Genomic DNA, 105773 nt, shown 5'->3' on the forward strand with positions numbered 1-105773 from the left:
CGCTGCGCGTGCGCAGCCGCCGGGCGCCGGGCGGCGCGGGCACGGTCTTCATCCTGTTTCTGCCCTTCGATTTTCTCCCTCCCGGCCCGGTCGCCGAGACGGCGTCGGCCTGAATTCACATGGCGTGGAAAAACCCCCTGCTAGACTGAAGTTCCAAGCTTTTCTTGGAATTACTGGAGCCCATGTTGCACGATCTTCCCCCCAGCACCCCCAAAGCCGGTGAGCCTGAGAATGCGGCAGCCGAACCGAAGGCCGCCAAGACACCCGTCAGCTACGCCGACGCCGGCGTGGACATCACCTCGGGCGACCGTGCGAAGCAGCGCATCAAGATGCTGGCGCGCAAGACCTTCAACAAGCAGGTTTTGAGCGAGATCGGCGGCTTCGGCGGCCTCTTCGCGCTCGACCTCGTCAAGTTTCCCGAGCCCGTGCTGGTCTCGAGCGCGGACGGCGTGGGCACCAAGCTGAAGGTCGCCTTCGAACTCGGCATCCACCATACCGTGGGCGCGGACCTGGTCAACCACTGCGTGAACGACATCGCCGTGCAGGGCGCGACGCCGCTCTTCTTCCTGGACTACCTCGCCACCGGCAAGCTCGAAAACGACGTCGTCGAGACGGTCGTGCGCGGCCTGTCCGAGGCCTGCAAGGCGAATGGCTGCGCGCTCATCGGCGGCGAAACCGCCCAGATGCCCGGCTTCTACGCCGACGGCGAGTACGATCTGGCCGGCACGATCATCGGCGCGGTCAACCGGCCGGACATCATCACCGGCGCGGGCATCGAGATCGGCGACGTGCTGCTGGGCCTGCCTTCGAACGGCCTGCACACGAACGGCTACTCGCTGGCGCGCAAGCTGCTCTTCGAGGTCGCCGGCTACGGTCCGGACCAGTATGTGAACGAGCTGAAGGACAAGACGGGCGCCGCGCTGATGCGCACGCATCGCAGCTATCTCTCTGTGATCAAAAAACTTACGGCTGGCGGCCTGGTCGCGGGCATGGCTCACATCACCGGCGGCGGCATCACCGAAAACCTGCCGCGCATCCTGCCGAAGGGCATGGACGCGGTCGTCGACCTCGCCTCGTGGACCGTGCCGCCGCTCTTCGAACACCTGCGCGAGCTGGGCTCGGTGACCGAGGAAGAGATGATGCGCACCTTCAACATGGGCATCGGCCTGATCGCCGTGATCCCCGCCGAGAAGATCACCAAGGCGAAGGCGATCCTGAACCGCGCGAACGAACGCCACTGCATCCTGGGGCGGATCGTGCGGGGCACGCGCAAGGTCGTTTACAACTAAGGCCGAGTGTCGGAGCGCCGGCTCATGATCATGCTCGTGTTAAGGGCACGGCCTCAGCCGTGCCGTGTGAGATTGGGAACGACGCGGCTTTAGCGGCTGAGGTACGGTTCCGGCTTCGGTGTGGCTATACGCCAATTTCATTAAGAAGACGTACCTCAGCGGCTGAAGCCGCAATGCAAAAGCAGGCTGCTGCGGCACGGCTGAAGCCGTGCCCTTAAGCAGCCTGTTCTTGCATAAGACGGCCAGACGTGTCTTCCTTGCGAAGCTCGTTACTTGCTCTTCACCGCGATCACTTCGATCTCCAGCAGAGCCCACGGCGCGGCCAGCGCGGCGACCTGGAAGGCCGAACGGGCAGGCTTGTTCGGCTGCGTCGCCGTGCCGAAGTACTTCAGGTATTCGCCCTGCATGCCGGCGAAGTCGAGCTTGCCCGTGGTGGGGTCGGGGCCGAGAAAGACCGTCATCTTGACCACATCCTTCATGTCCAGGCCCTGATCCTGCAGCGCCTTCTGGATCTTCGCGAAGACGCTTGCAGCCTGCGTCTTGGTGTCGGTCGCGTAGACCGGAGCGGTCTTCTTGGCCGGGTCGCCCGGGGTGACGGGGTCGGCAAGCTGGCCCGAGAGATAGTAGGTGTCGCCCACCCAGACGCCGGTGGCGATGGCGGCCTTCTCGGTCTGGATGTGCTTGACCGTGGTTTGCGCCGTAGCAAACGACGGCGAGAGTACGAGGGCGGCGGCGAGGATAGCGTTCGAGAGCTTCATGCGGTTCTCCTTGGTGCGGGTTGTGTCGTGCCGGGACTGAAGGACAAAGACAGAAGCAGATTCCCTTCGGGAATGAAAAACAAAGGGGCAAAGACAAAAACAAAGGGGCAAAGACAAAAGCAAGGGCTAGACGGCGACGGCGCTCCCGGCCTGCGAGGCGAGCTTCGCCAGCTTCACCTTCTCCGAGATCATTTTGACCGCTCGCAGCGAGCTGAGCGCCGCGCCCTCCTGCCATGCGACGATGTGGCTTACATGGCAGCCGGTGAAGTAGATCGGGCCATCGGGCTGGATGAGTGTCTCGTAGCCGGGGCTGTTGATGCCGCGCGCCGAGGTCGAGCCATCCGGACGCGGCTGCGTCGGCTTGGCGTCGTACGAGCGAATCCACGAGCCTTCGTTCCACGGAATTTTGCCCCAGCCGACGTACATCGGCTTTTCGAGCTCCTTGCCGTGGCCGGGATGCAGCCGCTCGATCGACTTGCGCGACTCGGCGAACTTCTCCGGGATCGACAGCTTGCCGAAGGGCGAGGTGCTCTCGTCCGTGTAGCCCGAGACGACCACGCCGCGCTCCGTATGCATGTTGGCCGAGGGGAACCAGATCGGGCTGCAGCCGTTCATCACGAACTCCAGGCCGCCGTAGATGTTGTAGTCCTGCTCCCAGAACCGGCGCGACTCCCACGCGACCTTGTAGGCCGCGGCGTAGCTGCACTCCTCGATCACCTTCTTGTATGGCGCGGCGAAGTCGTTCGGGATCTTGCGCAGCATCGTCAGCGGCAGCGCGCAGATGCAGTAGTCGCCCTCGATCGTCTTCGCCGCGCCGCCGACGGTGTAGCCCACGCGAACGCCCCTGGAGGTCTTGCGAATCTCGGTCACGGGCGCGTTGTACTGGACGATATCGCCGAGCGATTTGGCGAAGGCGAAGGGGATGCGGTCCATGCCGCCGACCGGCTGGAACATGGTCGCCTGCATGTCGAAGGTCTCCTCGAACAGCACGCCCTGCCAGAAGTTCTCGTCGAGCAGCGTGTGCATGTCGATGGGCGTCGACGGGATGCCGACCTGGTCGCCCGCGCCGGGCTCGACCTTGTAGCCCGCGCGGTCTCCGCCGGCGTATTTGCCGGCGTTATCCAAAGACCCGTACATGCGCAGGAAGGCCAGCATCCGCTCGCGATCCTCTTTGGTCATCTCGGCGTCGAGCGCGCCGGCGTTCATGCACTTCAACAGCAGCTCGGAGACGTGGCCGCGGGTGTCGTTGATGGCCTGCCGCTGGATGACCGGCGCGCCGCCGTTGGCCGCGTCGTTCTGCAGGAAGCTGGAACGCGAGGTGTTCACCTCGACCTCCAGCTGCACGCCGAGCTTCTTGCAGTAGCCCAGGATCGTCCGGTGGATCGAAGGCAGGCGCGCGGGGCCGAAGTTTTGGTAGTGGCCCGCATCCCAGGCGCAGGTCTGCTCCGTGCCGTCGGTGAACTTGATCTTGTCGCCGGTCCGCACGGTCCAGTTGCGTCCGCCGGGCCGCGCGCGAGCTTCGAGCACGGTGACCTCGTAGCCCAGCTCGCGCATCTCGTACGCCGCTACCAGCCCGGCGATGCCGCCGCCGAGGATGACCACCTTCGTACCCTTGCCGGAGCCGGGCGCGGCGTTGAGCGCGATCGGCGCCTCGGCCTTCGCGGGCATCAGCCCAAGTCCCTGCATGCTCAGAAATGCAGCGCTGTATCCACCAGCCTGCCCAACGCGCGTAAGAAAGTCGCGGCGTGAAAGCGCCATACGTTTATCCCTCGGTCTGAAGTCTTCAATCGCAAAAACGTGCAGGTGATCGAACACTCGAGGCAGGCGGACATGGGCTGTCAGGAGCAGTGAATTTGTGTGGTGGGGCTGAGGTAAGTGTATGGGAAAGTTTGGGTTTGTCGATGGCTTTCGTGGCGGGAAAAACGAGAAGCAGGTTCTTCGCTACGCTCAGAATCACACGCTTTGACGGGATGGCGACCTGAGCGTCTAACGTCCTTCCCGCAGGCGGGCCGCCAGCCTCTCCGGCAGGCCGGCCATCAGGATGCGCCCCTGCGAAGCGACCACGTCGTACGGGATGCGGTGGTACGCGATCTCCGCGCGCTCCGTATCGTAGACCGCGTACGCCGCGCGCCAGTCCCAGTCGCGCGGCTGGCCGACGGAGCCGGGATTGATGAGGTGACGCGTGCCCGGCGGCAGCGCCAGCGACCAGCTCTCGCGCTCGCTGCGCGTATGGTAGCGCGGACGCAGTTCGTGCCAGTCATGCTCTTTCTGCGAGAAGCCGCCCTGGATGTGCGTGTGGCCGAAGAACGTGATGTGCGTCTTCATCTGCTGCAGCGGCGCCCACGCGTCGCGCATGTTCAGGATGTACTGGTCCTCGTTCAGCGGCGAGCCGTGGACGCAGGTGACGCCGTCCTCGTTGTCCATGCCCGCGGGATGAATCGGCCCCTGCGGCATGTCCTTGAGCCACTGCGTGTTCTCGGCGGTCAGCTCCCCGCGCGTCCACATGACGGCGCTGCGCGCGACCGGGTTGAAGCCGTTCGGCGAGGTCAGCCCGCAACTCACGCGGTCGTGGTTGCCCCGTACATCGACCGACGAGAGCGACCGGATGCGGTTCACCACCTGGTTCGGACTTGCTCCGTAGCCAACGACATCGCCCAGATTCCAAAGGACATCCCAGGAACCGGAAGGGTCGGTGGCAGCCGCTTCGAGGACCGCGTCGAGCGCTTCGAGATTGCCGTGGATGTCGGAGAGTACAAGTGCGCGCATGAAGTCGGTGGGCCAGGGCTTGAAGGGCTTAGATGATTATCTTCTCATTGGCGGCGAAGTGGAGCGATGCCGGCAAAGAAAACAGCGCCGGTAGATCCGGATAAGTCGTTCAGATGCTGCGACGCCGCTCTCGATGGCGGGCGGGAACGGAACCCAGCGCGCGCCCGACCGTCAATGCGATCGCCCACGCGGCAGATTCTTCCCGCCGCCCGCGCTGGCGGATTTATCCTATGAAGATGAGCACTTCACTGGAAGCGAATCGGACAGAGCTGGCAATCGGACTGCAGGACATACAGGCGGCGCGCACGCGGCTGGATGGGCACATTTACTACTCGCCCTGCCCGCGCTCCGAGATCCTCTCCGAGCTCACCGGCCAGACCGTCTACCTGAAGCTCGAAAACCTGCAGATGACTGGCTCGTTCAAGGAGCGCGGCGCTCTCAATCGGCTGACTCTATTGACCGGGGATGAGGCCGCGCGCGGCGTCATCGCGGCCAGCGCCGGCAATCATGCGCAGGGCGTGGCGTATCACTCGACCGCGCGCGGCATCCGCTCCATCATCGTCATGCCGGTCGCGACGCCGCTGGTGAAGGTCGCCGCGACCCAGCGCTTCGGCGCGGAGGTCGTGCTCTTCGGCGCGAACTACGACGAGGCCTACGCCGAGGCCATCCGCCTGCGCGACGAGCAGGGCCTGACCCTTATCCATGCCTTCGACGACCCCGCCGTCATGGCCGGACAGGGCACCATCGGGCTCGAGATGCTCGAACAGATTCCGCAGATGGAGGCGATCGTCATTCCCATCGGCGGCGGCGGCCTGATCGGCGGCATCGCCTGCGCGATCAAGGAGATGCGGCCCGATATCCGCGTCATCGGCGTGCAGACCGCGCGCCTGCCCTCGATGGAGGCGGCGATCCGCCACGGCGGACCCATCACCACGCACCCGGCGACGACCATCGCGGACGGCATCGCCGTGCGCCGGGCCGGCGCCGTCACCTACCCCATGGTCGCGCGCTACGTGGACGAGATCGTCACGGTCGAAGAGGACGAGATCGCAGCCGCGATTCTCGTCCTGCTGGAGCGCGAAAAGACCCTCGCCGAGGGTGCCGGCGCCACCGCGCTGGCCGCGCTGCTACAGCAGAAGACCACGCTCAAGGGCGCGCACACCGGCGTGCTGGTCTGCGGCGGCAACATCGACGTCACGCTGCTGGCGCGCATCATCGAACGCGGCCTGGTGCAGGATGGACGCCTCATCCGCCTGCGCATCCACCTGCTGGACAAGCCCGGCGCGCTGGCCGAACTGACCAAGCTGATCGCCAGCCACCGCGCCAACATCGTGGACACGATGTACAACCGCGCCTACTACGGCGTGAACCTGGGCGACACGACCATCGACATCACCATGGAGACCCGCGGACGCCAGCAGATCGACGACCTGCTGGCCGCGCTGGCCGCTGAGGGCTACAAGCACACGCGCATTCAGTAAGGCTCGCAACACGTCTCGCTTAAGGGCACGGCTTCAGCCGTGCCGTAAGTGCCTCATAGCTGTGCGGCTTCAGCCGCTGAGGTACGCTTGCGTGCTTCGCAGCCAGATCGTTACGGGCTCAGCAGAATCGAACCGAACATGATCGCAATCCCAATAGCGGCAAAAGAGTAGGTTGCCATCAGAGGCCACGCCGGAGCCTGGCCATCCGCCACGAGCTTTCGATAGGCCCTTCGCACATCCCCTTGTAGGGCAAAATACCCCGTCCAACCCTTTGCACGCACGGCCACGTATTGGTGCAACACGCCGCCGACGATGAAAAGCACGAGACCAGCCAGGCACCCAAGAGATGTCCTATCCATATGGAAAGCTGCAGCTTGACTTGCTATGAGGAGCGTGCGCAGATCCATCCTTCAAGCGTACCTCAGCGGCTGAAGCCGCAATGCAAACACGGTAGTTACGGCACGGCTGAAGCCGTGCCCATAAGCAAAACCGAGTCTTCAGCAGCCTCCGAGGCCGCACCCTTAAGCAAACAGGTGGCAGCCTGATAGCCTGGGCACACAGCACACTACATCTTCTGAACCTTCATCCCTTCCGGGAAGTTCAGCGTGAACTGCATATCGTCCAGCTTCTGGTTCGGGATGAGCTTTGTCAGGTCGATCTGCAGCGTGTACTCGTCGACCGGCCGCTGGATGAAGATGCTCGACGGATAGTCGATCTCGCCATACTTCTGGTACTTGTCGTACTTCACGATCGTGACGATGCGTCCGTCCTGGTCGTACATATCCTGCTGGTAGGGCAGCAGGCTGACGCGGCTGATGTGGATCACGCGGGCCAGTTCCAGCTCGTGGCCGGTCTTGGTGTTCATGATCGTCAGGTCGTAGTCCGGCTCTTCGACCGCCTCCTGCTTGCGCGTCTTTTCGAGCAGAATGCGCGAGCCCCGCGTCAGCGTCACGTACTGATCCGGGTCGATGCCCGGAACCAGCATCGCGTCGCGGATGATGCCGGGCCGCAGATTTTCAAATCCCTTCTTCGAAGGCTTCACCACATCGTCGTCGCCGACGATGGCGATATTCTTCTTCGGCACGAAGAGCTTCGAGGTCTTGCCGTCGTCGACCATGTCGAGCGCGATCGAGCCCAGCAGCGGCAGCTTCAGCAGCACCTGCAGATCCTTGGGCTTGCGCAGCAGGATGTAACCGGAGAGCGTCGGCAGGTCCGCGACCTGTCCCGTGTGTTCGCCGCCCGTGCTGGCGGTCACATTGACCGACGCGGTCAGCGTGTCGACGGCCGCGTACCGGTTCGCCATACCGGTCAGCAACTGCTCGAGCGTCGCATCGAGCACATGCTCCGCCAGGACGGTTTTTGGTATGGCGCGCGTCTTGATGCCGTAACAGCCAGTCACTGCGGGCATCAGTCCGGTCAGAAGCAGCGCCACGAACCTCTGTCTACAACTGTTCAATACAGCCTTCCTTAATTCCTCACGACGCTCGATTGCGCACGCCGAAACGGGACGCGGACGCACCGCACGCCGGCAAAGCGGGGGTCGGCACATCGGCGACAGCACTTACCACTGTACCTTTTGGATGATCGGCAGGACAATTCGCTTCGCAGAGTTTGACTCCGTTTGCCGGGGATTAGTGTTCCGTCGCCTTGCGATATTCCTGCACGGCGGCGGAATGATCCTTCAGGTTGGTCGAAAAACGGCTGTGCCCGGCCGCGTCGGCCACGAAGTAAAGGTAGTCGGTCTTCGCCGGTGAGATCGCCGCCCGGAAGGCCGCGACACCCGCGTTGCAGATCGGCCCTGGCGGCAGGCCGGCGTGCTTATAGGTGTTGTAGGGCGAATCGTAGTCCAGGTCGCTGCGGTAGATCGTGCCGCGCCAGCGTCCCGCCAGCATCGCCGCATAGATGACGGTGGGGTCGGTCGCGAGCGGAATGTGCTGCGCCAGCCGGTTCTCGAAGACACCCGCCACCAGCGGCCGCTCCGACGCGACGCTCACCTCTTTTTCGACCAGCGACGCCATGATCACCGTGCGCGATACATCCTGCGTCGAGGTCAAGCCCAGCGGCAGCACCACCGCGCGGAAGCGCTTCACCATCGCCGCAACCATCTGGTCCGGCGTGGTGTGGCGGCTGAAACGGTAGGTGTCGGGGAAGAGGTAACCCTCGAGCGAGGCCGCGCCGGGGCTCAGGTCGGCGATCAGCCGGGTGTCGTTGTGCGCGGCGGTCAGGAAGGCGTCCTTCGTGCCCAGCCCCGCCGCTTCCACGGCGGCAGCGATGTCGAAGAGGTTGAAGCCCTCGGGCACGCTCACCTCGCGGGTGTAGACGTCGCCCTTGGCGATGCGCGCGTAGACCTCGGCGACAGTCGCGGGGTGGTCGAAGCGGTACTCGCCCGCCTTCAGCACGCCGCCCTGCGTGGCGCGCACGGCCTCGAAGACGTACTTGTTCGAGATGACGCCGGCGTTCGCCAGCCTCGCCGCGATGCCTGCCGTTCCCGTGCCGGCAGGGATGTCGACAAAGGTCTCCGTGCTGGGGCCGTAGGGGACATAAAAGAAGTACGCAGCCGCGCAGCCGCCGAGAACGATGAGAAGGAGAAGGAATTTGAAGAACTTCACGGCGGCGGCCCTCGAAATACGTTGGCGATTCTTGAGAAAGTCAGCCTGTCACCGAACGAAACGCAGGTCCTTCGCTACACTCAGGATGACAAACTTCGCGTTGCAAGCGGACGACTCACACATCGAAACTCTGAAGCCCCGCCCCGAAAGCGTTGTCATCCTGAGCAAAGCGAAGGACCTGCGTTCTTTTCCGCATGGCGACTGTCTCCAGTTTACGGCGATACGCCCGGCAGGAGCAGGAGGAATCAAGCTGGTTACAAATCTGGCTCCAATCCGTTTTGTGCAAAGAAAACCCGTGCGGAGAGGCCCGCACACGGCGAGACTGAAAGAGCGATGAAAAAGAAACTGCGTGTTGGCGTGTTGTTTGGCGGCCGGTCCGGAGAGCATGAGGTCTCGCTCCTCTCGGCCGCGTCGATTCTAAAGGCGATCGACCCGAAGAAGTATGAGGTGGTCCCGATCGGGATCGACAAACAGGGCCGCTGGCTGACCGACGGCTATGCGCAGCGCCTGCTGACGGGCCAGCCCGCCGTCCCGAGCGGCATCGCCGCCCACGCGCACGACCACACCGACAATCCCGTCGAGGGCGACCCGGAGTTTTCCGGCGCCGCCGCCGTCCTGCGCAGCGGGGAAGAGGTCAACATTCCCGCGCTGCCGGCTCACCTGACCCAGAAGGGCGGGGACAAGACCATCAACCTCTCGGCCAGCGCGGATCTCGCCCAGCCGGCCGGCACGCTGGCGACCAAACTCGACGTGATCTTTCCCGTCCTGCACGGCACGTTTGGCGAGGACGGCACGATCCAGGGCCTGCTGGAGCTGGCCGACCTCGCGTACGTCGGCTCGGGCGTGCTGGGCTCCGCGGCCGGCATGGACAAGGACGTGATGAAGAAGCTCTTCGGCGCCGCCGGCCTGCCGCAGACGCCCTATCTCACGTTGACGCGCGGCGAGTGGAAGGCCGATCCGAAGCGCTGCCAGAAGGCGATCGAAAAGAAGCTGAGCTACCCGCTCTTCGTGAAGCCCGCGAATCTGGGCTCGTCAGTCGGGATCAGCAAGGTGCATGACCGGTCTGAACTCGCCGCGGCGATGGACCTGGCCGCGGGGTTCGACCGAAAGCTGGTGATCGAAGAGGGCGTCGGCGGACCGGGCGCGAAACCCCGCGAGCTGGAGGTCGCCGTGCTGGGCAACGATGCGCCGGAGGCCTCGGTCGTCGGCGAGATCGTGCCCAACCGCGAGTTCTACGACTACGAGAGCAAGTACGCGGACTCGCCCGAAGACCCGTCCGTGCCGATCATTCCGGCCGAGCTGACGAAGTCCGAGCTGAAGCAGATTCAGGCCATGGCCATTGCGGCCTTCAAGGCCTGCGACTGCGCCGGCCTCGCGCGCGTGGACTTTCTGAAGGAGCCCGGCCGGAAGGGTCGCATCTACCTGAATGAGATCAACACGATGCCCGGTTTCACGAGCATCTCCATGTACCCCAAGCTGTGGGAGGCGAGCGGCCTGAAGTACAAGGCGCTGATCGACCGGCTGATCGTGCTGGCGCGCGAGCGTCACGCGGAGAAGATGGCGACCAGCTTCAGCAAGTAGGGTGCGGGATGCTCCGTTGCGCACCGCTGTCGCAACCATTCCACGGTCATCGCCATTGCGCTGTCATCCTGAGCGAAGCGAAGGATCTGCTTTTCTCTGAAGCAGCAAGGGCGCCACGGGCAAGAAGCAGGTCCTTCGCTACGCTCAGGATGACAGCGCCAGGTGTGGATGACGGCATCGGTGCAGGCAAAGAGTACGCGTGCCGTCATTCGACACAATCAACAACTTTTCCCGTCAACTTCTTCCAAATCAACAAAAGAAATCGGCGCTCATTATCTTCCAATCGAAATGAACGAATAATTCTTATTTATTCCCGGTTGCAACACGTGTAGAGTTCGAGGTGCGAGCCCATCCAGAGAAGGCGGCTGCTTGATCCCCTCCATTGTCCCGGACTACGGTGTTCTGACCTCGATCCTATCTCTAGCGGTCTTCCTCGGCGCGTTCCGGCCGCTGGTCCGCAGGGCGGGACCGCACGTCAACCTGTGGTTTGTCGGCTGGACCTGCATGCTCGTCCACTACATCGCGCTCTTCCTGCTGCCGAGCACGGGCGCGGTCCATACCGTCTGCAGCCTGACCGCCGTCTGGGCGCTGGAGCTTTGCGCGCTCGTCTTCATGCGCGCCGCGGGCAACGGACCCATCACGCGCGTGGGCTGGGTGCTGACGGCGGAGATTGCCGTGCCGGTTCTGCTGCAATCGGCGCTCTCGGTCCTGCGCGGCGCGGGCAACCGGCCAGCGATGCTGGTCTTTGGTCTGCTGCTGATTCCCATCACGCATCTGGTGCTGCATAAGGCGTATAAGTCTCGCCCGTATGCCTCGGCCGCGATGGCGGCGGCCGTGCTGACGCTGTACTACCTGGGGCTGCATGGCGCGACGCCCGAGGAGATCACGGACGGCGTGCTCGCGATCCTCTTCCTGAGCGCCGCGTACCTCTACAGCTCGCACGCCCGGCGCGTGAGCCGCGCGGTGCTGTGCGCGGTGACCGGCCTGGCCGGGTGGGGCATCACCTTTCTGATCGCGGCGGCGTTTCACCGCTTCGCGCCCGAGGTGCACCTGAACCGGACCGTCATGTCGATGCCGCAATATCTGGTCGTCGCGGCCATCATTCTGAACCTGCTCGAAGAGCACATGCTGCATACCGAGCGGATGGCCATGCACGACGCCCTGACCGGGCTGCCCAATCGCCGGCTCTTCGAAGGCCGGTTCGCCGACGCCATGGCCGACTCCCGGCGCCTGGGCGCGCCGATCGCCTGCCTGGTGATCGACGTGGACAACTTCAAGTTCATCAACGACACGATGGGGCACTACACCGGCGACGAGCTGCTGAAGGCGCTCGCCACACGGCTGAGCTGGCACATGGGCCCGGCCGACATGCTGGCGCGCACCGGCGGCGACGAGTTTACGGCGCTGCTGGCCGGCGTACGCGACGAGTATCACCTGCGATTCATCGCCAGCGCGATGATGTCGGCGGCAAGCGTGCCGCTTGAGATCGACGGCGTCTCCGTGGAGTTCCACATCAGCGTCGGCATCGCGGTCTCGCCGGCGGACGCGGACGACGTGCAGGGACTGCGCCGCGCGGCCGACGACGCGATGTACCGCGCCAAACGCCAGGGCGGCAGCCTGCTGGCCTTCGCCGGAGACCCCGACCCAGAGTTGGAGTCCGACGGCCCGCTGCCGTTCCGGCTGTAGTTTTGGCAGCAATCGAAGTCTTCAAGACCAACGAGTCAGTTGCCCTGCTTAAGGCACGGCTTTAGCCGTGCCACTTTTGCTGCGTTGGAATTGCGGCTTTAGCCGCTGAGGTACGCTTTCGTCTGTAATGGCCTGAACAACAAAACGTACCCCAGCGGCTAAAGCCGGATTCGTGGCCGGGCATAGCGGCATGGCTGAAGCCATGCCCTTAACAAGCAACTGACTCGTTGAAAGAAGCGGCAAGATGCGAATCGGAGCTACGCTCTACAACCCAGTCCGCCGCGTATGCGCCGCGATCGCCTCGGTGATGTCGAGCGCCAGCGCCAGCGCCCGGCGTCCGGCGTGGCCGTCGACCACCGGCGTCGTCCGGGTCGTGACGGCGTTCAGGAACGACTCCAGCTCCAGCTTCAGCGGCTCGCCCGGCTCGACGGGAATCTTGCGCATGGAAAGGCCTGCCGTGGGGTGCTTCGGCTCGCCCGGCGCCTCGGGTTTGGAGTGCTTTTCGACCAAAGCGGTCAACTGCTCGGCGGTCAGCCCGGCGGCGGCGGTCACGTCGATCATCAGCAGGTCCTGCCGGGCGAAGTCCAGCGAAAGATACTGGTGCGGCTGGAAGAAGCGAAGTTTTCTTACCCGCTCGGTGGACACGCGGCTGGCGGTAAAGTTCGCGATGCAGCCGTTCTCGAACTCCAGCCTGACGTTCGCGATATCGACCGTGGGCGAGAGCACCGGCAGACCCACGGCGCGCACCTCGCGCACCGGCGAGTCGACGAACGAGAGCACGATATCGAGATCGTGGATCATCAGGTCGAGCACCACGTCCACGTCCAGCGAGCGCGGCGTGAAGACGCTAAGGCGGTGCGACTCGAAGAACATGGGCCGGTTCAGGTGCGCGCGCGCCGCGCCGACGGCGGGATTGAACCGTTCGAGGTGGCCGACCTGCACGATGCGGCCATGCCGCGCGGCGACGGCGAGGATCTCGTCGGCCTGCTCGCGCGTGGCCGCGATGGGTTTTTCGATCAGCACGTCCAGCCCGGCCTCGAGCAGCAGGACCGCCGTCGACGCGTGATGCACGGTCGGGACGCAGACGCTCGCAGCCGTCAGCCGCAGGCCGGTCGCCAGCAGCTCCTCCACCGACGCGAAGCCGGGGACGCCGTACTGGGCGCAGGCCTGCGCGAGCACGGCGGGGTTGCCATCGACGACCGCAGCCAGCACCACCGGCTGGCCCGCGGCCTCAAGCTCGCGGTAGACGCGCAGGTGGTTGCGCCCGAAGGCGCCGGCGCCGACGACGGCTAAACGTGTGATCTCCGGCAAGACTTACTTCTCGATCGGGGCTTCGACCGCCTCGCGGCAGCGGGTGTAAAGCTCGAGCAGGCTGGCGACCTTATCGTCTTCCTTTGCCGCGCTGGGCGCGACGAAGCCGGTGGTCGAGCCGGTGCTCTTGCCGGAGAGGTTGGCGTGCGAGGCGACGAACTTGAGCAGGTCGAGCGCGATGTCTTCGGTGCGGCGAGCGGCGGAGCTGGGGGTGCTGGTAGCGTCCATGGTAAGTCGGTTCCCTTTCGGTGCTGATGTGATGGTAGCGGGGGTGCGGAGCGGGCGCAAATCGGCGGCCGCTTCCGGGTAGAATGCGGGGATGCATCTTACGCGTGTGGGCAAAGCGATCGGGTTGGCGGCGGGTGTGGTGATGGGGGTAGCGACGTTGGGGATTGCAGGTTCGGAGCGACTCGCGGCGCCGGGGCAGATGCCGCCGAACACGGTCGCTCTTTCGGACATGATGCGCGAGCTGTCGGAGAAGCCGGGCTTCACCGACGCCGTCATGGACCAGATTCAACATGCGTCGAAGGCTGGCGCCGCGCTGCTGACGCCGACGCTGATGCACCGCATGCGCGAGCTGATCCTGGGCAAGGACTGGCAGGGGCTCGATCGCTTTCCCGGCTGGACGATGCGCGAGATCAACCCCACCGTGCGCGTGGTCGGTCATGTCGCGGGCAAGGATGAGGCGGTCGAAAAGACCGCCACGGCAGGCGGCAAGCCCTCCGGCGGCAACACGCCGGCGCCCGCCGCGCCGAAGAACGGCGGCCCGGTCGATCTGACGAAGTATCTCGACCTTGGGCCCTATGCGCTGGACGCCTCCGGTTCAGAAGACCTGGACAAGCCGTCCACGCGGCCGGGATTCTCGGAGGCTGGGCTGGTGTCGAGTCTTGGCGACGGCGTCGTGCGCGGCGATGGGCCGGACGAGCGCGTGGCGCCGATGCACTCCGAGAGCGCGCGGCTGGCCGAGGTGCTGAACCGGCTGAGCATGAATATAGGACCAGTCATCATGAGTCCGCGGCCTGACGAAAAGGAGCCATTCATCGCGTGGATGAATGGACAGGCTTCTGTCACTCCTGAAGAACTCATGCAGGCTCTCATCGCCACCGGCCACGACGTCATGGTGGCCGACTCCCGCTACTTCGCCAACTTCGGCCACTTCCACTACAAGGGCCAGGACGTGATGATGCCGTTCTGGGTGAACGCGCAGATTGTCGTGCCGGGGACGAACCGGCCGCTGCTCGTCCCGGTCTCGCATGCGGAGTACGAGTGGTTCATACGCGGCCCGAAGATCAACGCGGACGTCAGCTTCTACTTCGGCATCGACGGCAAGGCCGAGTTCCGCACCATGGACCAGAAGGACCAGCCCTGGGTGATGAACCGGCACGCGCATGAGTATCGCGGCAAGGACGCCGTCGAGGTCACCCGGCTGACCGGCCGCATGATCCAGACCTACGCCCACCAGCACCAGGCTCGGCCCACCCTGCCCTTCGGCGGATACTACGCGCTGGGCGTATGCCAGGATGTCGTCGCGGCCATCGAGCTGAAGTTGACCGGCAAGACCACGCTCTTCCCCAACACCGCCGACGGCTCGCTCTTCACCGACGAGCGCGATGCGGAGATCAACGACCTGATCCGGCGCATCCCCAAGGACCGCAACGGCCGCCCGCCGGAGCCGGAGCGCATCTTCGGCTCGCTGCCGACCGAAGACCTCGCCGGCGTCACCATCCCCGGCCTCGGGCCGGACCTTGTCGCCGTCCACCAGGCCTGGCACGACGGCACCCTCGAACGCACGCGCCCGAAGTGGCGGCGGGTGATGAAGAACTCGCTCTACGGCGTGGGACTGGTGCTGGCGGTTGGCACGCTGTTGTTCGTCCGGCGGCGCAGGAACAGAGTTTAGAGTGTGGAGAGCATCGCTCGTCATCCAGCGGCAACCGCGCTTTGCTAGCGGCTTGGCTCTGGATGCGGCTGAAACTCGTTTTGCTTAAGGGCACGACTTCAGCCGTGCCACAAGTCACGCATTTGCAGTCCGGCTTTAGCCGCTGAGGTACGGTTTATGTTCGAGCAGCCACAGGACGAAAAGCGTACCTCAGCGGCTAAAGCCGCCGTAAAGCAAGGGCAGGATGGCACGGCTGAAGCCGTGCCCTTAACGTTTCGCCGCACTGTGATGCCAGCCCGGAATCTGTTCAAGCCTTTCGCACGAGGAGTCACGATGGACAACGCAAAGTACGAAGCCATGCTGAAGGTAGCCATCACCGAGGCGCGCATCGGCCTCGCCGAAGGCGGCATCCCCATCGGCGCGGCGATGTTCGACCGCGACGGCAAGCTGCTGGCCAGCGGACGCAACCGCCGCGTCCAGCAGGACGACCCATCCATCCACGGCGAGACCGACGCCTTTCGCCGCGCCGGCCGCCAGCGCAGCTACCGCGACATCACCATGGTGACGACGCTCGCGCCCTGCTGGTACTGCACCGGGCTGATCCGGCAGTTCGGCATCCGCACCGTGGTCGTCGGCGAGAGCCGGACATTCACCGGCGGCATCGACTCGCTGCGCGAGCTCGGCGTCACGGTCGTCGACCTCGACTCCGAGATATGCCGCGACCTGCTGGCGCAGTTCATCGCCGCCAAACCCGAGGTATGGAACGAAGATATCGGAGTGGACGCATGACAGCCCTGACCGGAGAACAGCTCCTCGCATGGGTGGAGACAACCTCCACCGAGTGGAAATCTCTGCTGGCCGCGCACCCGGAGGCGCTGGCCTTCCCCTGCGACGTGCGCGAGACCAGCTCCGTCGCGCAGGCGCTGCAGCACATCGTCGCCGTCGAACTGCGCTACGCCCAGGTGCTGGCGGACGCGCCGCAGTCCGACTATGCGGCGATCCCTTACGGCTCGGTCGAAGAGATCTACCGGACGCATGACGCGGCGATTTCGCTTTACCGCGAGCTGCTCGCGCGCGAGGGCTTCGACTGGGAGCGGACGGTCGAGTTCCAGACGCGCTCCGCCGGCACACTGAAGTCCAGCCGCCGGACCATCCTCGTCCATGCGCTGATGCACTCGATCCGGCACTACGCGCAGCTCGTCACGCTGGTGCGTCAGCATGGGGTGAAGCCCGGCTGGCAGATGGACTACCTTTTCATGGGCGCTGCACGAGCCTGATCGATTACACTCGGGGCATTCACAGGAGAGATTCTTCATGGATAAGCAACGCCGCGAACTGCTGACCGCGCTCACCGCCGCCGCCGGATCAGCGCTGCTGCCGGGTTCTCTTTCCGCCGCCGGACAGGCTCCTGCCGCGGACGCGTCCGCCAGGGAGACGGTCACCGGCATCGGCGGCTTCTTCTACCGGGCGCACGATCCAAAGGCGCTGGAGGCGTGGTACCACGAGCACCTCGGCATCGCCATGACCCCACGCAAGAAGGGCGATCCCGTCTGGCGCCAGCAGGCCGGCGTGACCTCTTTCTCGGCCTTCTCCGAGAAGAACGACTACTTCGACGTCGCGAAGCCGTGGATGATCAACTTCCGCGTGGCGAACCTGGAGCGGCTGGCCGCGCAGCTTACCGCGGCCGGCATCGAGGTGAAGCTGGACCCGGCCGCCTACCCCGGCATCGGCCGCTTCGCCCACCTCCACGACCCCGAGGGCAACCCCATCGAGCTGTGGCAGCCGGAATAGCGGACGCGACGAGTGTCCCGTTGTTAGGTGCGCGCCATGAGCTTGTCATCCTGAACGTAGTGAAGGACCTGCGTTCGCCTTTGTTGTTGCTTGTTCCTGCTCGGGACGCATCGTGGATTACGCGATGCTCCCGAGCGAGAACAAGCAAAAGCAACGACCAAAACAGGTCCTTCGCTGCGCTCAGGATGACAAGCGGTATGAGTGATGCGGGATGACAAGCGGCGTGAGCGGGCTGCTGTCTATCTCGCGCCGCCCGGTCTCTAAACCGTTGCAGGCTTTGCCTTGAACATCTGCCATGCGATCCCACCCGCGATATACGCCAGATACACATACGGCAGCCAGTTGTAGGGCGCCTCCGGCACGGGATACAGTGTGCCGCCGAGCGCTGCCAGCATCGCGCAGACCGCCGCGATGGACAGCCCAATGGCCGCGCCGTTCAGGTGGCCCTGCGTCTTCAGAAAGCGCGGCAGCGCGATCGCCGCAAGGCCGTAGACCGTCAGGAAGCCGTAGACCGCGAGCGACCCCGTATAGCCGTAGATGTCCATGCCGGAGACGCCCTTCGCGGCCAGCGCCATCACCGGAATCGCCGTCAGCAGGCCGGTTGCGATCACCGCCGCGCCGGGCGTGGCGTTTCTGCTGTGGGTCTTTGCAAACGAACGGTGCGCCAGACCGTCCTGTCCCATGCGCAGCAGCACGCGGGCCGCGGCGGTCAGGCAGGCGAGCGTGCAGGCAAACAGGCTGACCAGCGCGCCCAGGTCGATCAACTGGCCCAGCGGTCCGACGCCGGCATAAGCCGAAAGCGCCCGCATCGGCGCGTCCGACTTGCCCAGGTTCTGCCCCAGCGCGGCCATGCCCTGCGTCTCCAGGTACGAGCAGAGGATGAAGAAGCAGCCCGCGAAGAACGCGCTCTGGATGACCGCGCGCGGAATCGTACGCTGCGGGTTGCGCGCCTCCGTGCCCAGCGTCGTCGCGCTCTCGAAGCCCACGAAGCTGAAGATCGCCAGCACGATGCCCGGCGTCTTCACCTGCGCGACGCCATGCAGACTCAACTGCGCGAGGTCGAGATGCAGGCCGCTCTTCGCGATCAAGAGCGCCAGCACGACCGAGATCAGCACGATCGACGCGGCCTCGATCCAGAGCATCATCCGCGCCGAGACCTGCACATCGCGATACGCGATGAAGGTCGCCGCCGCCACGCAGACTAGACCCAGCAGCGGACCGGGCAGGGTATGGTGCAGCATCTGCACGGCGAAGACGTTCGCATAGTTGATGAATCCGCCGGCGACCGAACAGGCCGTCGCGACGTAAGCCAGCAGCAGCGCCCACGCCGCGATTCCACCCACCAGCGGCGGCATTGATGATGAGACATAGGTATAAACCGAGCCCGCGCAGGAGCTATAGCGCGCAAACCGGCTCACGCAGAGCCCGACCAGCAGCATCGCGATCATGGCGAGGAGATAGGCGAACCACGTGCCGGCGCCGCACAGCGCGAAGACCAGCGGGATGGTCATGGTTGGCGTGGTCGTCGGTGCGATGGTGGAGATGGACTGCGCCAGCACCTCGGTCGGCGAAAGAATGCCGGCGCGCAGGCCGGAAGACGGGATTGCTTCAACGGTGTCGACGACCATCTGCTCCATACGGAAGACTCCTGCGCTCGGTGGTTAATGTCCGAGCATAGCCGATGGCGGCGATCTCGCGAAGAGATATTGCGCAGGCCCATGCGCGGGATGCAACTCGTCCATGCCCGCGCCGCTCCTACACCGTGGAGGTTCCACCATGGCGACGAAGAAGGCGGCGGCCAAGAAGTCTCCCGCGAAGAAGACAGCGAAGAAGGCGGCGCGCAAGTACAGCCCGGCCGCAAGCAAGAGCGTCGAGACCGAGATGAAGGCGATGAAGGAAGGCAAGCTGAAGAGCGGCAGCGGCCAGAAGGTCACCGACCCGAAGCAGGCCATCGCCATCGGTCTGTCGGAGGCGCGCAAGGCCGGCAAGAAGGTTCCACCCGCGCCGGAGAAGTAGCCGTTGCTGGAGTCCCAACCTCAAATGCCCGTCATCCTGAGCAACGCGAAGGACCCCTGTATTTTGTTCGGAGCCATACGGGCTTACTGGCTCGGACGAATACAGGGGTCCTTCACTGCGTTCAGGATGACGCGCCTTCTTGCAGAATTAGAGTGCGACCGCCGGCAGAATCTCCGTCACATCGATCTGCTGGCTGGGATAGTCGCCCGTGTAGCAGGCCGTGCAGAACGAGCCTGGGGAGAGTCCGTCCGCGGTCTCGCCCTTGGTGCAGGAGTGTGTCAGACCGATCAGCGACAGGTACGCGAGCGAGTCGGCCTCGATATACTCGCGAATCTCTTCGAGCGACTTCTGCGCGGCGATCAGGTGCTCCTTTGACGGCGTGTCCACTCCATAAAAGCAGGGAGAGATCGTCGGCGGGCAGGAGATGCGCATGTGTACCTCGGTCGCGCCTGCGGCTCTCACCATCCGCACAATCTTCCGGCTTGTCGTGCCCCGGATGATCGAGTCGTCGATCAGGATCACGCGCTTGCCTTCGAGCAGATGGCGGCTCGGATTCAGCTTCATCCGCACGCCGAAGTCGCGCACTCGCTGCGTCGGTTCGATGAAGGTGCGCCCGACGTAGTGATTCCGGATCAGGCCGAAGTTGAACGGGATGCCCGACTCGGCCGCATAGCCGAGCGCGGCGGTGACGCCGGAGTCCGGCACCGGCACGACGAGGTCGGCGGGAACGCCGGATTCGCGCGCCAACTGACGCCCCATCTCCTCGCGCGACTGCTGCACCCACCGGCCATAGATGCGGCTATCGGGCCGTGCGAAGTACACGTGCTCGAAGATGCAGGAGGCCTGCGGGACGCCCTTTGAAAAGATGCGGCTGGTGACGCCCTCCTCGGAGACCATGACCAGCTCGCCCGGCTCGACATCGCGCTCGTAGGTCGCATGCAGCAGGTCGAAGGCGCAGGTCTCGGAGGCGAAGACGAACGAGTCCGGCGCGCCGTCCTTGCCCGCGATGCGGCCCATCGACAGCGGCCGGAAGCCGCGTGGATCGCGCGCGGCGAAGATGCGGTTGCGCGTCATCATGACGATCGAAAACGCGCCGTCGACCGCCGAAAGCGCCTCGGCCATGCAGTCGATCAGGGTCGAACACTTCGAGTGCGCGATGAGCTGGACGATGATCTCGGAGTCCGACGTGGTCTGGAAGATGGCGCCATCACGCTCCAGCCGCTCCTTCGCCGTGCCCAGGTTGATGAGATTGCCGTTGTGCGCGATGGCGATCAGGCCCTTGGTGGACTCGACCGAGATGGGCTGCGCGTTCAGCAGCGCCGAGTCGCCGGTGGTCGAGTAGCGCGTGTGCCCGATGGCCTGGTGGCCGGGCAACTGCTTCAGTACGTCGTCGGTGAAGATCTCGGAGACGAGGCCCATGCCCTTGCGGTCGTACACCTGCTCGCCGTCGGCGGAGGCGATGCCGCCGGACTCCTGCCCGCGATGCTGCAGCGAGTAGAGACCCCAGTAGGTGAGGCGCGCCGCGTCGGGATGGTTGTAGACGGCCATGACGCCGCACTCTTCGCGGAGCTTGTCGAAGGGCGCGTCGTCGTCTGCTTCCTCGGCCATGCTCAAACGCTCGTCATCCTGAGCGGAGCGAAGGACCCCCGTATTGAGCTTTTGTTTGTTTTTGTCTTGGTCGAAGCTAGGACGCGGCTCTCCTTCCAGCGCAGCGGCACTCCCGGCAAAATACGGGGGTCCTTCACTGCGTTCAGGATGACGGGCGGTTTGGGAGGGCGCGAAGGAGAGGCTCATGCGTACACCTCTTCGGCGAGCTGGGATTCGAGGGAGTGGGTGTAAGCCAGCTTCAACTCCTGAACGGTTGCGTCAAGCTCTGCGTCCTCATACGAGACCGTAAGACGAGTGCCGCCCGTCACGCCGATATGCTGGGCAAAGATGCGTCCGGTTAGCTCTTCGGTGATCTTTTCGATCCGCTCGAAGCCGCCGGGAGCGCAGGTGATGAGAACAGCGGAGGATGTCTCGAAGAACAGGTCGAGAACCTGCTTCGTCTCGCTCCGCGTATCGTGCGGGAAGAGCGACACCCCGATATTGTGCGCGAAAGTCGCCTTTGCGAGAGCCACTGCCAAACCGCCATCGGAGATGTCGGATGCCGAGGTGATGACACCCTCGTCGGCACAACGGCGAAGCACCTGATTGAGGATGGCCGCATCCTTGACGTCGAAGGCCGGCGGTCTTCCCCAGAGAGTTCCTGTCATGCTCTTGGCGAAGTCGCTGGAGCCGAACTCGATCAACTGATCGTCTACGCTGCGCTCTGCCACGGAGGCGGCGCCGGTCAACAGAATAACGTCGTCGCCTGCCTGCTGGAACGCGCTGGGCACCGACTTCGTCACGTCGTCGATGATCCCCACAACACCGATCACCGGCGTCGGATAGATCCCCTCACCCCTGGTCTCATTGTAGAGCGAGACGTTGCCGCCCGTGATCGGCGTGCCCAGCGCGGTGCAGGCCTCGGCGATGCCGTCGATGGCATTCGAGAGCTGCGCCATGATCTCGGGCTTTTCGGGATTGCCGAAGTTCAGGCAGTTGGTCGCGGCGACCGGCGTTGCGCCGGAGCAGGCGACCTTGCGGGCGGCCTCGGCGACAGCGTGCATCGCGCCCAGTTTGGGGTCGAGGTAGCACCAGCGGCCGTTGCCGGCGAGCGCCATCGCCAGACCGCGTTCGGGCTTCGCCGCCTTCATCGCAGCATCGCCCTGCGGGGTGGATTCCGCGATCAGGTCGGCGATCGTGTTCAGGATACCGTGGCTGCCGCCGGTTCCCTTGATGCGCATCACGCCGGCCTCGCCGCCCGGACCCTGCACGGTGTTGGTCTGGACCATCGAGTCGTACTGCTCGAAGATGTAGCGCTTATCGCAGATATTCGCGCTGGCGAGCAGCTTCTTCAGGTCGGCGGTGTAGTCGCGGGGCTTCTTCAGCTCTTCGAGCACCCATGCGGGTGGGTCCTTCGGGACCGGCGCCGTCCACGTGCCGACCGGCCGGCGGTAGACCGGCGCGTCGTCGGTGAGGGCCTTGTTCGGGATCTCGGCGACCAGCTCGCCGTGGTGGCGGACGCGCATGACGTCGTCGGCGGTGACGATGCCGACCTCGGCGCAGTCCAGTCCCCACTTCTTGAAGACGTCGAGAACCTCCTGCTCGCGGCCTTTTTCGGCGACCAGCAGCATCCGCTCCTGGCTCTCCGACAGCATGATCTCGTAGCTGTTCATGCCGGTCTCGCGCTGCGGCACGAGGTCGAGCTCGATCGACACGCCCAGCTCGCCTCGGGCGCCCATCTCGCAGGTCGAACAGGTCAGGCCGGCGGCGCCCATGTCCTGAATGCCGAGGACCGCGCCGGTCTTCATCACTTCAAGGCAGGCTTCGAGGAGGAGCTTTTCGAGGAACGGGTCGCCCATCTGGACGTTCGGCCGCTTCTGTTCGGAGCCCTCGGTGAACTCTTCGGATGCCATGGTCGCGCCGTGGATGCCGTCGCGGCCCGTCTTGGCGCCGACGTAAAACACGGGGTTGCCGACGCCGGTGGCCTTGGCGTAGAAGATCTCGTCCATCCGCACGAGGCCGAGCGCGAAGGCGTTCAGCAGCGGGTTGCCGGAGTAGCACTCCTCGAAGCGGGTCTCGCCCCCCAGGTTGGGTACGCCGAAGCAGTTGCCATAGCCGGCGACGCCGTGGACGACGCCCTGCATGGTCTGGCGGTTGCGCGCGTAGTCGATGGCATCCGTGGGGATCCCAGACGCAGGTCCCTCGGCTTCGCTCGGGATGACAGCTTTTTGGGTGGCGGCAAGCGGGCCGAAGCGCAGCGAATCCATCACCGCCAGCGGCCGCGCGCCCATGGTGAAGATGTCGCGCAGGATGCCGCCGACGCCGGTCGCCGCGCCCTGGTAGGGCTCGATGTAGCTGGGGTGGTTGTGGCTCTCGATCTTGAAGGCGCAGGCCCAGCCGTCGCCCACGTCGATGATGCCGGCGTTCTCGCCCGGTCCCTGCACGACGAGCTTGGACTCGGTCGGCAGGCGCTTCAGGTGGACGCGCGAGGATTTGTAGGAGCAGTGCTCCGACCACATGACGGAGAAGATGCCCAGCTCGGTCAGCGAGGGCGTACGGCCCAGCGCGGCTTCGATGCGGGCATACTCGTCGGCTGTGATGCTATGAGTCTTCAACAACGCCGGGGTGATGGTGCAGGGCGTCGGGGGGGTGTTTTCAGGGTGCTGAACTTGCTGATTTGGCATGGCTCGCTCTTACGATTGTCGCATGTGAGGTTGCGTTTAGACGCCGGTGGATCCGAAACCGCCTGCGCCGCGGACGGTTTCGTCCAGGTCGCCGGTCTCGATGAAAGTCGCCTGCAGCCGCTGGACGATGCGCAACTGCGCGATGCGATCGCCCACGTGGATGGTGAACGGCGTGGCGTTCAGGTTGGTCAGAACGACCTTGATCTCGCCCCGATAGCCGGGGTCGATGACGCCGGCGAGCGTCGTAATGCCCTTCACCGCCAGCCCGGAGCGGTCTTCGACCAGCGCGCCGTAGTCCGGCGGGAAGGCCAGCGCGATGCCGGTCGGGACGATGCCCGAGCCGGTGGGCTCGAGCGTCACCTCGGCGACCGAGTAGAGGTCGGCGGCGAGGTCGCCCCAGGGGCCGGTGTGGGCGTAGCGCGGAAGCTGGGCGGCGGGATGGAGCGTCTTAATCCTGATCTCGGGCATCCGTACCAGTGTATCGGCTATGCGGTCGCAGATTGAGGCAATGAATTTTATTGCCGCGCAAACGCCGTTCCGGGCGACACTGTCTCTCATACCCCGAACGCATCCGATCCAAATAAGAGGGAATGATGAACATTTTGCCCGTTAGGCAGAGCGGCGAGTCCTCTCCCGCACTGGTGTTGATGCACTTTCTGGGCGGCTCGGCCCGCGAATGGGACGAGGTCCGCGCACGGCTCGACGGAAAATATCGCTGCGTGGCGATCGATCTGCCGGGCTTCGGCGACGCCGCGGAGATCCCCGGCTACACGGTCGCGGAGATGGCGGACTCGGTCGCGCTCACGCTGCGGGCGCTGGGGCTGGACCGGTACGTGCTCGTCGGACACAGCATGTCGGGCAAGGTGGCGGCGGTGCTGGCGCGGCGTTTCGCCGACGGTCTGCTGCATACGGGAGAGCTGGAAGGGCTGGTGCTGGTCGCGCCGTCGCCGGCCTCGCCGGAGCCGATTCCGGACGATAAGCGCGCGACGATGCTGGACGCTTTTTCTCCGCTGGAGGCCCCCGGCCAGCCGAAGGACGGCGACCTGAGCCGGGCGAGCCGCTATGTCTCCAAGAACGAAAGCCGCGTGATGCCGCCGGAGGTGCAACACCGCGCGGTCGAAGACGTGCTGCGGATGGGCCGCGCCGCGTGGCGGGCATGGCTCGAATCCGGCAGCCGCGAGGACTGGTCGGCGCGTGTGGGAAGGCTTTCCCTGCCGGCGCTGATCGTCGCGGGCGAGAAAGATACGTCGCTGGGCGCCGAGCAGCAGGAGAAGCTCACGCTGCCGCACTTCGCGGACGGTAAGCTGGTAGTAGTCCGCGATTGCGGACACCTGATCCCGATGGAGAAGCCCGCCGAGCTGGCGGCGCTATTGGAGGAGTTCATGTCTGGCCTGAAGCCGAAGCTAGTGCCCGAGGAGTATCTGCGGTTTCTGGAGTCCGACCGCGTCTCGCCGAAGACCCGCGAGGTCGCCCTGGCGCGCATTCCCGATCCCGTCGGGCCATCCGTCTTTACCTCGGAAGAGTACGCGACGCTGCGGGCGGTGCTGGCAAGGGTCGTCCCACAGGAGCTGGGCGAGGAGATCGACCTCGCCGCGCGGCTGGACAAGCAGCTTGCCGCGGGCAAGGGCGACGGCTGGCGCTATGCCGTGTTGCCGGGCGACGCGCAGGCCTACAAGATCGGATTGCAGACGCTGGATGATCTATCGCGAGAGCTGCACGGACCACCGTTCGCCGCGCTGGCCTTCGCGCACCAGGAGGCGCTGCTGGCGTCGATCGCCGAGATGCAGCCCGCCGCGCCGCAGATGGCAAGGTGGTTCGAAGACCTGCGCGCGGATGCCGCCGCGATCTACATGTCGCACCCGGCGACGCTGGCGCGGGCGGGGTACAGCGGCTTCGGCGTGGGCGGGGCGGAGACGCCGCACCGGGGATTCGTGCAGATCGGCGTGGGCGATGTGGAAGGCTGGGAGCCGCGGGCGTTGGAGCGAAAGTAGCCGGGACGCAGTCACTGGGCAAATGAAGCTTTGTTTAAGGGCATGGCTTCAGCCATGCCGCAAACCAGTCCCATGCAAGGACGGCTTTAGCCGCTGGGGTACGGTTTCGTCCACGGCGGCCACATAAGCGTACCCCAGCGGCTAAAGCCGCATTGCAAATGAGCGGCTCACGGCACGGCTGAAGCCGTGCCCTTAACAAGGGCATTTATGCCTCACGCGTTGCTCAGCGCGTCTCGCACCTCGTCACGACTCATTACGCATCCAGCTTCTTCACCACCAGCTCATTCAACAGCGCCGGATTCGCCTGTCCCTTGCTGGCCTTCATCACCTGTCCGACAAAGAACGCCGCGACCGTTCGCTTGCCGCCCTTGAACTGCTCCACCTGCTTCGGGTTCGCGGCGATCACCTCGTCGACCATCTTTTCGATGACCGACGTGTCCGAGATCTGCTGCGGCTTCTCGCGCTCGTAGACGGCGGGGAAGTCCTCCATTGTGGCGAAGCAGGAGTCCAGCAACTGCTTCAGCATCTTGCTCGAAAGATCGCCCGACTCCAGCAGATCAGCGGCGAGCACGACGCCCTCCATCGACACCGGCGACTGCTCCTGCGTCAGCTCCGCGAGGTTCAACCGGCTGGTCAGCTCACTCAGGATGATGTTCGCGACGCGCTTCGGCGACTTCGCCTTCTTTGCCGCGAACTCGAACTGATCGGCAAAGGTCTGCGTCGCCGTCAGGGTCATGGCGTCCTGCTGGTTCAGGTCATACTCGGCGATCATGCGGGCGCGGCGCGCCTCCGGCAGCTCCGGCAGCGCCTTCAGAATCTCCTCCTGCCAGGCCGCGCCGACGACGAGCACCGGCAGGTCCGGCTCCGGGAAGTACCGGTAGTCGTGCGCCTGTTCCTTGCTGCGCATGGAGTAGGTCCGGCCCTCGGCGTTATTCCACAGCCGGCTCTCCTGCGTCACGCGGCCGCCCTCTTCAATCACGCCGATCTGGCGTTCGATCTCGTACTCCACCGCCGACCGGATGTAGCGGAAGCTGTTGACGTTCTTGACCTCGGCCTTGGTGCCGAACTCCTTCGCGCCCTTCAGCATCACGCTGACGTTCGCGTCGCAGCGCAGCGAACCCTCTTCCATGTTGCAGTCGCTGACGCCGGTGTAGAGCAGGATCTCCTTCAGCTTGGTCAGGTACTCGAAGACCTCGTCGGCGGTGCGCAGGTCGGGCTCGGAGACGATCTCGACCAGCGGCGTGCCGCAGCGGTTCAGGTCGATATACGTCCGGGTGACCGAGTCGGCGAAGCCATCGTGGACGCTCTTGCCCGCGTCCTCCTCCATGTGCAGCCGCGTGATGCCGATCTTCTTCGGCGCGCCGCTGGCGTCGGGAACGTAGAGGAAGCCGTTCTCTGCGATCGGCTTGTCGAACTGCGAGATCTGGTAGCCCTTGGGCGAGTCCGGGTAAAAGTAGTTCTTGCGCGAGAACACGCTGGTCTCGCGAATCTCGCAGTTGATCGCCTTCGCCGCGAGCACGGCAAACTCCACCGCCTGCCGGTTCAGCACGGGCAAAGCGCCGGGCAGGCCCAGGCAGGTGGGGCAGACGTGCGTGTTCGGATCGCCGCCATACTTGTTCACGCAGCCGCAGAAGGCCTTGGACGCGGTCAGCAACTGCACGTGGACTTCAAGCCCGATCACGGGCTGGTACTTGGCGAGAACTTCGGGCGAGATTCCGGTGATAGACATAGTCGGCTTCTAGTCTAACAAGCGTCTTTCCCGGCAGGTGCTGTCTGTGGCCAGTGGCATTGGCGCGCGCCCGTTTGCTTCCCCCTCGTTTGGCGCCATTCCAATAGCCGTTGAATGACCACATCGAGCCGTGCCGCCTGCGCAGTCGATAAAGGCGCGCGCTTGCATCGACGCAAAAGCTCTTCAAACATGTAGCCGGAGCCAAAGAAGTAAGGACGCAGTTCAAGAAAGCAAACCGCCGCTTCCATCGCATGCGGTTCGCCTTCGGAGACCCGGTCGCGGACCATACCCCGATCGTACCCGCCGGGAAAGCGCAATTGATCGTAGCGCGCTTGGAACTCAACACATGCTCTATGCCACTCAAGGTGCTTTTCGTCGCTCTGTTCGCGAACCTTGTATGTCTCATGCACGCGCGAGTCCAGACGAACAATCTCGTGAGCGTTCCGGCAAATCAATTCCTTCAGGTCTTCGGTACTCACTTACACTCCGGTGTGGGTGAAGTAGGCCTGCTATTCGCTACCCCTGCGGCGTATATCCCTGAATCTCGTCCATCACGCGGTCGATCTCATCGTCGAAGCCTTCGAGCAGCTTGGTCAGGAAGGTCTCTTCGTCGATCTTGGGGTCGTTTTCGGCGTGAATGGTCACGATGTTCTGCGCCAGATCGGCGAGCATGACGCCCCATGCGCCGGGGTCTTCCCACACGCCGCCGCGCAGGGTGATCTGCTGACTGCGATCCGCCACCCACACGCGCAGCAGCTCAAACGCGCCCTTGTCTTCCAGCGCCGCCTCGGGGATATCCAACTGCTTCTCTGTCGATGCCATCCATTCACCTCTCGCATCTACAGCCTAAACGAAGCGGGCGTCCCATGATCGGCGCGGCTTTTACGCGCCTATCCTGGGGATGGGCGGTTGAAGGCGCCAAACCCCACGATAACCTTTCGCCTTACAGGCGCCCGGCGCCTGTGAAGAACTCCCAACTGCGCCGGCTCGCGGAGACCCTCAATTCTGGCGTATTTCGGCTCATTTGGAATCTCAACCAGCCGCCAAACGCCCGATTCCAGTTAAAGTCCCCATTTCCCACCGATTCACAGACGTCCACAGGGTTCCACATTCCCCCAGCCAATCCACAACATTCTCCACAGGATTCACAGAAACTCGGCATACTCTAAGGGAAGCACATGGCCACCTATCCCAGCCCCGTCGACGACTCCCGCCCCGCCTCGCTGCATGCCGAGCAGACGATCCTCGGCGCCATGCTGGTCGAGCCGCTCGCCATCGTCGACGCCACCATGCTGCTCAAGGTCGACGACTTCGCGCTCGACTCGCATCGCAAGATCTACGACGCCATGCTGCATCTGTCTGAAGTGGGACATGCGGTGGACATCGTCACCGTCGCCGACGCGCTGAGCAAGCGCAAGGAGCTGGACTCCATCGGCGGCCGGGCGTACCTCGCGTTCCTTTCCGAGGGCCTGCCGCGGAAGCTGTCGATCGAGAGCTACGTCCGCATCGTCCGCGATAAGTCGTTGATGCGACAACTGATGGCAGTCTGCGACGCAGGCATGATGGAGGCGGCGGACCAGTCGCTCGAAGCCATCGACGTCCTCAATCAGGTCGAGACGCGCCTGATGGAGATCTCCGAGCACGCCGTCACCGGCGGCTTCTCCGGCATCGGCGACATCGTCAAGAACTCCTTCGGCTCCATCGACAAGCTCTACGAGCAGGGGCAGGAGGTCACCGGGCTTCGCACCCACTTCATCGAGTTCGACAAGATGACGAGCGGCCTGCAGGAGGCCGATCTGGTCATCATCGCGGCGCGCCCGTCGATGGGCAAGACCGCCTGGGCAATCAACATCGCGCAGAACGCCGCCGTGCGCGACGGCAAGGTCGTCGCGGTCTATTCGCTTGAAATGAGCAAGGAATCGCTGCTGCGACGCATGCTCGCCAGCGAGGCCGGCGTCGGTTCGCGCAAGATTCAGACCGGCTTCCTCGCCCGCGAGGATCGCGGCAAGCTCATCAACGGCCTCGAACGCCTGATGGAGTCCAAGCTCTTCGTCGACGACACGCCCGGCATCAACCTGGCCGAGATGCGCGCGAAGTGCCGCCGGCTGAAGCAGCAGGAGGGCCGGCTCGACCTGATCGTCATCGACTACCTGCAACTGATGACCGGCTCGGTCGGCTCCGGCCAGAAGAAGTTCGAGAACCGCACGCAGGAAGTATCGTCCATCTCGCGCGGTCTCAAAGCGCTGGCGAAAGAGATGCGCGTGCCGGTCGTCGCGCTGTCGCAGCTCTCGCGTGGTTCGGAGCAGCGCACCGGCGACAAGAAGCCCCTGCTTTCGGACCTCCGCGAGTCCGGCTCGATCGAGCAGGACGCCGACGTGGTCTGCTTCATCCATCGCGAAGAGTATTACGACCGCGAGAACGAAGACCTGAAGGGCAAGGCCGAGATCATCATCGCCAAGCAGAGAAACGGCCCGACGGGCAGCGTTCAGCTGGCGTACATCGCCGACTTCACGACCTTCGCCAATCTCGACACGACCCACGGCGATATGTAATTCAAACAAAAAAAGGCCTGACACCGATCTTCACCGAAGCCACCGATCCAATCGGTTTTGTCGGTGTAAATCGGTGTCAGGCCTTTGCCCTGTTAGGCTCGTGCCGCGACGTTGAAGGTCAGCCCATTCGCCCCGGCATCGACCACCACGCGGTCCCCATGCAGCACCTCGCCTTCGAGGATCTTCACCGCCAGCTTGTCCTGCACCATGCGCTGAATCGCCCTCTTCAACGGACGAGCGCCGTACGCACGGTCGTAGCCTGCCTTGAAGATCGCCTTCTTGGCCTTGTCGGTCAGCTCGATCGTAATCTTGCGGTCGGCGAGCAGCTTGGTCAGGTCGGCGAGGCGAAGGTCGATGATGTGCTCCAACTGCGCCTCGTCAAGCGGATGGAAGACGACGATATCGTCCACGCGGTTCAGGAACTCCGGCCGGAACTGCTGCCGCAGCGAGTCCATCACGCGCGACTTCGCGTCCTCGAAGCCCTCCTCACCGCTGGCCCAGGCCGTCGTCAGCGCCGATGCGCCGACGTTCGAGGTCATGATGAGCACCGTGTTCTTGAAGTCCACCGTCCGGCCCTTGGAGTCGGTCAGGCGGCCATCGTCCAGCACCTGCAGCAGCACGTTGAAGACATCCGGGTGCGCCTTTTCGATCTCGTCGAAGAGGATGACGGCATACGGACGCCGCCGCACGGCCTCGGTCAACTGACCGCCCTCGTCGTAGCCCACATATCCCGGAGGCGCGCCGATCAGCCGCGCCACGGCGTGCTTCTCCATATACTCGCTCATGTCGATCCGCACCATCGCGGCCTCGTCGTCGAAGAGGAACTCCGCCAGCGCACGGGCCGTCTCGGTCTTGCCGACGCCGGTGGGCCCGAGAAAGATGAAGCTGCCGATCGGACGTTTTGGATCGGACAAGCCTGCACGAGAACGCCGAATCGCATTCGCGACCGCTTCGAGCGCCTCGTCCTGACCGACCACGCGCTCGCGCAGACGGCCCTCCATCTGGACCAGCTTCTGCATCTCGCCTTCGAGCATCTTCGAGACCGGAATGCCGGTCCAGCGCGAGACGATCTTCGCAATGTCCTCCTCGTCGACCTCTTCCTTCAGCATGCGGTGCGTGCTGTCGTTCGAGTCGGCAATGGCGGTCAGCTCGTTCAGCTCGCGTTCGAGCTTGGGAATCTCGCCGTACTGCAGCTCGGCGGCGCGCTGCAGGTTGCCCTTGCGCGTCTCCTCGTCGGCGGAGAAGCGCATCTGCTCCAGCCGCTGCTTCAGCTCGGCGATCTTGCCGATGGCGCCGCGCTCGGTCTGCCACCGCGCACGCAGACCGCTGGCCTTCTCCTGCACCTCGGCCAGCTCGCGCTCGACGATCTCCAGCCGCTCCTTGGATCCAGCGTCGCTTTCGCGACGTAAAGCCTGCTTCTCGATCTCGAGCGAGGTAGCCCGCCGCTCCAGGTCGTCGATCTCAACCGGCACGGACCCGATCTGGATCGCCAGCGCGGCCGCCGCCTCGTCCACCAGGTCGATGGCCTTGTCGGGCAGGAAGCGGTCGGAGATATACCGGTGCGAGAGCGTCGCCGCCGCCACGATGGCCGAATCCTTGATGCGAATCTTGTGATGCGACTCGTACCGCTCCTTTAATCCACGGAGGATGGCTACGGTATCCTCGACGTTCGGCTCGCCCACGTAGACGATCTGGAAGCGACGTTCGAGCGCCGCATCCTTCTCGATATATTTCCGATACTCATTCAGCGTCGTCGCGCCGATGGCCCTGAGACCACCGCGCGCCAGCGCCGGCTTCAGCATGTTGCTTGCGTCCATCGCGCCTTCGCTTGCGCCAGCGCCGACCAGCGTGTGCAGCTCGTCGATGAAGAGGATGATCTCGCCGTTCGACTCCTCGATCTCCTTCAGAACGGCCTTCAGACGCTCCTCGAACTCGCCGCGAAACTTCGCCCCGGCGATCATGCTGGCGAGGTCGAGCGCCACGACGCGCTTGTCCTTCAGCGACTCCGGCACGTCGCCCTGGATGATCCGGCGCGCCAGACCTTCGACGATGGCGGTCTTGCCCACTCCCGGTTCTCCAATGAGAACCGGGTTATTTTTGGACCGGCGGCTGAGCACCTGCACGACGCGACGAATCTCCTCGTCGCGGCCGATAACCGGGTCGAGCTTGCCGCGCCGGGCAAGCTCGGTCAGGTCCTTGGCGTACTTTTCGAGCGCCTGAAACTTGCCCTCGGGCGACTGGTCGGTGACGCGCGAGCTTCCCCGCACCGCGCTGAGCGCCTTCAGGATCGCCTCATGCGAGGCCCCGACGGCGGCCAGCGCGGCCTGCGTGACGTCCCCCTTCGCCGCGCTCAGAGCCAGCAGCAGATGTTCGGTCGAGCAGTACTCATCCTTGAAATTTTCGGCCTCTTTGAAGGCCTGCTCCAGCACGCGCTGCGCCGACGCGGACAGCCCCGGCTGCGCGCCGCCCTGCACCTTCGGCAGCCGCTCGATCGCCGTATTGACGCCCGAGAGCAACTGCTCCACCGGCGCGCCTACCTTCTCCAGCACCGGGATCACGACCCCCTCGCGATCCTCCAGCAGCGCCGCCAGCAGATGCACGGGCAACACCTCGGGGTTGCCGTTCTCGAGCGCGTGGCTGCTCGCGGCCTGTACTGCCTCCTGCGACTTCAATGTCAAACGATCCCAACGGATGGCCATGGTATGAATGCCCTTTCTCCTGCACTTGCTTTTCCTGCTTTGTCATCCTCGAAGAGGATCTGCTTCTGCTTTTGTCTTTCCGTCGCCCATCGAATAAAACAAACGGCGGGAACCTGCATCCGCAAGGCTCCCGCCGAAGTCTTGTTCTGTCTGAAACCGCTTACGCTGCGTTGCTGTTCGCCTCAACCTGTCGCGGACCGGGCTGCGTTCCGCCAATCTCGATCTTCACCTGCTTCGGTTTCGCAGCCTCTTTCTTTGCCAAAGAGATCGTCAGCACACCCGCGTCGTAGTTCGCCGTCACCTTGGCCGTATCGACGGTCTGGGGCAGGGTAAAGCTGCGGGTGAAGCTGCCGAAGCGGCGTTCGATGCGGTGGAAGTTCTCTTCCTTCTCCTCGTGCTCGAACTTGCGCTCGCCTTTGACGGTCAGGGTCTGGTTTTCCAGCCGGACGTCCAGATCCTCCTGCTTGATGCCGGGCACTTCGAGCTTCAGCGACAGACGCTGCGCGTCTTCGTAGATATCGACCGCTGGCATGAAGTTGCCGGTCGAGAGCGATTCGGTCTGGCCCTCGGCGGGACGGGCAAAGTCGTTGAAGATCGAGTTCAGCCGGTTCTGCAGCACGGCGACATCCTCAAGCGGGGTACGGAACGGAACAAATCGAGTCATGGTGGTCATGGTGCAACTCTCCTTATTGCTTCCTCAGAATTTGGGTGGGGTCTTTGACCTCACAGTTCATCTGACGCATATCTTAGCAAAAAGTTGCAAGAAAATGTGATGGAATTGCACTCACATTTTTACTCGACGGCAACCTCCGCCCGTTTCGGCTCCAACACCCGCAACTCCTCCTCCAGCGCCAGCTCGCCGCGCAGGACCGCCACCAGCCAGTCCACAAACCGCAGCCGGCGCAGCGAAAGCAGGGTCGCATACCGGATCGTCCCTTCGTCGGCGCGGGCGACGATGGTCGTGCCCAGCAGCAGGTCGTCGCTCTCCTTGCCCTCCATGCTGGCCGAGAAGTTATGCGACCAGGCGGCGTTCTCCTCGCTTTCGGCCTCGAAGTAGCCGCGCCGGACGCCCTCCGCCGCGCAGCGCTGGAAGTAGGCGTTCGCCGCCTGCCGGGCGACGCGCAGGTGGTCGAAGGCGATCACCCGCGACGCGTTCAGGGCCAGTTCCGGCGCATCGAGCAGGCTGCGCGCCTGCTGGTAGTCCAGCCGCAGCGTGCTGCCGATGGTGGGCAGAAAGTCGTCGATCCGCAGCGTCCAGCGCAGCACGCGCAGCGGCTCCAGCAGCAGGGCGACGCGGTCGACCATGCCGGGCGGCCAGTGGCCGTCGGGCAGCAGCAGCAGGTCGCGCTCCTCCCCGCCCAGCCGCTCCCACAGGCCGTGCTGGCGGAGCAGCGCGACGTGGTTGCGCCGGGTCGTCACCTCCCAGCCCTCGGGCAGGGTCTTGGTCGCGAGGTAGCTCTCGCTGCCCGCGCGGTTGGCCAGGATGGCGTGCAGCAGGGCGAGTTCGCCGAGGCCGCGCAAGGTCTCGGGCGGAATCGGCCGGTCGGGCTCGACCGGCGCGGGGGACTCCAGAAGTGAAGGTGGAGTTGCGTCCTTCTCGCCGCGTGACCGCCATAGCGCAACCCCACCCGCAACCACGGCGATCGCCAACACGACCAAAACGCCGCCGCGCGCCACCAGCGACACAAGATAAAGGAGGTAGAAGAGGCATATGACCGGCGTAAAGATGAGCGTCAGGGCCAGCCGAAGCTGCTTGCGCGCGCGCTTGTCTTTATGGGCGCGGCGAAGCGCCAGCCCGGTCTCGCGCCAGGTGTGCGGGCGAAAGAGCAGGCGCCAGTAGTGCTTCGAAAACAACAGCTTGAAGTAGCTCCACATGCTACGTAACGTACGCCTCGTCCGTTCTGGAATCCTTAATGCTCCGCCAGTGCCGCCGTCGTCCGGATCGTCACCCCGTTCGACACTGCTTTATCCGCCCTTTGCGGCTGGGTCAGACAAAAACCATCCGCCACGCTCAGCACGCAGATCTCCGGCGCGTACGAGAGGCGAATCTGATACGCCCCCGCCGCGCGGATCGGATGGATGTCGACTCCTGCTCCCGCAAAGCGTGGAATCGTTTCACCTTCAAGTACGCTGCCCGGGTCGATCCTGTCCCACTTCATGTAGTTCATGGTGCAGTCGTATCCCTTCATCCCTGGGCTCTTCCAGTCCGCATCGCCCGGCCGCCTATACTCCGGCCACATGCTCTCGTCGCTGCACGTCATGTGTCCCACACTCACCGGCAGCAGACCCGTATTACGCACGCGGTAGCGCAGAAGCACGCAATCCATGCTCCCCGCCGTCTCCGCCCTGCACGCGCGGCTCAGCCACTCCGGTTGATCCGCCAGTCCTTTCGCAGGGTCCATCATCTCCGCCGTCAGTGAAATCTCCAGCTTCGGCGCCTCCAACTGGGGCAGCGGCGGCGCAACCACCGTGAACGGCTCCGACACCGCACTCGTCCACTCATTCGCCCATATCGGCGGAGGCCACGGTGCGGTCTCCAGCGCCTCGATACAATTCACCCCCGGCGCACCCTCAAGACATCCTCTCAGCTTCCACCTGGCCCGCATCGGCGTCGCTCCCGGAGCATAGGGATACGCAGCGAACGCATCGCCTTTGAACAGCATCCGGCCAGTATGCGTCGTGCTCTCACCCGGCGCCAGCCGCACATTCGTCCACGACGAGGCGTAGGTATGCGCGGGCTGCTTGCAGGCTTCGTACTGCGGCTCGCCGCCAATCCAGTTCCACTGACCCCGCACCTGGCGCTCGAACGTGATTTCGACCGGCTGGCAGACCGTCCCGCCCAGCCACACCGCATGCGATCCCAGGTTCGTCAGCTTGACCGTAAACACCCGGCAGTTCAAGGTCTCTGCCGCATCGCCCGTGCATTTGGCGAACGGCGGAAGCCTGCTCGCAGGTTCCTCGCTCACCGTTACGCGAAATTCCGACGCCGGCAATACGGGCGTCTTGAGCCGGGCAGGCGCCTGCGCGGCAGCCGCCAGCGACGCCCCGATCACCAAGATGCACGCGCTAAGTTCCTCAATTCGCATCGCACGTTACCCACGGCAATGATAGCCGACGCCATACCTCTACAATCGGCAGTGTGCCTATGCCCAATACGCCCGATCCGCCTGAGCAGAGGGTCGAATCGCTGCCCACCGCGCTGCTGCTGGCCGCGACGGGAGGGCTGCTGGATGCGGCCGTCTACCTGCTGCATGGGCATGTCTTCGCCAATGCGATGACCGGTAACGTCGTCCTGATGGGGGTCGCCGCGTTCAGCCGCCAGCCCGGACAGGCGGTGCGTCACCTGGCGCCGATCCTGACGTTTCTGTTTGCCGTGACCTGCTCGAAGACGCTGCGACGTCTGCCCGCTCGCCGCGCCGTGCTGGGCACGCTGCTGCTGGAGCTCGCCGTGCTGGCGGTCGCGGGCGCGCTGCCGATGAGCTTTCCGCAGATGCTCTTTACCGCCCTCATCACCTTCGGCTCGACCTTTCAGGTGGCGAGCTTTCGCCGGGTCGGACATTTTTCCTACAACTCGACCTTCGTGACCGGCAATCTGCGGGATGCGGCCGAGGGGTTCTACGACGCGCTGCTTGCGGACGAGCCGGCGCAGAGACGCGACGGGAGGGAAAAGGCGCTCGCGCTGGGAGCGGTCTGCCTCTGCTTCCTGGCTGGCGCCGCTATCGGAACGATCGCCGCGCCGCGTCTCGGAAACCACGCGTTCTGGATCGCCTTGCCGTTGCTGGGCGCGGTGGCGCTGCACGTCGGCCGAGGCAACTCTGACAAAATCAAGGCATGAGCACGATCCGGAGCACGGCGAACGCCGAACACTATATCTGGGGCAAGGTCTGCGACGGCTGGCATCTCGTCCGCACGCCCGAGCTGTCGATCATTCAGGAGACGATGCCGCCCGGCGCGGCGGAGGCCAGGCATCTCCACGAGCGAGCGCGGCAGTTCTTCTACGTTCTCGACGGCGAGCTGACGCTCGAAGTCGCGGGCGAGGAGCTGCGGTTGAAGCCGGAGGAGGGTCTGGAGATCGCGCCGGGAACGCCACATCAAGCGTTGAACCGCAGTGCCGATCCGGTGCGGTTCATGGTGACCAGCCAACCGCCCAGCCATGGGGATCGGGTGTTGGCGTAGCGCCTGGCCCGATACGTCTCGTCAAGGGAACGGCTGAAGCCGTGCCCTTAACAAGACAATGTCAGCTAGCCCGCCGAAGGCTCCGGCCCCCTAGTCGGCGCCTTCGGGGCGGGAATCTTCACCGCGCGCCCGGTTTTGGCCGATTCGTAGATCGCGTCAGTGACGATCTGGTCCTGCAGGCCCTCTTCGCCGGGGGTATGCGGGCGCAGGTTCTGCTGGACGCACAGCGCCATGTGGTCCATCTCGGCGGCGAACTGGTCTTTCTCCTCGATGGCCGGCGCGTGCAGGATCTCCTCGCCCTCGACCAGCTTCGAATACTGCAGTTTGATGCCCGTATAGGCGAACGCGGGATGCATCTCGGCCCATCCCTCCACGCCTTCGACGCGCAGGAACTGCGACTTGTGCGCGTCGTAGCCGGAGTTGCAGAGCGCGACGAGACCGGAGGGGAAGCGCGCGATGAACTGGCAGGAGCTCTCCACCTCCGTGAAGCGCGGGTCGTCCTTCGGCTGCACGACGCTGGCCTGCACCTCGTACGGCTCCTCGTTTGAGAGGAAGCGCGCGGCGTTCAGGCAGTAGACGCCGACGTCCGGCATGCAGCCGCCGCCGGCCAGCGCCTTCTTCAGCCGCCACTGGCTGGGGTCGCCCTGGTTCTGCGAGTTGGTAGCGACGATCTGGCGCAGCTTGCCGAACCTGCCCGCGCGAATCATCTTCACCAGCGCGACATCGTTCGCCTCGTACTGGCTCCGGTAGGCGATCATCAGCTTCACGCCAGCCGCGTTGCAGGCATCGATCATGCGCTGGCAGTCGTGCGCGGTGGTCGCCATGGGCTTCTCGCAGAGGATGTGCTTGCCAGCCTTCGCGCCGCGGATGGTGTACTCGGCGTGCATGCTGTTCGGCAGCACGATGTAGATCACCTGCACGGCGGGATTCTTCGCCAACTGGTCGTAGGTCGTGTAGTCGTAGATCGAGCCTGCGGGGATGCCGTACTGCGCGGCGATCTTCTGCGCCTTGGCGCGGTCTCCGCTGACGAGCGCGACCGGCTTGCAGTACTTGCTCTTCGCCATGGCGGGGAGGATCTGGCCGAGCGCGAGCCGCCCCAGGCCGACGATGGCAAAGCCGGTACGTTGGTCGCGCGACTCGAACGGGCCAGGAATCTTCTCCGGCTGCTCGGTTGCGGCATGGATCTGGGAGAGCTGGACGTCGTCCGCCGCATTGGGCTTCGTCTGCTGGGCGGCGGCGACTGCCGATACGCCTGCCGCTACCGCGGCGCCGGTCGCGGCGCGCAGGAATCCGCGTCGGCTCCAGTACTCCGAATTCTCACGCTGTAGAAGAGTCTCATCCGTCATGGCGTGTGGGATGCGGCTGCATGGCGGCGTGTCGCCTTACCTCGCCCCGCAGACGAAAACCCCATGTCTCGGGCAAGAGACATGGGGCGTCCGCGTGATTCGGAACCGATTCCTGGCTTATTTATCGATCTTCAGGTTGATCGTGAAGCTGTTCTTGCTGTCGAACGAGCTGATGGATTTGTTGCCGCTCTTCTTGCCGCCGAGTTCGGCCCACAGCTCGTAGTCGGTGTTCTGCGAGAGCTGGCCAAAACGGTATGAGCCATCGTCGTCCGTGATGGAGGTCTTCACCGAAGAGGTGTGCTCGTCCTTCAGGTAGACGACCGCGCCCTTCAGCCCGGCGCCGTCCTTATCCTGCACCTTGCCCTGCACGATGCGTTGCGTCGCGCCACGCGTCTGCGCCGCCAGCGCGGCGGGCTGCACCACAACCGCGGCGGCTCCCAGGGTCAGGATCAGGCCGGCGAGGCTGAGTCCGAGAAAGCCGACCCCCACAGATTGGACCCCGAGGCGTCCGGCGAAGCTGCGAAGTGTTTTGCTTGTATACATATAGCCCTCAGTATACGACCTCCGGTAAAAACCCCGGTGGAGCAACTTAGTTCCGCGCAGCCCGCATCCGACGCTGCCGCCTATTCGTCTTCGTCCTCGTCGTCGCGCGCCAGATCCTCGTCGTCGTAGCCCTCGTCCTCGATCGGCGCGAGCTCCACGGGATCGAGCGAGACGATCTCAAGTTCAGTGCCGCACTCTTCGCAGGTGACGGTCTCACCCTCTTCCACTTCGTCCGCATCCACCACAATCGGGGTGTCGCACTCTGGGCACAAAACGGCCATGGGTCTTGCCTCCGTACATTTCTTGTATTCGTTGCGCAGTCCGGTTGGGTTGGATGCCCAGAATCGGCTAACGTCTCGCTGATTCTAAGGCAAAGATCGCCGCGCCACCAACGCACCGCACAAACTTCAATGTATCGGGTGACGTGGGTTTTGCCGATTTGGTTTCTGACGACGCAGATTTTTGACGTTCCGTTTTGCCGCCGCGTTTTGCCGCGCACACGCCGTGCCGGAGCAGGCGCCTTCGGGATATGCTGATACTGAGGGTCTATGCCACGTTCCGGTCCCATCTCGCTCACGCTGCCGCCCTTCGCCGGAGCGACGCGCCGGTTGATCCTTGCCAATCTCTTCGCCTTCTTCGGCCTGGCGATCCTCGGCTGGACCTCCGCCCCGGTGCAGAGCTTTCTTCTGACGCACCTGGCCCTGGTCCCCGCGCGGGCCACGCTGCACGGCGAGCTGTGGCAGATCTTCACCTACGCCTTCATCAACGAGGGCATCCTGCCGACGCTCTTCGCGTTGATCACGGTCTGGTTCTGCGGCTCGCTGCTCGAAGGCTCCTTCGGCGCGCGCTGGCTGTACGAGCTCTACTTCGTCTCGCTGGCGGGCGGCGGCGCCATCGCGACGGCTCTGACCTTCACGCACATCTTCGGCCTGCGTCCGGATGCGACCTTCGCGATCGGCCCCTACGCCGGCATCTTCGGCATGCTCATCGCCATCGCGGCGTTCTTCGGCGAGCTGGAGTTCCTGCTCTTTTTCGTGCTGCGCATCAAGGCCAAGTACATGGTCGCGATCTACATCCTGATCGCGGTCGCCCAGGTGCTGAAGTCGTCCGACACCTTCGGAGCGATGCTGGAGCTTTCGGGCGCGCTGTCGGGCTTCCTCTACCTCAAGTTCGCGCCGCGCCGCGGCCTGGCCTTCGGACTCACCGAGCGCTACTTCAGCCTGCGCAACGAGTACTACCGCAGCAAACGACGGCGCGCCGCCCGCAAGTTCGAGGTGTACATGAAGCAGCAGAACCGCGAGGTCCACTTCGACAAAGACGGCCGCTACGTCGACCCCGACACCCTGAGAGACCCGAACGACAAGCGGTGGATGAACTAATGCCGGTGCGGATCTCATAGAGTTTTGCAAACTGCTTCGCGCCAACCCGGCGCGCGAAGCGGATGGAATTGGACGGCTTCCTCAAAGAGCACGAGGTTTGGGAACACTCCTACGGGATGGAAGAACTCGAAAAGGACGCGGCTTCGTTCGCTCGCGAGAGATGATTGTTGTCGCAGACCCTTCGCCGCTCAACTATTTACTGTTGATCCACCGGAATGGCTTAAAGTTCAGCGGCAGCCCTTGCCCTCCCATCCGATGTTGTTCAACCTGGATATTAGGGAGCGAGAGGCGATCCAGCTTGCTCTTGAACTGGAGATCCCTCGCATCCTGATGGATGAGCTGAATGGGCGTCGCGAAGCTTAAGGGAGATAATTGGAAGTGATATGCGTAAACCACTTCTAGCGCTCGCTGTGTCTGCCTTCGGCATCGGAACCTCCGAGTACATCATCATGGGTCTGTTGCCGGATCTCGCGCGCGACTTCCAGGTCAGCATTCCGCGCGCCGGCGTGCTGGTCACGGCGTATGCGCTTTCGGTCACCTTCGGCTCGCCGCTCATCGCACTGGCGCTCGCGCGGGTGGAGCGCAAGCGCGCGCTCGTCATCCTGATGGGGATGTTTCTCGCCGGCAACATGCTCTGCGCGCTCGCGCCGAACTACGGCCTGCTGCTCGGCGCGCGCATTCTGACCGCGCTCTGCCACGGCGCCTTCTTCGGCATCGGCAGCATCGTCGCGTCAAATCTCGTGCCGCGCAACCAGCGCGCGCAGGCCATCGCCATCATGTTCAGCGGGCTGACGCTCGCCAACGTCATGGGCGTACCCGCCGGCACGGCGCTGGGACAGGCCTTCGGCTGGCGCGCGGCCTTCTGGGCGCTCATCCCTATCGGCGCTCTCGCCGGGGCTGGACTCTTGAAGCTGGTGCCCGAACAGCCGGCCGAGGCGATGCACCTCGGCCACGAGCTTCGCGCCGTCCTCCGGCCGCAGGTGCAACTCGTGCTTGCGCTCAGCACCCTCTGCTCCACCTCGCTCTTCTGCGTCTTCACCTACATCGCGCCGATCCTCGAGACCGTCACGCACCTCTCGCCGCACGCCGTCACGTGGGCGCTGGTGGCCTTCGGGACCGGCATCACGCTGGGCAACCTCGCCGGCGGCCGCCTGGCCGACATCAGTCAGATGGCCGTCGTGCTCGGCGGCATCGGCGTGCTCATCCTGCTGCTGGTCGCCATGCCCTGGACCCAGCGGTCGATGATTCCGGCCGTCATCATGGTCTTCGTCTGGGGCACGATCCACTTCGGCACGACGGCGCCGCTGCAGGCGCGCATCGTCGACCAGGCCAAGGGCGCGCCGAACCTCGCCTCCACCCTCAACCAGGGCGCGTTCAACCTCGGCAACGCGCTGGGCGCGAGCCTCGGCGGAGTCGTCCTGACCGCCGGCTACCACTACCAGCAACTGCCGTATGTCGCCGCGGGCGTGATTGCGGTTGCGGGCGCCGTCGGGCTGGTCGCACTGCTGATGGAGCGCCGGGAGTCGCGCGCGGCAGTCGTGGTTTAGTCCGCTGCCGCTTCGATCCACGTCGGAGCATCGAGAGATGGGTTTCGAGGCCGCAAAGATGCCTCTTCGCAGAGTGGGAAGGTTTGGGATAGAGTGTTGGTGCGCCGGAGATCGCCTTGGGCGCGCAGCCAAAACGAGCCGATTCTCAAATTCAAGAGGCCTTCATGACTGTTTGCAGGAAGCTGTATCGAGTACTCCCCGCGCTGGCATTGACAGCGGTATCATTCGCCCCGCAGCTCTCCGCGCAAGCGCCCGCACCACCCGCGCCCGTCGCCAAACCGGCCCTCCCGCCGCGCACCGCCGCCGACGCCATCACCCCCACGATCAAAGATCCCAACCGCCATGCCGAGTTTCTCTACCGGCTGACCGAGGGCGACGTCGGCCTGCTCTTCCTCGGCGACTCCATCACCGACTTCTGGCCCCGTCGCGGCGAGTATAGCTGGCTGAAATTCGCGCCCTACAATCCTGCCGATTTCGGCGTCAGCGGCGACCGCACCGAGCATCTGCTCTGGCGCATCACCAACGGCGAGCTCGAAGGCATTCACCCAAAGGTGACCGTCATCATGATCGGCACGAACAACATCGGCCAGCTCGGCACGGAAGACCCCGCATGGGCCGCAGCCGGCGTCAAAAAGATCGTCGACACGGTCCAGCAGAAGCTGCCGCAGACCAAGATCCTGCTGCTCGCCGTCTTCCCCCGCGACCTGGCGGGCAGCAAGCGCCGCGCCGACATCGCCGCCATCAACGCCATCCTGTCGAAGTTCGACAACGGCACGAGCATCCGCTACCTCGACATCGGCGGCGTCTTCCTCGACTCCACCGGCGAGATCCCAAAAGACGTCATGCCCGACAAGCTGCACCCCACCGCCAAGGGTTATGACCTCTGGTTCAACGCCATGCAGCCGCTGCTTGTGCAGATGATGAAGTAGCGCGCATGCTCGGGCGCCCGAACCTTCGCGACCTTGCGAAGGTTGGCATGTAAGCCACAACAACCGTCACCGGAGGCCGCCGATACCGGTCTCTCCGAAGGCCAACATGACCCGCCATCCGTTTCTCGCCGTCGTGGCCGCAGCCCTGGCCGTCGTCCTTTCCCGGACAGCTCCCGCGCAGGACTCCGAGCCCTACACCCTCAAGGTGCAGTCCCAGATCGTCGTGCTCGACGTCGTCGTCACCGACAAGCATGGCGCGCTCGTCCAGAACCTGACCAAAGACGACTTCGAAGTGCTTGAAAACAAGCTGCCGCAGCCCATTCGCACCGTCGAACACACGACGCCTCCGCCGCCCTCGAAGGCGCCGGTTGCCATCGAATCCACCGCCGACCTCGACCGTCTGGAGCCGAACGCGCCTGTCAGCATCATCGTCCTCGACGAGATGAATACTCGGTTCGAAGACGAGGAGTTCGCCCGCTACTCCCTCAAGCGCTACCTGAACGGTCTGGGCGAGACCCTCTCGCAGCCTGCCATGCTCATCGCCGTGAATACCGACCATCTCATGGTCCTGCGCGATTACACCACCTCGCGCGCCGCGCTGCTCTCCGCCCTCGAACACCACCTCGCGGCCTTTCCCTGGAACCTGCAGAGCGGCGCACGCGCCGGCGAGCGCTTCAACGCCGCCTTCGCCTCGCTCATGGAGATCGCCGAGGCGACCTCCGGCCACGCTGGCCACAAGAACATGGTCTGGATCGGTCGCGGCTTCCCCAGCATCGACATGCAGACCCTCCCGCCCGATTTCGAGGACAGCCTCAAGGACGAGATCCAGACCTGCACCAACCTGCTCCGCGACGCACGCGTCACCCTCTACACCGTCGACCCCGCGGGCATCACCGTCCAGCCCCAGGCGGTCGACGCCGACGGCTTCGAGCTCGACCCCTTCGGCGGCCAGGTCAACTTCAACGACATGGCCAGGGCGACCGGCGGACGCACCTTTCACAACCGCAACGACGTCGACGCCCTCATCGGAGACAGCATCCGCGACGGCTCCGACTTCTACACGCTCTCGTACACGCCCTCCAACATCGCGGCGGACGAGAAGCCCTTCCGCAGCATCCGCGTCGTCATGAAGGATAAAGACCTTCGCGCCACGACGCGCGCCGGCTACTACGCTCAGCCCCCGATCGCGGCCGCTCTGCCCGCCAACCCGCTCGACCCCGCATCGGCCGCGTCCTCGAAGAGCTCACGCCGCCTCATCTTCGACCTCCAACTGGCCGGCGCCGGAACCATGGTCTACGACGGCCTGCCCTTCACCATCGCGCGCAACGCGGACAAGCCGAACAACTTCGAGCTTCTTCTCTCACCCTCGAAAATCGCATGGAAGACGGACGATGCAGGCAAGCTGACGGCGAACATCGTGCTATTCGTCGAGAGCTTCGACCGCAAAGGCAAGCTGCTGCAGCGCACCGCCGACACCTTCCACCTCAACCGGCCGGACGGCGCGAACGACAAGGAGATTCGCCTGTCGGCCAGCATCCCAACCGCAACGCCCGCCGCACGCCTGCGCTTCGTCCTGCGCGTCGAGGCCGACGGCAGGATGGGCGCGAATAACTTCTACCTCGTCGATCCAGCCACGCTGGACGACCCGGCCACGGGCATGAACCGCAAGATCAAGAAGTAGCCTTCCGCCGCGAACTGAAGATGCATTGTGCCTTTTCGTTGCTGCGAAGAAAAGCCAGGGCGTAAGCCCTGGCTTTTCACTCGGTATCCCCAAAATGCTGGTCATCCTGAGCGTAGCGCAGCGAAGTCGAAGGACCTGCTTTTGCTTTTGTCGTTGCTTGTTTCGCCGTGCGCCATCGCGTAAACGGCCCCAGCCTACGTCCGGGTGTTTACCTTCAGATGGAGGTCGCGCAACTGGATGTCGCTCACCGGCGTCGGCGCATCCACCATCAGGTCGATGGCCTTGGCCGTCTTCGGGAAGGCGATGACCTCGCGCAGGCTGCTCGCTCCGGCCAGGATCATGACGATGCGGTCCAGACCCAGCGCGATGCCGCCGTGCGGGGGCGTGCCGTACTCCAGCGCGTCGAGGAAGAAGCCGAAGCGCTCCTTGGCTTCTTCGTCTGACATTCCCAGCGACCGGAAGATCTCCGCCTGCACATCCTTGCGGTGGATACGGATCGACCCCGAGCCCAGCTCCGTGCCGTTCAGCACGATGTCGTAGGCCAGCGCGCGGACGGCGCCCTTGTCGTTCACCAGCTTGCCGGTTTTGATGTCCTCCTCATGCGGCGAGGTGAACGGATGGTGCGCGGCGTTCCACACCTTCTTCTCCTCGTCCCACTCGTACATCGGGAAGTCCGTGACCCAGAGGAACTTATAGTCCGCCGCCGTGCCGGTCTGGGTAAAGAGGCCGTGCTTGTCGGCGTACTTCTTCGCCAGGTCGAGACGCAGCTGTCCCACGCGCTTGTAGATCCACTGCGGATCGTAGTTCCACATCGGCGGCGTGCCGAGCTTGGGAGTGACGACGACCGACAGGTCTTCGGCACCCACGGCCAGCAGCTCGGCGATCGTCCCGGCCAGCGGAGCAAAGTCAGGGCTGGTCTTCAGGCGTTCCGTATCGAGCAGGTCCAGTCCACAGTCGCCAAAACCCGCGCGGACTTCGCTCAGCAGCTTCTTGCGCTCGGTCCCGCTCAGCGCGCCGACCGAGGGAATGATGAAGCCGAGCACCGGCAGCGCGGGCTCGATGCGCAGCTTCTCGCGCAGTTCGGGCGTCAGCGTCTCGGTCAGCTCGACCATCGCGGGCAGCCGCATATCCGGCTTGTCGATGCCGTACTTGCGGATGGCGTCGTCGTAGGTCATCTGGACGAAGGGCGGTTCCAGCTCGATGCCGGCGGCCTTGAACGCCGCCTTCAGGAAGCCCTCGACCGTCTTGAAGATCAGCCCCTGCTGGGGGAAGGTCATCTCCAGGTCGATCTGGGTGAACTCCGGCTGGCGGTCGGCGCGCAGGTCCTCGTCGCGGAAGCAGCGCGCGATCTGGAAGTACTTGTCGAAGCCCGAGACCATTAGGATCTGCTTGAAGATCTGCGGCGACTGCGGCAGAGCGTAGAAGTGGCCCGCATGAACGCGGCTCGGGACGAGGTAGTCTCTTGCACCTTCCGGAGTAGAACGCGTCATGAACGGCGTCTCGATCTCGAGGAAGCCATTGTCCGACAGGTAGTTGCGGATCGCACGCGCGACCTCGTGCCGGATGCGGAAGTTCTTCTGCATCTCCACGCGGCGCAGGTCGAGGTAGCGATACTTCAGCCGGACCTCCTCGTTGCCGATAGCGTCTTCGGCCGGGGAGAACGGCGGGGTCTTGGCGTCGTTCAGCAGCAGAATCTCGCTGGCGACGATCTCGATCGCGCCGGTATCCATTTTGGGATTGATCAGCGAGGCGTCGCGCAGCCGCACCGTGCCGGTGCAGGCGACGACGTACTCCGGCCGCGCCGACTCCGCCTTGGCATGGGCCTCGGGGCTGAGTTCCTTGTCCAGCACGACCTGGGTGATGCCGCTGCGATCGCGCAGGTCGAGAAAGATCAGGCTGCCATGATCGCGCCGGCGGTTCACCCACCCCATCAAAACGACCTGTTCGCCCTCCTGGAGGGGGCGAAGATCGCCACACATATGCGTCCGCTGCAGAGTACCTAGAAAGTCGAGTGTCACAATCCTTCTATTGTACGGAAGACTGCCCGTCGACGGTGAAGACGGGCTTCGCTCTCTGCAAAACCTCTTAAACTATCTGGCGGAAAGTCGACCAAAAGGGTCGAGCTGCTACGCTGGCCAGCGAAAGTGTCCCTTAGCCCGATGAGTGCGGAAGGCGGCGAGCTCGATCTCCTGCGCGCCGCCGCCGATATTATGCACCACGCGGGTGTCGCGGCCGTTCGCGGCGACGACCACGGCGACGTGCGGCAGGCGCGCGTCCAGCAGCCAGGTGACGATGTCGCCGACCTCCAGCGGCTTCGGAAACGCGTTGCCGTCGGTCGGCGCGGAGGCGGACCAGAGAGCCGAGCCCTTGCGCCGCCAGAAGGTTTCGAGGTTCAGCACGCGGCGGTGGTCGATGTTCGGGTCTGGGTGCTGCATCGCCCATGTTCTGGGGTAGGCGCTGAAGTTTGCGGCCATATCCTCATGGACGAGCCGCTGCAGATCCAGCCCCAGTCCATCGCGCGCCGCACGCACGATCACATCGGCGCAGACGCCGGTCGAACGCGGCACGTCGCCCAACGGGTACGGGATACGGATGTAGCTTGGATCGTAGCCGGTAGTGACACCAAGCTGGCTGCGCGCAGCCTGCGCCAGCCGCTCGCTCCGGTCGTGTTGCACGGTGGCGGAGATGAGGGTAGCGGCAGCGCCGCCGAGGAAGGTTCTGCGCAGCATCAGGCGTCGCTCCAGGGGAGATGCCTACTTGGACACCGGTGCAGCGCACTCCGTTCCAACCATGACCTTCAAGAGTGTTGCTGCCATGTCTTCGAGAGCTTTGAGCTATACAGCTGACAGCTCTCAATCCAAGCCTTCAGCACCGTCTACGCCTGCTCGATCAGCTGCTTCGAAGGCGCATACGCGACCTTCCAGCTTGAGTAGCAGCCCAGCATCCCGCAGGCCGCGCACCGCGCGCCGACGTAGAGCCAGCGAATCTCGCCATCTTCATACAGCGAAAAGCCGACGCCCACATTGGCGACGGCTCCCTCGCACTCGACGCACTCCCACGCTTCGAGTGTGGCGTCTTCGAGGTAGTCCTCGCTGTCGCAGAGGAAGTGCTCTTCGCCGCAACGGGCGCAGATCCGCTGCGCGCAGCCCTCATCCTCGTCGGCCAGCAGGGAAAAGGCGGTACCGCCGCACTTGCACGTCGACAGGCGGAAGAGGTCCGTCTTGTAGCTTTTGGCGGAGTACGCTTCGAGAAAACCGCCGATATCCTGCGGCTCGCTGCCGACCCACCACGTTCCTGACTTGTCGATCGCCATGCTGAAATCCTAGCAAAGCTACTTTCCCGCAAAGTCCTTCTTCCGAATCAGCGCGTGGACACCCTTGGTCCGGTCGACCACCTGCGATACCTCGAAGTCGGTCGCGGCGGAGAGATACGCCATCGCCTCGGCGCGGGTCATGCCGTGGTTCAGGCTCAGGTAGTCGATCGCGTTGCGGACGGCCTTCTTCATGGCCTCGTTCAGGTCCGGGTCCAGGCCGATGGCGATCCAGTAGTCGGGCGTCTCGGCGAAGGGTCCGGCGATGGGTTTGGACGAAGGATAGCCCGGCGCGCCCGGCTTCAGCACCGTCAGGCGCATGGTCGCGCGGACGGAACCTTCGACGGCGGTCAGCGAGACCTCGCCGTTGCCCTGGGCGAAGTGCGGGTCGGCGACGAAGAGCTTCGCGCCCTTCACCTGCACCGGCAGGTAGAGCGTCGTGCCGGCGACGAGGGAGTGAATGTCGAGATTGCCCCCGAAGGCGCTGGGCGGAATGGAGTTCGTCCGGCCCTCCGCTGCGGGCGCTACGCCGACGGTGCCGAGAAACGGGTTAGCCGGAAAGCTCACCGGTTTGCCCTGAGCGGTAGGGAAGACTGCCGTCAGCTTGCCGTTCACGAGCTTCAGCGGCACGAACTGCGAGTTGTTGTGGAACTTCTCCGGCTGCGCGGCGCTGGCGTCGGCGTCGGGCGCGGGCGTCTCGGGAAACTCGCCCGGCAGCGCGCCCTTGCCGTGGCGGGTGCTGATGACCCCGTAAGGAACGCGCGGGGTGAACTGGAGGAAGTCGATCTTCAGCAGGTCGCCCGGTTCGGCGCCCGCGACCTCGACCGGGCCGAGGACGATGTGCGGGCCGTCCTTGACGAAGTCGTGCGTCAGGCTGGATTGCGTGATCGCCTCGGCATCCTTCAGAACGCCGCCAGCCGGCACGCCAAAGCCGCCGAAGAATTTAACCGCGTCGCGCCCCTGATCTTCGAGCAGACCCTCGTGCGAGAGCGTGTCGAAGGTGACGATGGAGCCCGACGGCACGGTCAGGACAGGGTCGGAGGCGCCGTTCGGCAGGTAGCCCCAGCGGATCGTCTCCGGCGTGACCGGGACGTAGAAGGCCGCGCCGGTGTGCAGGGCGGCGGGGGCTGGACCGGCCTTGGTCGCCAGCGGCTGCAGGATGGCGGGCTGCTGTGCGGCGGCTGCAGCGCTTAGAACTGTGGCTGCAAAAAAGCAGAGCGAGCGAATCATCGAGGAGTTCCTCAAGAAGCAGATAGCGACTGCGTCCTGCTTAAGGGCACGGCTTCAGCCGTGCCAGACAGAGCGCATTTGTAGTTGGGCTTCAGCCCCCGAGGTACGCTCTGGCGGCTGCGAAATCGCACCTCAGAGGCTAAAGCCGCCAGGCGGGTCGGTTCTTGTGGCACGGCTAAAGCCGTGCCCTTAAACAAGAACCTTGCCAGACGGTGAAGCTGCTATGGCTTTGGCGCAACCACCACGGCAGCCTTCGCCGCCTGCTCCTTCATCACCGCATAGAACATCGCCTCTTCGATATCGATCTCGTGGTGGCAGGTGTATTTGTCGATGAACGGATTCGGCCCGCCGGGCGTCAGCTTTTCGTACTTCTCGATCATCCCGTACTGCGACGGGTGGTCGCCCAGCATCACGTCGCAGGGCATCGCATGGACGACCGGGAAGGTCCGGCCGAACTCCGCCGCCACCTCGGGCGTAATCGTGTTCGGCGAGCGCAAGCTGCAGCCGAAGACGACATGGTAGGTCTTGCCGTTCTCCACCTCGTCGGTCGTGAAGGCGGTGCAGCCGTGGGTGTGGCCGGCGACCAGGTGCGCGGTCAGGACCGTGCCGCCCAGCTCCACCGTGTCGCCGTCGTGGAAGATGCGGTCGATGGGGTGCTCCTTGCCCTCGGGCTTCATCGCCTTCAGCGCGGGCACATCCTCGGCCATGACCTCGACCAGCGCGCCGCCGGTGTCGTCCTTCATCATGGCGTCGCCTTCCATGTGGTCGCCGTGGGCGTGGTTGCCGAGGATGATTTTGATATCCGACACCTTATACCCCAGCTCCTTCACCGACTTTTCGATCACCGGCACGTTGCGCTCGTAGGTGGTGTCGATCAGGATGTCGCCCTTCGGGGTAACGATCAGGAACGAGCTAAGCGTCTTCGTTCCAACGTAATAGATGTTGCCGATGATGTGATGCGGAGGGAACTGCGCCTCCTGCTCGGCGGCCGTGCCCATGTTGCGGGTGACGATGCCGAGCGGAGTCCAGTCCTTGCCGTCGACGGTTACGGTCGGGTGGTCGGGCATCTTGTAGGCCTGGGCGGGGAGCATCGCGGAAGCAGCGAAAAGGGCAAGCGAGAGCGTAAGCGTCTTCTTCACATCGTCTCCAAGTGGAACGGAAGTGGGGTGCGCAAGCCGGGAAATTTTATCGACGGGGATAGCGCTAAGGTAGCATGAACATCCGGATCGCGGCGACTCCGGCGGCGCCGGCAGCCATGCACTCGGCCGCGTTGGCCCCGGTCACGCCGCCCAGCGCCAGCACCGGGAGCGGCCACGCCATGCGGCAGGCCTGTTCGAGCGCCGCCAGCCCCACGCCCGGCTGCACCTGCTCGCCCTGCACCGTCTTGCCGTAGACCGGGCCGTAGAGCGCCGCCGTCACCCCCCACCGCCGCGCCCGCATCACCTCCTGCGTCGTATGGCAGGAGACGGTGATGACGGGTTCCGCCAGACCGGCCTGGCGGAACCGCATCCGGACGGCCTCGGGAGTCACCTGCGCGTGCGAGGTCAGGTGTACGCCATCGGCGCCGATAGAGAGAGCAGCACTGAGATCGTTGTCGACATTGACCAGGAGCCGCGTATGCCTGCCGCCAGCCCGAATTGCCGCCAGTACACTCTTCCCGAGATGGACGATCTCGTCGGGCCGGAGATCCTTCTCGCGCAACTGGATAAAGTCGACGGGCCCTCCGGCGACGCCTTCGCCCCTCGCCAGCTCGCCACATCGCCGGACCAGCTCAGCCTGCCCTTCGTTCCCGCGCGGAAGCCTCCGCAGGGCGTACTTTGGGGAAAAGAGGCTCCTGTCCGTAATGGCGTAGCGCAGCACGGCTCCAGTGTAGGGCTCCTGCGTCGTCCCGTACACGCCGATGTGGTAGTTTTTAGGCAGGATAAACGGTTCAACCGCAGTCAATCCGGTCTTGCCGAGCATGTCTGAGAACCCGTCCAGCACGCCCGGGGCCGATCACCGAGAGATGGAAGATGCAAAGCGTATGAGTACTGTTTACGATCTACTCGTCATCGGATCAGGGCCGGCCGGCCAGCGGGCCGCCATTTACGCCTCCAAACTTGGCAAGAAGGTCGCATTGGTGGAGATGCGCGAGGTCGTCGGCGGCGCCTGCATCTCGACCGGCACCATCCCGTCCAAGACCATGCGCGAGGCCGTGCTGCACCTCTCCGGTTACAACTACAAGTCCATCTACGGCATGAACTACCGGGTGAAGGAGCGGATCACGATGGCCGACCTGGCCTTCCGGGTCCAGCACGTCATCAAGACCGAGATCGACGTCACCGAGGCCCAGCTCTCGCGCAACAACATCGAGATGCTGACCGGCGTGGCCAGCTTCGTCGACCCGACCCATGTCAAGGTGACCAACTCCAAGGGCTCGACCTTTTACGAGGCGAAGAACATTCTGATCGCCACCGGCACCAAGCCGGCCAGCTCGCCCAAGGTGCCGATCAACGGCACGTCCATCATCAACTCCGACCTGGTGCTCGACCTCGTCAACCTGCCGAAGACCCTGATCGTGGTCGGCGGCGGCGTCATCGGCGTGGAGTACTGCTGCATGTTCGCGGCGCTCGGCGTACGCGTGACGCTGATCGAACGGCGCCCCCGGCTGCTCGAGTTCGCCGACCAGGAGATCATCGAGGCGCTGAGCTATCATCTGCGCGACTCCCGCGTAACCATGCGTCTGAACGAGGGCGTGGACACGGTCGAGGAGATGCCCGACGGCACCGTCGTGGCGACGCTCGAGAGCAAGAAGAAGGTGCAGGGCGATGCGCTGCTCTACGCCGTCGGCCGCCAGGGCAACGTCGTCGAGCTGAACCTTGCCGCGGTGGGCGTCGAAGCGGACTCGCGCGGCCGCATCCCGGTCGACAAGGACTTTCGCACCAAGGTGCCCAATATCTTCGCCGTGGGCGACGTGATCGGCTTCCCGTCGCTGGCCTCGGTTTCGATGGAACAGGGCCGCATCGCCTCGGCGCGCGCCTTCGGCGACGAGACCATCATCTCGAACCCCAGCTTCTACCCCTACGGCATCTACACGATCCCCGAGATTTCCTTTATCGGGAAGACGGAAGAGCAGCTCACCGAGGAAGACGTACCCTACGAGGTCGGCGTAGCGTACTATCGCGAGATCGCGCGCGGACAGATTCGCGGCGATACGACGGGCCGGTTGAAGCTCATCTTCCACCGGACGACCCACCTGATTCTCGGCGTACACATTATCGGCGAGGGCGCGAGCGAGCTGCTGCACATCGGTCAGGCGGTCATGGCGCTGGGCGGAAAGCTGGACTATTTCGTGGAGACGGTCTTCAACTATCCAACACTCGCGGAATGTTATAAAGTTGCGGCGTTCAACGGTTTGAACCGCGTGAGCAAATACGAGTAGCAGGGCTCCACTTTTTTCGTGAAGCGGTGGCAACCGGAAGCGAGGCACAAGATGGCGAAGACCATAGGAGTCGTTCTTTCTGAACGGATCGTGGCTGGACTGATTGTCGACTACAAGCTCGAAGGGCCGCTGTACACCTTTCCCGAGAGCGAAGACGACGCCTACGGGCTGGTCGAGCTGCCGACCGAGGATCTCGTTCGCCGCATCTGCGAGCAGATCAAGCGCGCGGCCGGCGATGCGGGCGACCTGATGGCCGTCGGCGTGGCGCTGCCGGGGCTGATCAAGCAGGGTGTGGTCGAAGAAGCGCCGAACCTGCCGCAACTCAAAGGCGCGCGCATCGAAGAGCGGTTGAAGGTCGAGCTGCGCAACAACGGCATCAACGTTCCGGTCTGCGTGATCAACGACGCGGACGGCGTCGCGGCGGGGCTGGCCGCGCACCACGAAAAGCTGGACAGCCTGATTCGCGTCTGGACGCTGGGCATCGGCATCGGCTTCGGCCGCTATCCGTTCGCGCCGGGCGTGTGGGAGGGCGGCCACACCGTCGTCACGCTGGACGACAAGGAACGCTTCTGCGGCTGCGGCGGACGCGGCCACATGGAAGGCATCATGGGCCAGCGCGCCATGCGCCTGCGCTTCCTCGACATGGAGCCGGAGGAGGTCTTCCAGGCGGCCAAAGAGGGCGATCCGCGCTGCGTGGAGTTCAAACGGCTGTGGCACAAGGCGCTGGCCGCGGGCATCGCCAACTCCATCCACATGGACGGCACGGGCAAGTTCTTCCTCACGGGCTTCAACGTGCGCTTCGTCGACCTGCCCATGCTGAAGGACTACCTGCAGCAGATGGTGAAGATGAGTCCGCTGATGAGCTACGCGCTCGAAATCGTCGAGGACGACGCCGCGACGCGGGTGATCGGCGCGGCGGTGACGGCTCTGCAGGCGGCGGGCCGGTAGACTGGACCCACATCCACCCTCCGCGAGGTTCCATGGCCCTTCGAGCTGCGTCGGCTTTCTGCGTTTTGTTCCTGCTGCCCGGTCTTGTCTCCGCGCAGACGTCGGCTCCGCCTGCATTGTTTGGGCCTCCGGTGGCGGTGCCATCACGCGAGATAGGGCCCAATGGCGAAGTGATCTTCAAGATCGGAAAAGAGACCACTCCGCCCGAAGTCATTACGAAGCCGGAGCCGATCTTTCCGGAGGAGGCGCGTCATGCCAAGGTCTCCGGCATCACGACCCTGATGATCATCGTCGACGCGCAGGGCGTGCCCCAGGACGTGCATGTCGTTCACTCTCTGGCCGAGATGGTGAAGCCGAAAAAACAGGACGCCGCCCGCGCGCTGGACACAGCGGCGCTCGAGGCTGTGAAGCAGTACCGCTTCAAACCGGCGATGCGCGACGGGAAGCCGGTCGCGGTTAAGATGTATGTCGAAGTCGACTTCCAGATTCGTCGCAAGCTCTTTTAACGTCTCGCCCATGAACTAGCCTGTTTGATATGAGATTTCTATGGAGAGGTCATGTTCCTCAGCAGAAGGTCCGCGCCCGGTGTTCTCCTCGCCTGCATGCTGTCGCTTCATGGAACTGCGCAGGAGACCTCTTCCCCTGTCACTGGCTCCGCGCCGACTGATTCAGCCAAGGTAGAGCGGATAGGCGGCGGTGTGACTCCGCCGAAGGTCGTCTCGCAGCCGGAGCCGGAGTTCTCGAAGGAAGCCCGGAAGAAGAAGATCGCTGGCAATACGACGCTGACGCTCGTGGTCGATCCGCAAGGGCTGCCGACGAAGATTCGCGTCGTAAAATCCGCCGCCGAAGGTTATAAAAAGCAGAAAGACCGCGACGCCGCCCAGACGCTGGACGCGAAGGCCATCGAGGCGGTCGAACACTACCGCTTCACCCCAGCCATGAAAGGCGGCCAGCCTGTGTCGGTGCAGTTGAATATCGTGGTCAACTTCCAGATCTTCTAGCGCTTTCATCCGTCCAAACCGCCTGGAGTCCCCGATGCCCTCGCGAAAGATCTTTTTCTTCGGCGTTTTTCTCGCCCTCGCATGGACGATCGGCGTCTCCGCGCAGCAGCCCGCGCCAGAGACGCCTGCGCCCGATGCCGCCGGCGTCTACCGGATCGGGCATGGCGTGACGCCGCCCGAGACGGTCTATCAAGAGCCGTTTGACGTTCCCGATCAGGCGCGCAAGCGAAAGCTGTACTGCGTCACGGATCTCGCGCTCATCGTCGATGCGAATGGAACTCCACAAGACGTGCGCGTGGTCAAATCCACGGCCGAGCCGTATATGGACAAGAAAGACCATGCCGCAGCTCTCGCAGTTGACGCCAAGGCGGTGGAGACGGTCAAGCGTTACCGCTTCAAGGCGGGAATGCTGAATGGCAAACCCGTGCCGGTACGGATGAAGATGGAGCTTTCATACAATCAGTTCTGATGGTCTGCTCGCGAAATGGCACGAGACCCGTCTCTTTTTGCATGAAAACTTTCCTATGCTTCGGATTGCTGCTCGCAAGCGCCGCCCGCGCGCAGGAGCCGAAGGTCGATCCGAACCGCGTCTTTACGACGCAACTGCACTGGGAGCGCGTCGGCGGCGCGCCACGCAGCGCCACCGACCGATGGGCCTCCGGCTCGCTCGCCATTCTCTATCGGGATGGAACGTACGCGGCGGTGACGGCTTCTTTCCGGCGCATCGCGAAAGACGCGCCCATCAGCCTGAGCCTGAACGAAGGCTATGTGATCCGCCTGGGCACGTGGACGAAGACCGACGACAATATGATCCGCATCGAGAGCCGCGAGGTGGCGCGGGACGCGGTCGTGCAGCGAGCCGGCGACGCCGAGGCTCCGCTGCCGGGACCCGTCTCCGCGCGAACATGCCGGCTGGACAAGCCCTCCGTCGAACACCTCTCGGACGCGATCCACTGCAATGGCGGCAATGGACTTACGCTGACGCCGCCTGATGCTCCGGTCGACCTGAACGATCTCCCGCGAATCGTCGATGCGCTGGTGAAGAAAACCGCGCCGCGATGACACGCCCCCGGCATTTGAGAGAATAGACAGATGAAACTTACGCTGCCCCAAGGCCAGTTCAAGGCCTACCTCTTCGACTGCGATGGAACCATCACCGACTCGATGCCCTTGCACTTCGTGGCCTGGAACAAGGTCTTCGCCGAGTACGCCTGCCACTTTCCCGAAACGACCTTCTACGCCTGGGGCGGCATGCCCGTCGCCGACATCATCGAGCGGCTGAACGCGGAGCAGGGGCTGAAGATGCCCGTTGCCGAGATCATGAAGGTCAAGGAAGAGATCTTCCGCGAGCTGCTCTCCGAGCTGCAGGCCGTGCCCGAGGTGCTCGAACACATCCTCGCCGCGCATGGCAAGATTCCCTTCGCGGTCGTCTCGGGCAGCCCGCGCGAGTCGGTCGTGCGATCGCTTGAAAAGCTGGGGATCCTCGACCGCTTTGAGACGCTGGTCTGCGCGGGCGATTATAAGAACGGCAAACCCGACCCGGAGCCCTTCCTGATCGCCGCCGAACGGCTGGGCATCGCACCCGCCGACTGCCTGGTCTTCGAAGACGCGGAGTTGGGAATCCAGGCCGCCACCGCCGCCGGGATGGCCTCGGTGAAGGTGTTGACTCCGCTGGAGCGGGCGGCGGTGGTTGCCTAAAGGCGTGTGTTCGTGAGCTGTAAGCTGACAGCAATTCAGCTTACAGTTCAGGGCTTACGCGTCCTTTCTGCACTCGCCAAAAACTCTTGAACCCGCCGAAAACTTCCGTCATCCTGAACGCAGTGAAGGACCCCCGTATTGGCTTTTGTTCTCCTTCGAAGGAGAACAAAGGCAAAAACCAATACGGGGGTACTTCGCGCTGCTCAGGATGACCGGAGCTGGTGGTAACTACGGGAGTCAGTCGTGACTACCGAGGTCCCGGCCCTTCATGCAGCATGTGGCTCATCGCCACGTCGTATCCGCGCCGAAAGCCCTCACGGTAATCCGCGCGGACGCTGGGCGGCACATGCGGGTGACGGAACTCGTCGCGGTTGTTCGGGTCCGGCCGGCGATGGTTGTCGAAGTCGCGCCGCGCCCCCTCGATGCCATCGTGGAATCCCTGCCGCTGCACCTCGCGAAACGCCTGCGGAGGCGCATCCCAGCCGCCGCGCGGGCCATAGCCGGGAGGCGGCGGTCCCTGGGGCGGGCCATACCCCTGCGCGACGGCCGAAGCGCCCAGAGTCCCAATCATCGCCAGCGCCAAGGCGCCTGTCGCAAAACGTGTGCGGATATGCGTAATCATCGTAAGCCTCCTGTTTCCAACAACAACCGGTAAGATGTCCAGCCCTTACCGGTCTGTTGTATGGAAACCGGAGTTGCGTTGAAAGATGCGGCCAGATGCGCGCATCTTCTACACCGGTTTGGGGTTGCGCTCCTCGAACTGCCGCTGATGCCAGTACGGATAGGCCAGCGGAGACTCGCTTGCGGCGTCCAGCTTCGCCACCTGCTCCGGCGTCAGCTTCCAGCCCACCGCGCCGAGATTCGCCTTCAACTGCTCCGCATTGCGCGCGCCGATGATGAGCGTCGACACCGTCGGCCTCCGCAGCAGCCAGTTCAACGCGATCTGCGGCACGGTCTTGCCGGTCTCCTTGGCGATCTCGTCGATCGCCTCGACGACCTTGTAGAGATACTCCTCCGGCACCTGAGGCCCGGCGTCGGTGACGATCTTCGAGTTCAACCGGCTGTCCTTGGGGATGCCGGTCTCGCGGCGAATCTTGCCCGTCAGGCGGCCCCAGCCCAGCGGCGACCAGACCAGCGCGCCGACGCCCTGCTCCTCGGCCAGCGGCATCAGCTCCCACTCGTAGTCGCGGCCTACCAGCGAGTAGTACACCTGGTGCCCGACGTAGCGGCTCCAGCCATAACGCTCGCTCACCGAGAGCGACTTCATCAGGTGCCAGCCCGAAAAGTTCGAGGCGGCGATGTAGCGGATCTTGCCGCTCGTCACCAGATCGTCCAGCGCCCGCAGCGTCTCCTCCACCGGCGTCGTCGCGTCGAAGGCGTGCAGGTGGAAGACGTCGATGTAGTCCGTGTTCAGCCGCTTCAGGCTGCCTTCGACCGCCTGGATCAGGTGGTAGCGCGACGAGCCGACATCGTTCGGCCCCTTCTGATCGCCGCGCCGGAAGGTCGCCTTGGTGGAGAGCAGCACATCCTGGCGGTGGAAGTGCGAGACCGCCTTGCCCAGCGCAATCTCGCTGTTGCCGTCGGAGTAGACATCGGCCGTATCGAAGAAGTTGAGGCCCGCCTCCATGCAGATGGCGACGATGTTGTCGGCGTCGTCCTGCGAGGTCTCCGCCCATGCCTTGAAGAATTCGTTGGACGTGCCAAAGGTTCCGGCGCCGAAGCAGAGTTCGGGAACCTTGAAGCCGGATTTGCCAAGCTGACGGTATTCCATGCGGTGTTCTCCTTGATTCGATCTTCCTGGATTCAGATGCTCGTAACCGATCCGGTGCGAGCTGAAACTCTTCCACCGGCCGGCCCGCTAAGCTGGGTCAGTGCAACCCTCGCTCCTGTTCCCCGACCAGCCGGATCTAACGCCCGAGATTCCGCCCACCTGGGCCGAAGACTCCGACGTCTACCACACCTCCGACCGCTGCAACCGGCTGCAGGCGATCCAGCGCAACCGCCGCGTGACCGGCAAGCCGGGCGTGAAGCTACGGCTTTGCTTCAACTGCGAGGACATCATCCGGGCCAAGCGCCTGGGATGATGAGGTGGCCGGCCCCTGCTTCAACCGGCCGATGAACTCCCGCAGATGCGGCATCAGCGGCGCGAAGAGCGGGTCGTTGCGATGCTTCAAACCCACCTCGGCGAAGAGCTTCAACCCGATGGCGAGCGAGGCCGCCTCATCCGCCGTGAACGCGGGCCAGCGCGATGCCTGGCGCTCGGCGATGTTCAGGATGTTGTCGTGGTTCTCCGGGTAAAACACCAGCGGCGCGTGTACGTCGGGGTCGACCTTGCGTTCGCCGAGGTCTTCGACCGTGACTTTGTACTTGTAGATTCCCATGCATTCTCCTGGGGATTAGATGGGTGAACATCCGATCCGTTTCAGGGAAAGCGACGCTGGTTTCGCCCATCAGCTTGTCATCCTGAGCGAAGTGCAGCAGAGTCGAAGGACCTGCTTCTTGCTCTCCCGGCATAGGCGCCCGCGCGGCCACGAGCAAACAGCGGATCCTTCGCGTCGCTCAGGAGGACACACTATGCAGGAAGGCCTCAAGGATCAAGCCTCCACCGGCTTATCCACCTGCGACTGGTAGATCTCCTCCACCCGCGCGACGGTGTCGATCTCGGCCAGCGGCTTGTCCCTGCGAATGTGCAGGATGCGCGGGAAGCGCAGCGCGAAGCCGCTGGCGTGGCGCGTGCTCCGCATGATGTTATTGAACGCGACCTCCAGCACGATCAGCGGCTCGACCGTGCGGAAGTGGCCGCGATCCTCTAACGTGTGGGCCTTCAGGAAGTCGGTCAGCTCGAGTATCTCCGCGTCCGTCACGCCGGAGTAGGCCTTGCCGACGTTTTCAAGCTCCCCGGCCTCGTTGCGTACGGCGAAGGTGTAGTCCGAGAGCAGCCCCGCGCGGCGGCCGTGGCCGTACTCCGCGCCGGTGATGACGACGTCCAGCGTCGCCAGCTCGCGCTTCAGCTTCACCCACCAGATGCCGCGTCGGCCCGGCAGATAGGGCGAGGCGGCGGCCTTCAGCATGACGCCCTCGTTCGACCGGGCGCGCGCGTCGGCGTAGGCGCGATCGATCTCGTCGGCGGATTCGACCAGCTTCGACGGCGCGATCATCAGCCTCGGCACACCCGGCTCGGCGGGCTCTTCATCGGCGAAGAGCGCCGCCTGCGGCTCGTGCCGGCGGGCGGCATGTTCGCTCAGCACGAGCGGCGACTGCACGCGGTCGACGAGTCGCTCGACCACTGACTCCAGCTTGTTTCTGCGGACTTTGAGTTCCAGAGGCAACAACAAATGCCCATCGGCGAACATCAGATCGAAGGCCATGAAGACGACGGGAATCTGCTGGCGCAGATCGTTGCCGACGCGCTTGCGTCCGATGCGCTGGCTGAGTACGGCGAAGGGAAGCGCCGTGCCCGAGGCGTAGTCCCAGCCGAGAATCTCGCCGTCGAGGATCAGCGGCGCGTCGGCGTGCGCGAAGGCCTCGGCCAGTTCGGGGAAGCTCTCCGTGATGTCCTCCCGGTTGCGCGAGTAGATCGCCACCCGGCCCGGCTGCGCGGGGTCTCCGCAGTGGATCTGTGCGCGCATGCCGTCGTACTTGTCTTCGAGGAAGGCATGGACCTGGGCGGAGTCCGTTGAGATTTCAGGATTGCTTAAGGGCACGGCTTCAGCCGTGCCATCCTCCTCTCCCTCGACGTGCGGCTTCAGCCGCTGAGGTACGGTTTTCTTCTTCGCAGCCGCCGGAGGCTTCGGCGTAAATCGTTCGATCGCCTCCTCCGGCGTCTCCACCGGGCTCGCCAGCATGAAGCCCAGCGGATGAAAGAGCGTCATGCGCGCCTCGTCCAGCGTACCGGTAAAGGCGCGCGTGGCCGCAAGCCCCAGGTCGGCCTCGAGCATTACGGCGTTGCGCACGGCCTCCACCGATACCCCGGCGGCAAGCGCGATGGCCTCCTCCACCAGCGACTGCTTCACCCCGATGCGCATGTCGCCCAGCATGAGCTTCAGCAGGTACTTCGCCTCGAGCGCGGTCGCGCGGCGCAGCAGGCTTTCGACCAGCGCGGCGCGGATGGCCGTCGTCTTCGCGGTCGCCATGGCGGCGAAGACCTCGGCGATCTCTCCGAGCGGCAAGGTCGAGACCGTCCCGGCCCAGCCCTCGCGCAGATCGTACGCCGCCGCGCCGAGGTCGCCGTGCCTGCGATAGGCCGCGGTCAACTGCGCTTCGGTCGCCTCGGAGACGGCCAGCACGGCCTTCGAGAGCAGCGATCCACCCGCGTTCAGCTTGCGCGGATCGGCCTCCGCGAACGGCAGCCCGGCGAGATACTGGGCGAAGAGCGCCGCATCCTGCCCGGCGGGGTCTTCCGTGTGCGCCGCCTGCAACGCGGCGACGATGGCCGCGCGCTTCTTCAACCGGCTGGCGGTCCCGGCCATCTCCTCGGCCAACGCGGCAACCTGGGCGAACGTAGTCATGCGAAGATCCTCTCAGAAGAAGGATGCCATCGGCGCCCGCAGCGACTTTCTCCGAGAGTCCGCGTCTGCAACCACAGAGGCTCTTCCATGAAAAAATTGGCGCTCGCTTTGCTCCTGATGCAACCGATGTTTCTCTCTGCCGCCCCGAAGGTGAACCCCGCCGACTACACCACGACCGTGCATGTGATCTCGTCGCATTGGAGTCTCGGAAACAATGGCGGCGTTCAGATTCTGCAGGCGCTGATCGACGGACAGCAGGTGGAGCTGCTCGGCCACGGCGAGGGCGTGCTGAAGCTGGGCAACTATAAAGCGGCGCCTCTCCAGCCCGCGTATCACCCGCGACCCAACGGCCACGACGACAACGTCGCCTACCAGTTTCTCTTTCCCACGGGCGAGACCCGCAACTTCGACGTGACCGGCTATTCCACGACTCCCTAGACGCGAATCGCTTCCGGCGAGCGAACTGCTTTCCTTCGCCACGCCGGACCGTACAATAGAGTATGCAGATTTTCCCCCGCACCGGAGCAAGCCGGATCGCTCTCCCATTCGCCGCAGTGGCCCTCTTCGCGGCAAGCCTCGCCACCCCCCTGCACGCGCAGGCTGGCGGCGCCGGCGGCGGTGGCGGCAAGTCCATCGGGCGCCTGTCCTTCGGCGGCTCCGACAACAGCGCGCCCAACGTCGCCCGGACGGACCGTCTGCTGCGCGGCCGCGTGCTCGACAAGGACGGAGCCCCGGTCAAAGGCGCATACGTCTACCTGAAGGAGTACGCGAAGCAGGGCAAGAGCTCCACCCTGAAGACCGTGACGACAGACCAGGACGGCGTCTATCGCTTCGCGCAGCTCGCCACCAACCTCGACTCCGAGCTGTGGGCACAGGTGGACGAGAAGCACAAGAGCGAGCAGAAGACCATCAGCTCCTTCGACAACCGGACCGAGGTCGTCATGAACCTGCACTTTGAAGACCCGGCGAAGGCCGCAGCGCCGGCCAAGACCGAACCGGTCGCGAAGCCAGCCGCAGCCGCCAAACCCTGATCGACGGCCAAAACCAATACGGGGGTCTCTCCACTCCGCTTCGCTCCGGTCGAGATGACGAGCATTCCGAGGGATGCAGGTATACCGCCCCGCATCCTTCGCCTTGGATGTACCATCTATGAAGAGATGGTTTCGAGCACAGCAAACCCGGTGAGCACCTCCCGCGTGACGCCCCCGCGTCACGACTTTGCCTAGCTGCGCCCACTCGCGCCTTCTATTCCCTATTTCCTAAGCTCTATTTCCCTGTTTTCAGGAGAACTGCCATGTTCGACCGCCTATCCCAGATGGAAGCCCGTTACGAGGCGCTCAGCGCCCAGATGTCCGACCCCTCGCTGGTCAACGACCAGAAGAAGTTCCAGGCCGTGGCCAAAGAGAGCCGCGACATGGAGCCGATCGTCGAGAAGTATCGCGCTTGGAAGAAGATCTCCGCCGCCATCGCCGACTCCAAGGCCATGCTCGCCGAAGACGACGCAGACCTCAAAGCCATGGCCGAGGAAGAGCTCGAGATGCTCGAGCCGCAGCTCGCGCCCATCGAGGAGGAGCTGAAGGTCATGCTCCTGCCCAAGGACCCGAACGACGACAAGAACATCATCATCGAGCTCCGCGCCGGCACGGGCGGCGACGAGGCGGCGCTCTTCGTCGCCGAGATGTTCCGCGTCTACCTGCGCTTCGCCGAGCAGCACAAGTGGAAGGTGCAGATTCTGTCCGAGTCCGAGTCCGGCATCGGCAACGGCCTGAAGGACGTGACCGCCATCTTCGAAGGCGACCACGTCTATCGCCAGATGAAGTACGAGTCCGGCGTACATCGCGTGCAGCGCGTGCCGGCGACCGAGACGCAGGGCCGCGTCCACACCTCCGCCATCACGGTCGCCGTGCTGCCCGAGGCCGAGGAGGTCGACATCAAGATCGAGGCCAAGGACCTGCGCATCGACACCTTCTGCTCCTCCGGCCCCGGCGGCCAGTCGGTCAACACGACCTACTCGGCCATCCGCATCACGCACCTGCCGACCAACACGGTCGTCAGTTGCCAGGACGAGAAGTCGCAGATCAAGAATCGCGAGAAGGCGATGCGCGTGCTGCGCAGCCGCCTGTATGAGGTGGAGGCCGAGCGCGTACACCAGCTTCAGGCCAAGGAGCGCAAGCAGCAGGTCGGCACCGGCGACCGGTCGGAGAAGATCCGCACCTACAACTTCCCGCAGAACCGCCTGACGGACCACCGCATCGGCCTGACCAACCACAACCTGAACATGGTGATGGAAGGCCAACTGCAGCCGACCGTCGACGCGTTGATTGCACACAACATCGCCGAACAGATGAAGGGCGAAGCGGTCCCGGCCTGATTCTGAAAATATTTTTTGTGGCGCCTTTTCAGGTACTGACCGGCTGGATCGCCGTTCGCTGCAGATTCGCTACCGTTCGCTGTAAAAAAGTAACCTTTCGCCGCCCCGCGCTTCAACCTTGCGCGGGGCGGTCGTACGTTAAGGGAGGTTAATGAGGTACACCCGTTTTTCCCGGCGGTGCATCTTATTTTTATTCAAGTCGAAACATCGAGTTGGGGCCCGCAGAGAGCACTGTTTCGATAGCGCACGTTGGCAGATTTTCAGCATCACGCTCAGGAGAGAAACATTCCATGGCAAAGCCGAAGAAGTTGGTAGAAAAGGGCATCGTTCAGGTAGCAAAGGTTGGCTGGGCTGTCTTCGAGAAGCTGAACCGCATCAGCCCGAATCCGAGCTTCACCCCGAAGTGGAGCGACAAGCCGCTTCTGAAGAGCTACGAAAAAGAGAAGCCGACCCTCGGCTGGCCCCGCACGACCGACTCCCTCTGCCCCCGGTGCGTACCTGAGATTCGCCAGCAGATCGTCGACGGCAAGCTGCCCCACGAGATTCTGCTGAACGAGAAGGTCGGCGAGATCAAGGCGCAGATCATCGAGCGCGACGGCCAGATCCTGATGGTGAAGGACTGCCCCATCCACGGCCACTTCGAAGACCTGATGTCTATCGACGTCGCCTTCATGCAGCATTTGGAAGAGACCTTCCCGGGCCGCGACATCCGCGCCCACAACGACGAGAAGCTGCACAATCACGGCTCTTCGACGGTCACCCACGGACGTGGCTCCGTGCTCACGATCGACCTGACCAACCGCTGCAACATGATGTGCGACCCCTGCTTCATGGATGCGAACCAGGTCGGCTTCGTCCACGAGCTGACGTGGGACGAGATCAAGACCATGCTCGACAACGCCATCACGATCAAGCCCAAGCGCCAGATGTCGGTGCAGTTCTCGGGCGGCGAGCCGACGCTTTCGCCTTACTTCCTGGACGCGGTCAGCTACGCCCGCAAGGTGGGCTACAACTCCGTGCAGGCCGCGACCAACGGCATCGAGTTCGCGAAGTCGAAGGAGTTCTGCAAGGCTGCGGCTGAGGCCGGTCTGCGCTACGCGTACCTGCAGTTCGACGGTATCGGCAACGCGGCGAACTCCCACCGCAAGGTCGGCAACTCGTTCGATGTGAAGCTGCAGGCGATCCACAACCTGCACGAGGCCGGTGTGGATATCGTGCCGGTGACCTGCATCATCAATGGAATCAACAACGAGCAGGTTGGCCGCATCATTGAGTTCGCGCTCGACAACCCGAAGAAGATCAACTTCCTTTCGTTCCAGCCGGTCAGCTTCACCGGTCGCGACGAGGAGGTCTCGGACGAGCGCCGCATGGCGCAGCGCTACACGCTCTCGCATCTGGCGCACGATGTGAAGAACCAGACCGGCATCGGCGAGCCGACGCGCGACTGGTTTCCGATCTCGTTCATGTCGACCTTCTCCGACTGGGCCGATCTGGTTCACGGACCGGACCACGACTGGGGCCAGCTCTCCTGCGGTTGCCACCCGAACTGCGGCATCGGCATGGCCATGATGATCGACAAGGAGACCAAGGAGGCCGTGCCCGTTACGGCGTTCCTCGACGCCGAGCAGCTTGCCAAGGATGTGCGCAAGATCAACGACGCCGCTCGCGGCAAGTTCCTCTCGATCCTCGGTGTGACGCTCGCGATGCTGCGCAACTACACGCCCGACAACGCGCCGACGCACTTCAAGATCAAGGACATGCTGCAGAAGTTCGACAAGAGCTTCGGCGCCACGGGCCGCGACTACGGCAAGGTGACGGCGGATCGCACGCTTGAGGACATCCAGAAGCGCCGCGCCGACCGTTGGCACTTCCTCTTCATCGCCGGCATGTGGTTCCAGGACCTGTTCAACTATGACTTCCGCCGCACCGAGCAGTGCATCATCCCGTACGCGACGCAGGAGGGCGAGATCAGCTTCTGCGCGTACAACACGGGTGTGGGCTGGCGCAACATCATCGAGAAGATGCACATGACCAGCACCCTCACGAAGTGGTACGAGGAGCACGGTCGGCATGAGATCTTCGCGGGCGGCAAGAAGGTCGGCCTCGAGAAGGAAGCCAAGTACGACCTGGTCCTGAACGAAGCCCACGTCAACTCGTCGGCGAACGACACCTTCGACAAGAGCGGCATCGCCAAGAACGCGCGCGAAGAGAAGATCCGCGCACGCGACGCGAAGCTGAAGCAGGATGCGGAGAACGCAAAGATGGCCGCGCTCTACCGCAAGGAGGTGCTGAAGGAGGCTGCGCCCGAGGGCGGTTTCGTGCCGCTCGGCGCAATCGGCGGTCTCGGCGGCATCCAGCCGGCGAAGCCTGTAACCCAGTCGCAGGTCGAAGTCGTCAACTCTATCGAGGAGACGGTTGCGGGGGACTAAGCCCGTACACGGTCTACCAATGCGGCGGGAGCACCACTCCCGCCGCGTTATCGTTTTATGGTAGAAATGACAACCGGGGTTGCGGCAGAAGGCTTCGTCCGCACCGGAAACCGCATGTGAACCCCTGTATTGTCTTAGGCTTTTCTGGCGATAAGCAAAGGATTACCGGTAACGGAAAAGCCGTCTACCAGTGGTAATATGTTCCTAATCGCGCAGATATGATTTTCGGTATCGGTATTCGACAACCCCTAGCCAATGACGCCTCGCTGCCTTTACAATGAGGAAAAGCTGGGACAAATTGAACGACTGAACAACCGTCCGAGTGACGCGCCTTTTTCCCAATAGGAGAACTTTCGCCCAATGAAATTGACTGCACGAATTCCGGTGACTGCGGCGCTCCTCGCCCTGGCGCTGACCACTGCCACCGGGTGCAACAAGCTGAAGGCTCGCGATCAACTGACCAAAGGCGTCCAGGCCTTCAAGAACGCGCAGTACGAGGAAGCGGTCAACCACTTCCAGACTGCCATCCAACTGGACCCCGACTACGAGAACGCCAAGCTCTACTTGGCAACCGCGTATAGCTACCAGGTGATCCCGAACCTCGACAGCCCGGAAAACCTGAAGGTCGCACAGAAGGCGACCGACGGCTTCATGGAGATTCTGGCGAAGGACCCCAGCAACATCACGGCGCTCAAGCAGATCGCCTCCATCGACCGCAACACCAAGAAGCTCGACGCCGCCAAGGAGTACGAGAAGAAGGTGATCGCGCTCGATCCGAACGACGCCGAAGCGTTCTACACCATCGGCGTGGTCGACTGGATGCAGGCTTACAAGAACGCCACGACCATCCTCGCGCAGGATAAATCCAAGGCGGACGGCAACGGCCTGACCGACGACGGTAACGGCAACATCAAGAAGAGCAAGGACGCCTGCGATAAGCTGACCGCGCAGAATGCGCCTCTGGTCGCCGAAGGTCTGGACTATCTGCAGAAGGCCGTCGCGATCAACCCGACCTACGATGAGGCGATGCAGTACCTGAACCTCACCTGGCGCCGCAAGGCCGACCTCGAATGCACCGACGACGCGGCCCGCAAGTCCGACCTCGCCAAGGCGGATGAGTGGACCCAGAAGGCGATGGGCGCACGCAAGGAAAACGAGAAGAAGAAGGAAGCCAAGCTGGGCGGCGGTATCGACACCAGCAAGTAGCTTTCACCGCAGTCGATCGGCAAAGAGCCTCCCTGAGTGGAGGCTCTTTGCTTTTGCCTCAAGAGGACCGCCATGCCCATCCCCGTCGCCCCGGAATCCCAGTGGTTCGAGCCGCAGGAACTCCGCCGCCTCTTCGCCGCTGGCGAAGCCATCTTCCTGGTCGACGCAGCCCGGCTGCAGGAGTTTCGCGGCGACTCCGACCGCCCGCTGCTGAACGACCTGCTTCCCGGCGCGGCGCGCGGCGCACGCTGGTACGCCGAAGGCGCCATTGTGCCCGCCTTCGGCGTCGAGCGCGGCTTCTACACCGTGCTGGTGCGTTCCACCGAGACCGAGGGCGCGATGACGCCCCTCTCGCACATCGCCTTCTCCACGGGCTTCGTGCTGGGCACCGAGACCGGCGAGTTGCTCGTCGCGAACGCGGAGCGGCTTGAGAACTGGCAATCCGAGGGCGCGCGCATCGTGCTGGACGGCCAGGACGCGGGTGAGCGGCGCGGCGTGCGGGTTGCGCCAGGATGGTACGGGGTCACCGTCGTCGCAGGCATCCGCGACAACGACGAAAGCGGGGATGAGGAGTGGGTGGTGTGCTTCCTGCTGGAGCCCCAGGCGGAGCAGCCGGAGTTCTTCGCGGATACGAAGAAGTCGCTGAATGTGTTTGGGTGACCTTCTCGCCTTCTTCAAACCACCCACAGAAGCTCGTCATCCTGAGCGGAGCGAAGGACCCCTGTATTGGTTCTTCGCTTGTGATAGCAGAAGTGATTGTGCGAGCGAACAGCAGATTCCCTTCGGGAATGACAAACAAAAAGAGCGAAGACAGATGCAGGGGTTCTTCCCCTTCGACTATGCTCAGGATCAGAATGACGCACAGTAGTGGCGGGCGCAAAGGAAAACCCCACATCTCAGAAGCGAGATGCGGGGCACCCGGTGTATTGCCGATCCTTTATTCGCCGGTCCAGCGTTTGAAGACGAGCGAGCCGTTCGTTCCGCCGAACCCGAAAGAATTCGACAGGGCATAGTCGATCTTCGCGGCGACCGGCTTGTTCGGAACGTAGTTCAGGCGGCACTCCGGATCGAGTTCCACGATGTTCATCGTCGGGGGCGCGATCTGGTGCAGCATGGCCATCAGGGTGATGCCGGCTTCGAGCCCGCCCGCGCCGCCGAGCAGGTGCCCGGTCATCGACTTGGTGGAGCTAACCAGCAGCGTCTGATTCAGCGCGCGTTCGCCAAAGACATTCTCGATCGCCTTCGACTCCAGCGCGTCGCCCAGCGGGGTGGACGTGGCATGGGCGTTGACGTAGTCGATCTGGTCGGGCGAGATGCCAGCGACCTTCAGCGCCGCGTTCATGGCGCGGAAGCAGCCCTCGCCCTCGGGCGCCATGCCGGTCATGTGGAAGGCGTCGGCCGACATGCCATAGCCGATCACCTCGCCGAGAATGTTTGCCCCGCGCGCCTTTGCGAACTCCAGCTCTTCGAGGATCAGGATGCCCGCGCCTTCGCCCACGACGAAGCCGTCGCGATCCTTGTCGAACGGGCGACAGGCGTGCTCGGGGTCTTCGTTGCGCGTCGAAAGCGCCTTCATGGCGGCGAATCCGCCGACGCCCATGGGCGTGATGGCGGCTTCGGTGCCTCCGGCGATCATCGCATCCGCGTCGCCGCGCTGGATGATCCGGAAGGCGTCGCCGATGGAGTGCGCCGATGAGGTGCAGGCAGTCGCGGTGGCCTCGTTCGGCCCGCGCGCGCGGTACTTGATGCTGACGTGGCCGGCCGCGAGGTTCACGATCGAGCCCGGGATGAAGAACGGCGAGATCTTGCGCGGTCCGCCGGCCAGCATATTCGAGTGCTCGCGTTCGATCACGTCGAAGCCGCCGATGCCCGAGCCGATGTGGACGCCGACGCGATCCTGATTGGTCTCGTCGACGACCAGGCCGGAGTGGGCCATCGCCTCGGCCGAGGCGGCCAGCGCGAAATGGATGAAGCGTCCCATCTTCCGGGACTCCTTTTTGTCGACAAAAAGGAGCGGGTCAAAGTCCTTGACCTCCGCGGCGAAGCGGACAGGATGGCCGGTGAGATCGAAGGCCTTGATCTCCGCCATGCCGCTCCTGCCCGCCAGAAGACCCTCCCAGACTTCGGGCGCGGTCTTCCCGACCCCACAGATGAGGCCAATTCCAGTCACTACAACCCTGCGCTTCGGTTCCGACATCGGGGCTTACTTGCCTTTCTGGTTCTTTTCGATGTAATCGACGGCGTCCTTGACGGTCTTGATCTTCTCGGCGTCTTCGTCGGGGATCTGAATGTCGAAGGCCTCTTCGAACTGCATTACCAGTTCGACGACGTCGAGCGAATCTGCGCCCAGGTCTTCCTGAAAGCTGGCGCCCGGCGTAACCTCGGCCTCATCCACCTGAAGCTGCTCGACAATAATCTGTTTGACCTTCTCGTCTACTGCTGCCATGTCCGTCTTCTCCTGTGTCTTACTCAAACTTTGGACCGCACCACCCGCGCTTCCGGTTTCTTCAGAATACGCCTTGTTCAGCGCCTCTGGCGGTCATGTCCCAAAGGTGAGGATATCGGCCACGCTGCGCTGTGTAAAGCCGGACAGGTCAATTTGGGCCGAAACCGGGACGAATGCGTTCAAAATAGCAACCCGCGATGAAAATCTGGTTCTCCACCGCTGGAAGACGCGTCCAATGCATATTGGCTTTCGGCCCGAAGGAGACCTTACGTTGCGCGCAGAAGACTGGTGGAGACTCGACAAGGTTGCGGCGATGACGCCGCTGGCGCTCGGACTTGTGCTTGGGCTGACCGCACTGGCGCAGGGCGAGCCGCCCAAGGCCGCGCGTGGCGATGAGCCGCCTCCGCCCAGGGCCGCCAATGCGAAGCCGTGCCCAGCCAGCGGCGAACCGCGCAGGTTTGCCGACGGCGCACATCCGGCGGTTGAGGTCGTCGTGAAGATGGATGTCGACGTGGACGGCGCGCCGAACGCCTATGGCCCGCCGGGCAAAAAGGCGCTCGACATCGAGAAGCACGCTCACTCGCCGAAGGACAGCGAGCACCCCGGCGCGGTCGTCGGCTACATGACCGAGTACGAGGGCGGACCGCCGACCGTGCAGGGCAAGAACGATCCCTACCCCGGCTACTACGTCTCGCAGACCGACTTCGCCGATAAGGACAACAAGCGCATGGAAGACCCGCGCCGGTATGTCGACGCGACGAAGATCAACTACGTCGTGCAAGGCCGCGTGGCGCGGACGAGCGGCGTGACCATGGGCGACTTCGCCACGGTGTATAGCTGCCGGACGGGCAAGAGCGTCTACGCGATCGTCGCCGATTCGGGCAACGAGAGCGGCGCGGAGGGCTCGCTGGCGCTGGTGAAGGCGCTGGGTTACCGCGCGAACGACGGCATCGACGACTCGGTCGACGACAAGGAGATCGTGGTGCGTTACTACCCGAACTCCAACCCGCAGAAGACGTTCTTCAAGTCGCAGGCGGAGATCGATGCGGCGGCGAAGAAGCTGGGACTGACGAAGTACTGAACTTGCATGGACCCGCCAATACGGCTTGTCATCCTGAGCGGAGCGAAGGACCTGCTTTCTGGGGTTGCATGGAGACATCCGGGGGCCCCTCAAGCAGATCCTTCGCTACGCTCAGGATGACAGGCGTTTGCTGGTACGAAGACGCTCTGGTGAGACGAAGCTCTGGTGAAACGAAGCTCAGTGATTCACCACCGTCACGGCCCGACCTACATACCGCTCGCTCTCGATCTGATCCACCAGAAAATTCGCCAGGTCGGCGCGGTTGATCGAGTGGCCCGTCACGCCGGGCGCCAGCACCTTCACGTCGCCGGTGGCGGGTTCGTCCTTCAGGATCGGCGGCCGGGCGATGGTGTAGTTCAGGCCGCTGGCGCGCACGATGGCTTCCATGTTCGCCTTGTCGGGCGTCGAACCGCGCAGGAAGGTCGTCATCAGCAGAAAGCGGTACCAGAACGGCGCCTGCGCGCGGCTGTCGCCGAGGCCCATCATCGAGACGACGATCAACCGGCGCACCCCCTCGGTCTGCATGGCCGAGACGATGTTCCGCACCGACGTGCTCTCGAGCGTCGTCGCCTTGTAGGGCGTCGTACCGCCGATGGCCTCGACGACCGCCTGCTGCCCGCGCATGGCGGCCTGCACGTCGGCTGAACGCGTCGCGTCTCCAGCGACCACGCGCACGCCGGGCTTCGTGAACTTCGCCGGATCGCGCACCAGCACGGTCACCTCGTGCCCTTTGGCCAGCGCCGCGTCGACGACGAGGCCGCCGGTCTTGCCCGTTGCTCCGAATACCAGAAGCCTCATACCGCCTCCTGTGTCACGCCTGCTTCAACAGCTCCGTCCTGTACTTCGGCGCCAGCGCCTCGGCCTTCGCGCGGAACGCTGCCTGCTCGGTCTCGCTCAGCTTCGGCGGAGGCGTCGTGCGCGTGGCGACGGGGACGCCGACCTCGGCGAAGAACTCCTCCTGCCCGGCGGGCGAGCAGATGCAGAGCAGCCGCACATCCTGACCGCTTTCGTTGTGGAACTGGTGCGGCGCATTGGCCGGAATGTGGACGGTCTGGCCTGCCTTCACGGTCGTCTTCTCGCCCCGGAAGGTCGCGACCATCTCGCCTTCGAGCAGGATGAAACTCTCCTCGAAGTCGTGCCGGTGCGGAGGCGGTCCGCCGCCGGGCGGGATGTGCATGTCGATGAGGCAGAAGCGCCCGGCCGTGTCTCTGCCGTTGAGCAAGACCGTGTAGGTGTCGCCCACCAGGCCGATGTGCGCGAGACCGGGCTTGTCGGCGAAGGCCAGCGCAAGGCCGCGGGCAAGGTCGTCGGATGGAAGCGGGGTGAACGGTGAATCGTGTTCGGCCATATTGCTCCTCTCGCACTCTTCCGGTTCAGATGCGCTCTGCCCATTGCAGGCCGCTTTACTTTGGCTTCAAGCTAACATCGATACAGGAGATACAGCCATGGAAATTCGCCGCAACGGCTCACAGCCCTCGAACAAAGGCCCCGCCGACTGGTTCACCGGCGCGGTGCGGATCGACCAGCCGTTTCAGGGTACGGGCGAGGCGCGGGTCAGCGGCGCCATCGTCACCTTCGAACCCGGCGCGCGCACGGCCTGGCACACGCATCCGCTGGGACAGACCCTGATCGTCACGGCGGGCCTGGGCCGGGCGCAGCGCGAGGGTGGACCGATCGAAGAGATCCGCCCCGGCGACGTCATCTGGTTCGCGCCGGCGGAGAAGCACTGGCACGGCGCGACCGCCACAACCGGCGTCACCCACATCGCCATCAACGAAAAGCTCGACGGCAAGGCGGTCGACTGGCTGGAGCATGTGACCGATGAACAGTACGGCGCCTGACGAGTTCGACGCGCTGGAGGCAAGGCTCAGAACCCTGCTGCCGGAGGTGTATCGCGACCGCTACGAGGAGGTGCAGCCGGTCTCGATGGGCTCCGCCGGGTTGAAGTTCGCGCCCGACGGCAGGGTCGCGTGGGACGAGATCTGGGGCTCGTTCTGCGACCTCGCCATGGCCGGCGGGCCGCCGCACCGGGGCACGCTGCTGACGTCCGGCAGCCCGGAGGAGATTGCGGCCCAGCCCGAGCGCTACAACGAGGTCGTCGCCGAGCTCTGCCGCGGCGTCGCGCTGGTCACCGGGCTGCACGCAGAACCGGCCGCGCCGGGATGGGTGCGGATGTACTGCACCAGCGCCGGAATGGCTGGCTGGCTGGCGCGCGCGCTGGTGATGGAGAACATCTCCGCGCGTTTCAAGGGGCTGACGCTTGATCTGCCCGCCGGTCCCGCGTACGGGCTGGAGAAGGAGATCAAGAACGTCGTCACGGCAACCGCCAAGACCACCCACTACTGGCTGGGGCACATGTCCGACGAGCAGCACGACGCCATCGCCAGCCTCTTCCGCGTGATGGAGCGTGAGTCGCCGCTGATCCAGCCAGAGCCTGCGGCGATGGACCCCGAGCTTGCGAAGGCGATCGAGGACTCCACCGGACTCCTTGCAACGAGCCACGGCGCCGGCTGGCTGAGCCTCGAATGCGGAGACATCCGCGCGGCCGTCTGGATGATGCGCATGCTGGTCGCGTCCAACGTACTCGCCCGCCGTGAGGGAACAGCCGTGTATGCGCCGATCAGCGAAGGCCTGGCGCGCAACGTCGTCCGGGCGCACCGGCTGGCCGTGGCGCGGGGAATCCTGCCTGCCAGGGTGAACGCCACCTAGCCGAACCGCTTGGCGAGACCGGCGCTGTGGCCTTATAGAATCGAAGCCATGCGCAGAGTCGTGATCGTTGGGCCGCCGCCGGTGCAGATCCTCGACGTCACCGGTCCGCTCGAGGTCTTTTCGAATGCGCCCGGCTACGAGGTCGTCCTCGCGAACCCTGGGCCGGAGCGGACGCTGCGCACCAACCGGGGCCTGACGCTGGGCGAAGCCGTGCCCATCGCGGAGCTGACCGGTCCGATCGACACGCTGCTGATCGCCGGCGGTCCGGGCTCGGAGACCGGCAGCTACGACCCCGCGTTCATCGCGTGGATCGCCGCAACCGCGAAGCGCTGCCGCCGCGTGGCGTCGATCTGCACCGGCGCGTTTCTGCTGGCCGAGGCGGGCCTGCTCGACGGCAAACAGGCGGTCACGCACTGGCGATTCTGCGACCGCCTCGCGCGCGAGTACCCCGCCATCACGGTGAAGCCGGAGCCGATCTACCTCAAGGACGGCTCGACCTACACCTCCGCCGGCATCACCGCCGGGCTCGACCTCTCGCTCGCGCTGGTGGAGGAGGATCACGGGCACGAGGTCGCGCTAGCCATCGCGCGCTTCCTCGTCATCTTTCTGGTGCGGCCGGGCGGACAGGCGCAGTTCAGCCACATGCTCTCGAACCAGTCCGCCGCCTCGCAGCCGCTGCGCGAGCTGCAGGTGTGGATGATCGAAAATCTGCGCGAAGACCTGAGCGTCGAGCGGCTGGCCGAACGCATGCACATGAGCGCGCGCCACTTCACCCGCGTCTGCCTGCGCGAGACTGGCATGAACCCCGGCCAGTTCGTCGACCGCATGCGCGTCGAGGCCGCGCAGCAGAGGATCGACAGCTCCGGCATGGGGTTGAAGGAAGTAGCCGGCGCCTGCGGGTTCGGCTCCGCCGACGCGCTGCGCCGCGTCTTCGTGCGCGTGCTCGGCGTGACGCCGGGCGAGTACGCCAGCCGCTTTCGCAGCACGCGGGTCTCGCAATGAAGCGCGATGCGCAACCATCGGCGATGCGCAATGATCCACAGGGAGCCATGCAAAACCAGCCCGATCTGCGTGTCCTAAATTGACGTATCCGCGTCATGGCAAAGCGCCACGACGGAGCCTAGTGTTGAACCTGTGAGCAGCGATCGAGCAAAGCTCACAGGAGGAAACACCCATGGCTGCCACCGCTACTTCCCGCATCGCCGTTCCCGACAGCAAGCTCGCCCAGGCGATCACCGAGTTCATCCGCGACACCGAGTCGCCGCTGCTCTTCCACCATTCCAGCCGCGTGTTTCACTTCGGCGCGCTTGCTGGCCGCCAGCGCGGACTCAGCTTCAACCCGGAGCTGCTCTACGCCGGCGCCATGTTCCACGACGTCGGCCTGACGCCCTCCTACAGCAGCGCGCACGACCGCTTCGAGGTCGACGGCGCCAACGCCGCGCGCGACTTCCTGCGCCAGTACGACATCCCGCAGCGCGACCTGGACGAGGTCTGGACCGCCATCGCGCTGCACACCACGCCGGGCATCCCGCAGTACATGGCGCCGGTCGTCGCGCTGGTGACCGCGGGCGTCGAGATGGACGTGCTGGGCCTGACCTACCATGAGTTTTCGGACGAAGACCGCAACGCCATCGTCGCCGCCCACCCGCGCACGCCGCAGTTCAAGGAAGACATCCTGCAGGCGTTCTACGACGGCATCCACCACAAACCGGAGACGACCTTCGGCAACGTGAAGGCCGATGTGCTCGCCGATAAGGACCCCCGCTTCAAGCGCGGAAACTTCTGCAGCGTGATCCGCAATTCGCCCTGGATTGGCTGAAGCTGCCCTGACAGATCATCTGTCATCCTGAGCGGAGCGGAGCGCAGCGAAGTCGAAGGATCTGCTTCTTGCCCGAAGCCGCAATGCGCCACAGGCAAGAAGCAGATCCTTCGCTACGCTCAGGATGACAAAATCTTGTGTCGGCATTTACTGCTCTTCCACCCCACTCGCCGCCAGAGCGATCCCCGGCAGATCCTCCACCAAAAACGGCGTGGACTCGTCCGAGCTGCTCACCTCGCGCAGCGTCCGGTTGATCGCGCGGGTCCGCACGCCGACCTCGCCCAGCGTCTTCTGAATCTTGCCGACATCGCCCTCGACCTTATCCATTAGCTTGCCGAACTTGCCGAACTCGTTCTTCGCGCCTTCGAGCACCTTCCACACCTCGTCGCCCTTTTCCTGCAGGGCCAGCATGTGGAAGCCCATCTGGAAGCTGGTGAGGATGGCCGACAGCGTGGTCGGGCCGGCGATCGTCACGTGGCACTGCGACTGGATCGCCGACTGCAGCTCGCCCCGGCGGATGACCTCGGCGTACAGGCCCTCGGTCGGCAGGAACATGATGCCGTAGGGCGTCGTCACCGGCGGGTGAATGTACTTGCCGCAGATGCGGTCGGCCTCGGTGCGGATGGCGTTTTCAAACGCCCTGCCCTCGCGCGCGATGGCGTCCGGCAGATTGGATTCGTACGCCGCCTCCAGCCGCTCCCAGGCCTCGCGCGGGAACTTCGCATCGATCGGCATCAGGCGCTCGCCCGCGCCCGACGGGAAGCGAATGGCGAACTCGACACGCTCCGCGCTGCCCGGCTTCACGGTCGCGTTTTCGATGTACTGGCCGGGCGCGAGCATCTGCTTGAGCAGCATGCCCAACTGCACCTCGGCGAAGCCGCCGCGCGACTTCACGTTGGTAAAGATCCGCGACAGGCCATCCACGCCCTCGGACAGCTTCGACATCTCGCCCAGCCCGGTATGCACCTTGTTCAACTGGTCCGTCACCTGGCCGAAGCTCTCGGTCAGCCGCGTGTGCAGCGTGGCGTGCAGCTTCTCGTCGACCGTGGCGCGCATCTCTTCGAGCTTGGCGGCGTTGTCCGTGTTCAGCTTCGCGAGCGACTCGCCGACCGAGGTGCGCAGCCGCTCCTGATGCTGCGCGTTGGCTGCGGTCAGCTCGTTCAGCTTGGCGTTCAGCGCCTCGCGATCTTCGAGTTGACGCTGGTTGACGGCGCCGATGAAGCTCTGCAAACGCTGCCCGATGCCGGTCAGCTCCGCGTGGACGGCGGTGCGCAGCGTCTCGGCGGAGGCGGCGTTGTCCTTGCGGAACTCGGCCAGACCGCCGTTCAGCGCCGCTCCCAGCGTCGCGACCGAGCCGGTAATCTCCGTGCGCAGGGCGCCGAAGTCGGCCGAGGCCGCGGCACGCGAGCGCTGGGCCTCTGCGGCGATCTCGGCGCGCATGCCGGCGAGGCCACTGTGCAGCTGCTTGTCCGAAGCCTCGGCCCGCGCGTCCAGGCGCAGCAGCTGATCCGGCAGTTGCGCCTGGCGAGGGTCGGCCACCGGCGGAGCGGCCTGTCTGCGCAGGAGCAGAACGGCCAGGCACACGAGCTGGAGGACCACAAGGACGATCAGGACAGGGATGAGCATGTTCGTTTTTCCTTCGCCTTAGAATAGCACCGCCGCGCGCGGATCATGATAATCTGAACGCGTTCAAGTGCCGAGCGAGACACGCTGAGTTCTACTCGAGCTGCCAGCCGAGAGCTGTTCAGCTTACAGCTCGAGAGCTGCGGCCTCGTTCGAAACGGTCCGGCCGTCGAACCACCGAGGGATCATGTCCGAAACCGACGCCGTAAAGAAGTCGCCGAAGAAGTCCGAAGAGACGCGCGCGCGCATCCTCGAGGCGGCGCTCTCCATCTTTCGCGAGCGCGGCTTCGAGCGCGCAACGATGCGCGAGATCGCGACGGAGGCGGAGGTCGCCGTCGGCGCGGCCTATTACTACTTCGATTCGAAGGACGCCATCGTCATGGCGTTTTACGAGCGCGCGCAGGCCGCGATGCAGCCGGAGATCGCCGCGCGGCTCGACCGCGCGAAGACGCTCGAAGCCCGCCTGCGCGCCATCGTCTCGACCAAATTCGAGTACTTCGCGCCAAACCGCAAGCTGCTGGCCGCGCTGACCGCGCACACCGACCCCGAACATCCGCTCTCGCCCTTCAGCAGGGAGTGCGCGTCGATCCGCGCCGAGGACGTCGCGCAGTTCGACCGAGCCGCCGCCGACTCCGGCGTGAGCCTGCCGCCGACGATCGCGCCCTACCTCGGCCGCCTGCTCTGGATGTACCAGATGGGCCTCATCCTCTTCTGGGTCTACGACCGCAGCGAAGAACAGGCGCGCACGATGTTCCTCTACGAAAAAACGCTGAAGATGCTGACCGTCGGGCTGAAGCTGGCGGGATTTCCGCTGCTGCGACCGCTGCACAAGCTGGCGGGAGAGCTGCTGGCGGTGGTGTATGGGGATGCGTAGACGAAGCTAGACGCCCCACCCACCGCGGTCGAGCTGCGATGGGTGGGGCGTCGCCCTGGGGAGGGACCTCGTTATGCCGGGCGCGAGAGCTGCGTCTCGGCCGAGCTGGGTGCGATGCAGGAGCGGTTGCGGCCGCCGCGTTTAGCTGCGTAGAGGGCCAGGTCGGCCTCGGCCAGCCACTGGTCGGCGGTCGCATGCTCCGGGCCGATGGCGGAGATGCCGAAGCTGGCCGTGACCTTGATTGGCGGGTCGTTTTCGATCTCGATCGCCTCGATCGCCTTGCGGAAGCGTTCGGCCGAGCGGGAGGCGTCGCGGAGCGTGGCCTCGGCCAGCAGGATGCCGAACTCCTCGCCGCCCAGCCGGCCCAGCACGTCGGTGGCGCGGAGCAGCGCGTTCAGCTTGGCGCCCACGGCGCGCAGCACGGCGTCGCCCGCGGCGTGTCCCCAGGTGTCGTTGACTTTCTTGAAGTGGTCGAGATCAAGCACCAGCAGCGCAGACGAGCGGGCATACCGGCCGTAGCGGGCGATGGCCTTGTCGACCTCCACCGTGAAGCCCCGGCGGGTCGCGGCGCCGGTGACGAAGTCGATCTGCGCGACGCGGCGCAGCTCCAGCTCCTCCGCGGCGAGGGCGGCGAAGCTCTTCAGCACCTCGATCTGGCTGGGCGTGTACTCGCGCGGAATGGTGTCGATCGCGCACAGCGAACCGACGTTGTAGCCATCGGGCGTGCAGAGCGGCACACCGACGTAGCTGCGGATGAAGGGCGCGCCCGTCACCAGGGGGTTCGTCGCGAAGCGCGGGTCCAAACGGGCATCGGGAATGTACAGCGGCTCGCGCGCCTGGATGGTGTGGGTGCAGAAGGAGACCTCGCGCGTGGTCTCGGTGGTGTCGCCCATTCCGATGCAGGATTTGAACCACTGCCGCTCGGAGTCGATGAGCGAGATGATCGCGATCGGCACCTGCATCACGGCCTTCACCAGGCCTGCGATGCGGTCGAAGGGCGCCTCGCGCGGGGTGTCGAGAATCTGATAGCGCTGCAGGGCGAGGACGCGGCCCTGCTCATCGTTCAACTTCGGGTCGCTCAGTCTGGTATCGATCATGCCTGCCTCATTATGGTTTTGATTGCGCGCAGAAGCTCGTCCCGGTAGGACTCCACCACGACCGTGACGCTGGTTTCGATCTGCTCTTCGCTGACGCCGGCCGACTGCAGGCTGCGGACAAGCCGCGCAAGATTTTCGCGATGCCGGTGCAGGCTGGCATGGAGCGCGTCGGGAATCTCCAGCCCCGTAAATGGGTCGGGAATCACCGTGCCGTCTCGCCATTCATAGACATGACTCATCTCGGAGCGCTCCTCTGATTTCCGCAAACGTTCGGCTCAAACGGCTGTGCGAGGTAACCCGCCCGTGCCGATAGTTTGAACTTTATGGTTACCGAGGTGGTGGGACCATGCCACTTTCAGGGCAGAGATTGCAACGGCCATGGCATGCATGGGCGCCGAATGGGTCAGGCCTCGGTCAGGGGTGGCTTTGTTTTTGCCCAGGCACGCTGAAGCCGCGTCCCTGGCGAATCACTCGCGACCGGCGAGAATCGCGTCCGCCACGGCGGCGGCGGCGACCGCCGTCACGACATCGTGGACGCGCAGGAGATGCGCTCCGGCCAGGATCGCCGCGACCTCGGACGCCGCATCGGCAGCCGCGCGGGCTTCCGGCGCGGGCTCCTGCATATGGGGCGGACGGCGCGTCAGCAACTGGCGCAGGAAGCTCTTGCGACTCGTCCCGGCCAGCATGGGGTAGCCCAGCGCCTGCAGGCCGTCGAGTTCCGCGTGCAGCCGCAGATTCTCGTCGCCGCGTTTGCCGAATCCGAAGCCGGGGTCGAGCACGATGCTCTGGCGCGCGATGCCGGCGGCCTGCGCGGCGTGCAGGCGCTCTGCGAGGCCGTCGAGGATCGCCGGCAGCACCGGCCCGGCGGGCAGCGGCGCCTGCCGCAGCCAGTCCCGCGGACCGCCGCGCGTGTGCATCAGCACCAGCCCGCAGCCGCTGGCGGCGACGGTTGCCGCCATCTCCGCGTCCCACAGCAGGCCGGAGACGTCGTTGACGATCTCCGCGCCCGCCGCGATCGCCGCCGCAGCCGTGGCCGCATGGTAGGTGTCGACCGAGACGACCGCCTGCGGCTGCTCGCGCAGGATGGCCGCGAGCACCGGCAGGATACGGTCCTGCTCCTCGGCCGGCGAGACAGGCGAGGCGTTCGGCCGCGTGGACTCGCCGCCGAGGTCGAGGAGGTCCGCGCCCTGTTCGAGCAGCGTGAGCGCATGCTCGACCGCGCGTTCCGGCGCGAAGAAGCAGCCGCCGTCGGAGAAGCTGTCCGGCGTGACGTTCAGGATCGCCATCAGCAGCGTTCGCTCGCCCAGCGGCAGGCTGCGGCTGCGGAGCCGCCAGGAGAAGCGTGGGCGCTGAGCGAAGGGCATAAGGACAGGGTATAGGGTTCGGGGAGATGCAGGGAACAGGGCGTAGGGAATGAAGCGGGCGTTACGAGGCCTTTGCTCTTCGTGTTTGTCCTCCTCGCAGAGGATCTGCTCCTCGCCTCCGACTTACAGCCATACAGCTTGCAGCTTTAAGCTCTCGAAGACCCACCCCCGTGCTCTACACTCACCGGTATGAGCAGTCGCGTAAAAGCAACAGGCTGTCTGGCCCTGCTGTTCTGCACAGCGCTGCTGCCCGCCCAGCAGCCGGTCCAGAGCACGCCGCTCGGGCGAAAGATCGCCGCGCTCGTCGGCGCGCCGGACGTGGTGCGCGATCACTGGGGCGTCGCGGTCTATGGGCTCGACGGCCGCCTGCTCTACGGGCTGAACGAGGGCCAGCTCTTCCAGCCCGCGAGCAACGCCAAGCTCTTCACCACCGCCGCCGCGCTGGCCGTGCTGGGCGAGAACGCCAGCTTCCAGACCGACATCATCGGCCGCGGCGTCTGGTCCGCCAACGCGCTGAAGGGCGACGTGATCCTTCGCGGCGGGGGCGAGCCGAACCTCTCCGGACGCGCGCTGCCCTACGCCGGCGGCGAAGATCCCGGTGGCGCGCCTCCACTGCGCTACCTTGAACAGATGGCCGACACGGTCGCGGCGACGGGGCTGAAGACCATCGCCGGCGATATCGTTGGCGACGACACGTTCTTTCCCTGGGAGCCGTACCCGCGCGACTGGGCGTCGGATGATCTGGTCTGGGGCTACGGCGCGCCGGTCTCCGCGCTGACGGTGAACGACAACCAGATCAAGGCGACCGTCTCCCCCAGCCAGCAGGGCGCGCCGGCGCTGATCGCGCTCGACCCCGCCGTGCCGTACTACACGGTCGTCAACACCGTGATGACCGGCCCGCCGAAGAGCGGAACCTCCGTCCAGTTCGAGCGCCAAGTGGGCTCGAAGGTGCTGCGCGTCTTCGGGACGATCGCGGCAGGCGATGCGGCCGATGTGGAAGAGATCGCCATTCAGGACCCGGCCGAGTACGCCGCCATCGCCTTCAAGGCGATGCTGGAGGCGCGCGGCATCGCCGTACAAGGCACAGCGCGGGCCGAGCACCGGCTCTCGCAGGACGCGCAGGCGTTCGCGGCGGAGACGCATGTCGACGCGCCAGGGCTGCGTTCGCTCGGGCCGAATGAAGGCGTCGGACGGGCGCGGAGCCTTACCTTTACAAGCTGCGATCATTGCGATCCTAAGACTATGCCTGTCGAGAAGATTCTCGCCACGCATCGTTCCCACCCGCTGAACGACGACATCGTCATGACCAACAAGGTCAGCCAGAACCTGCACGTCGAACTGCTGCTCCACCATCTCGGCATGCAGTATGGCGAGGACGGCTCGACCGCGCAGGGTGTCCGCGTCGTCCGGGCCTTTCTGCTGCGGGCGGGGCTCGACCCGCAGGACTTCGTCTTCTTCGACGGCTCGGGCATGAGCGGGCACGACCTGGTCACGCCGCGCGCCGCCGCGAAGATCCTGCTCTACGCGACGAAACAGCCCTGGGGCGAACTCTACCGCTCGTCCCTGCCCATCGCCGGAGTCGACGGCACGCTCGAAGGCCGCTTCGCCAAATCCCCGCTGAAGGGCAAGCTCCACGCCAAGACCGGCACCACCGGCGAGTCGCGCGCGCTGAGCGGCTACGTGGAATGCGCGAGCGGCAGGACGGTCGTCTTCTCCATCATGGTCGGCAACCACCCGCCCAGCACCAGCTTCGACCGGACGGTGATGGATAAGATCGTCGAGGCGATTGCTGCTGGGAACTGACGGCTTAGGCAAAAATTTCGTTCGTCCTATGGCAGAACAAGTTAAGGGCACGGCTGAAACCGTGCCCTTATGCCAGACGTGCCTTGTTCGGCGGCAAGATGCGAGAATAGTTCCTGTGAGACTGAACAGGACTTTTGCCGGATTGGGATTGCTGGTCGCGGCCTTGGCCATGGGGTGCAAGTCGACGCCTCCGCCGACGCCGATTGCGAATCTGACGCCGCAGCAGGCGGCCGGGCATGCGGTGTTTCAGACGCGCTGCGCGGTCTGCCACTATGACCGGCAGACGGGCGCGCTGCATGGGCCGTCGTTGCTTGGCGTCTTCAAGAAGCCCGCCCTGCCCAGCGGAGCGGCGGCGACCGACGAGCGCGTGACCGCGACCGTCACCCACGGGCGCAACAACATGCCCGCCATGGCCGGGCAGATGGCGCCGGGCGACATGGACGACCTGCTGGCCTACCTGCACACCCTATGAGCGAATTGACCCCCAACCCACCGGTTCTGGACAAAGGCCGCATGCTGCCGGGCGTCGCGGGCATTGCGCTCTTCATGCTGGTCTTCACGCTGACGAACGTCTTCGGCGCGCTGACGAACGTCTTCGGCACGGGACGCGGCAAGTACGGCGTGCTGGCGCTCTGCACGATGCTGGCTGCGGGCATCTTCGGCCTGCTGCGGATGAGGCGCTGGGGCTGGGCGATGGTGATGGCCGGGGCGATCCTGCTCTTTGCCGGCGACGTCTTCTACTTCGCCCACACGCACGCGCCGCAGTTCCTGATCCGCGGGCTGTTCGAGCTGGTGTTCTTCCTTTACCTCGTGAGGCCGGACGTGCGCGACCGCATGGTTTAGCGCCGTATGGTTGAGGAGAGCCCAGGGCTGAAGCCCTCTTCGTGGTGATGTCGATTCAAAGGGCTGAAGCCCCATGCTTTCACCTAACGACCGATTTTGTGACTCCCCACAACCGACGCGTGGCCCTGAAGAAACTGCCGGTAGAGCGCCTCCAGAAACGCACCGTCGATCACGCCCGAGCCGATGAGCAGCCGGTAGTAGATCGGCCCGTAGAGCTGATCGGTCGCCACCTCCAGGTCGATCTCCGGGCGCAGATCGCCCTCCACGACCGCCTGCCGCAGGATGGCGATGACGCCAGCCCGTCGCGGCGCAATCCAGCGGGCGAGGAACGCCTGAGCAAGCTCCTCGTCCGACTGCGCCTCCGCCAGCAGCGACCGCACGAGCGTGCCTGAGGGGCCGAGGAAGAAGCGAGCCTGCAGCTCCAACTGGGCGCGCAGCCGGTGCAACGCGCGCTCGGCAGCGGGAAAGGCCGTCTCGGGGCCGATCAGCTGCAGCAGCGCGTCCATCACCAGCGCCGCTTTATTCGGCCAGCGCCGGTAGACCGTCATCTTGCCCACACCCGCGCCGGCGGCGATCTGGTCCATACTGATCGCGCGGAAGCCTTTCTCGGAGACGAGATCGAGCGTCGCCCGGAGGATGGCGTGTCGCGCAGCCTCGCTTCGGGGGCGTCCAGGCTTCAAGGGCGGGTTGGGTGAGGTGTCCATGCGATCTTTGCAACTTTAACGATACTTTGAGTATCGTATATTCAACAAGAAAACGATACCCACAGTATCGAATATGGAGAGAAGATCATGGAATCCAGGATCGTTTTGATTACAGGCGTCAGCACCGGGTTGGGAAGAGCCTTCGCGGAGGCTCTGCTGGACGCAGGGCACGTGGTCGTCGGCACCGTCCGCAAGACGGAGGCGGTTGCGGAGTTCGAGAGCCTTCGCCCCGGCCGGGCGCATGCCCGCGTGCTGGACGTGACCGACACGCCCGGCGTCGACCGGACGGTCGCAGAGGTCGAGCGTGAGATCGGGCCGATCTATGCGCTGATCAACAACGCCGGGTACGGGCATGAGGGCACGCTCGAGGAGTCGCCGCTCGAAGAGCTTCGCCAGCAGTTCGAGGTGAACGTCTTCGGCGCGGTCGCGGTGATCAAGGCCGTGCTGCCGGGCATGCGGGCACGCCGCGCGGGACGCATCCTGAATGTGACTTCGATGGGCGGACTAATGGCCTTTCCGGGCATCTCGTACTACCACGGCAGCAAGTTCGCGCTGGAGGGCATCTCCGCGTCCCTGGGCAAGGAGCTGAAGAGCTTCGGCATCGGCGTGACGGCGGTCGAGCCGGGAATGTTCCGCACCGATTGGGCGGGCCGCTCCATGGTGCGCTCCGAGCGGCGCATCGCGGACTATGACGCGGTCTTCGAACCCATCCGTGCGGCGCGCGCGGCTCGAAGCGGCAATCAGCCGGGCGATCCGGCGAAGGCAGGCAAGGCCATCGTCACGCTGATCGAGTCGAACGACCCGCCGGCGCACCTGCTGCTGGGTCCGGATGCGTACGAGTACGTCACCAAGGAGATGGACTCCTTGCGGGAGGAGTTTGCGAAGTGGGAGACGGTGACGCGCTCGACCAACTTCGACTGAAGTCCCAAACCCTGGCATCCCATCTGTCATCCTGAGCGAAAGACCTGCATACGATTCGAAGCGCCCATGCCGCTCCAGAGAAAACGCAGGTAGTTCGGCTACGCTGCGCTTCTTCCAGGATGACAGGCTTTTTTTTGTGGAGCTCCATCGAACACTCACGAATGGCTACGGGCTGTAGAAGCCTTCGCGCGCCTGCACGGTCAGCTTGTGGTTCTTCGTTCGCAGCGCGATGCGATGATACGTCTTCGGCGCGGACTCCGGCGGCCGGTAGGCGAGCTGGTATTGCAGGCGCATGTCGCTGGCGATCTGGGCGTAGATGGCCGAGAGCGGCTGCCAGGGGCTGACAATGAAGAATCGTCCCCCGGTGATGCGCGCGATCGCCTGCAGATTGTCCTTGTGCCAGACTGCGTCGTTGGCGAACTGGTCGCCATAGAAGATGGGGTAGAGCGCGACGTTGGAGATCTGGGCCTCGGCGACGGCCTGCCCGAGCGAAAACCGGCTGCCGTTGTCGCCGCCATCGGTAAGGATGACCATGGCGCGGCGGCCGGGTTCTTTGCCCAGCTCGAACTGCGCCGCCAGCCAGATGCCGTCCCACAACATGGTGCCGCCGCCGTGGTTGGGCAGCGCGGAGTCATGCGGTTCGTTTAGGTGGACGAGCGCGCCTTCCAGATCCTCGACGGAGCTCGTCATCTTTTGAAGCTGCAGTACGTTGTTGTCGAACTGCACCAGCGTGGCGCGGTCCTCGGGCTTCCGCAGCATGGCGTGGAAGAAGGTCTGGCTGGCCTTGATCTCGTCGGCGATGTAGGCGTGCTGGCTGCCGCTGGTGTCGACCAGCAACGCCAGCGTCAGGGGCAGACTGGAGCCTTCGGAGAAATAACGAATCTCCTGCGGATGGCCGTCCTGGGTGAGGGTGAAGTCGTCCTTGACGAGTCCCATGACGGGGTTGCCCTTGCCGTCGCGCGCGAGGGCGGAGACGGTGACCAACTGCGTCCCGAGCTTCAGCGTCGGCAGCGGCGCCTCCGCCGTCTGAGCGAGGGCTGGTGCGGCGGTGAAACAGAGGAGCATGTAGCTGAGAAGTGGTCTCATTTCGACTCCGGCTCCGGGCTGAAGTAGCCTTCGCGCGCCTGCACGCTTTGGCCGCCCTGCTTCATCTTCAGCTCGATCTTGTGAAACTTGCCCGGCGCCGAGTCGGGCGGGTTGTAGCCGATCTGGTAGGTCAGGCGCAGGTCTTCGGCGATCTCGGCGTAGATCCTGCTCAGCGGCTCGCGCTCGGTGACGGTGAAGACGGCGCCGCCGGTGGCGTGCGACAGCTTTTCGAGCACGTCCTTCCGGCCGCCGCCCATGCCGCCAAAGTTGCTGCTGTAGAAGACCGAATAGACCACGACATCGTCGCGCTGCGCCTCTTCGATGGCCTCCTTCAGCGTGAAGGCGCTGCCGTTGTCGCCGCCGTCGGTGAGGATGACCATGGCGCGGCGGCCGGCCTGCGCGCTGAGCGCGAACCGCGCCGTGTTGCGGATGGCGTCGTAGAGCAGCGTGCCGCCCATGTTGTGACGCGGATCGTTGTCGCCGGGCGAGGGACGCAGGTAGGCGAGCGCGTCCTCCAGCCGCTCGACCGACGGCGTCATCTTCTGCAGCTCGCGGATGCGGGTGTCGAACTTGACCAGCACGGCGCGGTCGACGGAGCGCTTGAGCATGGTGCGGAAGAAGACCTCGCTGGCGGCAGTCTCATCCGCGATGAACGTGCGCTGGCTGCCGCTGGTGTCGACCATCAGGGCAAAGGTCAGCGGCAGGGTCGAACCCTGCGAGAAGTAGTGGATGTCGACCGGCTTTCCATCCTGCTTGAGGATGAAGTCATCCTTGCCGAGACCGTTCACCAGCTCGCCGCGCTTATCGCGCACCACGGCCGCGACCGCGACGACGCGGGTGCCGACCTTGAGCGTGGCGATGGGCTCGTCCGGCTCCTGAGCTGCGAGCGCCGGAAGAGCGGTTGCGACGAGGAAAAGGGCGGCGAGGCGTCTCAAGGGGCTTCCGTGGGAACGAGGATGCGTGCGTGATCCATTGTGCCTCAAGCGCGGTCGGGACGGAGGGTGAGCTCAGGCCGTAAGCCGCGCCGCATCCGTGCGTCTGCGGCCCTGCAGCTCGATGTAGACGTGCAGCAGCGAGACGGCGGCGGGGGTCACGCCGGGCAGGCGGCTGGCCTGTCCGAGCGTCTCCGGCTTCACCCGCGTCAGCGTCTGCTGCATCTCCCGCGAGAGCCCCGAGACATCCCCATAGTCGAACCAGCCGGGAATCCGCATCTGCTCGGCCTTGCGCATCTTCGCGATCGACCGGAGCTGCTGCGTGAGGTATCCGGCATACTTGATCTCGGTCTCGACCGAGCGCATCTCGTTGCGCACCCAGGCGCGCCCCGGCCCCTGCTGGTCGAGGGCTTCGAGCCAGCCGGCGAAGAGCGGGTTCGCGGCGAGACGTCCGCGCAGAACAGGCAGCAGATCTTCGACCGTGACCTCCGGGCGCTTGATGAGGTCGGCGAGGAGCTGGCCCTTGAGGGTCGCGGCAGGGTCGGAAACAGATCCTTCGTTCTGCCCAGGATGAGAAAGCAGCTCGGCGGATTCGGCCTCGGTGATGCGGTCCTCTTCGAGCATCCGCTGAAAGGTCTTCGCGCGGGCCTGCTTCTCTTCGTACATCCGCCACAGGTCGTCGGGGATCAGGCCGAGCTCGCGGGCGTGCGGGGTCAGGCGGCGGTCGGCGTTGTCGATGCGCAGGTTCAGGCGGAACTCCGCGCGGCTGGTGAACATGCGGTACGGCTCGTCGGTCCCCTTGGAGATCAGGTCGTCGATGAGGATGCCGATGTAGGCCTCCGTGCGGTCGAGCGTGAAGGCGGGCTTGCCCTGAACCGACAGCGCCGCGTTGATGCCGGCCATCAGGCCCTGGCAGGCTGCCTCCTCGTAGCCGCTGGTGCCGTTGATCTGTCCGGCGAGATACAGCCCTGCGATGCTCTTGACGCGCAGGCTGCGGTCCAGTTCCGTGGGGTCGATCGCGTCGTACTCGATGGCATAGCCGGGGCGCAGCATCTCGGCGTTCTCGAGGCCGGGGATGGACCGCACCATCTCTCTTTGGACCTCGATCGGGAGAGAGGTCGACATGCCGTTGATGTAGACCTCGTGCGTGTTCAGCCCCTCGGGTTCGAGGAAGAACTGGTGGCCGGCCTTGTCGGGGAAGCGCACGACCTTGTCCTCGATCGACGGGCAGTAGCGCGGGCCGATGGCCTCGATCTGGCCGCTGTACATGGGCGAGCGATGGACGTTCTCGCGGATGAGCCGGAGGGTCTCGGGCGTCGTGCGCGCGATGTGACACTGGATCTGGCGCAGCGGAATCTCGCGGGTGCGGAAGCTGAAGGGCGTGGGGTCCACGTCGCCCGGCTGCTCCTCGAACCTGGTCCAGTCGATGGTGCGTCCGTCGAGGCGCGGGGGCGTGCCGGTCTTCAGGCGGGTCTCGCGCAGGCCGAGCCGCTTCAGCGATTCGCCGAGGAGAACAGACGCAGGTTCACCCGAGCGGCCGGCGGAGTACTGCTGCTCGCCGCAGTGGATCAGGCCGTTCAGGAAGGTTCCCGTGGTGACGATGGTGGCCTGCGCGAGGATGGTCCGTCCATCGCGGAGCTTCAGGCCCGTGACGCGGCGTGAAGAGGGAATGGAGTCCTCATTCCCGATTCCCCCGTCCCTGCTCCCCTGTTCCTCGAGCACCACGTCCACCACCTCGGCCTGCTTGATGAAGAGGTTCGGCTGCGACTCCAGCATCTCGCGCATGCGAACGCGATAGAGAGCCTTGTCGCACTGGGCGCGGGGACTCCAGACGGCCGGGCCGCGCGAGGTGTTGAGCAGGCGAAACTGGATGCCGGTCGAGTCCGCGACCACGCCCATGACGCCGCCGAGCGCATCGATCTCTCGCACCAGATGGCCCTTGGCGATGCCGCCGATGGCCGGGTTGCAGGACATCTGCGCGATCAGGTCGAGGTTCAGCGTGAACAGCGCCGTCCGCAGCCCCATGCGCGCGGCAGCCATCGCGGCCTCGCAGCCGGCATGGCCCGCGCCGACGATGGCGACGTCGTACTGTTCGGTGTAGCTCACAAGCTCTATTCTATCGGCTATTCGAACCGCGGCAGATGCTGCACATCGGTGGCGGGCACCAGCTCCAGCTCGCCGCCGGATTTGATCCAGGCCTTCAACCCGCCTTCGATAACCTGCGTCCGGCAGTTGGCCTCCTGCAGCATGTGCGCCACGCGCTTGCTCGTCGTATCGCGGATGCAGGAGCAGTAGAGGTAGATCTCGCACTCCGGCGCCATGAACTCCCGCAGCGCGACAAGCTCTTCCTTCAGCCGCGTCGGCTCCACCCGGATGGAGTTCTTGATGCGCTGCATGCCGGGGTCGTAGTAGCCATGACTGCGCACGTCGGCGATGATGACGAGCCGGTCCGGACTCAGGTCCTGCAGGCGCTCGCGCAGGCTTTCGACCGAGATGCGCTCGATCCGCTCGTACTTGCGCGCCTTGAGCGAGAAGACGACGATCGAGACGATGTATCCCAGCAGCAGCACGGCCAGCGCCAGCAGCACGGCGTGCCCGATGCCCTGCACCCAGTCGATGATCTGGCGGATGAAGCCATGAAAGATATACCCGCCGGCGAGCCATGCGGTGACGTAGCCGAGCACGCCGAGCGCGTCCAGCCGGAAGAAGCGTCCCAACCGCATGTTCAGGCTGCCGGCCAGCGGCGCGGCCATGCCGGCGAGGCCGGGGATCCACTTGGCGAAGAGCAGCGTCTTCGCGCCGCGGCGGTAGAAGTACTCGGCCGAGCTGAAGATGCAGCTCTCCGGGTTGACCGACAGGCGGCAAAGTCCGGCGAGCAGCCACCAGCCGGTATAGCGTCCACCAAGATAAAGCAGAGAGTCGCCCAGCACGGCCGAACCCCAGGCCAGCGGCAGCAGTACGCTCAGGCTGAGTCCGCGATGCGCCGCCGCGCCCGACGCGACCAGCACGACCGAGGTCGGCAGCGGCAGACCGATCGCCGCAAGAAACAGCACGGCAGCCACAACAGCGTATCCGTGATGCGAGATGACGCCGACGATATCCATTGCGAGACTCTTCCCTGGGACCCAAAGATGATGACAGGTGAGATGCGCGTTTGCCCAATTTCGCGCATGCGTTCGGAAAATAAGCCGTGTGGAGGAGAACGTTCGAGGGCCGTGTGTGGATGTGGCTGCACGTCTTATCGGCAGGCCGGTCGATTTGTCGTATAAAAGTTTCTTCCCCCAAGAATCGCCTGACATCTCCCTCCACCGTGGCCTGTCATCCTGAGCGGAGCGAAGGACCTGCGTCTCGTTCGGGCAGGCTTCAAGCGAAAGCAAACGCGGGTCCTTCGCTTCGCTCAGGATGACAGGCGGTTTCGCTCAGGGTGACAGGCGGTTTCGGCGAGGCAAAGGAAAACCAAAGATTAAAACTCCAGATGCAGCCCAAACTGCACCTGTCGTTCCCGGCTTTCGGTCGTGCCGGAGGCGGTGGGCGTGCCGAAGGGCTGTTCGTTCGTCCCGGCTGCCGCGATCGCAGCGGCGGATTGAAAGAGCAGCGGCGTCACCCCCGCGACCGGCGTCCCCACCACATATGCACGCTGCGCCACCGAACTGAGATTGAGGTGATTCGTCAGGTTGAAGGCCTCGGCATACGCACGCAGGCGGAGGCGGTCGTGCGGCAGCGGAATGCCGCGGCTGACGCGGAGATTGAGCTGAATCGTCGCAGGCAGGCGCAGCGTGTCGCGCCCAACTGTCGGCAGGTAGAGGGCGCCGCCCGAGCCGTTCAGGCTCTCGCGGCCGCCCGGCAGACGCGGGCCGCCGAAGAGGTTCAGGCTGTACGGACGCCCGCTGCGCGCGGTCAGCAGCGGGGCCAGCAGCCAGCCGTTCGCGGCCGCCCGCAGGGCTTTGCGTTTACTCGCGAGAGCCGTCTCCCAGGTCGCCGACGCGGTCAGCGCCTGCGGATAGTTCAGCGCGGAGAGCGCCTTGTCGTAGCGGTTGTCGAAGGGGTCGAACTGAGCGTCCGTCCTCGGCGTAGCCCCGCCCGGCTGGCTGTAGTCGAGCGCCTTCGACCACGCATATCGCGCGTTCAGGCCGAGCCCGTGGACGGGATGCGTCTCCGCCGTCACGCTGAGGCCGTGGTAGCTGCCGCTGGAGTTCGAGAGGATGTCCGTGACCGGGCCGAAGCTGGGCGTCAGCCGCGCGGTGTAGATCGGGACCGCGAAGGTCTCCTGGTCGAGCACGCCCGGCGCGCCCGTGCCGCCCTGGAGCTGGAAGAGCCCATAGGCGGGCGACGGCGCGATGTTCAGGTCGGTCGAGCCGGGAAGCTGGCGGTCGAGGTTGAGCGTGTACGTCGCGGCGAGCACGGTGCGGCGGGGCAGCTCGCGTTCGAGCGTCAGCGACGCCTGCTGGACCACCGGGAGGCGAAAGCGCCGGTCGAAGACCATCGCCGAGGTGGTCGCGGCGACGGCCGCGGGCGGCGCGGAGAGGTAGTCGCAGGGATAGCCGAAGCCCTGGCTGGGCGCCTGCGGGCACGGGGTTGTCGTCGTGGGCGTGATGCGGATGTGCGTCGTGCTGGCGGCAAGGGCGGTGTTGGTCAGCGCGGCGGAGATGGTCGCGCCGGGCAGCCGCCCGAAGTACGCGCCATAGCCGAGCCGCACCGTGCCGCGCCCGGCTCCGAAGGGCTCGACCGCGAGGCCCACACGCGGGCCGAGGTTGTTGCGGTCCTCGGGAAAGCTGCTGGTCGCGCCCCGTGCGCCGAAGATCTGGTCGAGCGCGGCGTTCGGCTGCTGCGGAAACGGCAGAAGCTGGTACTCGTAGCGCAGCCCGGCGTTCAGCGTCAGGCGCTTGTTCGCGCGCCAGCTCTCCTGTGCGAAGCCGGCCCACTCCTGCGTGTCGAACGCCGCCGACTGCTGGCCGAAGCCCTGGGTAAAGGCCCGGAAGCATGCGTCATGAATGGCGGCGGTGATGGCCGGGCAGCCCCCGTTGGGGTAGGCGTTCACGTTGAAGGTCTGGTCGGTGATCCAGTCAACGAGACCTCCCAGCCTGCCGCCGGTATTGCCGGAGTCGTAGGTAAACGTCCCGGCAGGGTTCGGCAGTGAGGCGACCGAGTCGTGGACGGCGCTGAAGTCCACGCCCAGCATGACCGCGTGCCGCCCTTGAAGCCAGGTGAGCGTGTCGGCGGCCTGCAGGCGGCGCTCCAGCGGGTAGGCCGCGCGCGTGAGCCCCGAGGGCGTGCCGAAGAGCAGGCCGTTCGGGCCGATGTTCACCTCCGGCGCGCGGCCTCCGGGGCCGATGGCCGGCTCCTGCGCGAGCGACGACTGCGGCTGCTCGTACTGCAGATCGCGCACGTACTGAGCGCGCAGCTCGTTGATCGTCTTCTGGGTCGGCCTGCCGGTAAGCCGGAGGAGCACGGTGTCGAGCGAGCCGCTGGCATTGCCGAAGCTGGCTCGGCCGCGCGCGACCACCGGCGCGGAGGTCAGCCCGGCGGGCGAGCTCCAGCGGACGCGGTTCCACTCCAGCCCCAGCGTCTGGCGGCGCATGGGCAGGGTGTCGAGCCGGACGAAGTGAATCTGTTGATCCGCGCGGCGGGGCAGCTTGCCCGTCAAGCTGCTGAGGTAGTCGAGCGCGGCGTTCGTGGCCTCGGGTGTAACGCCGCGATTGGCGAGCAGCGCCTTCTGCCCATCGGTCAGGACGTAGAACCCGGCGTATCCCGGCGAGGAGATGGCCGGGAAGTTCCGCTGCTGGCGATCGAAGGTGTAGAAGAACAGCAGCGGCGCGCGCGGAACCGGGCCGCCAATGCTTCCGCCGAAGATCTGGCGCAGGTCGTGCGGCTTGACGATGCCGCTCGTGACCACGCCGTCCGCATAGCTCGTGGCGATGGCGTAGGGGTTGGCGGCGGCGAGCGCGCTCGAACGCAGCTCGTAGAAGCCGGCGCCATGAAACGCCGCCGTGCCGCCGCGCGAGACCGCGGCCGTCGTGCCGCCTGCCGCATGTCCGGTCACGGCGCTATAGTCGCGTGCAAGGACGCGCGCGCTGCGCGTGGCGGCCTCGGAGAAGCTGTACGGCGCGCCGCGCGGACGTCCACGGCCAAGCCCATGAAGCGGCTCGTCCTCCTGCTCGTCGGGGTCGACGGATGCCTGAGCCGCGCTGCCGGCGGGCGTGCCGCTGAAGCTCCGGTCGCCGCTCAAACCGTCCAGGGTGCTCGCGGTCTGGGTCGCGTCCAGTCCGCGAAAGCTGAGCAGACCGTCGCCATCGAGGTCCGGGTTCGCGTCGGGTAGAGTCGCGCCCGGCGCTGCGACCGGTTTGCCGAGGGTATAGAGCGTGGTCGCGCCGAGCTCCACCGTCAGCGGCCGGGGCGGGTCGAAGCGGTGCAGGGTCAGGCGATATCCGCCAGGCGTCAGCCCGGGAAGGAAGAAGCTGCCATCGTGCGCAACCAGGGCAGCCGTGGCCGCGCCGGTGTCGTTGCTTTCGAGCGTGACGGTTGCTCCGGGCGGCGCGCCGCGCCCCAGCAGGGCGCCGCTGACGGCGTCCTGCGCACGAGCGCGCGCCAGCGGTAGAACGGCGCATGCGGCCATGAGCCAGCATGCCGAGCGCAAAGCGAAGATCGGGGTTGCCGCGTGAATCTCCTGGCGGCGGAGACGTGCCATCCGCTCTCCTGTTGCGGTTTGGGATATGCGGAGAGTACCGGAGTTGAAGAGAAATGGGAATGGGTAAAAGAAAAGGGCGACGGCTCGAACGCCATCGCCCTGATTTGGTTCAGGTTTGAATCGTGATCGAACTAGAAGAGGAACTTGAAGCCGATCTGGATCTGACGCGAGGTGTACAGGAAGCCGCTGGAGTTGGAGTTGGTGGGGATGCCGAACTGCGTCGTACCCGTGCCGGCCACGCCGGACTGGTAGGTTGCGGTGGTGGCGGTTCCCGACGAGGTCAACGCATAAGCACCCGTGCTGACAGCCGTTACGTTCTGGTGGTTGTACATGTTGTACAGGTCCACGCGACCTTCGAGCTTGTAGCGCTCGGTAAAGGAGACCTGCTTCTGCAAGCGGATATCCTGAACGACGTCGCGGGGATACTTGTAGGTGTTGCGTCCAATAACCGGGACGTAGGAACCGCCGCCCGAACCATTCCAGCTCGAGCTGTTGAGACCGCCAGCCACGGTGCCGGTGAGGGACGCCGAGTACGGCAGACCATTCTGCGCCTGGAACGAGGTGTTCAGCGCCCAGTCGTTGAGTGCGTAGCTGGCCCAGTTCTTCGCCCCAAGATTCGGGAAGTTGTACAGGGCGTATCCCGCCACGCGGTTGGGTACGTTGTAGATGGAGTTGCCGTAGTCCGTCGCCTGGCTGCCATTGGGGTCGTACTGAGTGTTCGTTGCAGTTGTGGTCGTGGCGTTCTGGTTGTAGTCGAGCGCGTGCGACCAGACATAGTTCACATCGAACTGTAGCGACTTGAGCGAGCGGTTCTGAATCTCGACCACGCCGCCGTGGTAACTGGAGTTGACGTTGCTGGTGACCTTCGTGATGCTGGTGAAGGCAGTATTGATGTAGCTGGTGTAGACAGGCACCACGAACTGCGTGCCGGCTGCGATCGGGCTCTTGCCGTTGCTCGGGTCCGCGATCGTAATGGTCGTGTTGACCATGGTCGCGGGGTTCAGGTTGGTGTTGACGAAGTTGGTCAACTCACGACCGAGCGCGCCGAGGTAGCTGAGCGAAAGCACCGTGCCGTGGCCGAGCTCCTGCTGCACGACCAGGTCGAACTGATGAACCATCGGGTCCTGCAGATTGTTGGCGAGGTAGTAAGAACTCGGCGTGGGAGGCGTGCCGCCCGAGATGATGTTCGGGATGATCGGCGCCGAGGTGGCGACGGTGGCCGTACCGGTGCAGGCGACCGTGGTTCCGTTGCAATAGTAGGTGGCGGGCTTCAGGGTAGCGGTGAACTGTCCGTTCGGGCTGCCGGTGTTGAGCAGAACGTTGAGCAGAATGCCGTTGGTGATGCGGCCGTAGTACATGCCGTAGCCGCCGCGCACGACCGTCTTGCCAGTGCCGAACACGTCGTACGCGAAGCCGAGGCGGGGTCCGATGTTGTTCTTGTCGCTCGGAGTATTCGTGAGCCCGGCGTACGGAGTGAAGGTGAAGGCGCCGAGAGTCGCCGGGGTGGTCAATGCCGCGTTGGCGGAGTGGCCGGGAAGCTTCTCGTAGTCGTAACGTGCGCCAGCCTGGATCGTGAGACGCGGCGTCACCTTCCAGTTGTCCTGGGCGAAGATGCCGTAGTCCAGAGTGGTGATGCCGTAGATCGGATTGCCGAAGCCCTGAGCAAAGTTCGTATAGCAGGGAAACGCGCCAACCGCGGAAGCGGTAGCCGTGGCGACGGCAAGGCCGGTGCTGTTGCAGGTGCCCTTGTTCGCAGCCGCGTTATACAGATCGGCGAGATAGTTGCCCACGTAGCCGTAGGTGTAAACGCCGTTGCTCTCGTAGGTGTTGTTGATCAGGTCGGCGTTGTGGACCATATCGACGCCGAACTTAAGGCTGTGATTGCCGTGGCTGACGTAGAGCGTATCGCCGATCTGCCACTTGCGCTCATCCGGCAGCGCCTTGCGGTAGGAGTAGTAGGGCGAACCGAGGTAGAAGCCGCTGCCTGTGGCAAGCGCGACCTCTGGCGTGTTGCCGGCCGAGGCGCCGGTGCCCGCGAGGTTTGCCTTGCTGTACGCGCTGAGGGGCTGCTGGCCTTCGTCGTTCAACTCACGACCGTACTGGTAAAGCAGTTCGTTGCTGATCAGACCGGAGATCATGGTCGTCAGCTTGGCGACGCCGTAGTCCAGCTTCACGAAGTCGGTGCCGAAGGTGTCGATCGCATAGTTGTTGGTCGACTGCGTCTGCACACCGCCTGGCGAATCCCAGCGAAGACGATTATAGAGAAGGCTGACCGAGTTCCGGCTGTTGAGGCGGTAGTCCACCTTGGCCATGTTGACCTCCTGGTCGCCGGTACGCGGCACGTTGCCGAGGTCGGGCAGGAAGCTGGCGAGACCGGCGCTGAACGCCGTGGCGCCCGCGCTGTAGGAGCTGCCGACACCACCCTCGCGGGCAGCCAGCGCGCAGGCCTGGGCGTCGACCGCCGGCGCTGCGACCGTGCCGGTCGCCGGAGCCAGATAGCCCGTCGCAAGGTTGCAGGTATAAACAACGCTGCTGCCGGTCGGAATCACCGTGTTGCCGCCGGTGACCGTGGCGGGGTCAGGCTGCGTGAAGAACGCCGAAGGGGAGTTAGCCTTCGCCGTACCGGGGAAGTTGCGATGATGCTGGTCGTACGTGTACTGCCAGAAGAGCTTGTCCTTGATGATCGGGCCGCCAGCCGTGAAACCCCAGATCCTGCGCGAGTCGGACGGCTTGTAGGGCGAGGTGGTAAAGGTATACGCGCCCGTGGTGGGATTCTGAGTTCCGACGGTATTGGTTGTGTAGGGGTTATAAGCGCCCCATGCGCTCTCGCGATCGAGGAAGTAGGCCTGTCCGTGAATGGCGTTGCCGCCGCTCTTGGTGACCGAGTTGATGACGCCGCCCGCGGCGCGACCGAACTCCGCGGCATATACGCCGGTGTTCACCTGGAACTCGCGAATCGATTCCGGAGGCGTGGAGTAAGCCTCACGGGTACGGCCACGCTCTTCCGAGTAGTAGGCCTGGTTGTCGTCCGCGCCGTCGATCAGCACGTTATTCAGAAGGGGGCTGATGCCGCGCACGCTGACAAGACCGAAGCCGTTCGAGTCCGAGACGACGCCAGGAGTGGTGAGGGCGAGCGCCGACCAGCGAAGATTGTTGACCGGGATGTCTTCCAGCGCGCGGGTGTTGAGCTGCGCGGCAAAGTCGGGTGAATCGAAGTTCAGCACGGGCGCTTCCGCCGTGACTTCGACGGTCGAATCGGTGGCGCCGGCGGCGACGTGTGCGTCGACCTCGGTCAACTGGCTGACCGTGACGAGGACCGACTTGGTGACGACCTTGCCGAAGCCGGTAGCCTTCACGGTGACGGTGTAGGTGCCGGGCTCAAGGAGAGGGGCCTTGAAGAAGCCGCTGCCGTCCGCGGTGAGGGTAAGTTCGGCGGCTGTCGCGTCGTTGTGGATGGTGACGATGGCTCCGGGAACAACCGCGGAGGTGTTGTCGAATACGGTTCCGCCAATGGCGCCCTGCGTCGAAGACTGGGCCAAGGCGGGAACGGTACAGATACAGGCGGCTGCAAGCAGCAGCGCGGCCTTATTCATGAATTTGGACATTCCGGTCTCCTGAATTTTCCTGCTGAACCCACGCCAGTACGCTTTGCGATCCGCGTGCTGTGAGAAGGTTTGTGTATCTCTTAATAGCTACAGCTTGCCACGTTTCGATGACGGGATGATGACTGCCTTGGATAACACACAAACTGCCAGACGTTAAAGCGAGTTCGGGGAAGGCGTACCTGCCGTCGGGGGGTTGGGACGGTCTGATCATCTTCCTGGTTGGATAGAAATATCAGTCTAGCTCGATTCCGCTACACTGGATACTGAAATGTTTATTGACGAAGCAAAAATTCGAGTAAAAGCCGGCGACGGCGGCAATGGCTGCATGGCGTTCCGGCGCGAAAAGTTCGTTCCCAAGGGCGGCCCGTCGGGCGGCGATGGCGGACATGGCGGCGATGTCATCATGGAATCGTCGCTGAGCCACAATACCCTGGTTCACTTCCGGTTCAATCCGGAGCACAAATCGCAGCGCGGCGGGCATGGTCTGGGTTCGAACTGCTCCGGCTACGCGGGCGAGCACACCGTGTTGAAGGTTCCGGTCGGCACCGTCCTCTATGACGAGGAGACGGGCGAGATGGTCCACGACTTCTCGCGAGCCAACGAGTCCATCGTCATCGCACGCGGCGGACGCGGCGGACGCGGGAACCAGCACTTCGCCACCAGCACCCACCAGGCGCCGCGCGAGCACGAGCTTGGGCGGGCAGGCGAAGAGAAGAACTACCGGCTGGAGCTGCGGCTTCTGGCCGATGCCGGCCTGGTCGGCTACCCGAACGTCGGCAAGTCGACGCTGATCTCGCGTCTCTCCGCCGCCAAGCCGAAGATCGCCAACTACGCCTTCACCACGCTGGAGCCGAATCTGGGCGTGGTCTCGGTCGGCGACTATCCGCACGAGGCGTCGTTCACGGTCGCCGACCTGCCGGGGCTGATCGAGGGCGCGCACCTGGGCGCCGGGCTGGGCATCCAGTTCCTGAAGCACATCGAGCGCACCAGCGTCGTCGTGCATCTGGTGGATGTCTCGGACGGTTCAGGCCGGGATAATCCCGTGGAAGACTTCAAGGTCATCACGGCGGAGCTTGAAAGTTTCGACCCTGCGCTGGGCTTGAAGCCGACGATCCTGGTCGCGGCCAAGGTCGACGTCGCCAATCCTGAGAAGTTGAAGAAACTAAAGGCGATGGGCAAGCGGAAGAAGCTGCCCTACTATGAGATCTCGGCGGTCACGGGCCTGGGCATCGACGCGCTGAAGTACGGCATCGCCGAGGTGGTTTCGGCGAACCGCAATGCGATTCCGCTCGAAGAGCAGGCGCCGCTGGAGCAGGTGAAGAAGAAGCGCGCGTTTCCGCCGCCGGCTGCCTCGTCCAAGGGACGGAAGTAGGCCGAGTGGGGATGCGCGTAGCGTTCTTCGGCGGCACCTTCGACCCTCCGCACCGCGGGCATGTGGCGATTGCACAGGCCGCGGCCGACGCCTTCGAGCTGGACCGCGTGCTCTTCGCGCCGGCCGGACGGCAGCCGTTGAAGGACGGCCACGCCACCCTCGACTTCGGCGACCGGCTGGCGCTTTCGACGATGGCCTGCGCCTCGGACGAGCGCTTCGCCGCCTCCGCACTGGACGCGCCGCGCGAGGACGGACAGCCGAACTACACGGTGGACGTGCTCACCGAGCTCCGACGGCAGATGCCGGACGCCACGATCTTCAACCTGGTGGGCGCGGACAGCTTCAACGATCTGGGCCGTTGGCGCGAACCGGCGGAGCTGCTGCGGCTGGCCGAGTGGATCGTCGTCAGCCGCCCCGGCCATGTGCTGGACGAGCCCGAGGGCTATCCGCTGACCGCGGGCCAGCGGGCGCGGGTGCATCTGCTGGATGCGGTCCATCTGGATATCTCGGCGACGGAGCTGCGGGCGAGGCTGGCTGCGGGAGAGCTCTGCGACGACCTTTTGACGGCGCCGGTGGCGGGGTTCATCCGTGCACACGGGTTTTACCGGCACGAACTTTGATGAGCCGGTTCGGCTCGTTGGCGGGGTAAGGAAGGCATGCCCAGGGGCTGAAGCCCGCTTCATTTGCCGGGTTTGATTGCCAGGGCTGGAGCCCTGGCCTATCGCAAAGCAACAACGACAAGGCTTTGGCCTATCTCAAGACAAGTGCAAGGCGCGCCAGAGGCAGAGACAAAGCGCACGAATCGCTGGTAAGCGCTGCCACAACCCGGTAGCATAGAGAGTTCAAGGAGCATCATGCCCTCACAAGAAAGCTATCAACTACTCCTCGCCGCGGCGGCGGCCTGCGAGGACAAAAAAGCCGAAGACATCCGCATCCTGGCGCTCGATCCCTCGGAAAGCGGCCTGACGGACTACTTCCTGATCTGCAACGGCACCAACGATCGCCAGAACGTCGCGATCACGGACGAGATCGAGATCCGGCTGAAGCGCGACTTCGGCGTCTATCCCAACTCGGTCGAAGGCCGCAGGCAGGCGGAGTGGATCCTGATGGACTACGTGGACTTCATCGTCCACGTCTTCTCGGTCGAGAAGCGCGAGTTCTACGGCCTGGAGCGGATGCGCCGTTCGGCCACCACGATCTCCGTCGCGGAGTTGAGCGACGAGCTGAAGGCCCTCATCACCTCCACCCGCGCCAAGACCGCCAAGGCCGAGCCTGCGAAGAAGGTCGCGGCAAAGAAGGCCGTCGCTAAGAAGGCTGTGGCGAAAAAAGCCGTGGCGAAAAAAGCGGCAGCGAAGAAGGCCGTTCCCGCGAAGCCTGCCAAGAAAGCAGCCGCAAAGAAGAAGGTCTCCTAGCGAGCGCATGCTCTGCGCCGCGGTGGACCGGTCGAACGGAAACAGCAAGCCCGCGCCCCTGGTGCGGGCTTGCTGTTTCCTGCGCCGGGAGGCTTGCATCGCGAACGGACGCAGCAAGAGGGAGTGGTCATGAAGATTGTGCTGGCATCGGTGGTGAGCCGCCGCGCTCGCTCGAAGGCCGAGGGCGTGGACAAGATGGTCGCCGACTATACCCAGCGCGCGGGACGCTATGTGCCGGTGGAGACGCTGCTGGCCGAGTCCGAGGCGGCGCTGCTGGCGGCGGCGGAGAGGCAGCCGGGACGCCCGGCGGCCTACCTCGTCCTGCTGGACTCGCGCGGGCAAACCTTTTCGTCCGAGGAGTTCGCGCAGTTCGTGGGCAGGCAGCAGGATGGCGGGACGCAGCGCATGCTGCTGGGCATCGGCCCGGCGGACGGCTGGAGCGACGGAGCCAGAAAGCAGGCCCAGACGCTGTTTTCGCTCGGCCGCATCACGCTGCCCCACGAGCTGGCCCGGGTGGTGCTGGCGGAACAGGTCTACCGCGCGCTGACGATTCTCGCCGGACATCCCTACCACGGCGGGCATTGAGGCTTCGCCGCGGGATTGCAAGCCGCAAGGATTACAATGAGTCTGGCCCAGGCGACTGGGCCGCTGGAGAGGGCGACCGCAGAATGAGCTGGTTTAAACGCGACAACCACGAGATCGTGAACGATTCCACCAAGACCGTCCGGACCGAGGGGCTGTGGACCAAGTGCGGAAGCTGCGGCGCGATCCTGTTCAAGGCCGACCTGGAGGCGAATCTGCAGGTCTGCTCGCACTGCGGCAAGCACTTCCGCTTCGACGCGCGGAGCCGGATCGCCAACCTGCTGGAGCCGGGGTACGAGCTGGTCGATCTGGAGCTGCGCTCGACCGATCCTCTGCAGTTCACCGACCTCAAGCCTTACAAAAAGCGCCTCCTCGAGGCGCAGAGCAAGACCGGGCTGAACGATGCGATCGTGAACGCGGTCGGCAATCTGGGTCCGCATCCCGTGGTGTTGTCGGTGATGGAGTACAGCTTTATCGGCGGCAGCATGGGCGCTGTCGTCGGCGAGACGATCGCGCGGGCCATCGACCGGTCGCTCGAGACGAAGCGGCCGCTGATTATCATTGCCGCGTCGGGCGGCGCGCGCATGATGGAGGGCATCGCCAGCCTGATGCAGTTGGCGAAGATCTCGGCCGGCCTGGCGAAGCTGGACGACGCCGGCATCCCCTATATCTCCTTGATGACCGACCCGACGACCGGTGGCGTCACGGCCAGCTTCGCCATGCTGGGCGACCTGAACATCGCCGAGCCGGGCGCGCTGATCGGCTTCGCCGGACCGCGCGTGATCGAACAGACGATCCGCCAGAAGCTGCCCGAGGGCTTCCAGCGGTCGGAGTTCCTGCTGGAGCACGGATTTCTGGATGCCGTGGTGAAGCGCAAGGATCTGAAGGCGTATCTGACGCAGGCGATCGGGTGGATGGGCGGCGGGAAGAAGGCGGCGGCCGAGGTTGCGGCGGTCTAAGCGCGCCGACCGACCTCAGACGGCTTCGCCACCCTGCTGTCCCCAGAAGATCGCCCAGGTGATGAAGTCTGGGGAGAATTCCGTAAAACGGTGACGTTTTGTGGCCGGAACGAAGAGCACATCTCCTTCAACAAAGGGGAAAGGTTCGTCCTCGATCGTGAGAACTCCCGTCCCCTTCATGACGATGTAGAGCTCGTCCTGGGTGTGACTTGTCTGATAATCGTGGCCTCGCGGCGTGAAGACGAGGATGGACATCGTGCCATGTTCAAAGACTGTCTTATCCCAAACACCCTCCGGCCAGGTTGCGGTCGCGGGCAGGGGCAGATGCGAGAGCGCCGATTTGAAGTCGATATGCAAAGCAGATTTCTCCGTGCGAATTGCTCGTCATGAGCCGATTGACCGAAGATAGCAGGTGCGGCCGGGATCGCGGGCACTTAATCTGGGGCCGGTTGGCAAAGCTGGCCGGCTTCAATACGGCTTCTCGCCCAGAACGTTGCCATGCGGATCGTACTCGGCGACGATGACCATCGCGCCGCGCAGGCCTCCGCAGCTTGCCTGCCCCATGCCGACCTTCTGCGTGTTCTTCCAGACCATCTGGGTGTAGTGGCCGATGGCCGCAGCATTGCCCGGCGTGATGGCGTCGCCGCCGTTGTAGGCCTTGATCTCGCTGTACCAGCTCTGCGAAGCGGAGAGCGCGGTGTAGAAGGCGCCGGTACCGCCGAAGAGATTTTCTCCGTGTGAGTTATCGGTCTTGTGCTCTAACTGGCACTTTTTGTCGTGCGCCAGATGCTCGGCCCAGGCCTGCGCGTCGGCGGCGAGATCGGCCGACCACTGCAGCGGCGGCGCGCCGACATCGTTTCGTTTTGCGTTCTGGAAGTCGAGCGCCTGCTGGGCCTCTTTTTGCGAGATCTTCGACCCGGTCTGCGATGGAACGACCGGAGTTGCGCTCTCCTGCGCGCCGCCGGCATGGAACGCGGCAAGGAGAGCGGTTGCGGCGACGGTGCGGATCAGGTGCATAGAGATCCTCCAACCGGGTTGGATTCGGTTCGGGCCGCAGGCGTTAGCTGGCTCCGGCTGCTTCGAGCATCGACCGCTGCCGCAGCAGTTCGAGCAGGTGCAACTCTTCTCGCCTCAACGCCGCGGTATATTCTTCGATCTCGTCTTCCAGCTCCTGCTTGGCCGCCTGCACGGTCTTGCCGCCAAGGTAGGCGTCGAGTACCGCTGGGTGGACATAGCATTTGCGGCAGACGGACGGCGTGTTGCCCAGCCGCTCGGCGACGGCGGCGATCGCCTGCACGACGTTCTTCTTCGCCTGCGTGACGGTCTCGTAGGGTTCGAACGCCGACAGCAGGTTGTGCGCGAGCACCGAGCCGGCCCAGGTGCGGAAGTCCTTCGCGGTGAAGTGCTGGCCGGTGATCTCCTGCAGGTAGCCGTTGACGTCGGCGGAGTCGACGGTATGGGGCGCGCCCTCGGGGTCGAGGTACTGAAAGAGCTCCTGTCCGGGCAGGTCGGAGCAGCGCTGGACGATCTTCGCCAGCCGCCGGTCGCGCAGGTCGATGGTATGGCGGACGCCGCTCTTGCCCTTGAAGCTGAAGACGATCTCCGAACCGTGGACCTCGACGTGGCGGTTGCGCATGGTGGTCAGGCCGTAGGAGTGGTTCTGGCGCGCGTACTCCTCGTTGCCGACGCGGATCAGCGTCGCCTCCATGAGGCTGACGATCGTGGCCAGCACCCGCGCGAGCGGCAGGCCGGGGAGGGCGAGGTCGTGCCGCAGACGCTCACGGATGGAGGGCAGTACGGCGGCAAAGTGGGTCAGGCGCTCGTACTTGGTCTCGTCGCGGAACGCGCGCCAGCGCGGATGGTAGCGGCTCTGCTTGCGGCCGCGGGCGTCGCGCCCGGTGGCCTGCAGATGGCCGTTCTCCTGCGTCGCGATCCAGACGTTCGTCCACGCGGGCGGGATGACGAGCGACCGGATGCGGGCGAGCGTCTTGGCATCGCGCAGGGGCGAGCCGTCCGGCTGGGTGTAGCGGAACGTCTTGCCATGGCGGACGCGATGGATGCCGGGACGCGCGTCCGAGACGTAGCGCAGACCGGCGGCGCGAGCGGCCTCGGCTGGGTCGGTGATGGGCTCCGGAGGCTGCTTGCTCCTGCTCGAACGCCTCTTCGCGGCGATGCTGGCCGGTGACATGGAGCATTCGGATGCGGCGCACACAACCCAAAGTTGTCATCCTGAGCGCAGCGAAGGACCTGCTTTTCGTCCAGGGCCGCACCAATGTTCGTACAGCTTCAAACGAGCAGCAGATCCTTCGCTTCGCTCAGGATGACAACCCTAAGGGCGAGTCGTGACGCGCAGCTACTTCACGGCGTTCGGATAGATGTCCGGCAGCGGCGCGGTCAGCTTTTTCTCGTTCTCCGGATGCGGGAAGGGCTTGCGCGGCATCATCTGCTCGCGCTGCGCGGTGTTGTAGAGGAAGATGGCCTCGACGACGGCGGCCTGTTCGAGGTCGAAGGCGTGCAGCCGGTCGACCGTGTCCATGTCGGAGTGGTGCGTGCGCGTGTCGTAGTCCATCGGATCCTGAATGAACTGGAAGCCGGGCAGGCCGACCGCGTCGAAGCTGAGGTGGTCCGTACCGCCGGTGTCGCGCGTGGTGACGGTCGTGACGCCGAGGTCCTTGAGCGGCGCGATCCACTGCGCGAAGATGGGCGCGATGCCGAAGTTGCCCTGCGTGTACACGCCGCGCACCATGCCGGTGCCGTTGTCGAGGTTGTAGTAGGCGTCGAGCGTCTCCCACTCCCTGGTCGTCGTCAGCTTGCCGTGGAGGCGCATGAAGTCGGGCGTGGACGCCGGGCTTGGCTTCTCCGGTTCGGCGAACGTACCGAAGTGCTGCTTCACGTAGCCGCCGGAGCCGTAGATGCCCTGCTCCTCGCCCGACCAGAGCGCGATGCGGATGGTGCGGCGCGGCTTGATCTCCAGCGCCTTCAGGATGCGGACCGCCTCCATCGCGACCACCGATCCGGCGCCGTTGTCGGTCGCGCCGGTGCCGGAGATCCAGCTATCCAGGTGACCGCCCACCATGACGACCTCGTCCTTCAGCTTCGGATCGGTCCCGGGAATCTCGGCGACGGTGTTGAAGCCGTGCTCGTGGTCGCCCGTGAACTTCGTCTCGATGTTGAGCTCGACCGTAACCGGCACATGCGCGGCGATCATGCGCGCGAGGCGGTTGTAGTGCTCGACCATCATGACGGCATTGGGAATCGTCTGCTTGTTCTCGGGCTTCTGTGCGTGGAGAGCGTTGACAAGGCTGTTGGCTCCGTTGTCGTCGAAGATGATGCCGGTTCCGCCGCCGTTGCGACCGTCCCGCGACGGCGTGACGATGGCGAGGACGCCCTCGCTGGCGAACATCTTCAAGGCGCGGGTGCGGAGCGCGTCCAGGCGAATGGTCTCAGCGATCGCGGCGCGATCCACCCCGGTGCGGCGGGGGCCGGGGTAAGCCTCCAACTCCTTCAACTGCGCGTCCGTGTAGCGGGTAAACAGGGGCTCCGTGATGTCGGGTGTGGACCGCATCGCGCCCAGCAGCACAATCTTGCCGGCGAGCTTGCCCTGCAGCTTGTCCAGATCCACAGTCGCGAGGTCGACATACACCACCTCGCCCTTCACCGGCCCGGCGGTCGCGGGCGACCAGGGCGCAGCCTGCGCCCATAGCGGCTCAGGATCGGGCGAGACCATGCGGACCCAGGTGTTGATCTGCTGCCAGCCCATGCCGAACTCGCCCCAGTCCTCAAGATGCGCGTTTTCGAGGCCCATCGTGGTGAGAGTGTCGCGAGTCCAGGCGTTGGCCTTCGCCATGTTCGGCGAACCGGTCAGCCGCGGGCCGATGCCGTCGTTCAGCGCGTCGGCAAGCTGCATGACGTGCGAGTGGCGAAGACCCTCCTCGCGGATGCGCGCGTACATGTTCAGGTCCAGCGTCTCGGCGGCAGGCTGCGCGACGTCGTAGGGCGCGACGGGCTTTTCCGCCTTCTTTTCAACCGCAAAGGCCGGAAGGGCGAGGCTGGCGGTAACGCAGGCAAGGGCGAGGCGGCGGGGCGAGAACATGTGCTGGAACTCCTTGAGAATGAGGAGTCAGCAGAATAGCAGGTGAGGAAGGACGAGGTGCTGGGTGCCCCATTCATCGCGTCTTTGTCTCATGCGATGAGTGGGTGGGGTGGCGAAAAATCCCGATGCGAGCGGTATACGTCCCACTCATTCGCGTTACGGCTGCGAATGAATGGGGCACCCAAGCAATGGAGCCTCAACTACCCCCGCCTTACCTGTCGCCTGGCCCACATCACGCCCAGATAGCCCAGCGCCAGCACCATGACCAGCACGCCGAAGGGCAGACCGAAGCGCAGGTAGCTCCAGCTATAGTCCATCTTGGCATGCGCGCCGCTGTTGTAGATCATGATGAACACGATCCCCACGAAGGTTCCGGCGAAGAACGAGGCCATGCCCGTTCCCAGACCCATCAGCAGGCTGGCGAACCAGCCCAGGTCGCGCATGGGGACGCCGAACAGGTAGCCGTTGCCCACTGTGCGGGGCTGATTGTCGTACGTGTTGTATGTGGGCTGAGCCATGCCTATAGAATAGACCCTTATGGGTGACGGTGTGCAGTCCGGACTGATTCAAGCGACGCAGGTGGCCAGCGAGACCGCGCTGCGGCGCGCGGCCAATGGCGTCTCCTACGCCAGCTACGGCGAGACCGAGATTGCAGGCAACGACCTGGACCGCATGGTGCAGGCCGTGCCCGCGACGATCGCCGGAGCGCTGGGCGACAAGGCGTACTACTTCGTGCCGCTGGCGCTGGCCGAGGGCCGCGAAAGCCGCCCCGGAAGTCACAAAAACGGCGAAGACACCATGATCGCCCAGGCCTACACGGCCGAGCTGGGCGACGAGGCCATCTGTCACCGCAACGTCACGCTGGGCGGGCCTGAGGGCGGAAAGACGGAGGGCGTCTTCATCTCCACCCGGCTGCTGAACGACAAGTTCGCGCTGGCCTTCGAGTTCTTCATCAACGTCGGACACGCCTTCGTCGAGACGGCCGGCGTCCCCGAGGAGTTCACCGCCCTCGCCTGGGGACAGGTCGTCGCGGACGTGCGCGGCGAGACCAGCCAGGACGCCTGGGAGAGCCGCAACCTCGCCCGCGCCGGCCACGCCGAGGGCAAGGCTCAGGTCGACGAGAAGGCAAAAAACAGCTTCCTCGAAGCCGCGTTCTCGGATGCGCTGGCGATCTACCAGTTGTCGCTCTCGGTCGACTTCGACTACTCCGAACTGCGCGAACGCGAGTACCCGCTGATCGCCCCCGCGGCGCTGGCCGACCGCCTGCGCCTGATGGCAAAGCTCTTTCCGCCGAACGCGGGGTATGAGTTCGCGATTCGGTACCGGCGCCGCGCGTAGCTCAGTTTCCTCATCGCCATGACCCGCCACGGAGGCTCGTCACCCCGAGCGAAGTGAAGGATCTGCTTCAGGCTTTTGTCGTTGTCTGTTCATGCTCCAGTCAAAGGCGGCAAACAAGCAACAGCAAGAACAAAAGCAGGTCCTTCGGCTACGCTCAGGATGACAGGCAGTTGGGGCTGCTCGTCAGCAAAAGGTAATCCGCTCTAAGGATTCTCTGATTAAGTTCCCCACTCCACGGCGGATTAAATTACGTTGTGGATGTGGGGGTGCGGATGAAACAGCAGACCTTGGCTTTG

General features: G+C 64.7%; 100 protein-coding genes (1 of these 100 cut by a window edge). 48 read left to right on the forward strand and 52 right to left on the reverse strand.

The window, feature by feature from the left end:
* Together CHB87_RS17805 and purM are read left to right on the forward strand one after the other, a co-directional pair.
* Nucleotides 1–113, forward strand: the end of a protein-coding gene (locus CHB87_RS17805) for a PAS domain-containing protein (RefSeq protein ID WP_089409783.1). Its footprint begins 1807 nt before the window's first position; only the last 113 of its 1920 coding nucleotides appear in the window; the start codon falls outside the window, past its left edge; it ends in the stop codon at nucleotides 111–113.
* A gap of 69 nt (nucleotides 114–182) precedes the next feature.
* The gene (purM, locus tag CHB87_RS17810; protein ID WP_089409784.1) at nucleotides 183–1289 is read left to right on the forward strand and encodes a phosphoribosylformylglycinamidine cyclo-ligase; all 1107 of its coding nucleotides are present in this window, start codon (nucleotides 183–185) and stop codon (nucleotides 1287–1289) included.
* A 269-nt stretch (nucleotides 1290–1558) separates the two neighbouring features.
* On the opposite strand, the gene CHB87_RS17815 is transcribed toward purM, so the two are convergent.
* The 3 genes from CHB87_RS17815 to CHB87_RS17825 form a co-directional block, all read right to left on the reverse strand.
* Complete coding sequence (locus CHB87_RS17815) at nucleotides 1559–2047, reverse strand: Rid family hydrolase (RefSeq protein WP_089409785.1); 489 nt, start codon at nucleotides 2045–2047, stop codon at nucleotides 1559–1561.
* 126 nt (nucleotides 2048–2173) lie between these two features.
* Complete coding sequence (locus CHB87_RS17820; RefSeq protein ID WP_089409786.1) at nucleotides 2174–3805, reverse strand: flavin monoamine oxidase family protein; 1632 nt, start codon at nucleotides 3803–3805, stop codon at nucleotides 2174–2176.
* Between the two features lie 228 nt (nucleotides 3806–4033).
* Nucleotides 4034–4813, reverse strand: coding sequence for a metallophosphoesterase family protein (locus CHB87_RS17825; RefSeq protein ID WP_089409787.1), 780 nt, complete (start codon nucleotides 4811–4813; stop codon nucleotides 4034–4036).
* A 236-nt stretch (nucleotides 4814–5049) separates the two neighbouring features.
* On the opposite strand from CHB87_RS17825, the gene CHB87_RS17830 reads away from it, so the two are divergent.
* Nucleotides 5050–6294, forward strand: a complete 1245-nt coding sequence (locus CHB87_RS17830; protein ID WP_089409891.1) for a threonine ammonia-lyase — start codon at nucleotides 5050–5052, stop codon at nucleotides 6292–6294.
* Nucleotides 6295–6404: 110 nt separating this feature from the next.
* Here CHB87_RS17830 and CHB87_RS17835 read toward each other — a convergent pair whose 3' ends face one another.
* The 3 genes from CHB87_RS17835 to mltG all read right to left on the reverse strand — a co-directional run bounded on the left by CHB87_RS17835 (nucleotide 6405) and on the right by mltG (nucleotide 8903).
* Nucleotides 6405–6701: a hypothetical protein gene (locus CHB87_RS17835; protein ID WP_089409788.1), complete on the reverse strand. Its 297-nt coding sequence runs from the start codon at nucleotides 6699–6701 to the stop codon at nucleotides 6405–6407.
* A gap of 158 nt (nucleotides 6702–6859) precedes the next feature.
* Nucleotides 6860–7726 (reverse strand): LolA-like protein, encoded by an 867-nt coding sequence (locus tag CHB87_RS17840; RefSeq protein ID WP_245818072.1) that lies wholly within the window; start codon nucleotides 7724–7726, stop codon nucleotides 6860–6862.
* Nucleotides 7727–7925: 199 nt separating this feature from the next.
* Nucleotides 7926–8903, reverse strand: a complete 978-nt coding sequence (gene mltG / locus CHB87_RS17845; RefSeq protein ID WP_089409789.1) for an endolytic transglycosylase MltG — start codon at nucleotides 8901–8903, stop codon at nucleotides 7926–7928.
* Nucleotides 8904–9236: 333 nt separating this feature from the next.
* Here mltG and CHB87_RS17850 point away from each other — a divergent pair, with 333 nt between their 5' ends.
* Nucleotides 9237–10484 carry a D-alanine--D-alanine ligase family protein gene (locus tag CHB87_RS17850; protein ID WP_089409790.1) on the forward strand — a complete coding sequence of 416 codons (1248 nt, stop codon included), beginning with the start codon at nucleotides 9237–9239 and terminating at the stop codon, nucleotides 10482–10484.
* Nucleotides 10485–10853: 369 nt separating this feature from the next.
* The gene (locus CHB87_RS17855; protein ID WP_089409791.1) at nucleotides 10854–12170 is read left to right on the forward strand and encodes a GGDEF domain-containing protein; all 1317 of its coding nucleotides are present in this window, start codon (nucleotides 10854–10856) and stop codon (nucleotides 12168–12170) included.
* Between the two features lie 264 nt (nucleotides 12171–12434).
* On the opposite strand, the gene CHB87_RS17860 is transcribed toward CHB87_RS17855, so the two are convergent.
* Both CHB87_RS17860 and CHB87_RS17865 read right to left on the reverse strand, forming a co-directional pair.
* Nucleotides 12435–13481 (reverse strand): Gfo/Idh/MocA family protein, encoded by a 1047-nt coding sequence (locus CHB87_RS17860; RefSeq protein ID WP_089409792.1) that lies wholly within the window; start codon nucleotides 13479–13481, stop codon nucleotides 12435–12437.
* Between the two features lie 3 nt (nucleotides 13482–13484).
* Nucleotides 13485–13709 (reverse strand): hypothetical protein, encoded by a 225-nt coding sequence (locus CHB87_RS17865; RefSeq protein ID WP_089409793.1) that lies wholly within the window; start codon nucleotides 13707–13709, stop codon nucleotides 13485–13487.
* A gap of 91 nt (nucleotides 13710–13800) precedes the next feature.
* Between CHB87_RS17865 and CHB87_RS17870 the strand changes: the two genes are divergently transcribed.
* The 4 genes from CHB87_RS17870 (at nucleotide 13801) to CHB87_RS17885 (ending at nucleotide 17148) form a co-directional block, all read left to right on the forward strand.
* Entirely contained in the window at nucleotides 13801–15378 is a 1578-nt protein-coding gene (locus tag CHB87_RS17870; RefSeq protein ID WP_245818073.1) for a hypothetical protein, read from the forward strand.
* 312 nt (nucleotides 15379–15690) lie between these two features.
* On the forward strand, nucleotides 15691–16146 hold the full coding sequence (locus CHB87_RS17875; protein ID WP_089409795.1) for a nucleoside deaminase: 456 nt from the start codon (nucleotides 15691–15693) through the stop codon (nucleotides 16144–16146).
* The gene (locus CHB87_RS17880) at nucleotides 16143–16634 is read left to right on the forward strand and encodes a DinB family protein (RefSeq protein WP_089409796.1); all 492 of its coding nucleotides are present in this window, start codon (nucleotides 16143–16145) and stop codon (nucleotides 16632–16634) included. Before CHB87_RS17875 ends, CHB87_RS17880 begins: the two co-directional genes overlap by 4 nt.
* A 37-nt stretch (nucleotides 16635–16671) precedes the next feature.
* The gene (locus CHB87_RS17885) at nucleotides 16672–17148 is read left to right on the forward strand and encodes a VOC family protein (protein WP_176441844.1); all 477 of its coding nucleotides are present in this window, start codon (nucleotides 16672–16674) and stop codon (nucleotides 17146–17148) included.
* A 260-nt stretch (nucleotides 17149–17408) separates the two neighbouring features.
* Here the strand turns inward: CHB87_RS17885 and CHB87_RS17890 are convergent, their stop codons facing one another.
* Nucleotides 17409–18785 carry an APC family permease gene (locus CHB87_RS17890; RefSeq protein WP_089409797.1) on the reverse strand — a complete coding sequence of 459 codons (1377 nt, stop codon included), beginning with the start codon at nucleotides 18783–18785 and terminating at the stop codon, nucleotides 17409–17411.
* Between the two features lie 139 nt (nucleotides 18786–18924).
* On the opposite strand from CHB87_RS17890, the gene CHB87_RS17895 reads away from it, so the two are divergent.
* Nucleotides 18925–19164: a DUF6496 domain-containing protein gene (locus tag CHB87_RS17895; RefSeq protein WP_089409798.1), complete on the forward strand. Its 240-nt coding sequence runs from the start codon at nucleotides 18925–18927 to the stop codon at nucleotides 19162–19164.
* Nucleotides 19165–19311: 147 nt separating this feature from the next.
* Here CHB87_RS17895 and purF read toward each other — a convergent pair whose 3' ends face one another.
* The 3 genes from purF to dut all read right to left on the reverse strand — a co-directional run bounded on the left by purF (nucleotide 19312) and on the right by dut (nucleotide 23903).
* On the reverse strand, nucleotides 19312–20772 hold the full coding sequence (purF, locus tag CHB87_RS17900; RefSeq protein ID WP_089409799.1) for an amidophosphoribosyltransferase: 1461 nt from the start codon (nucleotides 20770–20772) through the stop codon (nucleotides 19312–19314).
* Between the two features lie 182 nt (nucleotides 20773–20954).
* Nucleotides 20955–23435 carry a phosphoribosylformylglycinamidine synthase subunit PurL gene (gene purL, locus CHB87_RS17905; RefSeq protein WP_089409800.1) on the reverse strand — a complete coding sequence of 827 codons (2481 nt, stop codon included), beginning with the start codon at nucleotides 23433–23435 and terminating at the stop codon, nucleotides 20955–20957.
* Nucleotides 23436–23471: 36 nt separating this feature from the next.
* A complete protein-coding gene (gene dut, locus CHB87_RS17910; RefSeq protein ID WP_089409801.1) occupies nucleotides 23472–23903 on the reverse strand; it encodes a dUTP diphosphatase in 432 nt (143 codons plus the stop codon).
* 122 nt (nucleotides 23904–24025) lie between these two features.
* Here dut and CHB87_RS17915 point away from each other — a divergent pair, with 122 nt between their 5' ends.
* Nucleotides 24026–25426: an alpha/beta hydrolase gene (locus CHB87_RS17915; protein ID WP_089409802.1), complete on the forward strand. Its 1401-nt coding sequence runs from the start codon at nucleotides 24026–24028 to the stop codon at nucleotides 25424–25426.
* 253 nt (nucleotides 25427–25679) lie between these two features.
* Here the strand turns inward: CHB87_RS17915 and gatB are convergent, their stop codons facing one another.
* Genes gatB through CHB87_RS17925 form a run of 3 tightly spaced genes read right to left on the reverse strand, consistent with a single transcriptional unit; the run spans nucleotide 25680 to nucleotide 27977 of the window.
* Nucleotides 25680–27155 (reverse strand): Asp-tRNA(Asn)/Glu-tRNA(Gln) amidotransferase subunit GatB, encoded by a 1476-nt coding sequence (gatB, locus tag CHB87_RS17920; RefSeq protein ID WP_089409803.1) that lies wholly within the window; start codon nucleotides 27153–27155, stop codon nucleotides 25680–25682.
* 14 nt (nucleotides 27156–27169) lie between these two features.
* Entirely contained in the window at nucleotides 27170–27634 is a 465-nt protein-coding gene (locus CHB87_RS22025) for a hypothetical protein (RefSeq protein ID WP_142988415.1), read from the reverse strand.
* A 37-nt stretch (nucleotides 27635–27671) separates the two neighbouring features.
* Nucleotides 27672–27977, reverse strand: coding sequence for a DUF5076 domain-containing protein (locus tag CHB87_RS17925; protein ID WP_089409804.1), 306 nt, complete (start codon nucleotides 27975–27977; stop codon nucleotides 27672–27674).
* Nucleotides 27978–28333: 356 nt separating this feature from the next.
* Here CHB87_RS17925 and dnaB point away from each other — a divergent pair, with 356 nt between their 5' ends.
* Nucleotides 28334–29707 (forward strand): replicative DNA helicase, encoded by a 1374-nt coding sequence (gene dnaB / locus CHB87_RS17930; protein ID WP_089409805.1) that lies wholly within the window; start codon nucleotides 28334–28336, stop codon nucleotides 29705–29707.
* Between the two features lie 92 nt (nucleotides 29708–29799).
* Here dnaB and clpB read toward each other — a convergent pair whose 3' ends face one another.
* The 4 genes from clpB to CHB87_RS17950 form a co-directional block, all read right to left on the reverse strand.
* Nucleotides 29800–32406, reverse strand: coding sequence for an ATP-dependent chaperone ClpB (clpB, locus tag CHB87_RS17935; protein ID WP_089409806.1), 2607 nt, complete (start codon nucleotides 32404–32406; stop codon nucleotides 29800–29802).
* A 160-nt stretch (nucleotides 32407–32566) separates the two neighbouring features.
* Complete coding sequence (locus CHB87_RS17940) at nucleotides 32567–33079, reverse strand: Hsp20/alpha crystallin family protein (RefSeq protein WP_089409807.1); 513 nt, start codon at nucleotides 33077–33079, stop codon at nucleotides 32567–32569.
* Nucleotides 33080–33198: 119 nt separating this feature from the next.
* On the reverse strand, nucleotides 33199–34281 hold the full coding sequence (locus CHB87_RS17945) for a hypothetical protein (RefSeq protein WP_089409808.1): 1083 nt from the start codon (nucleotides 34279–34281) through the stop codon (nucleotides 33199–33201).
* A 35-nt stretch (nucleotides 34282–34316) separates the two neighbouring features.
* A complete protein-coding gene (locus tag CHB87_RS17950) occupies nucleotides 34317–35462 on the reverse strand; it encodes a hypothetical protein (RefSeq protein WP_142988416.1) in 1146 nt (381 codons plus the stop codon).
* Between the two features lie 89 nt (nucleotides 35463–35551).
* On the opposite strand from CHB87_RS17950, the gene CHB87_RS17955 reads away from it, so the two are divergent.
* Together CHB87_RS17955 and CHB87_RS17960 are read left to right on the forward strand one after the other, a co-directional pair.
* Nucleotides 35552–36241 carry a YoaK family protein gene (locus tag CHB87_RS17955; protein WP_089409810.1) on the forward strand — a complete coding sequence of 230 codons (690 nt, stop codon included), beginning with the start codon at nucleotides 35552–35554 and terminating at the stop codon, nucleotides 36239–36241.
* Nucleotides 36238–36582 carry a cupin domain-containing protein gene (locus CHB87_RS17960; RefSeq protein WP_089409811.1) on the forward strand — a complete coding sequence of 115 codons (345 nt, stop codon included), beginning with the start codon at nucleotides 36238–36240 and terminating at the stop codon, nucleotides 36580–36582. Before CHB87_RS17955 ends, CHB87_RS17960 begins: the two co-directional genes overlap by 4 nt.
* Before the next feature lie 65 nt (nucleotides 36583–36647).
* On the opposite strand, the gene CHB87_RS17965 is transcribed toward CHB87_RS17960, so the two are convergent.
* The 3 genes from CHB87_RS17965 to CHB87_RS17975 form a co-directional block, all read right to left on the reverse strand.
* Nucleotides 36648–37928, reverse strand: coding sequence for a Gfo/Idh/MocA family protein (locus CHB87_RS17965; RefSeq protein ID WP_089409812.1), 1281 nt, complete (start codon nucleotides 37926–37928; stop codon nucleotides 36648–36650).
* A gap of 117 nt (nucleotides 37929–38045) precedes the next feature.
* A complete protein-coding gene (locus CHB87_RS17970) occupies nucleotides 38046–38471 on the reverse strand; it encodes a carboxypeptidase-like regulatory domain-containing protein (protein WP_089409813.1) in 426 nt (141 codons plus the stop codon).
* A gap of 80 nt (nucleotides 38472–38551) precedes the next feature.
* Nucleotides 38552–38752, reverse strand: coding sequence for an MJ0042-type zinc finger domain-containing protein (locus CHB87_RS17975; protein WP_089409814.1), 201 nt, complete (start codon nucleotides 38750–38752; stop codon nucleotides 38552–38554).
* A gap of 267 nt (nucleotides 38753–39019) precedes the next feature.
* Here CHB87_RS17975 and CHB87_RS17980 point away from each other — a divergent pair, with 267 nt between their 5' ends.
* The 4 genes from CHB87_RS17980 to CHB87_RS17995 all read left to right on the forward strand — a co-directional run bounded on the left by CHB87_RS17980 (nucleotide 39020) and on the right by CHB87_RS17995 (nucleotide 44007).
* On the forward strand, nucleotides 39020–39850 hold the full coding sequence (locus tag CHB87_RS17980) for a rhomboid family intramembrane serine protease (RefSeq protein ID WP_089409815.1): 831 nt from the start codon (nucleotides 39020–39022) through the stop codon (nucleotides 39848–39850).
* Nucleotides 39851–40233: 383 nt separating this feature from the next.
* Nucleotides 40234–41397, forward strand: coding sequence for an MFS transporter (locus CHB87_RS17985; protein WP_089409816.1), 1164 nt, complete (start codon nucleotides 40234–40236; stop codon nucleotides 41395–41397).
* Nucleotides 41398–41561: 164 nt separating this feature from the next.
* Nucleotides 41562–42326 carry a GDSL-type esterase/lipase family protein gene (locus CHB87_RS17990; protein ID WP_089409817.1) on the forward strand — a complete coding sequence of 255 codons (765 nt, stop codon included), beginning with the start codon at nucleotides 41562–41564 and terminating at the stop codon, nucleotides 42324–42326.
* Nucleotides 42327–42432: 106 nt separating this feature from the next.
* Nucleotides 42433–44007, forward strand: a complete 1575-nt coding sequence (locus CHB87_RS17995; RefSeq protein WP_089409818.1) for a VWA domain-containing protein — start codon at nucleotides 42433–42435, stop codon at nucleotides 44005–44007.
* Between the two features lie 194 nt (nucleotides 44008–44201).
* Here the strand turns inward: CHB87_RS17995 and aspS are convergent, their stop codons facing one another.
* The 6 genes from aspS to CHB87_RS18025 form a co-directional block, all read right to left on the reverse strand.
* Nucleotides 44202–46025, reverse strand: a complete 1824-nt coding sequence (gene aspS, locus CHB87_RS18000) for an aspartate--tRNA ligase (protein WP_342743586.1) — start codon at nucleotides 46023–46025, stop codon at nucleotides 44202–44204.
* A 108-nt stretch (nucleotides 46026–46133) separates the two neighbouring features.
* A complete protein-coding gene (locus CHB87_RS18005) occupies nucleotides 46134–46736 on the reverse strand; it encodes a DUF1287 domain-containing protein (protein WP_089409820.1) in 603 nt (200 codons plus the stop codon).
* Nucleotides 46737–46882: 146 nt separating this feature from the next.
* On the reverse strand, nucleotides 46883–47320 hold the full coding sequence (locus CHB87_RS18010; RefSeq protein ID WP_089409821.1) for a hypothetical protein: 438 nt from the start codon (nucleotides 47318–47320) through the stop codon (nucleotides 46883–46885).
* Nucleotides 47321–47338: 18 nt separating this feature from the next.
* A complete protein-coding gene (locus tag CHB87_RS18015) occupies nucleotides 47339–48547 on the reverse strand; it encodes an acetamidase/formamidase family protein (protein ID WP_089409822.1) in 1209 nt (402 codons plus the stop codon).
* Nucleotides 48548–48768: 221 nt separating this feature from the next.
* On the reverse strand, nucleotides 48769–49686 hold the full coding sequence (locus CHB87_RS18020; RefSeq protein WP_089409823.1) for an MBL fold metallo-hydrolase: 918 nt from the start codon (nucleotides 49684–49686) through the stop codon (nucleotides 48769–48771).
* Nucleotides 49687–49750: 64 nt separating this feature from the next.
* Nucleotides 49751–50509, reverse strand: coding sequence for a thiamine phosphate synthase (locus tag CHB87_RS18025; protein WP_142988417.1), 759 nt, complete (start codon nucleotides 50507–50509; stop codon nucleotides 49751–49753).
* A 61-nt stretch (nucleotides 50510–50570) separates the two neighbouring features.
* On the opposite strand from CHB87_RS18025, the gene sthA reads away from it, so the two are divergent.
* From sthA to CHB87_RS18060, 7 genes are all read left to right on the forward strand, one after another.
* Complete coding sequence (sthA, locus tag CHB87_RS18030) at nucleotides 50571–51968, forward strand: Si-specific NAD(P)(+) transhydrogenase (RefSeq protein ID WP_089409825.1); 1398 nt, start codon at nucleotides 50571–50573, stop codon at nucleotides 51966–51968.
* A gap of 51 nt (nucleotides 51969–52019) precedes the next feature.
* Nucleotides 52020–52916 carry an ROK family protein gene (locus tag CHB87_RS18035; protein WP_089409826.1) on the forward strand — a complete coding sequence of 299 codons (897 nt, stop codon included), beginning with the start codon at nucleotides 52020–52022 and terminating at the stop codon, nucleotides 52914–52916.
* A gap of 65 nt (nucleotides 52917–52981) precedes the next feature.
* Nucleotides 52982–53422 (forward strand): energy transducer TonB, encoded by a 441-nt coding sequence (locus CHB87_RS18040; protein ID WP_176441846.1) that lies wholly within the window; start codon nucleotides 52982–52984, stop codon nucleotides 53420–53422.
* A 51-nt stretch (nucleotides 53423–53473) separates the two neighbouring features.
* Nucleotides 53474–53917 (forward strand): energy transducer TonB, encoded by a 444-nt coding sequence (locus CHB87_RS18045; protein WP_089409828.1) that lies wholly within the window; start codon nucleotides 53474–53476, stop codon nucleotides 53915–53917.
* Nucleotides 53918–53951: 34 nt separating this feature from the next.
* Nucleotides 53952–54386, forward strand: a complete 435-nt coding sequence (locus CHB87_RS18050; RefSeq protein ID WP_089409829.1) for an energy transducer TonB — start codon at nucleotides 53952–53954, stop codon at nucleotides 54384–54386.
* A 41-nt stretch (nucleotides 54387–54427) separates the two neighbouring features.
* Nucleotides 54428–54979 carry a hypothetical protein gene (locus CHB87_RS18055; protein WP_142988418.1) on the forward strand — a complete coding sequence of 184 codons (552 nt, stop codon included), beginning with the start codon at nucleotides 54428–54430 and terminating at the stop codon, nucleotides 54977–54979.
* A 30-nt stretch (nucleotides 54980–55009) separates the two neighbouring features.
* The gene (locus CHB87_RS18060; RefSeq protein WP_089409831.1) at nucleotides 55010–55615 is read left to right on the forward strand and encodes an HAD family hydrolase; all 606 of its coding nucleotides are present in this window, start codon (nucleotides 55010–55012) and stop codon (nucleotides 55613–55615) included.
* A 247-nt stretch (nucleotides 55616–55862) separates the two neighbouring features.
* On the opposite strand, the gene CHB87_RS18065 is transcribed toward CHB87_RS18060, so the two are convergent.
* Entirely contained in the window at nucleotides 55863–56237 is a 375-nt protein-coding gene (locus tag CHB87_RS18065; RefSeq protein ID WP_089409832.1) for a hypothetical protein, read from the reverse strand.
* 108 nt (nucleotides 56238–56345) lie between these two features.
* Nucleotides 56346–57386: an aldo/keto reductase gene (locus CHB87_RS18070; protein WP_089409833.1), complete on the reverse strand. Its 1041-nt coding sequence runs from the start codon at nucleotides 57384–57386 to the stop codon at nucleotides 56346–56348.
* Between the two features lie 100 nt (nucleotides 57387–57486).
* On the opposite strand from CHB87_RS18070, the gene CHB87_RS18075 reads away from it, so the two are divergent.
* Nucleotides 57487–57699 (forward strand): hypothetical protein, encoded by a 213-nt coding sequence (locus tag CHB87_RS18075; RefSeq protein WP_089409834.1) that lies wholly within the window; start codon nucleotides 57487–57489, stop codon nucleotides 57697–57699.
* Here the strand turns inward: CHB87_RS18075 and CHB87_RS18080 are convergent.
* Complete coding sequence (locus tag CHB87_RS18080; RefSeq protein WP_089409835.1) at nucleotides 57646–57996, reverse strand: DUF3861 domain-containing protein; 351 nt, start codon at nucleotides 57994–57996, stop codon at nucleotides 57646–57648. The two genes, CHB87_RS18075 and CHB87_RS18080, sit on opposite strands and share 54 nt — an antisense overlap.
* 213 nt (nucleotides 57997–58209) lie before the next feature.
* Nucleotides 58210–60123, reverse strand: a complete 1914-nt coding sequence (locus CHB87_RS18085; RefSeq protein WP_089409836.1) for an ATP-dependent DNA ligase — start codon at nucleotides 60121–60123, stop codon at nucleotides 58210–58212.
* 126 nt (nucleotides 60124–60249) lie between these two features.
* On the opposite strand from CHB87_RS18085, the gene CHB87_RS18090 reads away from it, so the two are divergent.
* From CHB87_RS18090 to CHB87_RS18115, 6 genes are all read left to right on the forward strand, one after another.
* The gene (locus tag CHB87_RS18090; protein WP_089409837.1) at nucleotides 60250–60561 is read left to right on the forward strand and encodes a hypothetical protein; all 312 of its coding nucleotides are present in this window, start codon (nucleotides 60250–60252) and stop codon (nucleotides 60559–60561) included.
* Nucleotides 60562–60623: 62 nt separating this feature from the next.
* Entirely contained in the window at nucleotides 60624–61154 is a 531-nt protein-coding gene (locus tag CHB87_RS18095) for a carboxypeptidase-like regulatory domain-containing protein (RefSeq protein ID WP_089409838.1), read from the forward strand.
* A 263-nt stretch (nucleotides 61155–61417) separates the two neighbouring features.
* Complete coding sequence (prfA, locus tag CHB87_RS18100; RefSeq protein WP_089409839.1) at nucleotides 61418–62494, forward strand: peptide chain release factor 1; 1077 nt, start codon at nucleotides 61418–61420, stop codon at nucleotides 62492–62494.
* Nucleotides 62495–62784: 290 nt separating this feature from the next.
* Entirely contained in the window at nucleotides 62785–64923 is a 2139-nt protein-coding gene (locus CHB87_RS18105; protein ID WP_089409840.1) for a radical SAM protein, read from the forward strand.
* Nucleotides 64924–65283: 360 nt separating this feature from the next.
* Nucleotides 65284–66129: a tetratricopeptide repeat protein gene (locus CHB87_RS18110; protein ID WP_089409841.1), complete on the forward strand. Its 846-nt coding sequence runs from the start codon at nucleotides 65284–65286 to the stop codon at nucleotides 66127–66129.
* 72 nt (nucleotides 66130–66201) lie between these two features.
* The gene (locus CHB87_RS18115) at nucleotides 66202–66789 is read left to right on the forward strand and encodes a hypothetical protein (RefSeq protein WP_089409842.1); all 588 of its coding nucleotides are present in this window, start codon (nucleotides 66202–66204) and stop codon (nucleotides 66787–66789) included.
* 277 nt (nucleotides 66790–67066) lie between these two features.
* Here CHB87_RS18115 and fabF read toward each other — a convergent pair whose 3' ends face one another.
* Together fabF and CHB87_RS18125 are read right to left on the reverse strand one after the other, a co-directional pair.
* The gene (fabF, locus tag CHB87_RS18120; protein WP_089409843.1) at nucleotides 67067–68326 is read right to left on the reverse strand and encodes a beta-ketoacyl-ACP synthase II; all 1260 of its coding nucleotides are present in this window, start codon (nucleotides 68324–68326) and stop codon (nucleotides 67067–67069) included.
* A 6-nt stretch (nucleotides 68327–68332) separates the two neighbouring features.
* Nucleotides 68333–68575 carry an acyl carrier protein gene (locus CHB87_RS18125; protein ID WP_014263586.1) on the reverse strand — a complete coding sequence of 81 codons (243 nt, stop codon included), beginning with the start codon at nucleotides 68573–68575 and terminating at the stop codon, nucleotides 68333–68335.
* A 271-nt stretch (nucleotides 68576–68846) separates the two neighbouring features.
* On the opposite strand from CHB87_RS18125, the gene CHB87_RS18130 reads away from it, so the two are divergent.
* The gene (locus CHB87_RS18130; protein ID WP_245818074.1) at nucleotides 68847–69656 is read left to right on the forward strand and encodes a glycoside hydrolase family 75 protein; all 810 of its coding nucleotides are present in this window, start codon (nucleotides 68847–68849) and stop codon (nucleotides 69654–69656) included.
* A 177-nt stretch (nucleotides 69657–69833) separates the two neighbouring features.
* Here the strand turns inward: CHB87_RS18130 and CHB87_RS18135 are convergent, their stop codons facing one another.
* Both CHB87_RS18135 and CHB87_RS18140 read right to left on the reverse strand, forming a co-directional pair.
* The gene (locus CHB87_RS18135) at nucleotides 69834–70454 is read right to left on the reverse strand and encodes an NAD(P)-dependent oxidoreductase (RefSeq protein ID WP_089409844.1); all 621 of its coding nucleotides are present in this window, start codon (nucleotides 70452–70454) and stop codon (nucleotides 69834–69836) included.
* A 13-nt stretch (nucleotides 70455–70467) separates the two neighbouring features.
* On the reverse strand, nucleotides 70468–71004 hold the full coding sequence (locus tag CHB87_RS18140; protein WP_089409845.1) for a cupin domain-containing protein: 537 nt from the start codon (nucleotides 71002–71004) through the stop codon (nucleotides 70468–70470).
* Nucleotides 71005–71101: 97 nt separating this feature from the next.
* Here CHB87_RS18140 and CHB87_RS18145 point away from each other — a divergent pair, with 97 nt between their 5' ends.
* The 4 genes from CHB87_RS18145 (at nucleotide 71102) to CHB87_RS18160 (ending at nucleotide 74184) form a co-directional block, all read left to right on the forward strand.
* A complete protein-coding gene (locus CHB87_RS18145) occupies nucleotides 71102–71497 on the forward strand; it encodes a (R)-mandelonitrile lyase (RefSeq protein WP_089409846.1) in 396 nt (131 codons plus the stop codon).
* The gene (locus CHB87_RS18150) at nucleotides 71478–72365 is read left to right on the forward strand and encodes a hypothetical protein (RefSeq protein ID WP_089409847.1); all 888 of its coding nucleotides are present in this window, start codon (nucleotides 71478–71480) and stop codon (nucleotides 72363–72365) included. The genes CHB87_RS18145 and CHB87_RS18150 overlap by 20 nt, the downstream gene beginning before the upstream one ends.
* Before the next feature lie 48 nt (nucleotides 72366–72413).
* Entirely contained in the window at nucleotides 72414–73367 is a 954-nt protein-coding gene (locus CHB87_RS18155) for a GlxA family transcriptional regulator (protein ID WP_089409848.1), read from the forward strand.
* Nucleotides 73368–73539: 172 nt separating this feature from the next.
* Entirely contained in the window at nucleotides 73540–74184 is a 645-nt protein-coding gene (locus CHB87_RS18160) for an HD domain-containing protein (RefSeq protein WP_089409849.1), read from the forward strand.
* 147 nt (nucleotides 74185–74331) lie between these two features.
* On the opposite strand, the gene CHB87_RS18165 is transcribed toward CHB87_RS18160, so the two are convergent.
* Entirely contained in the window at nucleotides 74332–75810 is a 1479-nt protein-coding gene (locus tag CHB87_RS18165; RefSeq protein ID WP_089409850.1) for a DNA recombination protein RmuC, read from the reverse strand.
* A gap of 184 nt (nucleotides 75811–75994) precedes the next feature.
* Between CHB87_RS18165 and CHB87_RS18170 the strand changes: the two genes are divergently transcribed.
* Complete coding sequence (locus CHB87_RS18170; protein ID WP_089409851.1) at nucleotides 75995–76681, forward strand: TetR/AcrR family transcriptional regulator; 687 nt, start codon at nucleotides 75995–75997, stop codon at nucleotides 76679–76681.
* Nucleotides 76682–76752: 71 nt separating this feature from the next.
* On the opposite strand, the gene CHB87_RS18175 is transcribed toward CHB87_RS18170, so the two are convergent.
* From CHB87_RS18175 to folP, 3 genes are all read right to left on the reverse strand, one after another.
* On the reverse strand, nucleotides 76753–77778 hold the full coding sequence (locus CHB87_RS18175) for a sensor domain-containing diguanylate cyclase (RefSeq protein ID WP_217897069.1): 1026 nt from the start codon (nucleotides 77776–77778) through the stop codon (nucleotides 76753–76755).
* Nucleotides 77775–78017 (reverse strand): hypothetical protein, encoded by a 243-nt coding sequence (locus CHB87_RS18180; RefSeq protein ID WP_089409852.1) that lies wholly within the window; start codon nucleotides 78015–78017, stop codon nucleotides 77775–77777. The genes CHB87_RS18175 and CHB87_RS18180 overlap by 4 nt, the downstream gene beginning before the upstream one ends.
* A 228-nt stretch (nucleotides 78018–78245) precedes the next feature.
* The gene (gene folP / locus CHB87_RS18185; protein ID WP_089409853.1) at nucleotides 78246–79142 is read right to left on the reverse strand and encodes a dihydropteroate synthase; all 897 of its coding nucleotides are present in this window, start codon (nucleotides 79140–79142) and stop codon (nucleotides 78246–78248) included.
* A 189-nt stretch (nucleotides 79143–79331) separates the two neighbouring features.
* Between folP and dacB the strand changes: the two genes are divergently transcribed.
* The 3 genes from dacB to CHB87_RS18200 all read left to right on the forward strand — a co-directional run bounded on the left by dacB (nucleotide 79332) and on the right by CHB87_RS18200 (nucleotide 81788).
* Nucleotides 79332–80945, forward strand: a complete 1614-nt coding sequence (gene dacB / locus CHB87_RS18190; RefSeq protein WP_089409854.1) for a D-alanyl-D-alanine carboxypeptidase/D-alanyl-D-alanine endopeptidase — start codon at nucleotides 79332–79334, stop codon at nucleotides 80943–80945.
* A gap of 115 nt (nucleotides 80946–81060) precedes the next feature.
* Nucleotides 81061–81417 (forward strand): c-type cytochrome, encoded by a 357-nt coding sequence (locus CHB87_RS18195; protein WP_245818075.1) that lies wholly within the window; start codon nucleotides 81061–81063, stop codon nucleotides 81415–81417.
* Nucleotides 81414–81788, forward strand: coding sequence for a hypothetical protein (locus CHB87_RS18200; protein ID WP_089409856.1), 375 nt, complete (start codon nucleotides 81414–81416; stop codon nucleotides 81786–81788). The genes CHB87_RS18195 and CHB87_RS18200 overlap by 4 nt, the downstream gene beginning before the upstream one ends.
* Before the next feature lie 83 nt (nucleotides 81789–81871).
* On the opposite strand, the gene CHB87_RS18205 is transcribed toward CHB87_RS18200, so the two are convergent.
* Nucleotides 81872–82492, reverse strand: coding sequence for a TetR/AcrR family transcriptional regulator (locus tag CHB87_RS18205; RefSeq protein WP_089409857.1), 621 nt, complete (start codon nucleotides 82490–82492; stop codon nucleotides 81872–81874).
* Between the two features lie 87 nt (nucleotides 82493–82579).
* On the opposite strand from CHB87_RS18205, the gene CHB87_RS18210 reads away from it, so the two are divergent.
* Nucleotides 82580–83413, forward strand: coding sequence for an oxidoreductase (locus CHB87_RS18210; RefSeq protein ID WP_089409858.1), 834 nt, complete (start codon nucleotides 82580–82582; stop codon nucleotides 83411–83413).
* A gap of 165 nt (nucleotides 83414–83578) precedes the next feature.
* Here CHB87_RS18210 and CHB87_RS18215 read toward each other — a convergent pair whose 3' ends face one another.
* The 6 genes from CHB87_RS18215 to CHB87_RS18240 form a co-directional block, all read right to left on the reverse strand.
* Complete coding sequence (locus CHB87_RS18215) at nucleotides 83579–84499, reverse strand: VWA domain-containing protein (protein WP_089409859.1); 921 nt, start codon at nucleotides 84497–84499, stop codon at nucleotides 83579–83581.
* Nucleotides 84496–85434 carry a VWA domain-containing protein gene (locus CHB87_RS18220; protein ID WP_176441847.1) on the reverse strand — a complete coding sequence of 313 codons (939 nt, stop codon included), beginning with the start codon at nucleotides 85432–85434 and terminating at the stop codon, nucleotides 84496–84498. Before CHB87_RS18220 ends, CHB87_RS18215 begins: the two co-directional genes overlap by 4 nt.
* Before the next feature lie 72 nt (nucleotides 85435–85506).
* The gene (gene mnmG / locus CHB87_RS18225; RefSeq protein ID WP_089409861.1) at nucleotides 85507–87537 is read right to left on the reverse strand and encodes a tRNA uridine-5-carboxymethylaminomethyl(34) synthesis enzyme MnmG; all 2031 of its coding nucleotides are present in this window, start codon (nucleotides 87535–87537) and stop codon (nucleotides 85507–85509) included.
* A 17-nt stretch (nucleotides 87538–87554) separates the two neighbouring features.
* Nucleotides 87555–88535 carry a rhodanese-like domain-containing protein gene (locus CHB87_RS18230; RefSeq protein WP_089409862.1) on the reverse strand — a complete coding sequence of 327 codons (981 nt, stop codon included), beginning with the start codon at nucleotides 88533–88535 and terminating at the stop codon, nucleotides 87555–87557.
* 359 nt (nucleotides 88536–88894) lie between these two features.
* Nucleotides 88895–92116 carry a TonB-dependent receptor gene (locus CHB87_RS18235; RefSeq protein WP_089409863.1) on the reverse strand — a complete coding sequence of 1074 codons (3222 nt, stop codon included), beginning with the start codon at nucleotides 92114–92116 and terminating at the stop codon, nucleotides 88895–88897.
* Nucleotides 92117–92247: 131 nt separating this feature from the next.
* Nucleotides 92248–95721 (reverse strand): TonB-dependent receptor, encoded by a 3474-nt coding sequence (locus tag CHB87_RS18240; protein WP_089409864.1) that lies wholly within the window; start codon nucleotides 95719–95721, stop codon nucleotides 92248–92250.
* A gap of 268 nt (nucleotides 95722–95989) precedes the next feature.
* On the opposite strand from CHB87_RS18240, the gene obgE reads away from it, so the two are divergent.
* The 5 genes from obgE (at nucleotide 95990) to accD (ending at nucleotide 100046) form a co-directional block, all read left to right on the forward strand.
* The gene (gene obgE / locus CHB87_RS18245; protein ID WP_089409865.1) at nucleotides 95990–97093 is read left to right on the forward strand and encodes a GTPase ObgE; all 1104 of its coding nucleotides are present in this window, start codon (nucleotides 95990–95992) and stop codon (nucleotides 97091–97093) included.
* Nucleotides 97094–97104: 11 nt separating this feature from the next.
* Nucleotides 97105–97713, forward strand: a complete 609-nt coding sequence (nadD, locus tag CHB87_RS18250; protein ID WP_089409866.1) for a nicotinate-nucleotide adenylyltransferase — start codon at nucleotides 97105–97107, stop codon at nucleotides 97711–97713.
* A 234-nt stretch (nucleotides 97714–97947) separates the two neighbouring features.
* Nucleotides 97948–98505, forward strand: coding sequence for a ribosome silencing factor (gene rsfS / locus CHB87_RS18255; RefSeq protein ID WP_089409867.1), 558 nt, complete (start codon nucleotides 97948–97950; stop codon nucleotides 98503–98505).
* Between the two features lie 129 nt (nucleotides 98506–98634).
* Entirely contained in the window at nucleotides 98635–99090 is a 456-nt protein-coding gene (locus tag CHB87_RS18260) for a 23S rRNA (pseudouridine(1915)-N(3))-methyltransferase RlmH (RefSeq protein WP_089409895.1), read from the forward strand.
* A gap of 83 nt (nucleotides 99091–99173) precedes the next feature.
* The gene (gene accD / locus CHB87_RS18265; RefSeq protein WP_089409868.1) at nucleotides 99174–100046 is read left to right on the forward strand and encodes an acetyl-CoA carboxylase, carboxyltransferase subunit beta; all 873 of its coding nucleotides are present in this window, start codon (nucleotides 99174–99176) and stop codon (nucleotides 100044–100046) included.
* Between the two features lie 15 nt (nucleotides 100047–100061).
* On the opposite strand, the gene CHB87_RS18270 is transcribed toward accD, so the two are convergent.
* From CHB87_RS18270 to CHB87_RS18290, 5 genes are all read right to left on the reverse strand, one after another.
* Nucleotides 100062–100403: a cupin domain-containing protein gene (locus CHB87_RS18270; RefSeq protein WP_217897070.1), complete on the reverse strand. Its 342-nt coding sequence runs from the start codon at nucleotides 100401–100403 to the stop codon at nucleotides 100062–100064.
* A gap of 111 nt (nucleotides 100404–100514) precedes the next feature.
* Nucleotides 100515–101063, reverse strand: a complete 549-nt coding sequence (locus CHB87_RS18275; protein ID WP_089409869.1) for a CAP family protein — start codon at nucleotides 101061–101063, stop codon at nucleotides 100515–100517.
* Between the two features lie 43 nt (nucleotides 101064–101106).
* A complete protein-coding gene (locus tag CHB87_RS18280; RefSeq protein WP_089409870.1) occupies nucleotides 101107–102234 on the reverse strand; it encodes a DNA topoisomerase IB in 1128 nt (375 codons plus the stop codon).
* 165 nt (nucleotides 102235–102399) lie between these two features.
* On the reverse strand, nucleotides 102400–104139 hold the full coding sequence (locus CHB87_RS18285; protein ID WP_089409871.1) for a M20/M25/M40 family metallo-hydrolase: 1740 nt from the start codon (nucleotides 104137–104139) through the stop codon (nucleotides 102400–102402).
* A 200-nt stretch (nucleotides 104140–104339) separates the two neighbouring features.
* Nucleotides 104340–104657 (reverse strand): hypothetical protein, encoded by a 318-nt coding sequence (locus CHB87_RS18290; protein WP_089409872.1) that lies wholly within the window; start codon nucleotides 104655–104657, stop codon nucleotides 104340–104342.
* Nucleotides 104658–104676: 19 nt separating this feature from the next.
* Here CHB87_RS18290 and CHB87_RS18295 point away from each other — a divergent pair, with 19 nt between their 5' ends.
* A complete protein-coding gene (locus CHB87_RS18295; protein WP_089409873.1) occupies nucleotides 104677–105477 on the forward strand; it encodes a hypothetical protein in 801 nt (266 codons plus the stop codon).
* The last annotated feature ends 296 nt before the right edge of the window (nucleotides 105478–105773 follow it).

The organism is Granulicella rosea, assembly GCF_900188085.1.
Lineage (GTDB): Bacteria > Acidobacteriota > Terriglobia > Terriglobales > Acidobacteriaceae > Edaphobacter > Edaphobacter rosea.

What these genes read in the sequence shown, in the direction of transcription:
- purM (WP_089409784.1), top strand. Translation starts at nt 183, where the DNA reads ATGTTGCACGATCTTCCCCCCAGCACCCCCAAAGCCGGTGAGCCTGAG.
- CHB87_RS17815 (WP_089409785.1), bottom strand. Translation starts at nt 2,047, where the DNA reads ATGAAGCTCTCGAACGCTATCCTCGCCGCCGCCCTCGTACTCTCGCCG.
- CHB87_RS17820 (WP_089409786.1), bottom strand. Translation starts at nt 3,805, where the DNA reads ATGGCGCTTTCACGCCGCGACTTTCTTACGCGCGTTGGGCAGGCTGGT.
- CHB87_RS17825 (WP_089409787.1), bottom strand. Translation starts at nt 4,813, where the DNA reads ATGCGCGCACTTGTACTCTCCGACATCCACGGCAATCTCGAAGCGCTC.
- CHB87_RS17830 (WP_089409891.1), top strand. Translation starts at nt 5,050, where the DNA reads ATGAGCACTTCACTGGAAGCGAATCGGACAGAGCTGGCAATCGGACTG.
- CHB87_RS17835 (WP_089409788.1), bottom strand. Translation starts at nt 6,701, where the DNA reads ATGGATCTGCGCACGCTCCTCATAGCAAGTCAAGCTGCAGCTTTCCAT.
- CHB87_RS17850 (WP_089409790.1), top strand. Translation starts at nt 9,237, where the DNA reads ATGAAAAAGAAACTGCGTGTTGGCGTGTTGTTTGGCGGCCGGTCCGGA.
- CHB87_RS17865 (WP_089409793.1), bottom strand. Translation starts at nt 13,709, where the DNA reads ATGGACGCTACCAGCACCCCCAGCTCCGCCGCTCGCCGCACCGAAGAC.
- CHB87_RS17870 (WP_245818073.1), top strand. Translation starts at nt 13,801, where the DNA reads ATGCATCTTACGCGTGTGGGCAAAGCGATCGGGTTGGCGGCGGGTGTG.
- CHB87_RS17875 (WP_089409795.1), top strand. Translation starts at nt 15,691, where the DNA reads ATGGACAACGCAAAGTACGAAGCCATGCTGAAGGTAGCCATCACCGAG.
- CHB87_RS17880 (WP_089409796.1), top strand. Translation starts at nt 16,143, where the DNA reads ATGACAGCCCTGACCGGAGAACAGCTCCTCGCATGGGTGGAGACAACC.
- CHB87_RS17885 (WP_176441844.1), top strand. Translation starts at nt 16,672, where the DNA reads ATGGATAAGCAACGCCGCGAACTGCTGACCGCGCTCACCGCCGCCGCC.
- CHB87_RS17890 (WP_089409797.1), bottom strand. Translation starts at nt 18,785, where the DNA reads ATGGAGCAGATGGTCGTCGACACCGTTGAAGCAATCCCGTCTTCCGGC.
- CHB87_RS17895 (WP_089409798.1), top strand. Translation starts at nt 18,925, where the DNA reads ATGGCGACGAAGAAGGCGGCGGCCAAGAAGTCTCCCGCGAAGAAGACA.
- purF (WP_089409799.1), bottom strand. Translation starts at nt 20,772, where the DNA reads ATGGCCGAGGAAGCAGACGACGACGCGCCCTTCGACAAGCTCCGCGAA.
- purL (WP_089409800.1), bottom strand. Translation starts at nt 23,435, where the DNA reads ATGCCAAATCAGCAAGTTCAGCACCCTGAAAACACCCCCCCGACGCCC.
- dut (WP_089409801.1), bottom strand. Translation starts at nt 23,903, where the DNA reads ATGCCCGAGATCAGGATTAAGACGCTCCATCCCGCCGCCCAGCTTCCG.
- CHB87_RS17915 (WP_089409802.1), top strand. Translation starts at nt 24,026, where the DNA reads ATGATGAACATTTTGCCCGTTAGGCAGAGCGGCGAGTCCTCTCCCGCA.
- gatB (WP_089409803.1), bottom strand. Translation starts at nt 27,155, where the DNA reads ATGTCTATCACCGGAATCTCGCCCGAAGTTCTCGCCAAGTACCAGCCC.
- CHB87_RS17925 (WP_089409804.1), bottom strand. Translation starts at nt 27,977, where the DNA reads ATGGCATCGACAGAGAAGCAGTTGGATATCCCCGAGGCGGCGCTGGAA.
- dnaB (WP_089409805.1), top strand. Translation starts at nt 28,334, where the DNA reads ATGGCCACCTATCCCAGCCCCGTCGACGACTCCCGCCCCGCCTCGCTG.
- clpB (WP_089409806.1), bottom strand. Translation starts at nt 32,406, where the DNA reads ATGGCCATCCGTTGGGATCGTTTGACATTGAAGTCGCAGGAGGCAGTA.
- CHB87_RS17940 (WP_089409807.1), bottom strand. Translation starts at nt 33,079, where the DNA reads ATGACCACCATGACTCGATTTGTTCCGTTCCGTACCCCGCTTGAGGAT.
- CHB87_RS17945 (WP_089409808.1), bottom strand. Translation starts at nt 34,281, where the DNA reads ATGTGGAGCTACTTCAAGCTGTTGTTTTCGAAGCACTACTGGCGCCTG.
- CHB87_RS17955 (WP_089409810.1), top strand. Translation starts at nt 35,552, where the DNA reads ATGCCCAATACGCCCGATCCGCCTGAGCAGAGGGTCGAATCGCTGCCC.
- CHB87_RS17960 (WP_089409811.1), top strand. Translation starts at nt 36,238, where the DNA reads ATGAGCACGATCCGGAGCACGGCGAACGCCGAACACTATATCTGGGGC.
- CHB87_RS17965 (WP_089409812.1), bottom strand. Translation starts at nt 37,928, where the DNA reads ATGACGGATGAGACTCTTCTACAGCGTGAGAATTCGGAGTACTGGAGC.
- CHB87_RS17970 (WP_089409813.1), bottom strand. Translation starts at nt 38,471, where the DNA reads ATGTATACAAGCAAAACACTTCGCAGCTTCGCCGGACGCCTCGGGGTC.
- CHB87_RS17975 (WP_089409814.1), bottom strand. Translation starts at nt 38,752, where the DNA reads ATGGCCGTTTTGTGCCCAGAGTGCGACACCCCGATTGTGGTGGATGCG.
- CHB87_RS17980 (WP_089409815.1), top strand. Translation starts at nt 39,020, where the DNA reads ATGCCACGTTCCGGTCCCATCTCGCTCACGCTGCCGCCCTTCGCCGGA.
- CHB87_RS17985 (WP_089409816.1), top strand. Translation starts at nt 40,234, where the DNA reads ATGCGTAAACCACTTCTAGCGCTCGCTGTGTCTGCCTTCGGCATCGGA.
- CHB87_RS17990 (WP_089409817.1), top strand. Translation starts at nt 41,562, where the DNA reads ATGACTGTTTGCAGGAAGCTGTATCGAGTACTCCCCGCGCTGGCATTG.
- CHB87_RS17995 (WP_089409818.1), top strand. Translation starts at nt 42,433, where the DNA reads ATGACCCGCCATCCGTTTCTCGCCGTCGTGGCCGCAGCCCTGGCCGTC.
- CHB87_RS18005 (WP_089409820.1), bottom strand. Translation starts at nt 46,736, where the DNA reads ATGCTGCGCAGAACCTTCCTCGGCGGCGCTGCCGCTACCCTCATCTCC.
- CHB87_RS18010 (WP_089409821.1), bottom strand. Translation starts at nt 47,320, where the DNA reads ATGGCGATCGACAAGTCAGGAACGTGGTGGGTCGGCAGCGAGCCGCAG.
- CHB87_RS18015 (WP_089409822.1), bottom strand. Translation starts at nt 48,547, where the DNA reads ATGATTCGCTCGCTCTGCTTTTTTGCAGCCACAGTTCTAAGCGCTGCA.
- CHB87_RS18025 (WP_142988417.1), bottom strand. Translation starts at nt 50,509, where the DNA reads ATGCTCGGCAAGACCGGATTGACTGCGGTTGAACCGTTTATCCTGCCT.
- sthA (WP_089409825.1), top strand. Translation starts at nt 50,571, where the DNA reads ATGAGTACTGTTTACGATCTACTCGTCATCGGATCAGGGCCGGCCGGC.
- CHB87_RS18035 (WP_089409826.1), top strand. Translation starts at nt 52,020, where the DNA reads ATGGCGAAGACCATAGGAGTCGTTCTTTCTGAACGGATCGTGGCTGGA.
- CHB87_RS18045 (WP_089409828.1), top strand. Translation starts at nt 53,474, where the DNA reads ATGTTCCTCAGCAGAAGGTCCGCGCCCGGTGTTCTCCTCGCCTGCATG.
- CHB87_RS18050 (WP_089409829.1), top strand. Translation starts at nt 53,952, where the DNA reads ATGCCCTCGCGAAAGATCTTTTTCTTCGGCGTTTTTCTCGCCCTCGCA.
- CHB87_RS18055 (WP_142988418.1), top strand. Translation starts at nt 54,428, where the DNA reads ATGAAAACTTTCCTATGCTTCGGATTGCTGCTCGCAAGCGCCGCCCGC.
- CHB87_RS18060 (WP_089409831.1), top strand. Translation starts at nt 55,010, where the DNA reads ATGAAACTTACGCTGCCCCAAGGCCAGTTCAAGGCCTACCTCTTCGAC.
- CHB87_RS18065 (WP_089409832.1), bottom strand. Translation starts at nt 56,237, where the DNA reads ATGATTACGCATATCCGCACACGTTTTGCGACAGGCGCCTTGGCGCTG.
- CHB87_RS18070 (WP_089409833.1), bottom strand. Translation starts at nt 57,386, where the DNA reads ATGGAATACCGTCAGCTTGGCAAATCCGGCTTCAAGGTTCCCGAACTC.
- CHB87_RS18080 (WP_089409835.1), bottom strand. Translation starts at nt 57,996, where the DNA reads ATGGGAATCTACAAGTACAAAGTCACGGTCGAAGACCTCGGCGAACGC.
- CHB87_RS18085 (WP_089409836.1), bottom strand. Translation starts at nt 60,123, where the DNA reads ATGACTACGTTCGCCCAGGTTGCCGCGTTGGCCGAGGAGATGGCCGGG.
- CHB87_RS18090 (WP_089409837.1), top strand. Translation starts at nt 60,250, where the DNA reads ATGTTTCTCTCTGCCGCCCCGAAGGTGAACCCCGCCGACTACACCACG.
- CHB87_RS18095 (WP_089409838.1), top strand. Translation starts at nt 60,624, where the DNA reads ATGCAGATTTTCCCCCGCACCGGAGCAAGCCGGATCGCTCTCCCATTC.
- prfA (WP_089409839.1), top strand. Translation starts at nt 61,418, where the DNA reads ATGTTCGACCGCCTATCCCAGATGGAAGCCCGTTACGAGGCGCTCAGC.
- CHB87_RS18105 (WP_089409840.1), top strand. Translation starts at nt 62,785, where the DNA reads ATGGCAAAGCCGAAGAAGTTGGTAGAAAAGGGCATCGTTCAGGTAGCA.
- CHB87_RS18110 (WP_089409841.1), top strand. Translation starts at nt 65,284, where the DNA reads ATGAAATTGACTGCACGAATTCCGGTGACTGCGGCGCTCCTCGCCCTG.
- CHB87_RS18115 (WP_089409842.1), top strand. Translation starts at nt 66,202, where the DNA reads ATGCCCATCCCCGTCGCCCCGGAATCCCAGTGGTTCGAGCCGCAGGAA.
- fabF (WP_089409843.1), bottom strand. Translation starts at nt 68,326, where the DNA reads ATGTCGGAACCGAAGCGCAGGGTTGTAGTGACTGGAATTGGCCTCATC.
- CHB87_RS18125 (WP_014263586.1), bottom strand. Translation starts at nt 68,575, where the DNA reads ATGGCAGCAGTAGACGAGAAGGTCAAACAGATTATTGTCGAGCAGCTT.
- CHB87_RS18135 (WP_089409844.1), bottom strand. Translation starts at nt 70,454, where the DNA reads ATGAGGCTTCTGGTATTCGGAGCAACGGGCAAGACCGGCGGCCTCGTC.
- CHB87_RS18140 (WP_089409845.1), bottom strand. Translation starts at nt 71,004, where the DNA reads ATGGCCGAACACGATTCACCGTTCACCCCGCTTCCATCCGACGACCTT.
- CHB87_RS18145 (WP_089409846.1), top strand. Translation starts at nt 71,102, where the DNA reads ATGGAAATTCGCCGCAACGGCTCACAGCCCTCGAACAAAGGCCCCGCC.
- CHB87_RS18150 (WP_089409847.1), top strand. Translation starts at nt 71,478, where the DNA reads ATGAACAGTACGGCGCCTGACGAGTTCGACGCGCTGGAGGCAAGGCTC.
- CHB87_RS18155 (WP_089409848.1), top strand. Translation starts at nt 72,414, where the DNA reads ATGCGCAGAGTCGTGATCGTTGGGCCGCCGCCGGTGCAGATCCTCGAC.
- CHB87_RS18160 (WP_089409849.1), top strand. Translation starts at nt 73,540, where the DNA reads ATGGCTGCCACCGCTACTTCCCGCATCGCCGTTCCCGACAGCAAGCTC.
- CHB87_RS18165 (WP_089409850.1), bottom strand. Translation starts at nt 75,810, where the DNA reads ATGCTCATCCCTGTCCTGATCGTCCTTGTGGTCCTCCAGCTCGTGTGC.
- CHB87_RS18170 (WP_089409851.1), top strand. Translation starts at nt 75,995, where the DNA reads ATGTCCGAAACCGACGCCGTAAAGAAGTCGCCGAAGAAGTCCGAAGAG.
- CHB87_RS18175 (WP_217897069.1), bottom strand. Translation starts at nt 77,778, where the DNA reads ATGATCGATACCAGACTGAGCGACCCGAAGTTGAACGATGAGCAGGGC.
- CHB87_RS18180 (WP_089409852.1), bottom strand. Translation starts at nt 78,017, where the DNA reads ATGAGTCATGTCTATGAATGGCGAGACGGCACGGTGATTCCCGACCCA.
- folP (WP_089409853.1), bottom strand. Translation starts at nt 79,142, where the DNA reads ATGCCCTTCGCTCAGCGCCCACGCTTCTCCTGGCGGCTCCGCAGCCGC.
- dacB (WP_089409854.1), top strand. Translation starts at nt 79,332, where the DNA reads ATGAGCAGTCGCGTAAAAGCAACAGGCTGTCTGGCCCTGCTGTTCTGC.
- CHB87_RS18200 (WP_089409856.1), top strand. Translation starts at nt 81,414, where the DNA reads ATGAGCGAATTGACCCCCAACCCACCGGTTCTGGACAAAGGCCGCATG.
- CHB87_RS18205 (WP_089409857.1), bottom strand. Translation starts at nt 82,492, where the DNA reads ATGGACACCTCACCCAACCCGCCCTTGAAGCCTGGACGCCCCCGAAGC.
- CHB87_RS18210 (WP_089409858.1), top strand. Translation starts at nt 82,580, where the DNA reads ATGGAATCCAGGATCGTTTTGATTACAGGCGTCAGCACCGGGTTGGGA.
- CHB87_RS18215 (WP_089409859.1), bottom strand. Translation starts at nt 84,499, where the DNA reads ATGAGACCACTTCTCAGCTACATGCTCCTCTGTTTCACCGCCGCACCA.
- CHB87_RS18230 (WP_089409862.1), bottom strand. Translation starts at nt 88,535, where the DNA reads ATGGATATCGTCGGCGTCATCTCGCATCACGGATACGCTGTTGTGGCT.
- CHB87_RS18235 (WP_089409863.1), bottom strand. Translation starts at nt 92,116, where the DNA reads ATGGCACGTCTCCGCCGCCAGGAGATTCACGCGGCAACCCCGATCTTC.
- CHB87_RS18240 (WP_089409864.1), bottom strand. Translation starts at nt 95,721, where the DNA reads ATGTCCAAATTCATGAATAAGGCCGCGCTGCTGCTTGCAGCCGCCTGT.
- obgE (WP_089409865.1), top strand. Translation starts at nt 95,990, where the DNA reads ATGTTTATTGACGAAGCAAAAATTCGAGTAAAAGCCGGCGACGGCGGC.
- nadD (WP_089409866.1), top strand. Translation starts at nt 97,105, where the DNA reads ATGCGCGTAGCGTTCTTCGGCGGCACCTTCGACCCTCCGCACCGCGGG.
- rsfS (WP_089409867.1), top strand. Translation starts at nt 97,948, where the DNA reads ATGCCCTCACAAGAAAGCTATCAACTACTCCTCGCCGCGGCGGCGGCC.
- CHB87_RS18260 (WP_089409895.1), top strand. Translation starts at nt 98,635, where the DNA reads ATGAAGATTGTGCTGGCATCGGTGGTGAGCCGCCGCGCTCGCTCGAAG.
- accD (WP_089409868.1), top strand. Translation starts at nt 99,174, where the DNA reads ATGAGCTGGTTTAAACGCGACAACCACGAGATCGTGAACGATTCCACC.
- CHB87_RS18275 (WP_089409869.1), bottom strand. Translation starts at nt 101,063, where the DNA reads ATGCACCTGATCCGCACCGTCGCCGCAACCGCTCTCCTTGCCGCGTTC.
- CHB87_RS18280 (WP_089409870.1), bottom strand. Translation starts at nt 102,234, where the DNA reads ATGTCACCGGCCAGCATCGCCGCGAAGAGGCGTTCGAGCAGGAGCAAG.
- CHB87_RS18285 (WP_089409871.1), bottom strand. Translation starts at nt 104,139, where the DNA reads ATGTTCTCGCCCCGCCGCCTCGCCCTTGCCTGCGTTACCGCCAGCCTC.
- CHB87_RS18290 (WP_089409872.1), bottom strand. Translation starts at nt 104,657, where the DNA reads ATGGCTCAGCCCACATACAACACGTACGACAATCAGCCCCGCACAGTG.
- CHB87_RS18295 (WP_089409873.1), top strand. Translation starts at nt 104,677, where the DNA reads ATGGGTGACGGTGTGCAGTCCGGACTGATTCAAGCGACGCAGGTGGCC.